This window comes from Prevotella heparinolytica (assembly GCF_002998535.1).
GTDB lineage: Bacteria > Bacteroidota > Bacteroidia > Bacteroidales > Bacteroidaceae > Bacteroides > Bacteroides heparinolyticus.
This window is the reverse complement of sequence record NZ_CP027234.1, coordinates 1,278,772-1,394,114: the sequence shown is the minus strand read 5'-3', so window position 1 is coordinate 1,394,114 and position 115,343 is coordinate 1,278,772. Positions and strand designations below refer to the sequence as shown.

Here is a 115,343-nt window from a genome sequence, read left to right as displayed (position 1 = left end):
AACTCTGTGTCTTTTCATAAACCTGAGAGACGGTTTCGCCTGCCAGACAAATGTTGACCGCTTCTGCGAATTTCGGTAGCGTAATGCCATATTTGGCAAGCATCTCCCGCTTGGGCGAAAGGATCAGTTGCGGCCGTTCGATCTGTTGCTCCACATTTAAGTCGGCAATTCCGGGAATGTCTTGAATGGCGTTCTTGATTTCGTTGCCTAAAGCGAACATGCGGTTCAGGTCGTCACCAAAGAGCTTGATGGCGATATTGGCCTTCGTTCCGGATAGCATGGCGTCGATGCGGTGACTGATGGGTTGTCCTATTTCGATGTTGGCTCCCACGATGCTACCTAACTTCTCGCGTACTTCGGCCACGAGCTCGCTACGCGGACGATTCTTCAGCTCAAAGGGAGCTTCAATCTCTGAAACGTTTACGCCCAAGGCGTGCTCGTCCAGTTCGGCACGCCCCGTTTTACGAGCCACGGTCTGTATTTCGGGAATGGAAAGCAGCAATTCTTCGGCACGGCGTCCCATCTTATCGCTCTCCTCCAGCGAGATTCCGGGGAGCGATGATAAGTTGATGGTAAACGAACCTTCGTTGAAGGGAGGAAGAAAAGAGCGTCCCAAAGTGAAGAAACAGGCAAGTGCCGTTATGAACAGCACGATGCTGCCTCCCAGTACGCTTCTATTGTGTGCTAACACCCGGGTCAGCGCTTGCTCGTACCATTCTTTCATTTTGCGTGCCACGACGGATTCATCATTTACACTTTCTTTTTTCCCGATATTTTCTTTTCCCAGCAGAAAGGAGCAGAGTACCGGTGTGACGGTCAGTGCTACAACGGTGGAGGCAGCCAGTGCCACGATGAATGCAATGCCCAAAGGTACGAGCATCCGGCCTTCCATTCCGCTCAGGAAGAACAGGGGCACGAAGCTCACGATAATTATTAATGTAGAGTTGAGGATGGGCATGCGTACTTCTTTGGAGGCGTTGAACACCACTTCTGTGATAGGCAGTTGTTCCTCGACGGGCTTCTGCCGGTTTTCGCGCAGCCGCTTGTACACGTTTTCCACATCTACAATGGCATCGTCTACCAGCGAGCCGATGGCGATGGCCATGCCACCGAGGCTCATGGTGTTGATGGTAAGTCCCATGCAGTGCAGGGCAAGAACGGAGGCTATCAACGACAGGGGCAGCGATACCAGTGAGATGACCGTGGTACGTACATTGGCAAGGAACAGGAAAAGGACGATGACAACGAAGATGCCACCCTCCAATAGCGACTTTTGTACGTTTCCGATGGAGCTTTCGATGAAACGGCTTTGACGGAAAATGTCTGTAGATACTTTCACGTCGGGAGGCAGGTTCTTTTGCAACTCTTTCAGTGAAGTTTCCAGTTTGTCGGTCAACTCCAGAGTACTTGTGGCGGGTTGCTTGGTGACGGTCATCAGCACGGCTGCTTTACCGCGTTCCGAGGCAGTACCCAGCCGCGGCTGTTTGGCTCCTGTGCCGATGTCGGCAATGTCTTCCAGCAAGACGGGGGCGTGAGAAGCGTCCTTGCTGCGCACAACGGCCTTGCCCATACGTTCCGTGCGGTCGGTGGACAATAGACCGCGTACAATGTATTCGTTGCCATACTCGTAAAGCACTCCGCCGTTGGCGTTCAGATTCATTTGGCGTGTTGCATCCATCACTTCATCCAGACTGATGTCGTAATGGCGCATCCGTTCCGGATCTAATCGAATCTGATATTCCTTGATGTCCCCACCCAATACGGCGACCTGAGCCACACCTCCGGTGGAGAGCAGGCGCGGACGTATGATGCGGTCGGCGATGGTGCGCAAATCCAGCATGGAAGTAGAGTCTGCTGTCAGGCCCACAATCAGCATCTCGCCTAAGATGGACGATTGTGGCCCTAATGTCGGTTTACCCACATTGGGCGGTAATGATTCGCCGACTATGGAGAGCTTCTCGCTGACAATCTGACGGGCTAAGTAAATATCCGTATCCCAGTCAAATTCCACCCACACAACAGAAAACCCGTTTGTGGAAGAGGAACGTACACGGCGTACACCGGTTGCACCGTTCACGGCCGTTTCAACAGGGAAGGTGACAAGCTGTTCCACCTCTTCCGCCGCCATACCGTTGGCTTCGGTCATGATGACCACCGTAGGTGCGTTAAGGTCGGGAAACACGTCCACTTCCGTATGCATGGCGGTATATGTACCGCCAATCAGCAACAGCATGGATGCTGCCAACACCAGCATGCGGTTGCTAAGCGAATAACTGATTATCTTGTTTAACACGTTTGCTATATTTATTATTTATGCGAATCAGTAGTTGGTCTCTGATTCTTGTTTTAAAAAATTAGATAAATGAATGCGATGGCAATTTTTCCCATCGTATGTACTAAAAGTCCGGATGTTGATCTGACTTTCATCGCTCTTTGAATATTTGTTTTCTCATTCAGCCAGTTGAAAAACGACTCTATGGGTTGTCTGACCTTTGAAACAGCAGTAGAGAACAGGTCTCTTCCGGCTTTCTCTCTTTGAGTAATAACCGGAGCCTCCCCTTTTATTGCTTTTACGGGAGTTAGCATAGTTACTCCTTGTTCTTGCTGCTTATTCCTCCAGTAAGAGAAATCCGAGTATATCTTATCAGCGAAGATTTTTCTTTTTATAAGGATGTCAGCAGCTTCTCTTTTAAGAACCGTCAGATCATTCTCTTCTGCCGATGATAAGATAATCATTTCAGGAAATGGAATAGTTCCTTCCCTACGAAAGGCTAAAGCATGGATTTTTAGACCGAAATAATAAATGTTCTTTGTAGAACAGTATCCTTTGGTTGCAATTTCAGTAGCTACCTTTCCTGTTTTATTCTTTCCTGCACAGGTAATAATGGGCATAGAGTCAATAAGTGATGTCATAGAATCGCAATCCTCCGGTTTAAAGAATGTAATGAGATGCTTTACAAGTTCACCAATTGCCTCACTCATCAGGTTTAACCGATAGTTGAATGTCTGATAAGAAGGTAGGTTGGGGAACCATGAGAGCAAATATTCTTCAGTGAATGTATGTATCTCTTTGATTTGGAAGTATCGCTGATAGGCTCCGCAAAACAGATATACGGTAAGCAGTTCCTGGTCTGTAAAGATAGGATTTGCATTATTACTGAATCTCTGGCAGTAAAACTTCAGTGAAGACTGGTAAATATCGCAGATGTACATATATATTTTTATAAGTTTTAGCTCTTTCTCCTTGGGAATCATAATTAGAACAATGAGTGGTTTTATTCTTCTAATATACTGATTTCCAAGGAGATTAAGAAACAAACAGACAAGATAATTAATTGAATAATAACATTTTAACTAACTGAATCAAGTAGGGATTTCAACTACTGATTCGCATTATTTATCAATTCTGCGTTTGTTCAATCGGAAGAGGCTTAATGTTCGTGGCTATGGGCCGGGATGGCATTGGCTGCCGAAGCCAGTTTAACCTGATAGGCTCCTTGAGTCACCACACGATCCCCGGCTTTCACTCCGGAGAGTATCTGTACATATTCTCCATTGTCTGCGCCAAGAGTCACCAACTGTTTCCGATACCCCTCTTCGTCCAGTTGCAAGTAGACGAAGAAACTGCCTTGTTCCTCTGTCAGCGCACTGTGGGGCAGGGTGATGACGTTCTCTATCGGTGAAGAAAGCAGGAATACTTCTACATACGACCCGGGGATGATGTCTCCTTTGTTGTCGAATTCGAAAGTTACGGGGACGTAGTAGCCGTTTTCGCCTGAGGCTTTCCCGTAAGAGAGTATGCGGCCGCCCAAATCTTTCAGTGCATATACCTTATTATTATAAGGAGTGCAGAAGTTAGCCGAACCGATGGTGCGCAGGTAAGGATAATACTTTTCAGACACGTCGGCACGCAGGAACAACCTTCTGTTTTGAGTGATGCTCGCCAGAGGCTGGCCTATGGCTACGTAGTCGCCTTCTTTCACCAGCAAATCTTTCACATATCCACCGATAGGTGCAACTACCGTTTGTCCACCGGCAGAGTGATTCTTGGCTACCGACTCGTAGCTGATACGGGCGTTCTGATAGGTTTGTTCGGCTTGGGTGAATTCCTTTTCCGACACTATTTTGTTGTCTACAAGCGCTTTCATACGCTCGTATTCTTTTTTGGAGGCTTCATAGGCCACACGGACTTTTTGTACCGGGTCACCGTCGCTCATGCCCTTTGATGACAATATGGCCAGTGCAGTACCTTTGCTTACGTCCATGCCTTCAATCACCTTGCCTTTGAATGACACGATGCCTGCCACGGGGGCTACCACCATACTTTCATCTCCCCGGGCGGCCAGCACTTGCCCTCCGGCTCTGATAACTTGATGGAAAACTCCCGGTTCTACGGTGCTCACAACTATGCCGGCAGCTTGTGCTTTGGCAGGGGGGAAGATAATCTCATCGCTTCCGTCATCATTGTTTTTTTGCTCCTCATGCTCGTGGTTACAATCTTTGTGGGCATGGTTGTGTTGTTCATGATTGTGGGGCTCATGATTGTGTCCTTCGTGGCATTTTTCGGACTTACTGTTGCAGGAGCCTAACAGGAATAATCCTATGACTCCCGTGAAAAAGATTTTTCTCATGATGTTTGTTCTTGCTTTTTTGTTTGGGTGCAAAATGGGGGAATGGAGCGTGCAATCCGGTTGCATGCTCTCAAATAGGTGTAAAAACGGCTTTCGATAATTATCGATAGCGTTTAAGCAAGAACAGAAGGAGGGGCGCGAAGTCCCGCGGCACGTGTGATAAACGTGCCGTGAAGAGATTCTATATAGATGCAATCCTGCCTTCGTGAGTCAAGTTCGGGTAGAATTAACAAATTGGAAAGCGGCTCTATGAATAAAGTGACCGCCCATAAGGTTTCGGAAAGCGAAGAAACATCGGCTCCGGGCGTTTGTTGCACGAAATGAGTCGTGAGACATCCGGTGTCGCAACAACAATGTCCGGCGTCGGAAGTATGGTGGTGTTCGCAGCAGTCGGCGGTGATATCGTTCTTCATGCATATCAGTCCGTCTGCATGATGATGGTGGGGAATGACAGGAACCATCAGCATGATCAGGCTGATGAAGAGAAGAAGTACGGATATGCGCTGTCTCTTTTTCATTCCTTTATCTTTGTATGGGCGCAAAGATAAAGGTTCATGATTTAATAAACAAGTGTAGAAAGGTAAAAAAGCGGTTTATTTCCTCTCCAGTTCGCGCAACGAATCCATTTTCTTCTTTTCGAGGAACTCGTAGATACCGCTCAAATGCTCTTTCACCTGCTTGTTGCCGAATTCGTAAACCTTGCTCACCAGCCCGTCCAGAAAGTCGCGGTCGTGGCTTACGAGGATGAGGGTACCGTCAAAATCCAGAAGGGCTTGTTTCAAGGTGTCTTTGGTCTTTATATCCAGATGGTTGGTAGGTTCGTCCAATATCAATAGGTTGACCGGTTCGAGCAACAGCTTGATCATGGCAAGGCGTGTGCGCTCTCCGCCCGAAAGCACCTTTACCTTCTTCATGGACTCTTCGGGGCCGCCGAACATGAAAGCACCCAGCAAGTCGCGTATCTTGTTGCGAATTTCTCCTTTTGCCACATCGTCGATGGTCTGGAACACAGTCAGGTTCTCATCCAGCAAAGATGCCTGGTTTTGTGCAAAGTAGCCTATCTGTACATTGTGGCCTATTGTGAGTGTGCCTTCATGTTCTATTTCATTCATGATGCACTTCACTAAAGTAGATTTTCCTTCGCCGTTCTTTCCTACAAAGGCCACCTTGTCGCCCCGTTCTATGGTGAGGTTGGCATTTTTGAACACCACATGCTCTCCGTAACTCTTGCCCACGCCTTCCATGATGACAGGATAATTGCCCGAACGAGGCGAAGGAGGGAATTTGAGCCGCAGTGCCGAGGTATCTTCCTCGTCTACTTCAAGAAGTTCCAGCTTTTCCAGCATTTTTACCCGGCTTTGCACTTGCAGGGTTTTGGAATATGTACCTTTGAAGCGTTCGATGAATTCTTTGGTCTCGGCAATGAACTTCTGCTGTTCGTCGTATGCTTTCTGCTGTTGTTCGCGGCGTTCTTTACGCAGTTCCAGGTATTTGGAATAGTTTACTTTGTAGTCATAAATCCGTCCCATGGTCACTTCGATGGTACGGGTAGTGATGTTATCCACGAACTTGCGGTCGTGGCTGATGACGATGACCGCTTTCCCGTTGTTGATAAGGAAATCTTCCAGCCATTGTATGGATTCTATGTCTAAGTGGTTCGTCGGTTCGTCCAGTAAGAGTACATCAGGCTTTTGCAATAGCAGTTTGGCCAGTTCGATGCGCATGCGCCATCCGCCACTGAAGTTGCTGGTGGGGCGGTCGAAGTCTTCGCGCACGAATCCCAGTCCGAACAACGCTTTTTCTACATCTTCTTCATAGTTTGTAGCGTCTATGGCATAGAATTTCTCGCTCAGGGTAGATACGTGCTCGATAAGTTCCATGTAGCTGTCGCTTTCGTAGTCGGTACGCGTCTCAAGTTCTTTATTGAGCCGTTCTATTTCAGCCTCCATTTCATGCAGATGGGCAAAAGCTTGCGCTGCCTCCTGAAAGACAGTACGCCCGTCTTCTGTCATGAGGTGCTGAGGCAGATAGGCTATGATGCAATCTTTGGGAGCAGATATCTTGCCTCGGGTAGGTTGTCTCACACCTGCCAAAATCTTCAATAAGGTACTTTTACCAGCTCCGTTTTTCCCCATCAGGGCAATGCGGTCTTTTTCGTTGATAACGAATGATATGTCACTGAATAAAGTGGTGCCGCCAAATTCTACGGCCAGTCCGTCTATGGAAATCATTGCTTCTTCTTTTGAAATAGGGTGCAAAGATAGTGTAAACCGAATAGAGAATAAAAATAAGTTGTTCGTTTTTTTTGTATGGAGGGGTTGTCGGCCTTCGCTTCATGTGAAATCAAAGCATGCGGATGAAAGCGAACTCTCATCCTGAAATAATGAATGAGAGACTGTTCTTAGGAGGAGGCAGTGAGCTATGCAGCGAGTTAAAAAGGGGGAAAACGGTCGAAAAGAAGCCGGATAAAAAACTTTTCAAGGAAAATTAGATCGTTTCTTATGTTAAGAAACAGCTTATCTCCTCTAAAAATAAGAACTTTACATTATTTTTTATTATCTTTGCAACTATAAAACGAAATACAAAGGTCATGGAAACTGAAAAAATGTCGGAAGAGTACCGACCGCTTATTCTGGTCGCAGAAGATGATGAAAGTAATTTTAAGCTGATAAAAGCCATCATCGGTAAGAAATGCGAGATACTATGGGCAAGAAACGGCGAGGAGATTGTGAATTTATTTAAGGAAAATCGTAGCAAGGTTGAAGCAGTTTTGATGGATATCAAGATGCCTGTTATGAACGGTCTGGATGCTACGATGCTTATACGTGAGGAGGATAAGGAATTGCCTGTAATTATGCAGACAGCTTATGCTTTTATGTCCGATCGTGAGAAGGCTTTGGACTGTGGTGCATCGGAAGTATTAGTGAAGCCGATTACTTTGAATGCTTTACGCATGTGCCTAAGCAAGTACCTGCCAAAATTAGTTTGGTAAGAACGTATCGGTAAAGATTATTAAAACAGCGCTGGGTGGTAAGAATCGTAGTTAGTTACGGTTTTATCACCCAGTTGTTTTAATCCTTGTTGGCAATTTACTTTTTATTCTATATTCTTTTTCTCTCTTTCCTCCATCTTCCGCTTTACAAATCCTATCTTCAGGTTGGCTTCCTCCATGTTCTTTTTAATCTCGGAGATAGACGAGAGCAGTTGTGCCAGTTCATAGACATCGGCAAGGGCCTGGCGGTCTGTGGGAGACATGGCGGTGGAATAGGGACGTTCTCCTTGATATTGTACTTTTATGTTGTTGTCCTTATTTAAGTAGAGAAATCCCATGACGTTGCCGTCCTCTCCCATTTTATAATCTGCTTTTTCAATCTTTTCGCCGAGGTCGGTGGTTTCGTAGCTGTCTTTGGAGGCAGGCGTTTCGGCGAAGCTTCCGTCGGGAGCAATTACCTTGACTGCAATGTGGTGGATGTTGCGGAAGCCGCAATAGATGGAGGTCATACTCATTATGCCGTTTTCGTCTACCTGAAAGCGGAGGAAAGAGCGGTGCAGGTTTTTCTCTATGACTTGTGACGGATGCAGGTAGTGCCCGATGTTCTGATATTCGGCATCTTTTTCAAAAACATATTTGCTTTTGATGGCATCGAATACCTGTTGTTTGGTTTGAAGCATGCTGTCAAGGTAGAGCAGACTCCTTTCTTGTTCTTTCAGTTCGATTTCCTGCATCAGCCCGATGCCGGCACGGCGTACATCGAAAGCTTTGGGATAAAGCGTCTTGATGCTGTCAATGAGAATTTTCGCTTCATTGTAGTTGCCTTGCTCGAAAGCATTGCGGGCAGCTTGCAGTTTTTCTTCGGCTTTTTTCTCGGTGTCGTTGCAAGAGAAGAGTGTGCAGCATAGGCACATCATTAGCAATCTTTTCTTCATAATTGTAGTTCTTGGAGTTAGCGGGGGCAAAGATAGTGTAAAATTTAGAAATAATATCCGTATCTTTGTGTCCTCAAACTGATTAATTGACAAATGATAGAGTTGACGGCAGAAGAGCTGAAAGCGCGTTTCAGTGACGATATATTCAAGCAGATTTCCGAAACTGCTGATGAATTGGGAGTAGAATGCTATGTGGTGGGCGGATATGTGCGCGACATATTCTTGCAACGTCCCTCCAAGGATATCGATGTAGTGGTGGTGGGTAGCGGCATTGCAATGGCCGAAGCGTTGGGAAAGCGCTTGGGATGTGGTGCGCATGTTTCTGTCTTCAAGAACTTCGGTACGGCGCAGGTGAAATATCGTGGCGTGGAGGTGGAATTCGTGGGAGCACGAAAAGAGTCCTATACGCACGATTCACGTAAGCCGATTGTGGAAGACGGTACTTTGGAAGATGACCAAAACCGCCGCGACTTTACCATCAATGCGTTGGCCGTATGCCTGAACCGTGCACGCTACGGAGAGCTGGTAGACCCTTTCGGCGGTATGGAAGACATGTGGGAGAGAACCATACGCACGCCGCTCGACCCCGACATAACTTTCAGCGACGACCCTTTGCGCATGATGCGTTGCATCCGCTTTGCTACCCAGCTGAACTTTTATATAGACGACGATACGTTCGATTCGTTATGTCGCAACCGTGATCGCATCTCCATCATCTCTAAAGAGCGTATTGCCGATGAATTGAACAAAATCATCCTTTCTCCCATACCCTCCAAAGGATTTATCGACTTGGACCGTTGCGGTCTGCTTCCGCTCATCTTCCCCGAATTCGTGGCTTTGCAAGGTGTGGAAACCCGTAACGGACGGGCACACAAGGATAACTTCTACCATACGCTCGAAGTGCTCGACAATATCAGCAAGCAAACCGACGACCTTTGGTTGCGCTGGGCGGCAATCCTGCATGATATAGCCAAACCCGTTACCAAGCGTTGGGAACCCCGCGCCGGCTGGACTTTCCATAATCATAACTTCATCGGCGAGAAGATGATACCCGGAATCTTCCGCAAGATGAAGTTACCTATGAACGAGAAAATGAAATTCGTTCAGAAGATGGTGAGTCTGCACATGCGTCCCATCGTGATTGCCGACGATGTAGTGACCGATTCGGCCGTGCGTCGTCTTCTGTTTGAGGCCGGAGATGATATAGACAGCCTGATGACTTTGTGCGAGGCCGACATCACGTCCAAAAACATGGAGCGCAAGAAACGTTTTCTGAATAATTTCCGGCTGGTGCGCCAAAAGCTGAAAGACTTGGAGGAACGCGACCGTGTCCGCAATTTCCAGCCTCCGGTGAGCGGGGAAGAAATCATGAAAACTTTCGGACTTTCTCCTTGCCGTCAGGTAGGAGCGTTGAAGAGCGCCATCAAAGATGCCATTCTGGACGGTGTTATCCCCAATGAATACGAAGCCGCCCGTGCATTCATGTTGCAACGGGCGGAAAAAATGGGGCTGAAAGAGGTTTAGAACTTGTCTTATTCGTCTTCAGCCTGAAATTTGCGGCTTACTTTCATCCGGTTGATGTTGTAGGCCACTACGTTCCGGGCTTCTTGCAGCACGATGCCTGTATGTTGCAAAAAAGTTACAAAAAAGCTCCTGTGATGAAAGACGGGAAACGGGCCGGTTTCTTCGACCTGAGCCGTACTGTAAGTTCGACTGTTGCCGTACTGTAAGTTCGACTGTTGCCGCACTGTAAGTTCGACTGTTGCCGCACTGTAAGTTCGACTGTTGCCGTACTGTAAGTTCCTCGGTGTCGGAGAAAAAGCCCGTTTTCAAGGGGGATAAGGAGGCATCCGGCATTGAATGCCGGATGGATGAAGAATCTCAACGATTGTTGCGCTGTTTCAGGTATTCGTAGAAAGTGTATTGCGAGCGCACCCGCTCCTTTTGCGGATGGGTAGATTTCCAGCAGTTGCGCAAATGGTCGTCTACGAAGCAGGCTTTCCGCTTGTCGGACAGTTGGATGGAGAGCATGTCCGTCAGTTCCCTTTTCAAGTCCGGGTCCAGAATGGGAGTGACGGCCTCGATGCGGCGATAAAGGTTGCGGCGCATCCAGTCCGGCGAGCCGAGGAAGAGCTTCGGATTGCCACCGTTGCCGAAATACCACACGCGCGCATGCTCCAAGAAAGTGTCTACGATACGTGTGATGCGGATATTACGGCTATATGCTTGTCCGGGGATGAGGCAACAAATGCCGCGCACGATGAGGTCTATCTCCACACCGGCTTCAGAAGCCTCGTAGAGCCGGTCTATCATGGTGGGATCTTGCAGTGCATTCATCTTGAGGATAATCCGTCCCCGTTTGCCTTGTCGGGCGAGTTCCATCTCGTGGTTGATGAGGCGGTTCAGTTCCGGTATCAGGTTGAAGCGTGCCACAAGCAACCGGTGGAACACCGTCTTCTCTTTGCCTTGCAGGGTGCGGAAAAGATTGTGAAGGTCGTTCACAATCACCCGATTGCATGTGAACAGACCACTGTCGGCATAGAGGGTGGCGGTTTTCTCATTGAAGTTGCCCGTGCTGATGTAGGCGTAGCCGGGCAGCTTGTGTCCCTGCCTGTCGCGGCGCAGCACCAATGCCACTTTGGCGTGTACTTTCAGTTTGGGAATGCTGTATATGATGTTGATGCCGGCACTTTTCATCATTTCGGCCGTGGCAAGGTTGTTCTCTTCGTCGAAGCGCGCTTTCAGTTCAACGAACACCGTGACCTTCTTGCCGTTCTGAGCGGCGGCTATCAAGGTGTTGATGACGGTGGAGTTTTCTGCCACGCGATATTGGGTTGCCATGATTTCGCGCACGCTTGGGTCGTGTACGGCTTCGTATAAGAAATGTATGAAATGGTCGAAGGAATGGTAGGGGTAGTGTAGCAGCAAATCCTTCTTTTCCACATATCGGAAGATGGACTCGTGCTCGTCCAGGCAAGTCAGCTTCATGGGTTGAGGCTTCTTGACGGGGCGTACCGATTGGTTGGGATTAGGCAGGTGGCGCAAGTCTTCCATATTGAGATGCTTGTCGCCGGGCACCAACTCGCGGCGGTCTATGCGGTAGGCATCTACCAGAAAGTTGAGGAAGTCCGCGGGCATGGCACGGTCGTAGACAAAGCGGCAGATGGCGCCTATTTTGCGCTTCTTTACCTTCGTCTTCACCTGCTCTATGATTTCCGAAGTGGTATTGACCGTTTCGTCTATCAGTATATCCGCATCCCGCGAAATCTTGATGCAATAGCTGCTCTCCACTTCATAGCCGGGGAAGATGGTGTCGATATTGGCCTTTATGATGTCTTCGATGAACATCAGGTAGTAATTTCTCCCCACTTTGGGCAGTTGGATGAAACGCGGCACTTTGCTGTACGGCAGTTTCATGACGAAATATTGCGTATGGTCGGGCGAACCTGCCGGCAGGTTTTTGGAGTAAAGGCGCACAGCCAGATAGAGGCGGTTGTCGCGCAGGAAAGAGACGATTTTGTCTTTGCTTACCGGCACGGGCGACAGATAGGGGAATATCTCCTCATAGAAGAAGTTGCGTATGAACTCTTGGTGAAACGGTTTCACATTCCGGCTCTGATAGAAGATGATGTGGTGTTTCTTCAGGGCGGGCAGAATCTGCCGTTCGTAGATGCGGATGCGGTCTTCCAGTTGGCGGTTCACCTCATCATTGATCTCTGCAACCAATGCGATGGCCGACTGCACCGATTCTTCGTCGTTCTGCGTCACTCCGCCGGCTATGGCTTTGTGGTCGGCCACCCGTATTTTATAGAATTCTTCCAGATTGGAGGAGTATATGGAAATAAAGTTGATGCGTTCATACAAAGGCAGTGTGTCGTCTTCGGCCTCCAACAGCACGCGATAGTTGAAAGACAGCCAACTGATGTCACGCTTGAAGTATCTGTTCTCCATAAGATTTCGGTTTAAGCAGGCAAGATTCAAAACGGGCACTGAAATAAATCGGGCTCTTGCTCTTATTTTGTCCAAATATAATTACCTTTGTTTAATAAACAAAAGAAAGATGACAAAAATCGGTTTATTATCGGATACGCATGCCTATTGGGACGAGAAGTATCTGCACTATTTCGAGCCGTGCGACGAGATATGGCATGCCGGAGACATCGGTTCGCTCGAAGTGGCGCAGAGGCTGGCCGCTTTCCGCCCGTTCCGTGCCGTGTATGGCAATATCGACGGGCAGGAAATCCGTCGGTTTTATCCGCAGACGTTGCGCTTCACGATAGACGGGGCGGAGGTGTTGATGAAGCACATCGGCGGTTATCCCGGCAACTACGACCCTTCCGTCAAAGGTTCTCTTTTGGTGCATCCGCCCAAACTTTTCATCAGCGGACATTCACATATCCTGAAGGTGAAGTACGACAAAACATTGGACATGCTGCACATCAATCCCGGAGCGGCAGGCATCTCGGGCTTCCATAAAGTGCGCACGTTGGTGCGCTTCGTTGTGGACAAGGGCACATTCAAAGACCTTGAGGTCATAGAGTTGGCAGGCTGAACGGCTGTCCGGAATCATTCGTCGCTGTTTCTGCCGAAAAAATCAGTCTGCATATTTTTTTATACATCCGGTTTGCATTATATTTGCAACCTGAATAGCAAGTAGAGCCGTGGGGCATCGTCCTCCTTCTTATTTTATTCTCCGTTTGATGTATCACCGAAAAAAGAACTGAAATATGAAAGGAATCATTCTTGCAGGTGGCAGCGCCACTCGTCTCTATCCCTTGTCAAAGGCTATCTCCAAGCAGATAATGCCCGTCTACGACAAACCCATGATATACTATCCGCTCTCTACCTTGATGCTGGCAGGCATACGCGAAGTGCTGATTATTTCTACTCCGCGCGATTTACCCATGTTCCGTGAGTTGCTTGGAACCGGCGAAGAGTTGGGTATGTCTTTCTCTTATAAGATACAGGAAAAACCCAACGGGCTGGCACAGGCTTTCGTGCTGGGCGCAGAGTTTCTGAATGGCGGGCCGGGCTGCCTCATTCTGGGCGACAACATGTTCTACGGTCAGGGCTTCTCGGCCATGCTGAAGCGTGCCGCCTCCATCGATAAGGGAGCTTGCATTTTCGGCTATTATGTGAAAGACCCGCGTGCCTATGGTGTGGTGGAGTTCGATGACGAGGGGAAAGCCATTTCTCTGGAAGAAAAGCCGGCACATCCCAAAAGCAACTATGCCGTTCCGGGCCTTTATTTCTATGATTCTACCGTGACGGCCAAAGCGGCTTCCTTGAAACCTTCCGCCCGTGGCGAGTATGAGATAACCGACCTCAACCGTCTGTATTTAGACGAGGGCACGCTGAAGGTGGAGCTCTTCGGCCGTGGTTTTGCTTGGCTCGATACGGGCAACTGCGACAGTCTGCTCGAGGCGAGCAACTTTGTGGCTACCATACAGAATCGCCAAGGCTTCCGTGTGAGTTGCATCGAGGAAATAGCATGGCGCAAAGGCTGGATAGACGTAGACCAACTGTATCGCCTCGGCCAACAGCTTGGAAAAACAGAGTATGGCAACTATCTGATGGAACTTGCCGACTCGCGGAGATAAGAAACGGGAGGACAGACCGAACCCTAAAGCTCATAATTCATAATCCAAAAAAACTCATAATCGCATGAAGACGTATCTTGTGACCGGTGCGGCCGGTTTTATCGGGGCTAATTATATCAAATACATACTGGCAAAGCATGATGACATCAAGGTGGTGGTGCTGGATGCCCTGACCTATGCCGGAAATCTGGGGACCATCGTCAATGACATTGATGATGTGCGTTGCTTCTTCATGAAGGGCGATATTTGCGACCGCGCATTGGTGGATGACTTGTTTGCCAAGTATAAATTCGACTATGTGGTGAACTTTGCCGCCGAGAGCCATGTGGACCGCAGCATCGAGAATCCGCAGCTTTTCCTGATGACGAACATTCTGGGCACGCAGAACCTGCTGGATGCTGCCCGCCGTGCCTGGGTGACGGGCAAGGACGAGACCGGCTATCCTGCTTGGCGCAAAGGTGTGCGCTATCATCAGGTATCGACGGACGAGGTGTACGGCTCGTTGGGTGCCGAAGGGTACTTCACGGAGCAGACACCGCTATGTCCCCACAGTCCGTACAGCGCATCCAAGACGAGCGCCGATATGGTGGTGATGGCCTATCACGACACGTACAAGATGCCGGTGACCATTACTCGCTGTTCAAACAACTATGGCCCTTACCACTTCCCCGAGAAGCTGATCCCGTTGATCATTAAGAACATCTTGGAAGGGAAGAAGCTTCCCGTCTATGGCGACGGCAGCAACGTGCGCGACTGGCTGTATGTGGAAGACCATTGCAAGGCCATCGACCTTGTGGTGCGCAAAGGCGCGGAGGGCGAAGTCTACAATGTGGGAGGCCATAACGAAAAGACCAACTTGGAGATCGTGAAACTGACCATCTCTACCATTCACCGCCTGCTGGAGGAAGAGCCCAAGTATCGCGAAGTGTTGAAGAAAAAAGAGAAGGATGCTGCCGGTCAGATTGATATCAGCTGGATAAACGAAGAGCTGATAACCTTTGTCAAGGACCGTTTAGGGCACGACCAACGTTATGCCATCGATCCCGAGAAGATAACCCGCGCGCTTGGCTGGTATCCCGAAACGAAGTTCGAGGACGGCATTGTGAAGACCATTAAATGGTATCTGAACCATCAGGACTGGGTGGAGGAAGTGACCAGCGGCGACTATCAGAAGTATTACGAACGGATGTACGGAAAGAGGTAGTATTCTTTCTTGGTCGGATTGAAAAAAGAAGTGTGCCGGTGTCTCTGCGGAGATGCCGGCACTTTCTTTATAGAGACGCTGCCTGCCTCGCTATAGTGACGCTGCCTGCCTCGCTATAGTGACGCCGCCTGCCTCACTGCGGTGACGTTGCCTGCCTCACTGCGGTGACGTTGCCTGCCTCACTGCGGTGACGTCGCTTGTCTCACTGCGGTGACGTTGCTTGCCTCACTGCGGTGACGTTGCTTGCCTCACTGCGGTGACGTTGCCCGCCTCACTGCGGTGACGTCGCATGTCTCACCGCGGTGACGCTTCCGCCCCCGTCGTAAGCCCTGTTTTGCCGGGCCCTACATCAGAATGGCAGCACTGAGCAGCAGCCCCATAAGCAGCATGTTGCGCGAGGTTTCGCCCAGTATGCCGTTTAGTTCTTTGCCGCTTCGTATTTGGCACATCCGTTGCCACGTGCGTATGTGGAAAAAGAGATAGAGCAGCGGCATGAGCAGTGCCGCAGGGTTGACGGGCAGGGCAGGGCTGCCTGTGACGGAGTTTATGAGGTCGTTGTCTATGCCGAACCGGAAAGAGAGCAGAGTGGCGGCAATGCCTAACCCCAAGTAGGCATAGCGTCCGAAAGGTTCGCCCAGACGTACTATCAGCGTACGTTTGCCGCTAAGGGCGTCTTGCTCGCGGTCGCGATAATTGTTTACTACCAACAAAGTGTCTATCACCAATCCGCAGACGAGCGAGGCCACAACCGCATCCGTGGTTATTTCGTAAGCCTGTACATAGTAAGTTCCTCCCACGGGAATAAAACCGAAGAAGACCAAAACCAGCAAGTCGCCCCATCCGTGATAGGAAAGTATCGTGGTGTAAAGAAAGGCAAACAGCACACAAAGCGCTCCCAATCCTATCAGCTCCCATCCATCGTAAGGCAGTTGCCCCCGGCAGGTGTACAACAATCCGCCGCCGGCAAGGCACGAGAGGAGGACGGCAATCCCGATGCCTTTCTTCATGGCTTCGGGTGTAATCCAGCCTTGTGCGCAGGCACGTTCCGGGCCGAGACGGTCTTCACGGTCGGTACCTTTCAGATAGTCGTAGAGGTCGTTGATGAAATTGGCGGCCACCTGCATGCCACAAGCAAAGAGCAGGCACAGCAGGGCGGGCAGGGGAGTGAATACTTCGTCGGCAAGAGCCAGCGAAGTACCTGTCAGTACGGGGATGAAGGCACCCGTCAACGTTTTGGGGCGGGCGGCGAGCATCCAAGCGTGGATTGAGTTGGTTCTTACGGTTTCTATCATTGTTTTTCTATTATGGGGAAAAGCGGTTGTTCCGGCATCAGCACTACTCCTTGTTTTTTCTTTCCGTCCATCTTTGCGATGAGTGGATGCTCAAAACGCACGTGGCGCAGATACTTGGTTTCATATGCGGCAGGCTGTGCGTTGAGGAAGTCCTGATTGTACACTCCGTCGTTCATGAAGGCATTGATGGTGAAGTAGCCTACGCCGAAGGAAGTCAGGTTCTGGAAGAAGTGGGTTCCCTGGCTCGGGTCTATGCGGTAATTGGTCAATCCTGCCTCCACTATGATGCGGGCTGCGCTGATGTGCGGCCACTTCACCGGAATGCCCAGCCAAGTGTCGCTGCTTCCCCATCGTCCGGGTCCCACAAGGACATAATTCTTGCCTTCGTCCAGAAACTTCTGGTTCAGCTTTTCTATCTCCCATGCAATCTCCTGATTATGCGAGGCACTGTAATCATCCGTCTTTACGTAGACCACATCCTGCATCTCGTTCATGATGCCATGCCCCAGCGAGTTGTTGGAGCGGAGCAATATCCGGTCGTCGGAGATGAGCGAGAGGTCTTCGTCCAGCATCTCCTTGCTGTCTACAATGGGGCGGATTTGCAGCAGGTAGAAAGTTCCGGATTTATCTTTCTCGCGGTTCAATGTAGCGGCAAACTCTATTTCTACGGGGCGGCGCATTTCCTGCTGCCCGTATTTCAAGACCAATTGCAGGATGCGTGCCAACGGAAATACATCGTGCTGGAGGATATTGGCAAAGGTGATGACTTTGCGTCCGCCGGGGTAGAGCCCGTCGCGGATTATCTGGTCGTATGGGTCGTAGGTAGAAGCGATATAATTCAGCGAACCGTCCTTTTCCGCTTCCTTTACGTGGAGTTTCAGCAGGTTAAAGCCGTCGTCTATGGAGAAGTCGTGGCCGGCATTGCGCAGGTCGAGGGCGTAGAAGCGGGTCTGCGTCTCTTTCAGGGCGATTTCCATTTCGCTGGTCTGTAGCACCTTGGTGGGGTGGTAGGGAGAGAAACGCAGTGTCATGCCTCCGTCCACGATGTACTTGCCCAAGCCGAGGGCCAGGTTCACAGTGCCCTCTTCCGCCTTCTCGTCACCGATGGGGTAGTAGTTGAGCGAACGCGCCACGCCTGACATGGAAGGATAGTAACGGTCGCCGTAATAGTTGCCCGCCACTTCTTGCAGGATGACTGCCATTTTCTCTTGGTCGATGACGTTGCTCGTTGCTTGCATATATGCTTTTGAGTCGTGGAAATAGACAGAGGCATACACTCCTTTGATGGCGTCGCCCAGCATGCGCAACATTTCATACTTATCGTCCAAATAGGGAATCATGTAGGTATTGTAGATACCGGCAAACGGTTGGTAGTGGGAGTCCTCGAGCAGCGACGACGAGCGGATGGCTATGGGAGACTTCACCACGTCGAAGAAGGTGAAGAAGTCTTCAACCAACCGGTCGGGCAGTTTGGCTTTCAGGAAGTAGCGCAAGATGGTGTCGTCGTCCGCATCCGACAGAGCCACCTGATATAAATTGTTGGTATCCATGAACTCGTCGAACACATCCGTGCAGAGCACAACGGTCTTCGGGATGGCCACATTGGCATTCTCCAACTCTTCGAACTCGGGATGGTGCTTCACCATGTTGTCGATGAACGCCAGACCGCGCCCCTTGCCTCCCAGCGACCCGTCGCCTATGCGGGCAAAATTGGAGTAGCGGTCGAAGCGGTCGCGCTTGAAGACGGCCACCACCCCTTGGTTCTTCATCTTGCGATATTTCACGATGGCCTCGAAGATGATTCTGCGGTGTGCATCCACATCCTGCAAACTGTTCCATGTGATGGGTTTCAGAAACTCGGCCACAGGAAACATGGCACGCGAATAGAGCCATCGGCTGACATGGTTGCGGCTGATATGATAAAGGAACGATTCTGCCGGTACGGCAAACAGGATGTTCTGCAATTCCTTGAGGTTCTTTACGCGGGCAATCTCTTCCATCGTCTCCGGATTGCGGAAGATGAAGTCGCCGAAGCCGAAGTTGTCCGATACGATGCGACGCAAGTCCACATCCATTTTCTTGGAATTCTTGTCGATGAAAGTCGCTTCATATTTGGTGGCATACGTGGCATTGTCCGACTCGGAAGACTGTATGATAAGCGGAACGAACGGGTCTTCTTTCCGTATGGCGGCACAGAGCTTTATTCCCGCCAATTCGTCCTTCTCGCCACGCTCCGTACGTGGGAAGCGCACGTCGGTGATGACGCCTAATATATTGTTTCTGTATTTCTCGTAAATGCCTGTGGCTTCTTCGTAGGTACGCGCAAGCACTATTTTGGGGCGTCCCCTCATGCGCAAGGTGCGTTGATGAGCGTTCAAGGCCTCGGTGGAGAACTCCTGACTTTGCTTCAGGATGAATTTGTACAGATTGGGAAGAACGGAGGAGTAGAACCGGATGCCATCTTCCACCAGCAAGATGAGTTGCACGCCCACTTCATTGACGTCGTGCTCCAGATTCATCTTATCCTCTATCAGCTTGATGATGGATACCAGCAGATCCGTATTGCCCAGCCAGCAGAACACATATTCGAATGGAGTCAGGTCTTCGTTGGCTATGCGCTTGGTGATGCCGTGGCTGAAAGGCGTCAATATCACCATGGGGATGTGCTCGTAGCTACCCTTGATTTTCCGTGCCACGTCGAACCCTTCGTTGTCTCCCGTTCCCGGCATGCAGATGATAAGGTCGAAAGAGATGGAAGCGAGTTGCGCCAATGCTTCGTCGCAGGTAGATACTTGCGTGAAACGAGGTGGGTAGCGCAGAGAGAGTGAGGTATATTCATTGAATATCTTTTCGTCTATTCGCCCGTCGTCTTCCAGCATGAAGGCATCGTATGGGTTGGCTATCAAAAGGACGTTGAAAATGCGCCGTGTCATGAGGTTGGCGAACTGCGTGTCTTTGAAATAAAGCCGGTTCAAATTATACTTACTGAGCATGGTCTCTCGCAGTTGATGGTTTCATGTCACAAAAGTAATAGAATCAGGCCTAATCGGATGGTTTTTCCGTAACTTTTTTGTTTTTCCTGCATATACCGGGGGATGTATGGCATAGTTTCCATATCCTCACGAAGGGGAATGATGAGAGGCGGCGCACTTTTACATTATTGCCTGAGTTCGGGACAGGCGGTTCCTTTTGCTGAAGATGAGGGGGGGCTGCATCCTGTCGGCCGGATATTTCCCGGACTCAGGTATTATTCATTCATAAAGGAACGGTTTCCTTTATTCGTTCGTTAAAATCATCTCCGGAGAATGTTGGCATATCGAGTTTTCTTTTTACATTTGCACGTTCAACCATCGTTTCGGGTCAGAAACGGTCATACCTTATCATATAGAATTAATGAGAATAGAAACACTTTCAACCACAAAAAAAGCCGTTGTCGGCGTGCAATTTCTTTTCGTAGCCTTTGGCGCAACAGTACTCGTACCGCTTCTTGTAGGCATTAATCCTTCGACGGCGCTTTTCACCGCCGGATTAGGCACGTTCATCTTTCATTTCGTGACGAAAGGCAAAGTACCCATCTTTCTGGGCAGTTCGTTTGCCTTTATCGCACCCATCATCGCTGCTACCGAGCAGTGGGGATTGCCGGGGACATTGGCCGGGCTGACCAGTGTGTCGCTTGTTTATTTCCTGATGAGTGCGCTTGTGAAATGGCAGGGGAAGAACTTCCTCAATCGTGTGTTTCCACCCGTAGTCATCGGCCCCGTCATTATCCTCATCGGACTGTCTCTTTCGGGTAGCGCCGTGAATATGGCAAAAACAAACTGGTTGCTGGCATTCATCTCGTTGACTACGGCGATACTCGTGCTGACTTACGCACGCGGGCTGATTAAACTTGTGCCGGTGATTTGCGGCATCATCACGGGATATATTGCGGCCATGCTCATGGGAGTGGTAGACTTGGCACCGGTGGCGGCTGCTCCGTGGTTCACCAATCCGGTTTCGTTATCAACCATTACCCATTTTCAGTGGGCACCTTTTCTCTATATGATTCCCGTTGCCATTGCTCCGGTAATTGAACATATCGGTGATGTATATGTGGTGAGTGCCGTGGCCGAAAAAGATTTTGTGAAAGAGCCGGGACTGCATCGCACCATGTTGGGAGATGGATTGGCCTGTCTGGCTTCCGCTTTTCTTGGAGGGCCTCCCGAAACCACTTATTCGGAGGTGACGGGCGCCATGTCAATCACCAAGGTGACAAGCCCTGCCGTGATACGTGTCTCTGCTGCTACTGCTCTCGTCTTTTCGGTTATCGGTAAGCTGAGTGCGGTGTTGCAATCCATTCCCGAAGCAGTGTTGGGCGGCATCATGCTGTTGTTGTTTGGAACTATCGCAAGCGTGGGGGTGCAGAATCTCATTCAGCACAAGGTGGATATGAACGAGACGCGAAACGTGATAATCGTTTCCGTAACACTGACTATGGGCATCGGTGGTGCCGTATTGTCGGCCGATAACTTCGCTTTGTCGGGTATAGGGCTTTCTGCTATTGTCGGAGTATTACTCAATTTATTACTGCCGAAAACAAAGCAGCAAAAAACAGCTCAACAGAAATAAAAAGATAGACCGATTCTTGAAAAGAGAACGTATCGACTAAAAGTCTCTATATAATATAAGGTATAAGAGGCAGAGTTCACGGGCATGTGTCATAGAGGCAATGTCGATCCGTGAACTCTGCCTCTTGACATTTTATTATTAATTTATCAAAAATATGAGATAGTTCTTAGGTTGTTTGAAAAGTTTTCCTATATTTGCACTGTTCTTAGTTGACATTTTGTTTTAGAAACATAGAAGTTAACAAGGTAATAACCTATAAAACGTAATATTATGAATATCGAACGTATCATGGCCTCTTTGGAGGCAAAGCATCCCGGCGAGTCTGAGTATCTTCAAGCCGTAAAGGAAGTTCTTCATTCCATCGAAGATATCTACAATCAACATCCTGAGTTCGAGAAAGTAAAAATTATAGAGCGTCTGGTTGAGCCTGACCGTATTTTTACCTTCCGTGTAACTTGGGTGGACGATAAGGGGGAAGTTCAGACCAATCTGGGCTATCGCGTACAGTTCAATAATGCTATTGGCCCTTACAAAGGCGGTATCCGTTTCCATGCTTCCGTAAATCTGTCTATTCTTAAATTCTTGGGCTTTGAACAGACGTTCAAGAACGCGTTGACCACATTGCCTATGGGTGGCGGTAAGGGCGGTTCCGACTTCTCTCCGCGCGGTAAGAGCGATGCCGAAATCATGCGCTTCTGCCAGGCGTTTATGCTGGAGCTGTGGCGTCATCTGGGTCCGGATATGGACGTTCCTGCCGGCGACATCGGTGTAGGCGGTCGTGAAGTAGGCTATATGTTCGGTATGTATAAGAAGTTGACTCGCGAATTTACGGGTACTTTCACCGGTAAGGGGTTGGAATTCGGAGGATCGTTGATTCGTCCTGAAGCAACCGGTTTCGGTGGATTGTATTTTGTTCACCAGATGCTTGAGACTAAGGGAATTGATATAAAGGGAAAGACCGTGGCTATTTCCGGTTTCGGAAACGTGGCTTGGGGAGCTGCAACCAAGGCTACTCAGCTTGGGGCAAAGGTTGTCACCATTTCAGGACCCGACGGTTACATCTATGATCCGAATGGCATTAGTGGCGAAAAGATTGACTATATGCTGGAACTTCGTGCATCGGGCAATGACATTGTGGCTCCGTATGCCGACAAATTCTCCGGTTCTACTTTCGTTCCCGGCAAGCGTCCATGGGAAGTGAAAGCAGATATCGCTCTGCCTTGTGCCACTCAGAATGAGTTGAACGGTGAAGATGCACGGCATCTTATCGATAATAAAGTGATGTGTGTAGGTGAAATTTCCAATATGGGATGTACCCCCGAGGCCATCGACCTCTTCATTGAACACAAAATGATGTATGCGCCGGGCAAGGCAGTGAATGCAGGTGGTGTGGCTACCAGTGGATTGGAAATGTCACAGAACGCCATGCACCTCAGCTGGAGTGCCGCCGAAGTGGACGAGAAACTCCATGCCATTATGCACGGCATACATGCTCAATGCGTAAAATATGGAACAGAGCCTGACGGCTACATCAACTACGTGAAAGGTGCAAACATTGCCGGTTTCATGAAGGTTGCACACGCCATGATGGGACAAGGAATTATCTAAGAGAGAAACTTTGTTTAGTTGTATTTGTATTTGTGGTTTACTGCTGCCCTATGCCTGTGAAGGTATGGGGCAGCTTTTTTAGTAATATCGGAAGGGGGAGTGCCACTTCATTGTGGGGCTCTTTTTTATAATTCGCTGTCTTCCGTCTCAAAATGCTTGTAGGAAAGCATTTGAAGCATTGTTGTGTACGTTTTTGTACATATTCTGTATGATTATAGGGCTTGCCCTGCATCGTATATTTCTACTTTTGCGCATAAATTTTGTTTTAATTGATTTTGTTAACAGTAAAAGTCAAATTGTATGAAAAGACAGACGAAATTGAGTGGCGCAAAAAGGTGTATCGGCTTATTGGTCTTGATATGCTGCTCTTTTGTGGTGCAGGCTCAAACATCGGTCACGGGAACGGTAGTCGATGAGGCCGGATTAGAGGTCATCGGCGCCAATGTAAAGGAGAAAGGTACGTCTAACGGTACTATCACCGGTGTAGATGGGAAATTCAGGCTGCAAGTAAAAGATCTGCAAAAGTCCGTGTTGCAGGTTTCTTTTATCGGTTATGAATCTAAAGAAGTAAAGCTCAACGGACAGCGGAAAGTGAATGTGATTCTGAAAGAGGTTGCCAACGAACTTCAGGAAGTGACTGTAGTGGCCTACGGTACACAGAAGAAAGAAACGCTTACGGGAGCCATTTCGGCGTTGAATAACGAAGCGTTGGTGCGTTCTCCGAATGCCAGTGTGGCAAATACGCTGGCCGGACAAATCACGGGGCTTTCTTCCGTGCAGACAAGCGGACAGCCCGGTTTGGAAGACCCCAAGGTATATATCCGCGGAGTGGGGTCTTTGTCGGAAGCCGCTTCGTCTCCTCTTATATTGGTGGACGGTGTGGAACGCTCTTTTTTTCAGATGAATCCGAATGAGATAGAGAGTGTGACGGTGCTGAAAGATGCTTCTGCTACGGCTGTTTTCGGGGTGAGAGGTGCCAACGGCGTTATTTTGGTCACTACCCGCAGAGGAAAAGAGGGAAAAACCAAGATTGCCGTCAACTCTTCGGTGGGCATACAGATGCCTACGCGTGTACTGAAGATGGCCGACAGTTATACGTATGCCACGTTGCGCAATGAAATCATTACGAATGACAAACCGAATGCCACCCCGGAAGATATGGTGTTCGACAGCTATTCCATCGAGCGCTTTAAGAAAAACGACGAACCGATTCTTTATCCCAATGTGGATTGGAGAAACTATCTGCTGAATAAGGCATCGGTTCAGACGCAGCATGATGTCAACATTTCGGGTGGTACATCCGATGTGCGTTACTTCATCTCTCTGGGTTTTCTCTATCAGAATGGTCTGCTCAAGCAGTTCAAGGGGATGGACTACGACAATAATTATAAGTATAAAAGATATAATTATCGCGCCAATTTCGATTTTAATGCCACCAAAACCACAACACTTAAAGTAGGCATAGGCGGGCGGGTAGGCAATCGGAACGAGCCGATGATTAGCGATAATGTGAATTCCATATGGACGTTAATCAATCAGTCGACCCCTTTCAGCAGTCCGGGCATTATCGATGGACAGCTGATTACTACACCCGAAGAGCGTTTCCAAAATAAAATCAATTTGGGAAACAGTGTTCTCCCCAAGGTGTACGGTACAGGCTATTTCACCGCCATCCAGAATACGATGAACCTTGACTTGCTGGTCAATCAGAAGCTGGATTTCATTACTAAAGGCCTCTCCATCGAGGTGAAGGGTGCGTATAACACCGGCTATGGCTTCACCAAGCAACGGAAAGGGGAAGTGGAGCAGCATCTGCCGTTCTACCGCTCGTCGCTGGAGCATCCGAATATGGCTTATGATGCCCCCGATTTCAATAAAGAAGTGGTTTATAAAATAAAAGGAGAGAATAAAAGTCTGCAATATGACGAACGGACTTCACGCAGCAGAAACTGGTACATGGAAGGAAGTCTGCGCTACAATCACAAGTTTGGCTTACACAACGTGGGTGGATTGTTATTGTATAACCAGAGTAAGAAGTATTATCCTCAGCAGTGGGCCAGTATACCGTCGGCATACATTGGCTTGGTGGGGCGTCTGACCTATGACTATAAGTCGCGCTACATGGCTGAGTTCAACTTCGGCTATAACGGTTCCGAGAATTTTGCTCCCGGCAAGCGGTTCGGCGCTTTCCCCGCAGGGTCGGTGGGATATATCCTTTCGGAAGAGGCATTTATGAAGAAACAGAAAGTGGTGGATTATTTGAAACTTCGCGCGTCTGTCGGGCTGGTGGGTAACGACCACTTAGGCAACAACCGCTTCTTGTATCTGCCCGATTCGTATAATGTGAATCTTTCAGGCGTGGATGGCTGGAACAACAATAAATATGGGTTCAATTTCGGCTCCGATGGTAAAGGATACATAAAGGGAGCACTGGAAAACCGTTTGGGAAACCCCATGGTTACCTGGGAAAAGGCACTTAAACAGAACTATGGTATGGATGTTCATTTCTTGAAGAGCCGTTTGAAGTTATCGTTCGACTATTTCCGGGAAGACCGCAAAGATATCTTGATTAATCGCAGAACGGTTCCTTTGCTTACCGGACTCACGTCGAGTGTGCTGCCGGCAGTCAATATGGGTAAGGTGAAAAACCAAGGCTATGAAATAGAGGTGAAATGGAACGATAAGGTGCGCGACTGGAGATATCGAATCAACGCCAACATGTCTTATTCCAAGAACAAAATCGTTTTCCAAGACGAAGTGGAACCCAACTATCCTTATATGTGGCGTACGGGTAACCCGGTCGGCACGTTGTTTGGCTATCAGGCATCCGGATTTTATCTCCCTGAAGATTTCGACGCCAACGGAAAACTGTTAGAAGGAATGCCCGATCCGGGAGTTGCGGTGAAACCTGGCGACATCAAGTACAAGGATTTGAACGGCGACAAGAAAATCACGTCGGATGACCAAAGTGTCATCGGACATCCTACGCGCCCGGCCTATACGTTTGGTTTGAACTGTCAGGTGGATTATAAAGGTTTCTTCCTTACGATGAACTGGACCGGAACGGCGCAACGCTCGCTATTGCTCAACGATGCGTTCAGGGAGCCTTTCGGAAACGGTAAGATACGAGGACTGATGCAGTTTCATGCCGATACACGCTGGACGCCCGAGACGGCAGGAACCGCCACTACACCGCGATTCACCGAAACGAATGCTGTGTACAATATGCGCAATTCGTCGCTTTGGGTGCGAGACGCTTCGTATCTGAAATTGAAAAACATGACGATAGGCTATAACTTCACGGATAAGAAACTGCTGAAAAAACTGGGTATCCAACAATTGGGCATTCAGTTTACCGGATATAACCTGCTGACATTCGATAAGTTCGATATAATGGATCCGGAAGCCAGCCCCGATAATGCAGACTCCTATCCCATTATCAAAATATATAATGTAGGAATCAACTTAACTTTCTAATTATGAATACGATGAGAAACTATCGAGAATACATGGCTACTCTCTCTTTGTTTTTGGGAGGCATCTTTGCCGGATGCGAAGATATTAAATTCGGTGAAGCTTTTCTGGAAAAGCCTTTGAGCAATGAATATACCATCGATTCGGTTTTCAACAAGAAAATCTTTGCCGAGCAGGCTTTGGCGGAGGCCTATCACTCCTTACCCGATTTTCTGCCTTCACAAGGACGGATGGGATATGGTGTATTGGAAATATTGACCGATATAGGAGACTGGACCAAAAAAGGTGCTCCGAAGTTCTATACCGGTACGGTGGATGCCACCAATGATTTTCTGGAACATCTTCCTTATAGGCCGGACACGGATAAAAATACGAGAGGGGTAGGGCCCATATACGGACTTCGGCGGGCGTATATCTATCTGGAGAACGTGGATCGAGTGCCGGACATGTCAGATGAAGAAAAAGCCTTCGGTAAGGGTGAGGCCAAGATGATCATCGCTTACCATTATGTGCAGATGCTTCGCTACTACGGGGGTATGCCTTGGATTGATCATGCTTATACGGCAGGAGATGAGATGATGATGCCCCGTATGACCGTGCAGGAGACGGTGGAAAAGATTGTAGGATTGCTGGATGAAGCCGCCGCTCTTTTGCCATGGGAATGGAAAAACCATGCGGACGACGACGGACGTATGACGGCCGCTGCCGCTCTGGCTTTAAAGTCGAGGGTACTGCAATTTGCGGCCAGTCCGCTGTTCAATGCCGAAAAACCATATAAAGAGGGAGAAGCCGCATCGGCACATCTCGTATGGTATGGCAACTATTCGTCCGAGAGGTGGCAGAAAGCGCTGGATGCCGGATTGTCTTTTCTGCGTGAAAACAATAAACACGGTGGCATTTATCGGCTGGTGAATACCGGAAATCCCCGTGAAGACTTTGTGGCCGGATATTTCAAGCGCAACAACCATGAGACGTTGATTTCTTCGAGACGTTTCACCACCTATATGATAGGTAAGACGCCTTTTGCACAAATACGCTACGGAGTGGCCTCGCCCACATTGAATTACGTAGATATGTTTCAGATGAATGACGGTACGGAGTTTGACTGGAACAATCCCGACCATAAGAAGAATCCTTTCTTTGATGCTTCGGGCCATCCGCGACGGGACATTCGCCTGTATGAAACGGTTGCCGTGACGGGAGATAAATTCAGAGGGCAACAGAAGGTGGAGATTTATGAAGGAACCCAACAGTATCCTTATAAGAGCGGGCGCATGAGCTATAATGGCTTCGCGATGCGTAAGTTCATCCGCAATTTCAATGAAGAGGTAAACGGTGAACCTTATATCTGTCCGTTGCTGCGCTTGCCGGAAGTCTACCTGAATATGGCGGAGGCCATGAACGAGTTGGGTAAGGCCAACGTTGCCGATGAGTTCGGGCATACGGCTTATGATTATGTGAACTTGGTGAGGTCGCGGGCCGGAATGCCGCCTCTGACGGCTGCCACAACCCGGCAGGGAGAGCCGTTGCGCGAGGCCATATTGCGCGAAAGGGCTTTGGAATTCGGTTATGAGGAGGTTCGGTATTTCGACCTTGTGCGCTGGAAACGTTCGGATTTGTTCACCAAACCCCTGTCTCGTCTGATTATAAAGAAAGCGGGGAAGAATTATACTTATAAGGTATCCACTGCGATGGCCGAACAGCGGAAACACGTCAGACCGGACAGGTGGGACGAAAAGTATTTCTTGCTGCCTTTGCCCATTTCCGAGATTAATAAGAAATATGGATTGACGCAAAATCCCGGCTGGTGATAAGCCTGACTTTTAAATAGAAACCAAGTATGAAGAAAGTAATATATACAATCGCTTTTTCATTTGTGTTCGTGGCCTCCGGAGCGGCGCAGACGAACATAAAGGAGGATAAGAAGGAGAGCGGAACTCTCTTATTGCAAAATAATACCGAGAATAAAAACGTGGATCTGGGGATGTATGCCTCCGGAGAGAAGCGGAAGACACAATCTGTTTCTACCGTCTATGCGGACGAGTTGGAGAAGAACGCCGTAGTGAGCCCCTACAATGCCCTTTACGGATTACTGCCGGGTTTGAGCGTGATGCAGAATACAGCCTGGAATACGGAAAAATCGCGTTTGAACATACGCGGGCGCGGGTCTTTAAACGGCGATGCCCCTTTGATTGTGGTAGATGGCTTTGTACGTCCGATGGAGTTTGTCAATCTATCGGAAATAGAATCGATATCTGTATTGAAAGACGGGGCAGCCACTGCCTTGTGGGGAGGTAGAGGAGCCAACGGAGTGATTGTGGTGACTACGAAACGAGGAGAGTACAACAAGAAAGATATTCGCGTGGACTATAAGTACGGGTGGGGGCTGCCTGTCAACCAACCGGAGTTTGCCGATGCCCATACGTATGCATTGGCTCGTAACGAGGCGCTCAGGAACGATGGGCTTCAGTCTGATATGGATGCCGACGGCTTTCGCAATGCGGATGGAAGCAACGACTTGTATCCCAATGTAGACTGGCAGAAAGAAGCCTTGCGCAATCATACCGTCAATCATCAACTGGATATCTTTTTTCGCGGAGGCGGTAAGCGCCTGCGCTACTTCACAACACTGAATTATAAGAACGACATGGGGTTGCTGAATACGAAATATACCGATTATACCGAACGCTATAATTCGCAAATGAAGAAATATTTCCTGAATCTTCGGATGAATCTGGATGTGGATGTATCGAATGTGACCCGTCTGAAGTTAAGTATGCTGGGTATGCTGCGCGAGACCAACCGCCCGTATGCCAACGAAACGGCATTGTTCGGTTTGCTTTACAATACTCCTTCTGCCGCTTTCCCCCTGAAAACCCGGGAAGGCGAGTGGGGAGGAAATAATATCTTGAAAACAAATCCCATCGCACGCCTTGCGGACGAAGGCTATTATAAGCTGAATCAGCGCATGTTGCAGGCAGACCTGCGCATGTTGCAGGACCTTTCCATGCTGACCCCCGGCTTAAGTGCGGAATTGGCAGTGGCTTACGACAACAATGCCACTTACCAGGAAACGGGACATAAAGGTTTCCGCTATCAGACGGTGGAGAAAGATGCGCAAGGAAATCCTGTGTATACGCATTATGGCAATGCTAACAACGAGTTGCAAATTAGCAATTCCGGTTTTGCCAATCAATACATCCACACCAACTTTGAAGGCAAGCTGAGTTATCATCGTTTCCGGCACAAGCACGAGCTGACAGCCGCCGCCATGTTCCGCCATGAGTCGATGACACTGAGCGGCCGGAACAACAGCCGTTATCGCCAATATATACTCGGAACGGCCGGCTATAACTACGACAACCGTTACTTTCTGGATGTGGTGGCCAACTGTTTCGGCAGCAGTGTGCTTGCCAAGAACGACAAATATAGGTTTCTCCCGGCTGTTTCTGCCGCATGGCTGCTCTCGAACGAGGCTTTCATGAAAGCGGTTCCGACAATGGATTATTTGAAACTGCGGGCTTCGTACGGACGTTCGGGCTATGACCTGTATGACTATGCGCTTGACAGACAATATTGGATAGGCACAGGCTCTTATCATTTCAAGGATGCCAACACCTCCGCGGGAACCAGCCTGACGGAAGGGAAACTGGCCATGGAGAGGCTTGATCTGGAGGTGGCCGACAAATACAATGTGGGCATAGATGTGTCGTTGTGGAAGAGTTTGTCTCTTTCGGCGGATATTTTTTACGACCGGCGTTCAAAGATTCTCATCGACGGGAAAGGCCTGATCTCTTCAGCCATCGGGGTGGAAGTGCCCGGTATGAATGCGGGCAGAGTAGATACGAAAGGAGCCGAACTTTCGGCCATGTGGAAACGCGGAGGCAAGAACTTCAAGTATTATGCGGGGGTTAACGCGGCGTATGTCCGTACCAAGGTCGTTGAAAACGGAGAGGGCCATCTGCCTTATGATTACCTCTCTGCCAAAGGTCATCGGCTGGGGCAGATTTTCGGTTTGGAGGCCATCGGCTATTTCCGTGATGCGGATGATATAAAGAACAGTCCCGTGCAACGCTTTTCGGAAGTTCGTCCGGGCGATGTGAAATACAGAGACCTGAACAATGACAACGTCATAGACAAGAACGACGTGAAGGCCATCGGGAAGTCGGGAATGATTCCCGACCTGTATTATGGCATCAATATCGGCTTTGAATACAAAGGCTTCGGTGTGGATGCGCTTTTTCAAGGCATCGGAGGATACAGCGTGATGCTTAACACAGAGAGTGTCTATTGGCCGTTGCGCAATAATACAAATATTTCCACTTGGTATCTGAAAGACAGAATCCGCTGGACGGAAGAGACGAAAGATGTGGCCAACGTTCCACGACTGACGACCGAAGATAATGCCAATAACTTCAGAAACAGTACGCAATGGTTGGAAAATGGTGATTATTTGAAGTTGCGCAATCTGAATGTCTATTATAATCTGCCTTCGGCATGGATGCAAAAACTGAAGATAAGAAAGGCGCAGGTTTATGCCCGTGCCAACAATCTTTTCTCGCTGGATCACGTGAAGTACCTGAACAGCGAAAACTTGAGAGTGAATTATCCGGATATGATTTCCGTTTACTTCGGACTGAGTGTTAACTTTTAAAGACAAAGAACGATGAAAAAGTATATTGTGATGGCAGGTTTGATGCTCTCTGTCTCCGGTTGCGGTCTGCTCGAGCTGGACGAGACTACCGGATTGACGCGCGAGGAGGCATTTGCTTATTTTGATAATGTCAGGGGATTGGCTACTTATGTATATAGCAGACTTCCCGACGAATTGGGAGGCATCGGAGGCGCCTTGCGCGAGTCGGCAACCGATAATTCCGTCTATATTTGGAGCGACAATAGTGTGCATACATTCTATAACAACGCCTGGAATCCCGTCAATACGGTAGACGATGTATGGGGAAGATGCTATGGAGCGATTCGTTCTTGCAACTCTTTCTTAGAGAATTACTCGCCCCAGCGTCTGGAGCGTTTCCGGTGGAACGACACCTACGATGAAGACATTGCCAAAGCGAATATGTACGGGCAGGAACTGCGGGTATTGCGTGCCTTTTTCTTTTTTGAGTTGGCCAAGCGATACGGAGACATTCCTTTGCTGACCCGTACCTATACGACGGACGAGATTAACAATGTGGAAAAAACAGCGTTTCATGAAGTGATAAACTTCATTTGCCGCGAATGCGATGAGGCTGCTCAACATTTGCCTGTGCGCCAGAAAGATTTCTGGGCCGAAAGCGGTCGTGTCACGAAAGGGACGGCTCAGGCTCTGAAAGCCCGTGCGCTGCTTTATGCCGCCAGTCCCTTGCACAATACGGCGCAAGAAGCATCACGTTGGGAAGCCGCGGCAAAGGCAGCCTACGCCCTTATCGAAGCGGGAAATTATTCGTTGCCGCCGATAGACAAGGACCCATTGTATCATAAAGATGGTGGCAATGAGGTACTGAAGTCTTCACAGCTCATCTTCGAACGTCGTTCGGGAGATACTTTCGATTATGAGGTAACCAATCTTCCCATCAGTTATGAAAAAGGGAAGACCGGTAATGTGCCTACACAAAATCTGGTCGACGCTTTTCAGATGGCAGACGGCACTGACTTTGACTGGACAGCCCTGCCCCCCGGAGCCAATCCGTATGCAAACAGAGACCCCCGTTTTTATCATACCGTTCTTTGCAACGGAGACACATGGATGCATACCGTCATCGAGGCTCACGAAGGAGGCAAGGACGGTGCGGGAACGGCGGGGACCACGAAGACGGGGTATTACCTGAAGAAGTATATGAATGAAACCGTGTCGCTGGTTCCTTCCAAAGAACGGAAGAAACCGCATCACTATGCGCTGTTCCGCTATGCCGAGGTATTGCTGAATTATGCCGAAGCAATGAATGAGTGGCGGGGAGCCGATTATACGGATGCCACTTTTCATCTCTCGGCGCGGGCTGCCCTGAATCAAGTGAGAGCTGCGGCCAAGATGCCTCCGGTGACGGCCGTTGGAGACGCTTTCAAGGAAAGTATCCGTCGCGAGCGCCGGGTGGAACTGGCTTTTGAGGATCATCGCTTTTGGGATATCCGGCGTTGGAAAATAGGTGAAAGCACGAAGAACATTTATTGTGTGCGAATCACCTTGCAAGACGGAAAGCCGGTGTATAGGAAAGAACTGCTCGAGACCCGTTCGTGGGACGAGAAGATGAATCTCTATCCTATTCCCCAAGCGGAATATCTGAAAAATAACAAGTTGGGTCAAAACAAAGGTTGGTAACGGCCTCCCTGCGATGAGAGGGTAAAACCGTTCCGAATGCCCCTTCGGCGCTGCCCGGGTACCGGAATATCTGTTTGCATATTACGAAAAGAAAGTGGTGCACAAACAGATATTCCGGTACTCGGGCAGCGCATTTTTTGCAAGGCGGCATGAACGATGTGTGCACTAACCGCTGTTCACTAATCTCTATTTACACTTTTTTCTATATATTTGCACCTCAAAGCCATAAATGACCAATAGATGTTACTACCGGAATTAAAATTGAGACGCGACAGGATTCGCTCTCTGATGGCTCAACAAGACATTGACGCCGCCCTCATCACTTGCAATGTCAATCTGCTGTATACGTATGGACGCGTCGTAAGCGGCTACCTGTATTTGCCATTGCATGCTCCTGCCCGTTTATTCATCAAGCGTCCCAATAATATGACAGGAGAGCACGTGCATCCTATCCGTAAGCCCGAGCAGCTTCCTGAACTGTTGGACGAATGCGGATTGTCCATACCTTCCAGGTTGATGCTGGAGGGAGATGAACTCGCGTTTACGGAGTATAACCGTTTGGCGGCATGCTTCCCGAAGACGGAGGTTGTTCCTTGCGGCACTTCGCTTATACGGAAAGCTCGGAGCATAAAGACCGATATGGAGATTGAGATGTTCCGCCGTTCCGGCATTGCACATGCCAAGGCATACGAACAGATACCCTCGGTCTATCAGCCGGGAATGACCGACCGGCAACTTTCCGTCGAAATAGAGCGCTTGATGCGGTTGGAAGGTTGCCTGGGCATTTTCCGTACATTCGGGCAGAGCATGGAGATTTTCATGGGCAGTCTTCTGGCCGGAGACAATGCCCTGAGTCCTTCTCCTTATGATTTTGCCTTGGGAGGCAGAGGTCTCGACCCTTCGCTTCCCATTGGCGTGGATGGTTCTTTATTGCAGCCGGGGCAGAGCTTTATGGTGGATATGGGAGGAAACTTTTATGGCTATATGGGTGATATGAGTCGGGTATTCTCCATCGGTAGGCTACCGGAGAAAGCATACGCTGCGCATCAGACTTGTTTGGAGATACAAGAAGCCGTGGCCGAGAAAGCCAAACCCGGAGTTGTTTGTGAAGACCTTTATAATATAGCCATCGATATGGTGACCAAAGCCGGGTTTGCCGACAATTTTATGGGGACAACCCAAAAAGCCAAATTCATCGGTCACGGCATCGGTCTGGAGATAAACGAGATGCCTGTGCTGGCTCCACGCATGAAGCAGGAACTCGAACCGGGTATGGTTTTTGCGTTGGAACCGAAGATTGTTCTTCCCGGCATAGGCCCCGTGGGTATCGAAAATTCTTGGGCAGTTACGGAAGAAGGAGTGGAGAAACTCACGCTATGCAAAGAAGAGATTGTTGAAGTTTAAGTTAGCGGTTAGCGGTTAGTGATTAGTGAACTGCGTTATTAAGAATAAGGCTTGAAGCCGGTCACTAACCACTAACCGTTAATCAACTAACCGCTAATTCACATTCTTTTTAGTGCTATTTTGATGACCTGCTCCACCGGTGCTTGTGGGTCTTCTTGTAGGATGGCAAGCACAACTTTTTGTGAGGGAGCTTGTGCAAAGCCAAGCATGGTGAGGGCTGATATTGCTTCTTCCTGCACTTGTGCGTTGATGGTCGACGCCGGTATGCCCATTATTCCTGCAGTGTCGGTGGCTACGCTGCCGGTTTTAATTTTGTCTTTTAAATCCACAATCACCCGTTGGGCTGTTTTCAGACCGATGCCTTTTACGGTTTTCAGCAAGGTGGCATTCTCCGTGCTGATGACATTTATCAGCTCCGAGGGCGAGAGAGCCGAAAGAATCATGCGCGCCGTGTTCCCGCCTATGCCCGATACGGAGATGAGCAGCAGAAACAGTTCCCGCTCTTGCTTGTTGGCAAAGCCGTAGAGCGTGTAGGCATCTTCGCGTATGGCTTCATGTATATAGAGCTTGCATTCTTTTTTGCCCTGTATGGCGGCGTATGTGTTTAAGGAGATATTGATGCCATATCCCAATCCGTTGCAGTCTATCACTGCGGTAGCCGGTCTCAGTTCGGCTATTTCGCCTTTGATGTATTCTATCATAATCCTATCCTTTTGTATTCTATATCTTATCACCTGCGAATGTAAGCATTATTATCGGAATTCCGGTCACAAAAAAGAGAAAGCGATGTAAAACTTTGAGGCTTCTTGTAGATGAATGTGAATTAAAAAGCTTACTTTTGCGCCTATAAAGTAGAAAACTGATAAATAAAAACAATAAAAAGATGAAAAAGGTAAGAGCAGCTGTTGTGGGGTATGGCAATATCGGTCGTTACGTACTTGAGGCCCTGCAGGCAGCCTCCGATTTTGAGATTGCCGGTGTGGTACGTCGTTCCGGCGCCGATGATTGCCCTGCGGAACTGAGGGAATATCCCGTCGTAAAGACCGTCAAAGAGTTGCGGAATGTAGATGTGGCTATCCTTTGTACGCCTACCCGCAAGGTCGAGGAATATGCGAAAGAGTTTCTGGCTTTAGGCGTCCGTACGGTAGACAGTTTTGATGTCCATGCGGGTATTCCGGCTTTGCGCCGCACGCTCGATGCGGTGGCCAAGGCACACGATACGGTGGCTGTCATATCGGCCGGTTGGGATCCGGGAAGCGACTCCATTGTCCGTGCATTGCTCGAGGCCATCGCCCCCAAAGGCATTACTTATACGAATTTCGGCCCGGGCATGAGCATGGGGCATACGGTAGCCGTAAAGGCCGTCGAGGGGGTGAAGGCGGCTCTTTCCATGACCATTCCTACCGGGACCGGCATCCATCGCCGCATGGTGTACATCGAACTGAAAGAAGGTTATGATTTCGGCAAGGTGGCCGCCGCCATCAAGGCCGACCCCTATTTTGTGAATGACGAGACGCACGTCAAGCTTGTTCCGAGCGTGGATGCCTTGCTCGATATGGGGCATGGTGTAAACCTGACCCGCAAAGGGGTGTCGGGCAAAACGCAGAACCAGCTTTTCGAGTTCAACATGCGCATCAACAACCCTGCCCTTACCGCCCAAATATTGGTATGCGCGGCTCGTGCCGCCATGCGCCGGCAACCGGGTTGCTATACGATGATAGAAATTCCTGTTATCGATTTGTTGCCCGGTGAGCGGGAAGAGTGGATTGCACATCTGGTATAAGACCTTAGGCAAAAGACGTTAGAGATTAGAAATTAGAAATTAGAAATTAGAAACTAGAAACTAGAAATTAGGCCTCTAACGTCCAATCACTGCCGACGCCGCATCCACCAGTCGGTACCTGCGGCACACCTCGAGGACAATCTCCTGCGGGATGTCCGTCACCATGGGCCGTGTCCGTCCGTCTTCGCCGGGCACGTGCCGGAACGGCAGTTGCGGATAGAGTGCGTGCAGCACCAGTGCGGAGCGGTCGTAGGCCGTAGGCGATGCGCCCGTCATGTCAATATCTATAAGGCTGTGTTCCTGCGTGCCTCCGCCGCCTTCATTTGTTTCATAGTCTGATAAGTTTTCATAAGCATTAGGACATTAGAGGTGAGATATTAGATATTAGAGTTAAACGTAAGGAAGAAGGAAGAAGAAAAATTAAAATCCGCGTCATCTGCGTCTAAAAAATCATCCGCATTGAGAAACAGGAAACGTTACAAGTGCTTCCTGTTAACGATGAGCGATTAGCGCCGCCTCGTTACAGCGCAGCCACTAACCGCTCCAATTAGCCCTAACCGCTAATTTCTCATCCTAACGGGTTCTCCCCTTGACCGCCCGAGCCGCCGGGAGTACCGCCACCGCTGCCGCCACTTTCTCCCGGTGTAGGCAGCCCCTTGGCTTTACGATAGTCCGCCAGCGAAGCGTAGTTGATACCGCTCTCCAGCACGCCGCCGTTCTCGAAGCTGAGGCCTTGCAGGGTCTTTCCTTTCAGCTCTTTGGCAGGGGTGAAGACGATGCGGGGCGACTTAATCATCTTCGCGGAGTTGAACAGGTTGATGTCTTCCACTCCCTCGCTCTTGAAGGTCAGGCGGAAGGTTCCCATGCCGGGCACGTTCACCGTGTGCCCCTGCTGAAGCTGTTGCGGGATGAAGGCCGCCAGCAACTCCATGGCCGATTCCAGTTCGATGGGCGCCGTGGTGGTGTTCTCCGTGGCCACACGGGTCATCACTTTCTGCGCCAGCGGCTTTGCGCTGTTGGGCGTGGCATACCATTTGGCAGGTTCGTTTTTCTTTAAAGGATTCTTCCTTTGCACCAATTTGTAGCTTGTGCTTATAATTTTTCCTCCTATAATTTAAAAAGTTAATAAAAAGATATTACACTAAGCAGAAGACTTAAGTCTGTTGCTTCTTATCGTTCATAACACATTTTCTCGTCCGGACAAGCATGCCGGAAGTTGGTTTTATTGCCCCTGCGGGAGGGGTGATTGTCTCTCTATAGAGGAGGTAATCGCGTCTCTATAGAGAGAGCGGTCACGCCTCTATGGAGAGATTAGCAACGCCTCTATAGAGACGATAGCAACAGCCCTATAGAGACATGACCAGCGCCTCTATAGAGGCGTCACAGCGGCACCCCGATGCCGTATTCATGAAGTTACTGCTTACATATTCCATTGTATCTTATTCAATCATTATATTTTGTATAAAGTGAAACTCTCGGCTTTTTTCGACCGGCTTTGCCGGTATCGGGTTCCTGCGGCTGAAAGCCGCAGGAGAATAAAGCAAATGAAACGAATAAAACCAATGCGGTCGCTTCGCGCTCTTTTATTCTTGGGACGCCCGCACCGAGTAGCCGAAGCTCCGAGGGTCTTTGTCCAGCGGATGCACGATGCTCGAGTTGAAGATTAGGAACCACACGTCTCCCCTGCTGTTCGGTCCCGCCGTACAGTAGTGGGCGAAACTCCCCACGTGGGAGGGAACTGCGGTATTATAGACCCGAAAGCCCGATGCAGGGAAAAAGACGGATGTAGTCTTGCTTGGGTTGCAATAGAAGTTCCAACCTTTGGCCCAAGCTCCTTGTACATTGAACTGGCTGACAGTACCAGTGTTGCCTCCCGTTGTGGAGAAGCCGGTATATACATTGCTTGGCGGTAGCTTATAACCTGCGGGACAAGGGTCGTAGATGGTCTTTACCACGAGATTGTCGTTGGTTGAGGTAGTGTTATTATTCGCATCCCACAAGTTGTAATATCGGTAGTCCATTTCCCAAATAGTATTAAACGTTCCGGGGTTCATGATACCACGGGTGATGCAGGGGGTGCCGTAAGGAAAGCTTTGGATGGCAGGAAGCTGGTTGGTTTTGACGTTCCCGCCGGCATCATACCATGTCTTGTTAATGCTGTTCGAGCTTCCGCCCGGTCCTTCCAATGCCCCCACGAACGGGTCTTTGCGTCCCCATTGATAATAAGTGTTATTCCCAAGCTCTGTAATGGTATGCGCTTTCTGTTTTACTGTAAACGTCTTTGGGGTAGCCGATGTGTACCCTGCTGTGGGCTTCTGCTTGAAGCGTACCTGCACGGTGCGCTCGGCATATATCACCTCTTTTCCGTCGCACCAGCCGAGGTTGACGGTCATAATCTTGTACTTCTTGTTCTGGTGGTTGGTGATTTCCTTGTCGGGTGTCGTTGTCCCTATGGTTCCCGGCCTGTAGTCCGTCACCCAGATATGCCAGCTCCACAGCACGGTGTTCGAGGCGTCGCGCACCGCTACCACGGCATTGCCTTGGCAGATGGTGGCCTGCCCCACGGTAAACTCGAGGAAATGACCGTCGGCAGATAGCGCCACGTTCGTCACCAAGTTCTGCGCGTCTTGCCAGACGAGCGTACAGTTTGCCGGCATGCAGCCGGCATGGCTGTAGATATAAGGATTGGTAAGCACATTGCCAAGGTGATTGATAAACGGTGTAAGCACATTGCCCCCGCCTGCCGTGGAAGTGTAGGCCGATGTATTCCATCCCGGATTTGAGCCTCCGGGCACTTTGATTTTATCTATCGCGTTGCCGTAAACTAATGGCAGGCGGTATGTTCCCGGAGCGTTCACAATGTAGCAGTTGGCCGTACGCGTCGGGGCAGGGTTGCCCTGATAATCATGCGTGGAGAGGTCGTAATTGGTCACCGGTGGGGTATTCTTTAATGCTACAGTGTGCGGGTTGTCCGGTGCGCTGTTCACCTGCGCCGCCACGGTGGCGGTATAGGGTGCAGCCGAAGTGCCTCCCGTTCCGTTTTCGGTGAAGGTCGTGAGCCATGCGGGCCTGGTGCTGCTCCAGTTTGATCCTCCATTGGTGGAGTATTCCACTTCCCAGGCTATGGGCACGTTGGCCGTTGCTCCTCCTCCGGATACGGAGGCGTAGCTCTTTACGGTGTAGGTGTTGTTTCCTCCTTGATAGGTGTACTCCGCAGGTGCCGTCACCTCCAGCGTGGGGGTCACCGATATGCTTGATGTACTGATGCGGTAGGTCACCGTCTTTCCCATGCCCCACGTCTTTCCGGCTATGTTTGCCGTGAGCGTGCGTTGCGTGTTCGTCAGCTTGTCGGTGTACTTCACCTCCAGCTTTGCCCCCGCGGGCAGCGTCTGCGGTATCATCATGAAAGTGGCGGCAGGTTGCGTTATGGGCGAGCCCGGCACGTTTGGATCGGGCGTCACCGTCGTGAGTGTCTGTGCAAAATCTTTTGGGCTCGAGTGCTCACTCCACACGGTATTGCCTATGCGGTGCGTGGCCGTGCCGTACACCCCCTTGAGCGTTATCTTGGTCACCGTCCCCGGCAGCAAGGTCGTCCCTGTCTCAAAGCGCACAGCAGTGAGCGCATGCTTGAATTTCAGCGGCGCAGGCGTATGCAGCACGCCCGCCACGTCCACCGACGAGGCAGTGAGCAGGTCGGTCTGGTCGGCCACGGCCGCCGGCACGGTATAGCTGAACACGGGCGCCCCCGGCGTGGTGGCGCCCGTGGTGAGCGTCACGCCCGCACAGTGGTGCGGGGCGTAAGCGAAGAATGCAACCTTTTTACTCAAGCCGGGCCAATGGTAGGTCGTACTCCAGCTTTCCGTCTTCTTCACCCGGAGGTCGAAGAAGTAACCAGGGGCAACGGTGTTGTTCCATGTGTCGGTGGATGGGTACACGGCAGCGAACACTGTGGCGTCTGCGTACATGGTGGCGGTAGTCACCGGTGCCGCTTTGGTGGTTGCATCTTCACTTTTTCCGGCAACGCCGGCATCGGCTTCCCTTGCGCCATCTGCCGCCATGTCCTCTTCCGTGAGCGTGTGCAGGTATAGCTGCCTTCCCTTTTCGTCGGTGGTTCCCTCAATGGGAGTTATCTCAACCTGTGGCAACGTATCGGCTGCTGTCCGGGTAGTGGCGTGCTTCGTACCGGCTTCTCCTCTTTCCCGCAGTGTGGTCACTGCAAACCCGATGGTCCTGCCTCGTAGGCCTCCACCCTCTTCCTCGTCGGAACAGGCTGTGCACAACAGTAAGGCCATCACACCTGTAAGCAAAAAAGCAACCCCTCCCGGGCAAATAAATCTCATGGTTTTCATAATTATTTGGCTATTAGTGATTAGTTAATAACAACGGCCTTCTTTTTCCTATCCCCCTCCCTATGGGAGAGGGGGATAGGGGAGAGGCTTAGGTTTTGCGGACTGTGGGGGACAGAGAGCTTTCGCCCTCCCCGTCCGCTTGCGGGATCGGTCCAACCCCCGCAGCCCTTAGGTTAGTGGTGTGACTTTCGTAACGAGAACCTTACAGAGGCATGTTCTCCTCGGGCAGGTTGTCCCAATCGTCAACCGTAACGGTAAACTTGATGGGGCCACCCAATACCGGGTCTCCTCCCTGGCCCGGATTCGGGTCCACATTCGGGTTGTTCGGGTTTTCCGGATCTGTCGGATCCGTCGGATTCGGGTCTATGTTTCCCGCCCCGTTGTTCCCGAGGAAACTCAGCGTGTAAGTGTATTTCTTTCCCGGCAGCCAGTTGGTACTGATTGGCACGGCCGCATATGCGAACTTGTCGGCAGCCCCAGGGAATATTTGCGTCAGGTTGGTTCCGTTCTTGCTGCAAATCTTGCACAGCACGGCGATGTAAGCTCCGTCCGCGCTGGTTCCTTTTGTCCACGGTGTCAGCTGCTGGGGAATCATGAGGAAGTTGCTCTTGGTGATGCTTTGTACTTCGGACGTAAGCGTCAGATCCGCATCGAGGTTTGTTCCGTAATCCTTCGCCGTGGCGGGTGCCGTCCAGTGGCTGGCAGGCAATGTTCCGGTTACCACGGTGGTGGGGAAAGTGAAATTGGCGGTGGAGGATATATGTCCCAGTTTCACGCCCAGCACCTTTATCTCATAGGCCGTGGTGTTGGCCGACTTGGCCTTTACCTCTATCTGCGAGAGGGCATGCTTGAAAGTGAGAGGCACGCCGGAATTCTCGTTGGCGGCTTTCGTCCCGGTGGCGAAGGCTACCACCACATCTTTCTGTTCGGCCACCTTGGCAGCCGGCGAGAAGTTGTTGATGGCGCGGGCGGTCGGGCTCACGGTTACGGTCGTCACATCCACGGGGGCGTAAGCGAAGAAGTTCAGTGTGCCCGTTCCCGGCCAATAGTAAACCTGTGCGGTGTTCCAGCTGGATCCTGTTTTATTCACTTGCAAGTCGGTGAAGAAATTGGCTGCCGCCCCCGTCACATAGGAGCTCACCTTGAAGGCCGTGATGTTGTCCGTGGTGATGACCGGTCCACGCGTTACGTTGCCCACCGCCGGACGGAATCTGATGGATCCCCCGTTGTCCGTGCCGGTGGTCTCGTCCTGCGAGCAGGAGGCCAGAGCCAACAAGCCCGCAGCCAAATACAATACATTCTTTTTCATGTTCTTGATAATTTTAATGATTAATAAATAATTGATAATTAAAAAATGAGTGATTATCTGTCTATCTATCGAGTGTCACATCACTATCTCCATTCTGATTTCTTACGTCTAATCTCTAATGTCCGGTATCCTCTACATCTCCACCTCCACATTTTCACCTACCCAGTCGTCCACCGAAGGTTTGAATCCTCCTCCCTCCTCGACAATGGGCTTGGGCAGGTCGAGCCCGTCTATGACGATGTGCACGTTCTTAGGGTCGGGTGCATTGTTCACCTGTGTGGCCACATCGAAGGTGTAGTACTGTTTGTTCCCGTTGGTGAGGATGACGTACAGCGCCAGCGTGCGCATCTTGTTGGCCGATGTGGATAGTCCGAAGGCGAAGCACTCCCCGGTGATGACGGAAGCCACTTCGTCGCTTCTTCCCTCGAAAGGGATCATCGTGCGCAGAGGAGAGCGTTTGCCGCCGGCGACTGTCAGGCAACCCGATAGTCCTGACAGCGAGAAGCTCAGGGCCGATGCGTATTTCAGGTTGCGTGCGTTGCGTATCTCCACCGTGTATCGGGAAGTCTCCTGCACGGGATGGAACGTCACCTCTTGGTCGTAGGGTACTCCGGCTGCCGCTTTTGCCGGCAGTATCTTCATGTCCGTTTTGCTACCCGCCCAGAATCGGTCGGGTGGTAATGCCACAGCCTCTCCGGAGGGATTGGCATCCTTGGGGTTGCTCTGCAATCCCAAGGGTTCGAGCAAGTAGGCGGGACGGGTATATGCCTCGAGGGTCTCGTAACGGTCTGTGCCCCTCAACAGTACGGTCTCCGTATCGTTGTTCATGAACAGAGCCTTATAAGTGCCGTGAGGAATCGCCACCACCCCTCCGGCGGCGTTGTCAAAGTCGTAACGCAATACCTCTCCCTCATTCTCATTTTCGGGATAAAGGTAGAGGCTCATGGTCTTGGCGGTGGCTCCGGGGGCATTACGCCAGTCAAAGACAACATGTACCCTTGACACGGCCGGCTCGGGGTCGCAGAAAGTCTTGTGGTCGCAGGATGAGAGTGTGCCGGTGATGAGTGCGACAATCAGGGCCGCGCAGAGTGTCAGCGCGCCCACGGCGCCGAAGGCCCGCAGCGGGCGGGACGTGAACGGGTGTCTTCCGGTTTTCATCATATTCTCGGTTTTCATCGTTTGCCTCCTTTCTTCGTGTTTACGTTATCATGTCCCAGCAGCCATACCAGCGACACCTCGGCCTTGGTGGGGCCGAACCAGCGGCGCTGCCGGGTGGCCTGCCACAGGTAGCACTCCCGCCCGTGGGTCTCGCACCATCCCTTGGGGATGTACTCGAAGTATTCGCCGCCCAAGTAGCCGATGCCGATGCTGAAGTCGAGGTTCAGCCTGCGTCCGATGGGGGCGGAGTAGCCGTAGGCGATGCCGCCCCCGTAGCTCCAGCGGTCGCCCAGATAGCCCTTGCCGCCCCACTCTAAGTCGTAGGTCAGCAGCTGGCCGTAAAGCCCTATGTGGTGCCCGGTCAGCGGCTTCTTGCCGTAGCTCAGCCAGCGGCGCACCTCCAGGTCGCCGCCATAGATGCGGTGGTAACGGTGGCGGCTGTCGCTCTTGAACCAGGTGTACATCCAGTTGCCGGCTACCGACCAGCCGCGGCCCAAGTAGAACTCCAGCCCGATGTTGGGAACGACCAGGGCGTCATAGAGCAGGTTGGTCTTCAGCGCCATGTAGAAAGGTCTGCGATCCTGCGGCGCTGGTACGGCCTCAGCCTGTTCGGGCGGGAGGATGTAGACGGTGTCCTTCACGGCCTGTTGCGCCTCCTCTGTCTCGTACCACACGTGCAGGGTGGAGGCGCGCAGCTCGGGGAAGAAGCGGCTCTCCATGTAGCGCCAGGCGTAGCCCCCGCCCGCCATGGCCAGACGGCGCTTGCGGCCGTCGGCCACCTTGCCCTCGCGAGTAATCCACTCGGGGGTGTAGCGCAGGATGTCGAGCACCTCGTGGCGGTAGGGCATGTATTCGTCGGAGAGCACGAGCCTTTCAAGCCCCTGCCAGTCCACGCCCTTGGGCACGGTGGAGAGCCACCCGAACTCGTGGGGGAAGTAGCCGGAGACCATCCGGCGGATGGCCTCCGCGCGCCGCTCGGAGAGGCGTTGGTTCAATGCCGTGCTTCCCTCGGGGGAGGCGCCCCCCGTGACACGCAGGCCGCGGATGCGGCGGGAGGGGTCCCGGAGCAGGGCGCTGAAACGTTCGGTGAAGGCGCGCACGCGCGCGCCGTTCTCACGGAAATAGGGGTCGAGGCGCGATTCGCCCTGACGGAAATAGACGCGCACGGAGTCCGTGCCCCGGCGCGTGTCGGATTCCTGTCCCCGGGCATGCCCGAGAAAAAGCAGGAGAAGCAGGAGGATCAATGGTCTTTTCATTGCCTGTGAATAAGGGTTATACATCTTTTTCATCTTGTCTGTCCTTATGGCGGGAAGGGCATGCGACATGCCTCAAAACCCGCAAGGAAGGAGAACCCAAGACATACACCTCTTGCGAAGAGGTGGGGAAAAGGGGGTGGAAGAAGGCAACAGTGGGAAGAGAGGAAAGCCTTACGCCTGCAATTTCTTAGACGCGGATGACGCGGATGACGCAGATTTCTTTATTTTTTATCCGTATTATCCGCGTCATCCGCGTCTGAAAAATGTCTTTGGCCGGCCGAGGCGGGAGAGGAGGAACATTAACGGCACATGGGAATCCGCGCCGGGACAGATGGGGTGACAGGAGTGCCGGTGTAAACAATATTTATAAAATATTCGTTCTAAAGCTTGTTAATACGAAATAAAAGTTGTTTATTTGCAACGTTTTACGATAAGTATTACACCTCTTCGCAAGAGGTGGCATCGGAAAGCCTGTTCAGCAGTTCACGGTTGGCCTCCGCCAGCCGTTCGTCTTTTATCCCTTCGATATATATGAGCGTGGTCTTGGTATCGGTATGTCCCAGCGCCTTGGAGATGACGGGCAGGTCGACGCCCTGTTCGTAGGCGATGCTCGCCCAGGAGTGGCGTGCCACGTAGGAGGTGAGGTTGACCGTAATCCCCGCCCGGCGAGCCAGCTGCTTCAACGAGCGGTTGTAGCGGCTCAGGGCGCAGGGATAGGAGACGGGGCATATTCGTCCGTCTTTCACCTTATATAATATAGGGAAGAGATAGTCAGTGCCCTCCGCCTTGTACTTCTCCAATATGTCGAGCATGCACTTTTCAAGTTTTACCCTCACCTGCCGTCCCGTCTTGCAGCGCCGGTAGGTAAGCACCCCGTCTTTTACCTGCCGCTTCCTCAAGTGCGCCAGGTCGGTGAAGGGCATGCCCATGGCGTAGAAGGAGAAGAGGAAGAGGTCGAGGGCGGAAGCCCCTGAAGCCGATGCAGTCTCTTTCTCCTTTCCTTCCCCGCAGGGAGGGGGAAAGGGGGTGAGGATCAGCCTGCGCATCTCCTCCGCCCCGATGCTACGCTTGACGGTGCGCTCGTTGCCCGTGAACACGCCCTTGAAGGGCTCTTTGTCCTTCACGAGGCGTTTCGTGGCGGCTTTGTTGTAGATGGCGCGCAGGGAGCGCATGTAGCAGGAGGAGGTGTTGGGGCATACGCCACGGTCGCGCAGCCACCGCTCGTAGTTTCGCACACTGTCGGCGTCGAGCGCCGATACGGGCACGTCCGTGCCGCCGCTGAAGCGGATGAAGGAGCGAACGGCCGTGCGGTAGTTCTCTTGGGTGGAGAGGCTTACACCTTCGGCGGCCGCATGAACGAAACCGGAAAGCGTAGGGCTGATTTTCTGTGGTTTCCTTACTCTTTTCTCTGTCTTCTTCTCTCCGAAAGAAAACGCTCTCTTGAAATGAAATGGAATATTGAACATCTGTATCGTGATTAATATGATTAACGCGTAAAAATACAGATTATATAAACAATGCCCCCTATGAGCTTTGTGATTGCTTATAAGGGGCTTTGTGGTAAGGCAATCGGGTTGCCTGTGGAGAAAAGAGGAGTCAGAAGAAAAATCTCAGTATATCGTTGAAGTTGGCCCAAAGCAGCAGACCGAACAGCAAGAACATGCCTACCATTTGTGCGCGTTCCATAAATTTGTCGCTGGGCTTGCGGCGTGCCACAATCTCGTATATCAGGAACAACACATGGCCTCCGTCCAGTGCAGGAATGGGCAAAATATTCATGAAGGCAAGGATGATGGAAAGGAAAGCCGTCATGTACCAAAACTGATGCCAGTCCCACGTTGCCGGGAAGATACTGCCGATGGTTCCGAAGCCTCCAAGCTGCTTGGCGCCTTCTTTCGAGAAAAGATATTTCATCTGGCCGACGTAGCCTTTCAGCGTTTTTACTCCCAACGATATGCCGGCAGGAAAAGAAGAAAGGAAACTATACTTTTTGCGTACCACGGGCAATAACTTGTTGGTTGCCGCACGCGCTATTACGCCTATCTCATAGTTGGTATCGGTCGCCAAGGTCAGCGTATCCGTGATGCCGTTGCGCACGTATGTCAAAGTCACGTCGTGAGATGCGTCGCCGGCTTTTTTGCGTCTCGTCATTTCCTCCTTGAAATCGAAATAGGCGATTGTCTTTCCGTCCAGTGCGGTGATGCTGTCGCCCGGTTGCAAGCCGGCCAAAGCTGCAGGGCGTCCGGCACTTACACTGTCGACGACGAATGGATAACGGAAGCTGGCGAATCGTACGCTGTCGGTCAGCAAGCGGTTCATCATGTCTTCGGGAATATAAACGGAGACAGATTTGCCATCGCGCAACACACTTACCTGACGGGCATCTACGATACTGGTCAGCAAATCGCCGTCGTAGCGTTCGAATGCTACTCCATCGGCTGAAATCAGGATGTCACCGTCGCGGAATCCGATTGTTTTGGCCGTTTCATTAAAATCCATGCCCAACGGTGCTTTCTGAACCGGAATATATTCGTCTCCCCAAGTGAAAAGTATCATGGAATAGATGAACAGGGCAAGCAGGAAGTTGAACAGTACGCCCCCCACCATGATCAGCAGGCGTTGCCATGCCGGTTTGGCCCGGAATTCCCAAGGCTTCATGGGCTGTTTCATCTGCTCGGTATCCATCGACTCGTCTATCATGCCGGCAATTTTTACGTAGCCCCCTAAGGGCAACCATCCGATGCCGTATTCCGTTTCGCTGTTTTTAGGTTTGAACTTGAATAAAGTGAACCAAGGGTCAAAGAATAAACAGAATTTCTCTACCCGCGTCTTGAACAAACGGGCAAAGAGGAAGTGCCCTCCCTCGTGGATAATGACGAGTAGCGAAAGGCTCATGACGAGTTGCAGGGCACGAATCAAAAATGTTTCCATCTGATAATTTACTATTTTACGATTTACAATTTATTACTTAAAAACAAAGAAAGGCTTGTTTGGTTGTCACGCGTGTTTTATCGTTTCCTCGGCAATCCGTCTTGCTTCGGCATCCGTAGCCACATAATCCTCATAGGTGGGCTTCTGTATAAAGGCTGCGCGCGACATGGTTTTCTCTATCACGTCGCTCATGCCGAGAAACGAAATCTTGTCTTGCAGAAAAGCGGCGACAACCACTTCGTTGGCTGCATTGATGATGCAGGGCATATTTCCTGCACGATGCAATGCTTCGTATGCCAAAGCCAAGTTGCGGAAACGTGTGGTGTCCGGTTCCTCGAAGGTCAGTTCCGTGCATCGTTTGAAGTCCAGACGCGGGAAAGATGCTTTCAGCCTGTCGGGATAGGAGAAAGCATACTGAATAGGCAGCCGCATGTCAGGCATGCCAAGTTGTGCTTTTATGGCACCGTCTTCAAATTGTATCATGGAATGGATGACGGATTGCGGATGTACTACCACTTCTATTTGGTCGGGACGTACACCGAACAACCATTTGGCTTCGATTACTTCAAATCCCTTATTCATCATCGAGGCGGAATCTATGGTGATTTTGGCTCCCATCTCCCAATTGGGATGTTTCAAAGCCTGCACTTTGGTCACTGTTGCCAGTTGCTGCATGGAGCAACTGCGGAACGGTCCTCCCGAAGCGGTCAGTATCACTTTTTCTATCGCATTTCCCACCTCTCCGGCTAAACATTGGAAGACGGCGGAATGTTCGGAATCTACCGGCAGAATAGGCACATTACTAAGGTTTGCCAGCTCGTTAATCAGTTCTCCGGCAACTACCAAGGTTTCCTTATTTGCAAGTGCTATCGGTTTGTGGGCGCGGATGGCGTTCATGGTCGGTTTCAGTCCGGCATATCCCACCATGGCTGTCAGCACCATGTCGATAGGTGCTTCGGACACAATCTGGCAGAGAGCCTCTTCGCCGGCATATACCTTGATGGGCAGGTCGGCAAGCTCCTCTTTTAGCAGGCTGTATTTCGATTCGTTGGCTATTACCACCGCTTCGGGCTTGAACTTACGGGCTTGAGCGATGAGGTCCTCTACGCGATTATTAGCTGTCAGCACGTACGCTTCATACCGGTCGGGGTGCTCCTCGATGACCTGCAATGCTTGTGTGCCGATGGAACCGGTAGAGCCAAGTATGGCAATTCGTTTCTTCATAATTAAAACACGATATAAAGTTCCGGGTTTACAGCTTTCCCTTTGTGCCACAGTTCGAAATGGAGGTGTGGCCCGGTAGAGAGTTGCCCGGTGTTTCCTACTAATGCAATGGCTTCGCCACCTTTTACGTCATCTCCTTCCCGTTTCAGCAAAGAACCGCAGTGCTTGTATACCGATACGAAATCCTGATTATGCTGTATCTCTATCAGATAGCCGGTTTCGGCGGTGTAGGTACTCAGTATGACGGTACCGTCTAACGTAGCCAAGACGCTTTCGCCCGGATTGGCGGCGATGTCCGTGCCGAAATGCTTTGTATCGGCATCGAAGGCGGACGAAATCATGCCACGCGTGGGACGGTAGAAAATCAGTCCGTCTACTTCGGGACGGGCTGTGATACTTGTCAGGTTGTATTTTTCCGTTTCCTCATATTGCTTGCGGAATTCGGCTTCCCGTTGTGTACGTTCCATGAGCGAATCTTCGCGCATACTGGTCAGCGAGTCGATAGACTGCACGGTATCCGCTTTTATCTTGCCCGAAAGGATGTCCTGAATATTCATGATATATAGGTTCTGTCTGTCCACCAACTGTTGGAGCGAATCTACACGCAGTGCATTCTCCACCACTTGGGCACGGATTTCACTGTTCATGTATCCGGGCAGGTAGTTGCGCAAGGGAGTAAAAGCTATAATGACTGCCGCTATCAGAAACAGGATGGTCAACACGGAAAGCAATACGGAGATTCCGTTCAACTTGGATACACGCAGTCCGACGACTTCTTCAAGCGTATTCTCGTTGATGACGGTCAGCTTATACTTGAACTTGATATTGCTCCAGAAAGCTTTGTTTCGTTTCTTCTTCTTCTTTTCCAATATCTATATTTCATTCCTAATTAAACTCTTCCATATCGTCCAATGCCAGCAGGCCTTCCGGCAAGTCCATCGTGATGACTTTATGCTTCCGGTCGATATCCACGATGAAATCTTCCTGTGCAGGAATCAGGATTTCTTCTCCTTGATAGGCTACTGTGAAAAGGGTATTGATGGTCGAGGTATCTACATATACAATTTCTCCCAGTTTGCCGTGGTGCACCTCTTCCATGCGGAAACCCACGAAGAAATCCCAGCTCAGTTCCTCCGGTTCATGCCCTTCTGCATGCTTGACCGGGAAATATACTTCCGTATTGGTGAACATGCGGGCACGTTCTGCGGTGTCCACTCCCTCCAGCTTGACAAGGGCAGTGGTGTCCGAACGGAAACGGTATTCCTCCAGAAAGAAAGGAACCAAGATCCCATCTATTAGGCAGATAAGATACTCTGCTTCCACCCGATCGAAGATGTCATCCGTAAAAGTGAATGATAACTCTCCGTGAATTCCGTGAGGCTTATTGAATATACCTATCTTATATACGTCTTCTTTCTTTATCATATTCTCGTGATTCTTGCTCCAAGCGCATTCAGTCGCCCTTCGATGTTCTGGTATCCGCGGTCTATCTGTTCGATATTATGTATGCGGCTGATGCCGTCTGCACTCATGGCGGCTATCAGTAAGGCGATGCCGGCACGAATATCAGGTGAGGTCATATTGCCTCCACGCAGTTTGAAGCCATGATTATGCCCGATGACAACAGCCCGGTGCGGGTCGCACAAGATGATTTGCGCCCCCATGTCTATCAGTTTGTCCACAAAGAACAGGCGGCTTTCGAACATTTTCTGATGGATGAGTACGCTTCCTTTTGCCTGAGTGGCAACTACCAGCATCACGCTGAGCAAGTCCGGCGTCAATCCCGGCCACGGCGCATCTGCAATGCTCATAATGGAACCATCTATGAAAGATTCTATCTGATAATTGTCTTGTGCAGGCACATGGATATCGTCTCCACGTTGTTCCATCTTGATGCCGAGGCGGCGGAAACTGTCGGGAATTATGCCCAAGTTCCGGTGTGAGACATTTTTTATGGTCAGTTCGCTCTGCGTCATAGCCGCCATGCCGATGAAGCTGCCCACCTCGATCATATCCGGCAGAATGGTATGCTCGGTGCCGTGCAGCTCATCTACTCCTTCGATGGTGAGGAGGTTGGAAGCGATGCCTTCTATTCTGGCTCCCATCCGATTCAGCATTCTGCATAATTGTTGTATGTAAGGTTCGCAAGCGGCATTATAGATGGTGGTCTTGCCTTTGGCCAGAACAGCAGCCATTACGATGTTGGCTGTTCCCGTTACGGATGCTTCGTCGAGCAGCATGTATGTGCCTTGCAGTCGTCCCGCCGATATTTCGTAAACTTCGCGCACTTCGTTGTAGACAAAATCGGCTCCTAAATTCCGGATGCCGATGAAATGAGTATCCAGACGGCGGCGTCCTATTTTGTCGCCTCCCGGTTTGGAAATCATTGCTTTGCCGAAGCGTGTCACCATGGGGCCCACCAGCATGACGGAACCGCGAAGACTGGAACATTTTTTCAAAAACTCATCACTCTTCAGATAGTTGAAGTCGATGTTTTCTGCCCGAAAGCTGTATGTGTCGATGCCCTTCTTTGAGACAGAAACTCCCATATCCCTCATCAATTGTATAAGGTTGTTGACATCCAGAATATCCGGTATATTGTGTACCGTTACCTCTTCGGCGGTGAGCAATGTGGCGCAGACTATTTGCAGAACCTCGTTCTTTGCACCCTGAGGGTAAATGTCGCCGCGAAGACTGTGTCCTCCTTCGATTACAAATGATGCCATGTCGTCTTATCTATTAATAAAATGAGGTATCAAATTGAGAATCTCTTAATATTTCTTCTTATTGTTCCGGTTGTTGTTCCGGTTACCTTGACTGTTTGCCTTCGGACGATAGTTTTGGTCGATCCGTTCCGTCATAAGGCGGATGATGCTATCGGTCATCTGCAATTTACCGTTGGACAGCTCGTAAAGGTCGTCTGCTATCTTGCGGTCGTCGACAGTATCTTTGTTCCAAGCCATATAGTCTTTCTTCATATGGTTACAGATCAATGCTACCAGATTCTGCTTTTCTTCTCCTTCAGGAAATTCGATGGCTTTCTTTATCAATACTTCCATCGTACGCCCATAATGGCGATAACGGATTTTAGTACTGGGGTAGGGGACGTTTTCCGGTTTGGTGTTCAGGTTATCCTTGCGTATAATTTCGTATGGATAGTCGATGTCCAACTGAAAGCCGGACATGATGGCAAGATGATCCCACAGCTTGTGTTTGAAGTCGGGCACATCGCGCAGATGAGGGAACATGCTCCCCATGATATTGATAATTGTATTTGCACAACGTTGGCGTTCTGCACGGTTCTCAATCGTAAGCGCATGGTCTACCATGTTCTGGATGCTCCGACCGTATTCGGGCAGAGGCATTCGTTTTTGTTGAGTGTTATATTGCATTTCTATAAATTGATTATTGGCTGTTGATAATTGATAATACCTGAAATTGTCACTTTTTACAAAAGTTTTTTGGGCGTACCGGCAACAAACTCTTTCAGATAAAACGGCTCGAAATAGGCCACGTCTTTAAAGTCTTTTTCAGCTATCGCTTTTTCTGCCAATGGCTGCATCATGCTTGCCAAAGGGCGAATGCCGTCAATGAAACGCGCATTGGGATGCTTGATTTTGCCTTTGCATTTTGCTGCGCCGTCGCCGAAGAAATAGACAGGATGCTTATCCAAAAAATCCGCGTATGAGTCTTCGTTTACAATATCGGCCGCGATATCCCGAAGAGGTTTCAGTGCCCGATTGTAAACGGCTGCATAAACTTCCATGCGGCGGGCGTCGACCATTGAACATAGTAAGGCATCGTCGGATAACTCTTCATGGTAGAGCAATACCGGAACACATTGCACTTGCAAGGTCTGTAATCCTATCAGAGGCAGGTTGCGTCCGTAGCAGATTCCTTTTGCCATAGATACGCCGATACGCAGTCCTGTATAAGAGCCCGGGCCGCAACTTACGGCAACCGCATCCAACGGCATGGCATGACTGTCGGCGAACGAAAGTGCTTCATCTACAAAAACTCCTAATGAAACAGCATGCGAGGGACCATTCAAGTCTTCTTTTTCGAAAACATTCTGTCCGTCTTCGCTCACGGCCACGGAGCATGCGGAAGTGGATGTCTCAATATGTAAAATACATGACATAACTCTTATTCTTGATTTTGTTGTGGCAAATTTACATGATTATTTTCAGTAATTAAAATAATCACGTACTTTTGCACAAAACTATAACATTATGATACAATCCATGACAGGCTACGGCAAAGCAATAGTCGAGTTGCCTGATAAGAAAGTGAACGTCGAAATCAAGTCGCTTAACAGTAAAGCGATGGATCTGTCGGCACGCATCGCTCCTTTATATCGGGAGAAAGAGATAGAGATTCGTAATGAAATTTCCAAAGTGCTGGAGCGTGGCAAGGTGGATTTCTGCCTTTGGGTTGAAAAAAAAGATACCGAACAACTTGCCACTCCCATTAATCAGGAGTTGGTGACTGCGTATTACGAGCGCATCAAATTTTTGTCGGATACATTGGGAATTCCCGAACCGGAAGACTGGTTTTCGACTTTGCTCCGCATGCCGGACGTGATGACCAAGAACGAAACGCAAGAGTTGAGTGAAGAAGAATGGGCGTTGGTTCATTCGGCCGTAGAAGAGGCTGTTAACTCTCTGGTAGATTTTCGTAAGCAGGAGGGAGTGGCGCTCGAAAAGAAATTCCGTGAAAAGATTGCCAATATCGCATGCCTGCTCGAAGCCGTTGTTCCTTTTGAAAAAGAACGGGTAGCCAAAGTGAAAGAGCGCATTACCGATGCCTTGGAGAAAACGTTGAACGTGGATTATGATAAAAGTCGTCTGGAACAAGAACTTATCTATTATATTGAAAAACTGGATATAAACGAGGAAAAGCAACGCCTCGGCAATCACCTGAAGTATTTTATCAACACGTTGGAAAGCGGAAGCGGACAAGGTAAGAAGTTAGGATTTATCGCTCAGGAGATGGGGCGTGAAATCAATACTTTGGGCAGCAAATCCAATCATGTGGAAATGCAAAAACTTGTTGTGCAGATGAAGGACGAATTGGAACAAATCAAGGAACAGGTGTTGAATGTAATGTAATTTTCGTATTATCTCTCAGGCAGGGATTATACGGTGTTTCGGGTTGCCTTGCGTAGCCGTCATGCAAAACTATCAGCCCATATATTCCATGCCTGAAATGTTTTTATAATAATACTTAGCATGGGCAAACTTATCATCTTTTCAGCTCCTTCGGGTTCGGGCAAGTCGACGATTATCAATTATCTGCTGACGCAGAACCTGAATCTGTCATTTTCCGTTTCGGCCACCAGCCGTCCTCCTCGTGGAACGGAAAAGGACGGGGTGGAGTATTTCTTCCTGACTCCTGAAGAGTTTCGTCGTCGCATAGCCAATGATGAATTTCTGGAGTATGAGGAAGTATATCAAGATCGTTTTTACGGAACGTTGAAGGCACAAGTAGAGAAACAACTGGCCGAAGGACAGAATGTGGTATTTGATGTAGATGTGGTGGGCGGTTGCAACATAAAGAAGTTTTATGGCGAGCGTGCTTTGTCTGTCTTCATCCAGCCTCCCTCGGTAGAGGAGTTGCGCAAACGCTTGGTGGGGCGCGGAACAGATGCTCCCGAAGTCATTGAAAGCCGTGTGGCAAAGGCGGAATACGAACTTGGTTTTGCCTCGAAGTTCGACACGGTGATTGTGAATGACAATCTGGAGGATGCCAAGACAGAAGCTTTAGAAGTAATTACTCAATTCTTGGAGCGATGAATCCCTTGAGAGTCGGAGTCTTCAGTGGTTCGTTCAATCCGGTTCATATCGGTCATTTGGCTCTTGCCAATTATCTTTGCGAATACGAAGGGTTGGATGAGGTGTGGTTTATGGTTACTCCCCACAACCCTTTGAAGGAGGAAAAGAAGCTGATGGACGATACGTTTCGTTTGGAACTGGTGAAGCTTGCCATTGAAAGTTATCCGAAATTCCGCGCATCCGATTTTGAGTTTCATTTGCCTCGCCCTTCTTATACGATTCATACTTTGGATGAACTGAAGCGTACTTATCCGCACTGCATTTTCTCCCTCATAATGGGGGCGGATAATTGGATGCTCTTTCCTCGATGGTACGAGTCGGAACGCATACTTGCAGAAAACCGGATTATCATTTATCCTCGTCCGGGCTATCCGATAGATGCGGCCTCTTTGCCACAAGGCGTGAGCCTGACCTCTTCGCCCGTATTCGAAATCAGTTCTACTTTTATACGCAAGGCATTGGACGAGGGGAAAGATATACGTTATTTTCTCCATCCGGCTGTGTACGAACGATTAAAACAAACCCCTTTAATACCATAAAACATTTGTTATGAAGAAAAAACTGCTGTTATTTGCAACTTTCGGTCTGCTGACGATAGCCGTGCTTCGCGCACAAGACTTTCATCTGCAACCTACCCCTCAAGAGTATGTATCTCAAAGTGATTCGGTAAATATCCCTGCGCAATACAGACTATGGGCATCCGATTCGCTGTATGGTGGATCTGCCTTGTCACTGCTTCGCCGACTGATGCCGGGGGAGGCATTGAAGGCTTCTTTTCGCATATTTGTCGGTGTGAAAGGAGATAAGGCGGTCAGGGAATACCGGAACCGGATTCCGCAAAAGCCGGAAGGCTATTTCCTGAAAATAGCTAAAGACCGTATGGTTATTGCAGGTGCCGACGAACGAGGAGTGTATTACGGTGTACAGACTCTTTCCCAACTGCTTGCTTTGGGCAAATTGCCTTTGATTGAAATAACCGACTATCCGGATGTGCCATACCGGGGTGTGGTAGAGGGATTTTACGGTACACCGTGGAGTCATGAAGCCCGTATGCGCCAGCTCGAATTTTACGGCAGAAACAAGATGAACGTTTATCTGTATGGACCTAAGGACGACCCTTACCATAGTACCCCCAACTGGCGCAAACCTTATCCTCCCCGCGAAGCGGAACAGTTGAAGATGCTTGTGGAAAAAGCGCATGAGAACAATGTCATCTTTTACTGGGCCATCCATCCGGGACAAGACATTCGCTGGAACGAAGAAGACCGCTCGCAATTGTTACAGAAATTTGAAAGCATGTATCAGTTGGGTGTACGCGGTTTTGCCGTTTTCTTCGACGACATATCCGGTGAAGGTACTAAGGCAGACAAACAGGCTGAGTTGCTGAATTATATCGACAATTATTTTGTGAAAATCAAGAAAGACGTTGCTCCGTTGATTATGTGCCCTACGGAATATAACAAATCGTGGGCGAAAGTAGAGGGAGGATATCTCACTACATTGGGCGACAAACTGAACGAAGGCATACAAATCATGTGGACAGGCGATAAGGTGGTTGCCACCATAGACAAACCGACGATGGGCTTTATCAATCCGTTGCTGAAGCGCAAGGCTTATATCTGGTGGAATTTTCCTGTTTCGGATTATGTGCGAGACCATCTGCTGTTAGGTCCGGTGTATGGAAACGGTACTGACATCAAAGATGAGCTTGCCGCTTTCGTATCCAACCCGATGGAGCATGCGGAGGCCTCCAAGATTTCGCTTTACAGCGTGGCCGACTATACTTGGAACATGAGTCGTTATGACAGCGACGCTTCTTGGAGAAGAGCCGTTAAAGACCTGATGCCTCTCCATGCCGAATACTTGGAAACCTTTGCCACCCATAATTCCGATTTAGGGCCGAACGGGCATAACTTCAGACGCGATGAGTCCGTAGCCATCCAACCGGCACTCGCAACGCTGCTGAACAATTATCGGGAAAAAGGGCAGACGGATGATGCGGCTTACCGTGAGGTGGCCGAAGAGTGCCGCAAAATAATTGTTGCTGTCGATATGTTGCTGGCTTCGGGCAATGAGAACCGCCCGCTGATAAACGAGATAAGGCCTTGGCTGACTCAATTCAGATTAGTGGGCGAGTATGGAAAAGAGGTGTTGGAGATGATGCGCCTGCAATCGCAAAAAGAGGCTTTTGTTCAAGGTCACGTCCATGCCCAAGCCTTGCAAAGACTGATGTGCGAGACGGATGCCCTTTATCAGGTGGGAGTGAAAAGTGCAGGAAAACATCTGTTGCCGACTTTCGATGCGTTGTTTGAAGTTGCCACATCACGATATAACAAGTTGTTCGATGCTCAATTAGATACGCAGGCTGTTTATTCGTCCTACTCTTTGGAAAGCGACGTCGTGCAACTGGCTTCGCTTCCGGTGAAGCAAAAAGGAAAAACTATCAATATTGCTCCGTCCAACGAAGTGATAGACTGGCAGGCCGCCGGTTCGCTGACACTCTCGATGGACTATGCCCGCAACCTTAATTCATTGCTCATCGACTTGGGCAGCAGGGAAGCCATTGACTCGCTCTTCCGGTTGGAAGTGACTGCTGATGGCGCGGAATGGCAGCCTGTGCAACTGCAACCCTATGGAAGCAGATCGCAGTTGAAGGCTGTTGTTGCAGGCCTGAAGGTGCTGAAGGTGAGGCTTGTCAATGTCTCTGGCGCAGATCGTAAGGTCTATTTCAAGATGTTTCGTTTTGTGGAGAAATAAATCTCTCTTAATCTAAACATGCATCAAGGTCGCGCGTCAACTGCTCTTTGTCCAAATGTTGGCCGATGAAGACAATCTTTTGCATGCGGTCTCCGTATTTCTCGTCCCAGTCTCGCAGCAGGCCCGGTTCTTGACGCATCAATTTAATCAAATCCTCTTCGGGGGCTGTGGCATACCATAGCCCGGCCTCCGTAAGTTGCTTCTGCGTGCCGGCTTGCTCAAAGAGATAGGACATGTCGCGGTTGTGGCTGAAGTAGCATACGCCTTTGGCTCGGATGATGTTACGGTTCCATTTGGTTGCGATGAAGTGGTCGAACTTATGGATGTCGAATGCCCGACGGCGGTAGTAGACAAAGGTGCTGATGCCGTATTCCTCGGCTTCGCCGCCCTCTGAGTGATGGTGGTGATGGTGGCAATGCTCTCCGCAATCGTGATGATGGTCCTCGTGCTCATGCCCATATTCTCCTTCATGGTGATGGTGGCGATGAGCCTCTTTCTCTTCCTCTTCGCTGACCGGACGTTCTATTTCGCGTACCCATCCTGCCGAGGTGGCAACACGCTCAAAGTCGAACAGACGGGTATGGATTATTTTTTCCAGTTCGATATTTGTATAATCGCATTCTATGATTTCGGCGCCGGGTTGCAAGGTGCGCACTATCTGCTTGATGCGTTTCAGCTCTTCGGGTTGCACTTCCGAAGCTTTGTTCAGCAGCACAAGGTTGCAGAATTCTATCTGCTGTATGATGAGGTTTTCGATGTCCTCTTCCTCCAAGCCTTTGCGGGTGAGGTTGTTGCCGCAGGCAAATTCGCTTTGCAGGCGCAGGGCGTCTACCACGGTGACAATGCAGTCCAAGCGACAGATGCCGTATCGGGTATAAACGCCGCCCATGCGGGGAATGGAGCAGATGGTTTGGGCGATAGGTTCAGGCTCGCAGATGCCGCTGGCCTCGATGACGATATAGTCAAAGCGCTGCATCTTCATGATTTCTTGCATCTGTTCTATCAGGTCGGTCTTCAGCGTGCAGCAGATGCAGCCGTTTTGGAGCGCGACGAGGCTTTCGTCTTTTTTCCCTACGATGCCGCCTTTTTGTATGAGCTCTGCATCGATGTTCACCTCGCCGAGGTCGTTCACGATGACGGCAAATTTAATGCCGCGTTTGTTGGAAAGAATATGGTTTACCAAAGTGGTTTTTCCACTGCCCAGATAGCCTGTCAGTAGCAGTACAGGGATTTCCTTTGTTTCCATTGTTGTCTGTAATTTGTTTCTGTAATGTTGTCTTATGCCGCACATACCCATTGGTGAGGGTGCTGTATGCGGTTTGCAAAAATACGGATAAAAAGGTTCTTTTCGGTAATCATCTACCGCATTTTTTCTTGGAGGGCCGGAAGTCGGTGGTCGTTATTCTCTGTTTTTCTACAGTTGCCTTTTGCTATGTAGGAAGAGGCTCGGTTGAATATTCTTGACAAAAAGAAGGCTTCTGAACACAGAAAATATCCGCTTAAAAGAAATTCCCCGAAGATTTACTAAAAGTTCAAGCAATTTTTAGTAAAAATCCGGTCAGATTTTAGTAAAGATAACGTCAGTTCGGGATAAGAAAAAGGTAATAGACGTTGGTAATCTCGCTTGTTTTTAGTAACGTTATGGTTATAAATCAATTTTGAGAACAAACCGGATGCATCGTCCGCAACTCCGCACTTCCTCACCCGTAAGCCCGCACTTCAGCTGCCGTAACCCCGCACTTCACCGTCTGCAATCTCACACCTCGCACCCGTTGCGCCCTCACGTTATGGCGCATGCGGTGTGGCGTTTCTCCACCTCCTCCACCTTAAGAGGAGGAATTATATGGAGGAGGTATTTTCTATTCTCTTCTTCTCTATTCTTTTCTTCTCTCGCGCGCGCGAGGGAAGGTTGTTGTGATAACTCTCTAAGGGACTGCTTGTTATCTCGCTTTTTGCCTCTTTTCGGACTGCTTGCCGACTCCGAGCCGGCAGGTAGTCGGCAAGCAGTCGGCTACGAGTTCGTCCGGAGTCGCCGCGCAAGCTTCGGACACTTCCGAAGCAGTGGCAGGAGAAGTTGTCGCCTGAGAATCCCCGTCCTCTTCTACAAGCGGGCTTGCTTCTTCGGCAACCTTCATCCTATCCGTCATCACCTCCTCTTCTTCCGCTCCTTTCTCGGTAGTATTTTTCTTTGACACTTCCGCTTTCTTTCACGAAGTGCCCAAATAGTCGATGGCCGATGAAAACATATCGTCCTGGATGACGAACAAACCGTAGTTCCGGACTATTTTTTCGAGGTAAGCCTGCGGGGCCCCTTTCTGCCGTATCAGTTTCAGTTGCCCGATGAAAAGCCTGCCGGACTCCTGACTGTAAAGCTGTTCGAGGATGAAGAGGTAGCTGCCGTAGCCCCGTGCACCCTCTTCGTCGATGAGTTTGTAGAGCCTGCTGTCGCGGCTCAGATTGAAGCGATGTTTAAACCCAGAATAAGCGAGATTACCAACTTCTATTACCTTTTTCTTATCCCGAACTGACGTTAAAAATATATCGGACTGATTTATAGCGTATAGGAAACGCTATTTCATGCTGGACGTTTTTTTTAAAGCGGTGGTATCGAATATTTACAATCTCTGTAATGAGATACCTCTTTCCCCATCTTAGGAAGGAATGTGCATTGTCATGTTGAAGTCAATGGCATCGTCCGTCAATACCAACTCGTTGGCTCCCGCCATTCGGAAAGTGATATGCAGGGTCTTTCGTCCATTGTCGTCATTCAACTTGGCAGAGATAAGCTCGAATTTCACTCCGTCCAGATATATATCTTTCATGGAAGTATGGAGACCGCTTAGTACGTTTTTGCTCCACTTATTTTTCTCCCATGTCAATGCTTCCTGCTCTTTTTGGGTGGTGAATTCTACATCGCGTATCCAGTTTTCTATGGATATGGAAAGTTTGTTGGTTATATCTCCACTATCGTTTTTCTTAACCCTATCTTTCATAAAAACAAGCAGATTGGCCGTAGAGTGAGGTTTCAACTCACTTTTCAGCTCTTTCAGCGATTTGAATCCTGTGAATGTCTTGTCAAATTCGGCAAGCTGAACATCGCCGTTGTTCTTTGCGCGCAGACTTAAATGCAATGTAAGCGTGTTGTCGCCATCGCTTTTCTCTTTTCGGCTTTCGTTTATCACTACAGCGTACGTCTTGTCATCGTACGAGAACAGACGACCGTTGAACAGAGCCGGGTTCTCATATATACCTCTCATGTAGCTACTCTCTACGAAATCCGTATTTATCGTGATTTTGCCTTCGTAATACTTATTCTTGTCGAATGGAAGAGAGATGCGATTTTTTGCCTTGCTATTGTTGTATTTGAGATAGAACGAAATCTGTCCCCGTTCTTCATATTTCACCTCTTCAATCGTAGTTTTCTTTATATCTTCCGAAGTGAAAGGATACATATAACTGCCATCTGTGGTTGAGGAGTGAAAATCCATCATCCGCTCAAGGTTCTCGGCACTGAACATGTTTGTTTGGTGTAATCTGTAAAAGCTGTCGAAATCGAATATTTCGTAATGGTTTATACCATCTTTCCATTTTACCTGTACACGGTTGGCCATCTGGAAATCTTCGGGTTTCTTCACGAACCCGTTATATGTAAACTCTTTCTCAAAGGGCGTTTCGTTTACCTTACCTACCACATGCAACACAAACGAACCTCCCAATTCGTCTTTGCTTTTTACCTCGGCCTCGGTCAGGCTGATGGTTTTTCCGTTTATTTGCATAGGCTCTTTTCGGGCCTTGACAAGCGTTGATGCAACGTTCACGTCTTTTGAAGTTTCAAAACCGAAATATGCGGCAATCTCCTCCTGTGTCACGGTTGCTGCCGGAACAGGTTGTTCGGTGGGTGAGTCGGATTCTTTGGATTGCTCCGGCGTGGGAGCGGGCGTCGGTTGAGGGAAATCGGTGGGATCATCTTTTCCACAAGCAATCAATACGGCGCATATAAATGCTGATAATAATGTTTTTTTCATCTTAATACCTTTTTTCTTTTCAATTTAATAAATCATTCCAAGCAAGTTGATTGGAATTGTCTGCTTTTAATTACCTATTGTACTAATTCTGTTTGTATGGTTAGCACTCTGTTGTCGTTACAGAACGGTTATCAGTGCCGCTTTTACTTTCAAAGAGAATGTAAAACCGGCTGCAAAGTTACGAAAAAAGCAGTTAAGGAAAAACATCCGATGGCGCAGGCAACGCCTGAGTCGGACTTTTGTGCGGTAGTGTTCTGTCTATGCCAGTCGGCTATCAGGCTCTGTATGAGAAGGCTATCCAATATTTTCGTCTCTTTTTGCTTTTTGATATTGATATTGAATTTTTATAATATAATTGCATTTTATGCCTCTGAAAAGTATCTTTTTGGAAATAAATTGTTCGCTTTTGCTGAATTCGGGAAATTGTCCGGAGAAAAAGCAAAAGGCGGAGAGGTGTTGATTTCCCCTTCGCCTTTCTTTATAATAACTATGGCCTTGCGTCTCCTTATAAAATGCCTTGTGCCATCATTGCCTTCGCCACCTTCATGAATCCGGCCACATTGGCTCCTTTCACGTAGTTTACGTAGCCGTCGGCCTCTGTACCATATTGTATGCATGCCTCGTGGATATTCTTCATGATGCTCTTCAACTTCTCGTCAACCTCTTCGGCGCTCCAACTCAGTTTAATGGAGTTCTGCGTCATTTCAAGGCCGGATACCGATACACCTCCGGCATTGGCAGCCTTACCCGGAGCATACAGAATCTTGGCTTCTTGGAATATGCGGATAGCTTCAGGAGTAGAAGGCATGTTGGCGCCTTCGGAAACAGCCATCACGCCATTGGCCATCAGTTTCTTGGCATCGTCTCCGTTGATTTCGTTCTGAGTTGCAGAAGGCAAGGCGATATCGGCTTTCTCACCCCAAGGACGAGCGCCTTCTACATATTTTACGCCGGGATATTGTTCGGCATATTCGCGGATACGTCCGCGATAGAGGTTCTTCAGTTCCATGATGTAATCCAGTTTCTCGCGATCGATGCCTGCCGGGTCGTATATATAACCGTCGGAGTCGGACATTGTCAATACCTTGCCACCCAGTTCCAATACTTTCTCGGCAGTGTATTGAGCCACGTTGCCGGAACCGGAAATCAGGCAAGTTTTGCCTTTTAAGTCAGTACCTTTGGTTTTCAGCATTTCCATCAGGAAATAGATGTTACCGTAGCCCGTAGCTTCCGGACGAATCAGCGAACCGCCGAACTCACGGCCCTTACCCGTGAAAGTCCCGGTGAACTCATGGGCCAGCTTCTTGTACATACCGAACATAAAACCTACTTCACGTCCGCCTACACCGATGTCGCCGGCAGGTACATCTGTTTCGGGGCCGATATGACGCCACAGTTCCAGCATGAAAGCTTGAACAAAACGCATCACTTCGGCATTCGATTTGCCTCGCGGAGAAAAGTCCGAACCACCTTTACCGCCACCCATGGGCAGGGTTGTCAAGGAATTCTTGAAAGTCTGTTCAAAAGCAAGGAATTTCAGGATTGACAGGTTCACGGAAGCATGAAAACGTACACCGCCTTTGTAAGGGCCAATGGCATTGTTGTGTTGTACGCGATAGCCCATGTTGGTTTGTACGTTACCTTTGTCATCCACCCAAGTAACACGGAATTGATAAACGCGATCGGGAATGCAAAGACGCTCAATCAGATTGGCTTTGTCAAACTCCGGATGTTTGTTGTATTCTTCTTCAATGGTAGAGAGTACCTCTTCTACTGCTTGATGATACTCTGGTTCGTTGGGGAACCGTCTTTTCAAATCTTCTAATACCTTAGCTGCATTCATAATCTACTTCTTTTATTGGTTGCTATTATTATGTTACCTAAAATGAAAATCAGATTTCTATTTGTTCTTTTATCTATCGTTGCGGTTGCAAAAGTAAATATAAAAATAATACGGGCAAACATTTTATAAATAAAATGCGGGATAAAACAGCTTTTTTGTCGTTTTATCCCGCAAAAAGGAATAAAAAGATATTATTTATCCTCTTTTTAGAGATTTTATCACAGGAATGAAGACTAATGCCGCCGAAATGGCAAGCATCAGGATAATTGGCCCGTCAATTCGTTCGGCAGATATCAGAACAATGTAACAAAGCGCCGCCCAAAGCAGCACGATGCAAACTATTTGGAATTTAGATAACGGTCTTCTCATTTGCCTGCTTTCTTTTTGTAGACAATGGCGTCGATTACTGCTACTGCCGTGATATTTACGATATCGCGTACGGAACTCTCGAAGTCGGTGAAGTGGACAGGTTTGTTCAATCCCATCTGGATAGGCCCAATCAGTTCTGTCTCGGTATTCATTGCTTGCAACAGTTTGTAAGCGGAATTGGCCGAACTCAGGTTAGGGAATACGAGTGTGTTCACCTCTTTGCCTTTCAGGCGGGTGAAAGGGTATTTGGCATCGCGCACTTCTCTGTTCATGGCGAAGTTTACCTGCATTTCACCGTCAATGGCAAGGTTCGGATAGTTTTGTTGCATATATTCTACGGCTTCATGCACTTGTACCGGACTTCCTTCGGTGTCTGCTCCGAAGTTGCTGTAACTCAACATGGCAATTACCGGTGTATGATTGAAGAAGCGTACGGTGCTTTCGGCCAGCTTCGCCACGTCTATCAACGTTTCCTTGTCGGGATGGCGGTTTATCAACGTGTCTGCCAGAAAGTACGTCCCTTTCTTGGAATTTAATATGTGCATTGTTCCGAAATGCTTGAATTCCGGACGGATGCCGATAACCTCCTTGGCCACTTTGATTGTATTGCTGTATTTGGTGTAAAGGCCGGTAATGAAAGCATCTGCCTCACCGGTTTCCACCATCATCATGCCGAAATAGTTACGTTCGAACATCTTGTCGTTGGCTTCTTCGTAGGTGACACCTTCGCGAGCACGTTTTTCAGAAAGTATACGGGCATATCGTTCGCGGCGCGGTGCTTCATCGGGATGACGCAAATTCACGATTTCAATTCCTTCGAGGCTGAGGTCAAGCTCTTTTGCTAATTTCTCGATGGCTTCGTCATTTCCTAATATAATAGGGTGGCAGATTCCTTCGGCTTTTGCCTCGACAGCTGCTTTCAGCATGTTGGGATGGATGCCTTCTGCAAACACAACGCGTTGCGGATTACGACGGGCGGTATCGTAGAGTTGACGCGTCAGTTTGCTTTCATATCCCATCAGCTCACGCAGTTGCAATTTATAGGCATCCCAGTCTTCAATCTTCTTGCGGGCCACTCCGCTTTCTATGGCAGCTTTGGCTACAGCGCATGAAACCTCGGTGATGAGACGCGGATCTACGGGTTTCGGAATAAAGTATTCGGGGCCGAAGGTAAAGTTGTTTACATGATATGCTTCGTTAACAACATCCGGTACAGGCTGTTTGGCAAGATTGGCAATAGCGTGTACGGCGGCTATTTTCATCTTTTCGTTGATGGATTTTGCTTGCGTATCGAGGGCGCCTCGAAAGATGTAAGGGAAACCGATTACATTATTTATCTGGTTGGGATAATCGGAACGGCCGGTAGACATCAGTACGTCCGGTCGTGCTGCCATAGCATCTTCATAGGATATTTCCGGAGCAGGATTGGCAAGGGCAAATACTATCGGATGGTCGGCCATACTGCGAACCATCTCTTGTGTCAACACATTGCCTTTTGAGAGTCCGAGGAAAACATCGGCTCCTCTGATTGCTTCAGCCAATGTGTGTACATCGCGGCGGTCGGTGGCGAAATAACGCTTTTGTTCGGTCAGGTTCTCACGGTCGCTGGTGATAACTCCTTTGCTATCCAGCATCAGGATATTTTCACGACGTGCACCGAGTGCCTCATATAGTTTGGTACATGAAGTGGCTGAAGCACCTGCACCATTCACCACAATTTTCACATCCTCAATCTTTTTACCCGCTACCTCAAGGGCATTCAACAGTCCTGCGCTGGAGATGATGGCTGTGCCGTGCTGGTCGTCGTGCATTACGGGGATATCCAGTTCTTCTTTTAATCGGCGTTCAATCTCAAAGCATTCGGGTGCTTTGATATCTTCCAAATTGATACCTCCGAATGTGGGTGCGATTGCTTTGACAGCTTCGATAAATTTGTCGGGATCTTTTTCGTTCACTTCTATGTCGAAGACATCAATGCCTGCATAGATTTTGAATAACAAACCTTTTCCTTCCATTACGGGCTTGCCGCTGAGAGCACCAATATCGCCCAAACCCAGCACGGCAGTACCATTGGAAATAACGGCTACCAGATTGCCTTTCGCTGTATATTTATACGCATCTTGCGGATTTTTCTCAATTTCAAGACAAGGTTCTGCCACGCCCGGAGAATAAGCGAGCGAAAGGTCGGTTTGTGTACTATGAGATTTGGTGGGTACTACTTCAATCTTACCCGGTTTGCCTTGCGAATGATAAAGCAAAGCAGCTTCTTTGGTTATCTTAGCCATGGTAAAATATAAATTGGTTATAAATTGGCTGCAAATGTAGGGATAAAAGTTTTAAAATAGTAGTCTGATGCAAGTAAAATGTTATTTTCTATTACAAAGTTCTGGCTGGCCATAGAAACACAAAGGCACGAAGATTTTTTCTTGTATAAATATGAGCTTGTTTATATTCAAAACCGGTTTCTAAACAAAATCCCTGTGTCTTCGTGTCTTTGCTTTCGATTCTTATTTCAGTGCCTGCTCGATGTCGGCTATGATATCGTCTACATTTTCTATACCTACGGAAAGACGAATCAAATCGGGACGCACGCCGGCCGCTATCAGTTGTTCGTCTGTGAGCTGGCGGTGTGTATGGCTGGCAGGGTGTAGCACACATGTGCGGGCATCGGCTACGTGGGTGACGATGGCTACCAATTGCAATGAGTCCATAAATTTAGTTGCCACTTCACGCCCTCCTTTCAGTCCGAAAGTGACAACACCACATGATCCGTTGGGGAGATATTTTTGTGCCAATGTGTGGTATTTATCTTCCGGCAGACCACTGTAATTCACCCATGCCACTTTGTCGTTTTTGGAGAGATACTCGGCTACAGCCTGTGCGTTTTTACAATGTTGCGGCACGCGCAGATGCAGAGTTTCCAAACCGAGGTTCAGCAGAAATGCGTTTTGCGGAGACTGGATACTGCCGAGGTCGCGCATCAGTTGGGCGGTAGCTTTGGTGATGTAGGCCATCTTACCGAAACTTTTTGTATAAGTCAGTCCGTGGTAAGAATCATCCGGAGTACATAAGCCGGGGAACTTGTCGGCATGTGCTTCCCAGTCGAAATTGCCGCTGTCTACAATGACACCGCCTACGGAAGTTGCATGTCCGTCCATGTATTTGGTGGTGGAGTGGGTTACGATATCGGCTCCCCATTCAAAAGGACGGCAGTTGATGGGAGTAGGGAAAGTATTGTCTACAATCAGGGGGACACCGTGGCTGTGAGCAATGCGGGCAAATTTTTCGATGTCAAGCACTTCCAGCGTAGGGTTGGAAATGACTTCACCGAACAGTGCTTTGGTATTGGGGCGAAAAGCTGCTGAGAGCTCCTCTTCCGAAGCGTCGGGATTGACGAAAGTTACCTCGATGCCCAGTTTCTTCATCGTAACACCGAAGAGATTGTATGTTCCTCCGTAGATACAGGAAGAACATACCAAATGGTCGCCGGCTTCGCAGATATTGAACACGGCGTAGAAGTTGGCAGCCTGTCCGCTGGAGGTGAGCATGGCAGCGACACCGCCTTCAAGAGCAGCTATCTTGGCAGCAACGGCATCGTTCGTAGGGTTTTGCAGGCGGGTGTAGAAATAACCGCTGTCTTCGAGGTCGAACAGACGTGCCATTTGTTCGCTGGTTTCATATTTAAAAGTGGTGCTTTGGTAGATAGGGAGTACACGAGGCTCTCCCTTTTTAGGTGTCCAGCCGGCTTGTACGCATAGTGTTTCCGGTTTGAATTGCTTTGCCATAATGCTTCAGTATAAAGTTTTATTGTCAATTAACGTTGTAAGTCGTCGCAAAAGTAAGGAAAATAATGTATTTTTGCCTTTCATAAAGAAAAAATGCAGTGAAAATGGTTAGAATATTGCTCCTTTTGTTATTTGTATTTACATCTATTTCCTTTCAGGCTCAACAAACAACCGATACTCCGAGAAACGGTGAAGGCATCTCTTCTTTTCTTAAACGCAACAATCGTCCGGGAAGGATGTACTATAAAGTTTTTCTTGAATTGAATAAGAAGCGTCTGAATGGGAAAGAAGAATTGCAATTAGGGGTGAGATATGTGTTGCCTCCATTGAAGAACGAAAGAAAAAATTCCTCGGTGAAGAAGAGTGTGGTGAGCGGAAGTAATGGAATGAAAGACAAGCGGACAATTGTTTCTAAACAAGATTCTGCGAAGGACATCGTTTTGAAAGATGAAGCATTAGAAGATACACTGTTTGAAGAGAAAGCTGTGAAAGATTTTGTTTTGCAAGAAACGCCAGAAGAAGACATGGACGTTTCTGAGCAGTCTTCTCGGCAAGCAGCCGGTAAGCGGAAAGGATTTGTTCGCGAACCGCTCTTCGGGAAAGCGTTTGCCGATGTGCGCATTAGTGGAAAGCGTTTGCAAGGTGCTTGTTTTTATGTAGTGGGCGGGCATGGAGGCCCTGACCCCGGTGCTATTGGAAAGATAGGCAATGTGGAGCTTCATGAAGACGAATACGCCTATGATGTTGCCTTGCGGTTGGCACGCAATCTGATGGAAGAAGGAGCAGAAGTGCGCATCATTATCCAAGATGCTAAGGATGGTATCCGCGATGATAGATACCTTAGCAACAGCAAACGGGAAACATGTATGGGAGCTACCATTCCCTTGAATCAGGTGGCCCGCTTACGGCAGCGCTGCGATGCTATTAATGCACTTTATCGTAAGGACCGTAAAAAATATAAATATTGCCGTGCCATTTTCCTGCATGTAGATAGTCGCAGCAAAGGGGCGCAAACAGATGTATTCTTCTATCATGCCCCTAAAAGCGTTTCTGGGAAGAGGCTGGCCACTGCCATGAAGAATACTTTTGAATCGAAATACGGAAAACATCAGCCTAATCGCGGTTTTCGCGGCACGGTTAGCGGACGGAATCTTTACGTAATGCTGAATGCTTCACCTGTTTCCGTATTTGTGGAGCTTGGCAACATTCAGAATGCTTTCGATCAACGGCGTTTCATAATCAATTCCAATCGTCAAGCGTTGGCAAAGTGGATGATGGAAGGTTTTATTGCAGATTATAAGAAATGACTTGAATACGAATGATAAACATCTAAAGAGTTTCCCTGTTCAGTAACCAGCGTTTTGCTTCCAGCCCACCGGCATATCCGGTAAGCGAATGGTTGTTGCCGATGATACGATGGCAAGGTATAAAGATGGAAATGGCATTCGCTCCATTGGCGTTGGCTACAGCGCGCACTGATTTTGGTTCGCCCAACAGTTCGGCAAGTGCTCCGTAAGAAACAGTCGTCCCATAGGGAATCTTCTGAAGCTCCAGCCATACTCTTTTCTGAAACTCCGTGCCAATAGGAAGTAGAGGGATATCGAATGCGGTTCGTTTCCCATTGAAGTACTCATCCAACTGTCTACAAGCTTTTTGAAGCACTTCTGACATTTCTTCTTTATAATCAGCTTGTAAGAGCCTTTTCAGTCGTTTGTCAACTCTGTCTCGATGCTTTGCTGCCACCCAATCGCAAAGGCATAGCTTTTCTTCGAATGAGCCTATCATTAATTCGCCACAAGGAGAATGATAATGTTGTATCCGAACTGCATTCTTTTCTTTCATAACCACAATCGTTGATTTACAAAAATACATTTTATTTTCAACAATGTTTATATATGACGTATCACTGCTGGGCACTTAATCCCATCTGATTTTCAATTGTTTATAATTTAGTTCTTTGACATTTTTGTAATCGCAATCGGTAAGTATCTCTCTTACAGACGTTTTATCCAGTAGAGAAAAGCTCAAAATTTGTAGAATTTCGTAGATTGGACGGTTAACTTTCAATCTGTAAGCGACAATGGCAACCAGACAGTATGTTATGATGGCACAGTACACTTGTATCTTGACTGCATTCATCGTGGTGCCCCAAAAAGATTTTACTTTCAGGTGTTGCTTTATCCATTTGAAAAATAGTTCCACCTGCCAACGGTTCTTGTATAGCAAAGCAATTTCCTCTGCTGATAGTTCCATGTTGTTGGTGATGAACACAAATTCTCTGTCCAGTTCTTCATCGTAGTATTTAACCCGCCGGAGTTTGTCCGGATATGCTTTGAGCGATTTATACGTTTCAAGCATTCCAATCTGATCACATTTTATTCCGGTTGTTTTATCGACTTCACGGGAATACATTCTACGGAATCTCATATTATCTTTTGCACGTGTAACGAAGTAAGCACCACTGGTGTGAAGCTTATGCAAACGGGTGAAGTCAACATATCCTTTATCCATGATATAGAAACTTCCCTTTTCATAACTCAACTCATCCAGCATGTTTACGTCATGTACTTTAGCATTGGTTACCAGTACGATTGTCGGTATGGAAGTCTTTACATCATACAAGGTATGAAGTTTGATGCCTCCTTTGTGTTTCTTAAATTCCGCCCACCAAAAAACATTCAGACAAAGGTCTATGGTGGAGGAATCAAAGGCATAAACATTACCGTCAACTTTCACCTCGAAGTCATTTTTGTTGTAGCTATTACGGGCTTCCGCAATCAGGGTATAAGCAAATTCTTCGTAGATACGATAATCTCTATTCCGGTTTGCTTTCCCCAGATTGGTACGGCTAACTGTTGGACCGAATCCCAAGTGATAATACTTGTTCTTGTGTGCCTCAAGGCTGAGCATAAGGTCACGCATACTGTCTCGGGCGGTCAGTTGTCCGAAGATCATGCACAGCATCTGATTCCAACAGGTGAATGTTCTGATTTTCTTATTCCCGGAATACTTCTCTACCAAACGGTCAAAGACACGACGGGGAAGAAAATCTGTAAGTTGAGCGAAGATATATTTGCCTTGATTCATTGTTTTGAGCTTTTGGACAAAGCTAAAACAACTTTTCAATTCAAATCGTCACGCTACAAAAAGATACATAACTATGCGATTATCAAAGATTTCAAAGAACGATGTTTAATTTAAAGTGCCCACTAGTGCCTTTATATAACGGTTGAGGATAACATCTGTAATAGAGGGTATCTTGAAATTGTAGCGTTCAGCAATACGCAATAGGTTGTCGTTCATGATAGGAACAACAACAGGGGTATTGGTTTTCTTTTGTATGAGGCGAACAACCTTTGTTCCTCTTGATGTTGTGGTGAAATTATTTGCACTCAATGCAGAGTAGTCGCTGTAACGCTGACAAGTATAGCAACCAACAAGGAACAAATCGCGCACTTGGGCTTCCAAACCGTCCAATGGCATTTCATACAAGGCTTGCAATTCATCGTTGTTCAGATAAATTTCCTTTGCCTTGTCACTCTCATGCACACGAATCTTTGAGAAACATTTTTCGGCAACCACATTGTCGTGCAAGCGGGCTTTATGGGCATAGCCAACCATTGCACGGAAACAAACAAGATACTTGTTGATGCTTTTGGGCATATATTCCTCTTTCTCCAACATAAAAAGGAACTTATCAACCAATCGTTGGTCGATGGTCTCCCATGTGAACGGGTGCTTCTTGTAGAATCGCTCTAATATCAGTTTGAACGAATCCCACACTTTGCAGGTATTAGCACTATATGTATTGCCATTATGCTTTATGGAACCCTCTTTGATTCCGGCAATAAAGTCGGTGAGGAAGGTTCGCACGTCTTTCTTCCGCGATTCCTCAGCTTCTTGTTTCTTCAATCGCAGTTCCTCTTCCTCTTTGCGTTGCTGCTCCCTAATTTCGGCAAACACAATGGATTCAACTGCACGGTCTATGTGCTCGTCATTAAACTTGCCTTGACTGAGCAGTTCTTCCAATGCCTGGTCGATGACGCACATCTTACGATAAATAAATGAAGCAATTGAACAAACTGATTGCCCCCCTAATTCCTGATGATGTGTTGATAAAGGAATAGGAGAATATCTTTACAAAAAAGTCTTTGTTCTTTTCCTTTTGAGAAAGAAAACAGAGTTGTCTTTTCTCACTCCTATACTGATCCATACCCTTGTCAGAAGGGGTTCTGGCGGGGGGGGGTAGGAGATTGTATCCTGATGGTTGGCCAAGAAAAACGGCATGGTTCGGAAATTTTGTTACAAAGTCCCTCTTGGGGCTATTATCGTAGCTTAAGGTGTTTCATAAAATTATAAAGCATGTAATCGTGCTGAAAATCGGAATACAAGATTCAGAAATGAGTCCTGTATTATTATTATTAATTTTACCTATCGGCAGAATTAACCATGCACTAAATTAATTCCGCCAACGGGTTATATAAACTAATTTTGTTCACTTACTTACAAGTTAAACCTACACTTCTAGTAGCATAAATCGGAAAGAGGTGTAAACAGACAACCAAATTTTCGGATCCGCTTGATATTACCAATCCTAGTAAATCAAAAGATAGCTTACTTGACAAATCTACAGCCGTCTAAAAATGAACAGATAGAGGTAAGTAATAAAAAACGAAAAACATTGTCCGTTATATTTATTTTTTTCTTATTTTTGCATACAACTAAAAGTATCTGATAATCATTGACCTTTAAACTCTACAAAGGAAAATTTTCTGAGAAGATTTTTCCATCTTTCAATATCAGAAAGAAGAGCGAAGGAGGATAATCACATTGATAATAATGAAAACTAAAACGAATTAACCTGTTTTCTATTTATCACAAAAAAGGCCTTGAAATTAATATGAACTTTAACTAAATAAGAAAAGCTATGAAAACAAAATGGTTTAAAATCCTATACACTGTAGCAGTATTGCTATTCTCGGCTTCTTTTGCTGCGAATGCACAGTTTCGGGCACTGAAAGAAAGAGTAAAAAAAGCTGCGACAGCCCAAATTGTCAAAGAAGTCAATGATACCGAAAAGAAAGTCTCAGACAAGGTACACGAACAAAGAATGTACTCTATTGCCCGACAATCTGATTTTAACGAACAATCCGAACCAGAGGAACTCTTTGCTAATTTAGCCTATGGGCTGAAGCAAATAAAAACAGCCATAGCCGAAAAAGACATGGAACATCTGGCATGCCTGCACTGCTATCAGACCGCCAAACTATTTAGCTTGCTGGGAGCTAATGAAAGAACCGACAAGCAGCAGATGCAAGATTGGTTGACCGAAAATGAGAAGGTTATGAATGAAGCAAACGAACTAATCTACAAAGGTATGCCCGCCTACGATACATCCTCCGAGGAGACAAAGCAAAGCAGCACCTGTGACGTCCTCCAGTTCTACATAGATAAGGTAAACGCACCTTCGGCAGGTGCGAACAGCAAAGAATACTACTTGGCTCAAGCCAATGCTACCAGAGAAATGAGATTATATAAAGGTGACATATCCGCAAAAGATGCCCGATACCAACAACTTTATAAGCAATTGCAGTCTCTTTATGCCTCAATGCGCAGTGAATACAAGCAGACTTGGAAAATGAAAGATGACAATGTCATTATTAAAGAACGAGAAGCTTATTTGGCGGAACAGAAGAGGCAGGCCGAGCAGAAAGAAACAGAACGAAAACAACAAGCCGAACAAGCTGCACGTCGAGCTTCTACCACACAGCCCACACGCCAAACGTCTATCACAAGCAACTCTGGCAATGTAGAAAAGTTCTACAATGGCAGTAACCAACACATCGGCCATATCAATGGTTCATTGGATGTTTTCAACAAAAATAATCAGAAAATAGGAAGAATAGGCAGCGACGGTCGGATTTTCTCTAAGACCAATTCTATGATCGGTAAATTCAGCAATGGTTCATATTACAATAAAAACAACCAGTTTATCGGAAAAATAGGAGAGGATGGTTCTGTCAGAAACAAGAACAACCAACTCATCGGAAAAATCAGTAACGGCAGAGTTGCCAATGCAAGTAATCAAACCATCGGCTATACCAAAGCAGACAGGAGATGGGCGGCAGCATTCTACTTCTTTAATTATTTCATCTGGTAGTAGAAATCACAACAGCGTAAGTGTAAAACATCCAATGGGAATTATTTTCTAATGGATAAAAGAAACTAATTGGGAACACCCTTAAATGGAAGTGAAAGGATGGGAGTCATATATTTCTCTAACTCCCATCCTTTTCTAATAAGTATAAAAAAAGGTAGCACTCATTTCAATCTTCGTAACCTCTAAAAACGTTCAGATACAAAAAAAGAATACTTAAGAAGGCAAAGAAAGAACTTCATCATACCTTTTCAGAAGAAAGCCCCACTTATTCCTCTCCCCTCTTCTTCCTTTAGAAAGCGATACTCCAGACCATAAATTCAAATAAAAATGATGGAATAACTCACGATTTTACCTTATCTTTGTGATTGGATTAACAATAATCATACCATGCCTCACTATGATTTAATCGCCATATTGGGTCCCACAGCCTCAGGGAAGACCCTGTTTGCCGCGACATTGGCCGCCGAACTTCATACGGAAATTATCAGTGCTGACTCACGACAAGTTTACCGAAGCATGGATCTTGGCACCGGAAAAGACCTTGCTGACTACATTGTAAACGAGAAACAGGTTCCATATCATCTTATTGATATTGCCAATCCGGGCTACAAATACAATGTTTTCGAGTATCAACGCGACTTTCTCAATGCTTACGAAACCATTCGGCAAAAAGGATGCCTGCCCATTGTGTGCGGAGGAACCGGAATGTATCTCGAATCCGTATTGAAAGGCTATCGACTATTGCCCGTGCCGGAAAATCAGGAACTGCGCAACCGTCTGGCCGGCAAATCATTGGAAGAACTGACCAAGATACTGAGAGGCTACAAAAATCTGCACAACACCACAGATGTGGATACCGCCAAACGTGCCATACGCGCCATCGAGATAGAAGAGTTCTATGCCCACACTCCCATAGAAGAGCGTCCGTTCCCTGCCCTGAACAGTCTCATTATCGGAGTGGATATCGACCGGGAACTACGTCGGGAAAAAATAACGCATCGCCTGCGTCAACGGCTGGCAGAAGGAATGATAGACGAGGTGAAGCAACTGATAGAACAAGGCATCCGGCCGGAAGACCTTATCTATTACGGTCTGGAATATAAATACTTGACGCTTTACATAATCGGCAAGCTGAATTACGATGAAATGTTCCATCAGTTGGAGATAGCCATTCATCAATTTGCCAAACGGCAGATGACATGGTTTCGAGGTATGGAACGGCGCGGATTCACCATTCATTGGATAAATGCCCGATGCCCGATGGAAGAAAAGATAGCCTTTGTAAAAGCAAAACTCAAAGAGATTTAGTATCTTTGGCGAAAAGACTGCAACGCTGATGTGAAAAGAAAATGTTAGAACCTACTGAAAGGAACAATTCTATGAGTACGGAACCTGAAAAATGGGGAGTGATATACAATCCCAAAGCCGGGACACGAAAAGTGCAGAAACGATGGAAAGAAATCAAAGAATACATGGACTCCAAAGGCGTGGCTTACGACTACCTGCAGTCCGAAGGATTCGGCTCGGTAGAACGTCTGGCAAGATTTCTTGCCAACAACGGCTACCGTACCATCGTTGTAGTAGGAGGTGACGGTGCATTGAACGATGTCATCAACGGTATCATGTTTTCCAATGCCCCCGATAAGAAAGACATTGCCATCGGCATCATCCCCAACGGCATAGGCAACGACTTTGCCGACTATTGGGAGATGAGCCAGGACTACAAAAAAGCCGTGGATTGCATCATCAACAACCGACGCCGGAAGATTGATGTAGGAACCTGCCATTACTACGATGGCGAAAAGCATCTGACCCGCTATTTCCTCAATGCCATCAACATAGGGCTGGGTGCCCGCATCGTGAAAATCACCGACCAATGCAAACGTTTCTGGGGCGTCAAGGTCCTCTCCTATTTCATGGCACTGCTTTCCATTATCTTCGAACGTAAGCTGTACCGGATGCATCTCAAAATAAACGGCGAACATATACGCGGACGCATCATGACTGTCTGCATAGGCAGTGCATGGGGCTACGGACAAGCGCCAAGCGCAGTGCCCTATAATGGCTGGCTGGACGTCTCCGTCATTCACCGTCCGGAACTGCTGCAACTTTGGTCGGGACTATGGATGCTTATCCAAGGCCGGATTCTCAACCATAAGGTAGTTATGCCCTACCGCACCCAGAAAGTAAAGGTGTTGCGGGCACAAAACGCATCCGTCGATTTGGACGGACGTATTCTGGACCGCCACTTCCCGTTGGACATCGGTATCTTACACGAGGCCGTCACTCTGATAATTCCCGACTAAAACCAGACTTTTCAGAAAAACGGAAAAGCAGAAGAGGCCTATCGTTGATAAAGCAGTTACTTCGTATCAAGTTCGTATCAAGTTCGTACCAAGTTCTTATCAAGTTCTTATCTGCTTCGCATATAGAGATCGAAGAAAATACGAAGAAAAGACAAAGGAAGGAAGGCGTTGGTACGGAGTTGCCCCGGAGTAGAGACGAACCTCAGAAGAAACCGAGAGCGAATTAACAAAGAGACATATAATATTAAAATAAAAGATATGATTGAACTGAAAAACAATCCTGCCGGCAATTTCTTTCTTCTGGCAGGCCCTTGCGTCATCGAAGGAGAAGAGATGGCGATGCGAATTGCCGAACGTATCACGGCTATCACCGAAAAGCTGCAAATCCCATACGTATTCAAAGGTTCGTACCGCAAAGCCAATCGTTCCCGTCCGGACTCCTTCATGGGTATCGGTGATGAAAAGGCACTGAAAATACTGAAAAAGATACATGAAACTTTCGGAGTGCCCACCGTTACGGATATCCATGCGGCCGATGAAGCCGCGATGGCCGCCGAATATGTAGATATCCTGCAAATTCCGGCTTTCCTCTGCCGACAGACAGATTTGCTGGTAGCCGCAGCCCGAACGGGCAAGACCGTCAACATCAAGAAAGGGCAGTTCCTCTCCCCGCTTGCCATGCGCTTTGCAGCAGACAAGGTAGTGGAAGCCGGCAATAAGAACGTCATGCTTACGGAACGGGGAACCACGTTCGGTTATCAGGATTTGGTAATCGACTACCGGGGAATTCCCGAAATGCAAACATTCGGCTTTCCCGTGATTCTGGATGTGACGCACTCTCTGCAACAACCCAACCAAACCAGCGGAGTGACGGGGGGCATGCCGCAACTCATAGAAACGGTGGCCAAAGCCGGTATTGCCGTAGGCGCAGACGGTCTGTTCATCGAGACGCACGAAAACCCTGCCGTGGCGAAAAGCGACGGCGCCAATATGTTGAAACTGGATTTACTGGAAGACCTACTGACGAAATTGGTGCGCATCCGCGAAGCCGTCCGATAAAGTTTCATCCGGCAAATCAAAAAAACATTCATCTGCTGTGATTTATCCTTCACGGCTTCGACATATAAAACAAAAACCAATTAATATCGCTTAATAATGAAACATTTATTACACTGTTTCTGGATGATTGCACTGCTTATTTGCTGCAATATCCAACAAGTATCTGCGCAAATGCAGATGCCTCCCATTCCGGTTGACAAGAACGTCCGCATCGGAAAGTTAGACAACGGCCTGACCTATTATATCCGCCACAATGCCTTGCCGGAACATCGCGTTGAATTCTACATCGCCCAGAAAGTCGGCTCTATTCTCGAAGAGCCCCAACAACGCGGACTTGCCCACTTTCTGGAACACATGTGTTTCAACGGAACCAAGAACTTCCCCGGTAATGAAAAAGGATTGGGTATCATTCCTTGGTGCGAGACAAAAGGAATCAAGTTCGGCGTCAACCTGAATGCTTATACCAGCGTAGACGAGACGGTTTATAACATCAGCAATGTGCCTACCGAGAACCAAAACGTGGTAGACTCCTGCCTGCTCATCCTGCACGACTGGAGCAATGCCGTATTGCTGGAAGATAAGGAGATTGACAAAGAACGCGGCGTCATTCACGAAGAGTGGCGCAGCCGCAACAGCGGGCTCTTGCGTCTCTACACCGAAGCACAACCCGTCATATATCCCGGCTCGAAATATGCCGACTGCATGCCTATCGGCAGCATCGATGTCATCGACAATTTTCCCTACCAAGCCATTCGCGACTACTACACCAAATGGTATCGTCCCGACCTGCAAGGCATCATCATCGTAGGCGACATCGACGTAGACTCCATGGAGCAGAAACTGAAAGCCACTTTCGCAGATGTGAAAGCACCCGTAAATCCCGCAGAACGCATCTACTTCCCCGTATCGGACAACAAAGAGCCGCTTGTTTACATCGGCAAGGATAAAGAAGTAGACGACCCCAGCTTCATGATTTTCTTCAAGCAAGACGCTACGCCCGACTCCATCAAAGGAAACATGATGTATATGTTGCAGGACTATCTGTTGGACATGTCTATGGATATGTTGAATAACCGCCTGAACGAGCTGCGCCAATCGGCCAACCCTCCTTTCATATACGCCAGTGCCGGCTATAACGACTACTTCCTCTCCAAGACCAAAGAAGCCTTTACGCTAAGCGCCGGCAGTAAAGCCGAAGGCATAGGCGAAGCGTTGAAAGCCGTATTGACAGAAGTGGAACGTGTCCGCCGCTTCGGTTTCACTGAATCGGAATACGAGCGTGCTCGTGCCAATTATCTGCAACGTCTGGAGTCGGCCTACACCGAACGCGAAAAGAATAAGAACGACGCTTACGTGAGGCAATATGTACAGCACTTCCTGAATGCGGAACCAATCCCCGGCATCGAGTTCGAGTACAACACCATGAACCAAGTGGCTCCCAACATCCCGGTAGCTGCAATCAATCAGTTGGTTCAGACTCAGTTGGTGGCAGACACCAATCAAGTGGTATTCATTGCTGCTCCCGAGAAAGAAGGCATTAAGTATCCTACCAAAGAGGAAGTTGTGGCCCTGCTGAAAGGAATGAAGGATTTCGATGTCACAGCGTATGTAGACAAGGTTTCAAACGAACCGCTGATGAAAGAAGCTCCCAAAGGCGGAAAGATTGTTTCGGAAAAGCAGGATGCCATCTACGGCACTACCGAGCTGACGCTCTCCAACGGAGTGAAAGTGTACATCAAAAAGACCGATTTCAAGGCTGACGAAATCCGCATGAAAGCCTATAGCGCCGGCGGTAACAGCCTGTTCGACACCAAAGATGCGCTGAATTTCAACCAGCAAGTGATGAACAACGTCATTTCTGTGGGTGGCATCGGCAACTTCAGCAAGATAGACCTGACCAAGATGCTTGCCGGAAAGAAAGCTTCCGTCAATGCTGGTGTGGGCGGCACACAGGAATATGTGCACGGCAACTGTTCGCCCAAAGACTTTGAGACGTTGATGCAGCTCACCTATCTGACCTTCACGGCCCCGCGTAAGGACGAAGAAGCGTTCGCTTCCTTCAAGAGCCGCCTGAAAGCGCAATTGGAAAGTGCGGAAGCCAACCCTTTGTCTTCCATAGGCGACACCCTTAGCAAAGTGATGTACAACAACCATCCGCGCATCATCAACCTGAAACCGGATATGGTGGACAAGATTGACTACGACCGTGTCATCGAGCTTTACAAGGAACGCTTTGCCAATGCAGGCGACTTCAACTTCTACTTTGTGGGCAACATCGACCTTGAAAAGGACAAACTGCTGATTGAACAGTATCTCGGCGCGCTGCCCGCTACCGGTGCCGCAAAAGAGAGCATCCGCGACAACCATGTAGACATACAGAAGGGCAACATCGTAAAAGAGTATGCCAAAGAGCAACAGACGCCCATGGGCACCATCATCATGCTATACAGCGGCCAATGCAAATACAATCTGCGGAACAGCATCCTGATGAGTTTCCTCACGCAGGCCCTCGACCTTGTCTATACGGAGGAAGTGCGCGAGAAGGAAGGCGGTACGTACGGTGTAAACACTTACGGATCGCTGACCAAAGCCCCGAAAGAGCAATTGATTCTGCAAATCGCCTACCAGACCGACCCTGCCAAGAAAGACCACCTGAACGGCATCATCGACCAGCAACTGCAAAAGGTGGCTGCCGAAGGTCCTACTGCCGAGCATCTGCAAAAGATTAAGGAATATATGCTGAAGAAGTATAAAGACAACCAGAAAGAGAACGGCTACTGGCTGGGCAATCTGGACGAATACTTCAGCACCGGCATAGACAACACCAAGGATTATGAGGCTACGATAAACGCTGTTACCGCCAAAGACATACAGCAGTTTGCCGCCGACATTCTGAAGCAAGGCAACAAAATCACAGTTGTCCTGACTGTGCCCGAAACCAAATAAGCACAGGCAGAGTGTCATAATCCGACTTACGGAAAAGGGTGTATCAAAAAAAAGAATGCCTATGTGATTTCTTTCAGGCACGGATTGCACGGAGACTACGGGTTTAGCTCATAAAACCGCATCAATCAGTGAAGCCCGTGCCTGAATCATATCATGGCAATGCCGGCCATTCAGCCTTTGTCACGCCCTCTTTTTACATACCAACTAAATACATATCCCACAATGAACCTCTTTTTAGTATTGCGAAAACACGGAAGGCTGGCCGACAAGCGCAACCCGATGTACGAGAAGAGCCGGTTTGCCAAGTTCTGGATCTACCTGATGACCGCTTTCTGGGCAGGCTATCTCATCTTTTTCGGAACCATGTTTGCCTTTGCCCTGCAAGGCGAATCCACGGAGCCTTATCACATTCTGAACTCCGGCCTGATGTTCGTCCTTGTGCTCGACTTTGTCACCCGCATGCCTTTCCAAAAGACACCCACCCAAGAAGTGAAACCCTACATCCTGCTTCCCGTCAAGCGCCGCCGGCTCATCGACTGTCTGCTGCTTCGTTCAGGACTGGATTTGTTCAATCTCTTCTGGTTCTTTTTCTTCGTACCGTTTGCCGTCATCACCGTCACCCGCTTCTATGGAGTTGCGGGAGTCATCACCTATTTATCAGGTATCTGGCTGCTGATGCTTGTCAACAACTACTGGTACTTGCTCTGCCGCACGCTGATGGGGCAGCGTTTCTGGTGGCTGTTGCTTCCGGTGGGTGTTTACGGAGCCATTGCCGCCGTCATGTTCATACCTGACAATAGCCCGGTGTTCGACTTCTCCACCGATGTGGGCGAGGGATACATCCAAGGCAACCCGCTCACCTTTGCCGGTACATTGGCCGTGATAGCCTGCTTCTATCTGACAGCCCGCCACGTGATAGGCCGCATGGTGTACAACGAAATCAACAAGGTGGAAGACACCACCGTGCAGGTGAAGAGCGTATCGGAATACCGCTTCCTCGAGCGCTACGGGCAGGTGGGCGAATACATGAAGCTGGAACTGAAACTGCTGCTGCGCAACAAGATATGCAAACGTGCCATCTATTCGGCCGGAGGCGTGGTCATCATGTTCAGCGTGCTCATCGCCTTTACCGACGCCTATCAGGGAGGCATGAAAAGTTTCCTCGTGATGTACAATTTCGTTCTTTTCGGCCTTCTCTTCTTAAGCACCATCATGGGCTATGAGGGCAACTACATAGACGGGCTGATGAGCCGCAAGGAGAGCATTTACGCTTTGTTGCAGGCCAAATATACCATCTACACCTGCGGGCAGGTTATCCCGCTCCTGCTGATGATACCGGCCATCGTGATGGGAAAGGTCACGCTGCTGACCTGCCTTTCGTGGTTCTTCTTCATCCCCGGTTTTGTCTACTTCTGCATGTTCCAGATGGCCGTCTACAACAACAAGACGGTGGACATGAATAACACGATGACCCAACGCAACATGGGGACGGGAATGCAAAACCTCATCTCTCTTGCGGCTTTCGGCCTGCCTCTGATTCTGCTGTACGCGCTTCAAGCACTGTTCGACGAAAGCACCGTGGCCGGCATCTTCATCGTTATCGGCATCGCATTCATCGCCACTTCGCGCCTCTGGCTGCGAAACGTCTACCATCGCTTCATGAAACGCCGCTACCGGAATATGGAAGGATTCAGAGACAGCAGACAGAAATAGAAATTCAAGCAAACAAGAACGCTAAAACCCAATAGACCAAATGATACAGATTACAGATCTTCAGAAACGATTCGGCAGCAAAGTTGCCGTCGACATTAAGAATTATACCATCCATCAGGGCGATATGCTGGGGCTGGTGGGCAACAACGGTGCGGGCAAGACCACCCTCTTCCGCCTCATTCTCGACCTGCTGAAAGCCGACAGAGGAAACGTCACCATCGACGACATCGACGTAAGCCGGAGCGAAGAGTGGAAAAAAGGCACGGGTGCTTTCATCGACGACGGTTTCCTGATAGACTACCTGACGCCCGAAGAGTATTTCCACTTCATCGGCAAGATGTACGGACTGAAGAAAGAAGAGGTGGACGAACGTCTCCTTCCCTTCGAGCGATTCATGAACGGCGAGGTGCTGGGACAGAAAAAGTTCATCCGCAACTTCTCCATGGGAAACAAACAGAAGGTGGGCATCATCTCGGCCATGCTCCATCATCCGCAACTGCTGATTCTGGATGAGCCGTTCAACTTCCTCGACCCCAGCTCGCAATCCATCATCAAGCACCTGCTGAAGAAGTATAACGAAGAACATGGTGCCACCGTCATCATCTCCAGCCACAACCTCAACCATACGGTAGACGTGTGTCCGCGCATCGCCCTACTGGAAAACGGCGTCATCATCCGCGACATCAAGAACGAGCACAACTCTGCCGAAAAGGAACTGGAAGACTACTTCAACATCCGTGTGGAAGAGGAAACCGCCGGGGAAGCGGCGGAGACGACCGGACAGGCGCCGATGCAGGAAACGCAGGCAACGACCGAACAAACAGATTAAACAATTCACACTCTTAAAACAAAAGAACAAATGAAGAAAATCATCAGCCTCCTCCTTCTTATCTGCCTTGTGCAGAGCGCCCATGCCCAACTCTTGTGGAAAATCTCCGGCAAGGGGTTGGAAAAGCCGTCGTACATCTTCGGCACCTACCACCTCGCGCCCCTCGGCATCAAAGACAGCATTGCCGCCCTGCCGCAAGCCGTGAACGAAACCACGCAGATTTACGGCGAAGTGGTGATGAGCGAAATGATGTCGCCCGCTTTCATGCAAAGCATGCAACAGCAGATGATGATGCCCGAGGACAGTACGCTGCAAAGCCTCTTCACACCCGAACAGTATGAAGAAGTAGGCAAAGTGATTAAAGAGAACATGATGGCGGACATCGCCATGCTGGCGCAGCTGAAGCCGGCCGCCATCACCCAACAGCTTGCCGTGATACTCTACATGAGACATACGCCGGGCTTCAACCCGCAGGAACAGCTCGACAACTATTTCCAGCAACAGGCACAGCAGCAGGGCAAGAAAGTGGGCGGACTGGAAACAGTCCAATCGCAAATAGACATCCTGTTCAATAGTCAGACATTGAAACGTCAGGCAGAACTTCTGCACTGCATGGCCCATGACATCGACAGAACCGTGGGACAGGTCAAACGTGTGATTGCAGCCTATCAGAAGCAAGACTTGAATATCGTGCAGCAACTGCTTGCCGAACGTCGCGGCGACGCTTGCGACCCTCTTCCCGGAGAAATGGAAGCATTGATTGACAACCGCAACAAAGCATGGGCAGAGAAGATGCCCGCCATCATGAGCGAAGCCCCCACCCTTTTCGTAGTAGGTGCCGGCCACCTGCCCGGCGACAACGGCGTGTTGAACCTGCTGCAACAGCAAGGCTACACGTTGGAGGCGCTGAAGTAATGCGGTGACCTCCCATAACCACCATCTACCAGCCTCGCCGTCGCCTCCACCAACCGGTACTTGCGGCACACCTCGAGTATGATTCTCTGCGGGATGTCCGTCACCATCGGCCGTGTCCTTCCGTCTTCGCCGGTCGCGTGGCGCAACGGCAGTTGAGGGTATATGGCGTGCAATATCAGGGCCGAGCGGTCGTAGGCCGTGAACGCCTCTCCCTTCATGTCGATGTTTATAAGGCTGTTTTTGCGGAATTCCGCCGCTTCCTGCATTCTTTTGCTGATTCGATAGGATTTCATGGATAATGGCGCGATTAGTGATGAGTGATGAGTGGTTAACGATAAGTGGTTAGTTGTTAGTGATGAGCGGTGAGCGCTGTCCGTGTGGCTTCGAGGCTTTCTGTTTTTCACTCACCACCCACTAATCGCTCACCACTGACAACTAACCGCTAACCAAGCGGATTCTCTCCTTGGCCGCCCGAGCCCGTGCCACCGCCGCCGCCCGTGCTGCTGCCGCCTGTGCCGCCGCTTTCTCCCGGTGTTGGCAGTCCTTTGGCTTTGCGGTAGTCCGCCAGCGAGGCGTAGCTTACTTTGTTTTCCAGCACGCCGCCCTCTTCGTAGCTAAGGCCGTGCAAGGTTCTTTCTTTCAGCTCCTTCGAGGGGGTGAAGACCACGCGGGGCGACTTGATCATCTTTTCCGGGCGGAAGTCGTCTACCTTCTCCACACCGTCGCTCTTGAAGGAGAGGCGGAACGAGCCCAGACCGGGCACGTTCACCGTATGCCCTTGCTGCAACTGCTGCGGGATGAAGGCCGCCAGCAGCTCCATGGCGGCTTCCAGCTCGATGGCTGCCATGGTGGTGTTGGTTGTGGCGGCGCGGGTCAGTGCCTTTTGGGCCAACGGCTTCTCGCTGTTGGGGATGGCATACCACTTGGCGGGATCGTCTTTCTTCATCGGATTCTTCTTCTTCGTCAATTTATATTTTATACTCATGATAGTAATGTATTTAGTTGATAATTAAAAGGTTGACTCTCTGCCGGGAGGCCTCTCCGGCCATCTGCCGACGTGCCGCCCGGTCTCGTATATGCGACGTGCCCGGTCTCGTATATGCGACGTGCTCAGTCTCGTATATGCGACGTTGCTCATCTCGTATATGCGACGTCACTCGCCTCGTATATGCGAGGTTTCGCACCCCGTATATAGGCTGTTTCGCACCTTGCACAATCGTGCCCCTGCCGGGCGGCGGACGGATGTGTTCTTGTTTCATAAACACGTGTTTTTAATCGGTTAATACTATGTATACGAAAGGTATGAAGCCGACACGGTCGCTCCGCTCCCTTTATTCTTGCGCCGCCCTCACCTCGAAGCCGTGGCCCCGGCCGTAGTTGTGCAGCGGGGTCACGAGGCTCGAGTAGAAGAGCAGGTTCCACCCGCCGTACGTGTTGAACGGCCCCGCCGTCCAATAGTAGGCGTGGCTCCCCACGTTGTAGGCTGCGGAACTGTCGCCCCGATAGCCCGCCGCAGGGAAAAATACGGTGTCTCCGGTGTGGTTCAGTCCGCAATGGAAGTTCCAACCGTGGTTCCAAGCACCACTTACATTGAATTGGTTCGGATCACTTGTACTGCTTCCGGTTGTAGTAAAGCCGGTGTAAACATTGCCCGGAGGCATTTTGTAGCCTGCGGGGCAAGGGTCGTAGATGGTCTTTACAACAGAGTTGTTGTTGACAGCAGTAGTATTTTTATTCGCGTCCCATAGGTTATAATATTTATAATCCATGTGACCATTCGTACAGTACGTATTAGGCCGGGTGATACCGGAAGTGATGCAGGCATTATAGTATGAGAAACCGCTTGTTGCAGGACGCTCGTCGGTGTGGGTTGCCCCCGATGCGTCATACCAAGTCTTGTTGATGCTGTTCGAACTTCCATTTTTTCCTTCCAATGCCCCTACGAACGGGTCTTTACGTCCCCACTGGTAATAGGTATTGTTGCCAAGTGCTGTAATGGTATGCGCTTTCTGTTTCACTGTGATGGTCTGTGTCGCCGCCGGCGTGTATCCTGCCGTAGGCTTCTGCTTGAAGCGTACTTGCACGGTGCGTTCGGCGTAGGTCTCCTCCTTTCCGTCGCACCAACCCAGATTGACGGGCATCAGTGTGTAGTGATGGTGCTGATAATTGGTGATGGTCTTCAGCCCCGTGCCCAGCTTGTAGTCCGTCACCCAGATGTGCCAGCTCCAAAGTATGGTGTTCGAGGCGTCGCGCACCGCCACTACGGCGTTGCCCTGCCGGATGGTGGCCTGCCCCACGGTAAACTCGAGGTAGTGCCCGTCGGAAGAGAGGGATATGTCCGTAACAAGGTTCGGCTCGTCTTGCCAAACCAGCGTGCAACTTGCCGGTGTACAATAGGTATTGTTGTAAATATACGGGTCGGTAATACCTGATCCACGGTGGTTGATAAAGGGACTCAATATATTGCTGCCACTTGCCCCGGCGATATATGCCGATGTATTCTTCCCCGTGCCGGGCACCTTGACGTAATCCACCGCGTTTCCGTACACCAGTGGTAATTTATACCTCCCGGCGGCGTTCACTATGTAGCAGTTGGCCGTACGCATGGGGGCGGTATTGCCCTGCCCGTCGTGGGTGGAGAGGTCGTATATGTCGGCGTTTGTCCCGTCGTTCACCGGTGCGGCGTTTTTCAACGCCTCGTTGTGCGGGTCGGCCGGGGCGCTGTTCACCTGCGCCGCCACGGTGGCGGTATATGTAGAGGGCGAGGTTCCGCCCGCGCCGCTTTCGGTGAATGTCGTGAGCCATGTGGGCTTGGTGCTGTTCCAGCTCACCCCGTCTTCGGAGTATTCCACTTCCCAGGCTATGGGCACGTTCGCCGTGCTCCCTCCGCCCGACACGGAGGCGTAGCTCTTCACGGTGTAGCTGCCGTTTCCCCCTTGGTAGGTGTAGTCAGCCGGCGGTGTCACCTCCAATGTGGATGTAATCACGATGCTGCTCGTGCTGATGCGGTAGGTCACCGTCTTTCCCATGGGCCAGGTCTTTCCGGCAATATTCGCCGTAAGGGTGCGCTGCGTGTTGGTCAGGCCGTCGGTGTACCTCACCTCTATCTTCGCCCCGGCAGGCAGCGTTTGCGGCAGCATCATAAAAGTGGCCGTTTCGGGCGTCAGAGGCGTATCCGGCGCTTGCGGGTCGGGCGCCACGGCCTCGGGCGAGAACGTCTGTGCGAAGTCCCTCGCCCCGCCCAAATCATACCATGCGGCCGAAGCCTGCAGGGGCAGCCTGCCCGTACTATGCACGCCTTTCAGCGTGATCTTCGATACCGTTCCGGCCAGCATGTCGTCGCCCGTGACGAAGCGCACGGCCGTCAGCGCATGCTTCATCGTCAGCGGCTCGGCGGCGTTCGTGTTCCCCGGTTTGTCGGTCGAGGCAGCCACCAAGAGGTCTTTCTGGTCGGCAACATCGGCAGGCACAGCATAGCTCAGGTAGGGCAGCGTGCTTCCCGAGCCGTCGGTCAGCCTTGTCAGCCCCGGGCTGTCGTAGGGCGCCACGGCGAAGAAGGAGATTCTGCGCGCAGCTCCCGGCCAGCGGTACTCGGTGCTCCAGGCATCGCTCTTCTTCACCCTGACGGTGCGCATGTAGCTTGTGGCGCTGCCGCCCGTAAAGGCCGCCGGCCAGCTCTGCACCACCGGATAGACGAAGGCCGTGACGCACATCTCGTCGTACATCGTGGCATTGTCCACGGGTGCGGCCTTGGTACGTGCACCGCCGGTTTGCGGGGTTGCGTCGTCCCCGATGCCGTCCGTAGTCACGGCGTGCAGGTAGAGCGGCTCCATCTGCCCGGAGCCGTCATCTTCCAGGGCGATGACGCTCACGGCGGGCAGCGTGTCCGGCTGCGTTGCACCGCCTTTTGTCTGTGCACCCTTTGTCAGTGCGGCCTGCGCCGCATCCCCATCTTTCCGGAGGTCGACCGCAAACCCTATCCTCCCTCCCGGGGAGGGAATCTCATCCCGCCCGTCCGTGCAGCCGGCAGGAAGCGTCGAGAACAGCAATGCCGCCGCACCCGCGGCAAGCATACCCATGAAATGTTTCTTTTCCATATTATTTGGCGTTAATGATTAGTGATTAGTGATTAACGGTTAGTGATTAGTGGTTAGTGATTAACGGTTAGCAGTTAGTGATTAGTTGTTCACGGTTGGCAGGGCGCAGCCCGCCGGCCACTCATCGCTGACCACTAACCGCTATATTACGTGGACGGAAAGGTATGGAGGGCTTGCGCGCATTCCCTGCGCCGCGCCCTCCCCGGAAAGACTCACAAAGGTCATCGGATAAGAAGAAGTCCGTTCCGGTCCCGACCTTTCCGCCCGGTTTCGTGATGCGGGTTACTCACGCGGCCTTTACATGTTCACGCTCTCCGACTGGTCTGTCCAGTTATCCACGGTAACGGTGAACTTGATGGGCTTGTCCAGGATGGGGTCGCCCGGCGTGCTCGGGTTGGGAGGCGTCGGAGGCGTAGGAGGAGTAATCGTCGGGTCGTTCGGGTTTTCCTGGTTGGGCGGAACGATACCGCCGCCGTCGCCGAAGGTCAGCGTATAGATGTACTTCTTGCCCGGCAGCCACTCGGTGTCGATGCCCACGGCAGTAAAGGCGTAGGCGTTGGCATTTCCGCCCGGATAAATCTGCGTGAGGTTGCCCTCGCCGTCGTCGCTGGAGATCTGGCAGAACACACCGATGTACGCCCCTCCGAGCTTGGTCTTGCTGAAGGCCTCCAGCTGCTGGGGAATCATCAGGAAGTTGTCCGAACCGAACATGATGCTTTGTGCAGCAGCAGTCAGCGTCAATCCGGTGCCGGCAGCGTCTTCGGCCAGATAGTCCTTTGGAGTGGACAAGTTCGACCAATTGGCGCGAGGTACGACGTAAGCTGCGGCTGTCTCCGTCTGCGGGAAAGCGAAGTCCGCCTTCGAGTTGACCGCTCCCAGCTTCACGCCCATCACCTTCACCTTGAGGTTGCCGTTGGTACATTTGGCCTTCACCTCTATCTGCGAGAGGGCATGCTTGAAGTTCATCGGCACGCCCGTGGCTCCGTAGGTGGTCTTGCCTCCGGCGTTGAAGGCCACCACGATGTCCTTCTGGTCGGCCACTTTCTGCACGGGCGAGTAGGCGGCTATCTTCTGCCCGTCTTTGTCGATGGTCACCAGCGTTTTGATGTCGACCGGTGCGTAGGCCGTGAAGTTCAGTGTCCCTGCGGGCCAGTAGTAGGTAGCAGCGGTGTTCCAGGTGGTTCCGTTGTCGGGCGAGGCCACCTCCAAGTTGGTGAAGTAGTTGGTCCCTCCGGTGGGGAAGGCCGTCACGTTGAACTTACCCATGTTGGCCTTGGTGGTCACGGCACGGGTGGCTTTTCCCAGCATGGTGCGGAAGCCGATGGCACCGCTTCGATCCGCCCGGGTGGTTTCGTCCTGCGAGCAGGCGGCCAGCGCCAGAAGCGCGAGGCCCGCGCAGAACAGTTGTCTCATTGTCTTAATAGTTTTCATACTTTCATTCATTTAGAGTTAGTTGATTGATTATTTATTTATTCACTTATTATCGGGCCGGAGGCCCGCATCACGATCTTGTTTATCTTTTACATCTTCAGCTCTTCGTTTTCCGTCTCCCACTCGTCCACGTCGGGATGGAACCCTCCTCCGTTGACGATGGGCTTGGGCAGCGTGAGGCCCTCGAGCAGGATGTGCACGTTGCGTTTGTCGGGCGCATTGTTCACCCGGTCGCTCACGTCGAAGCGGTAGTAGTGCTTGCTGCCGTCGGCCAGGATGAAGACGAGGGTGAGGGCGCGCGAGGTGTCCGTACCCGTGGATGCCCCGAAGACGAACGTACGGCCCGTGACCGTCTCCTTGCCGTCCGATGCCGCGGGAAAAGGAACCATGCTCCGCCCTTCGGCGGGCTTATCCCCGCCAAGGAAGAGCGAGCCGGCCGTTCCGGAGAAGGCGGCGCTCACGGCAGAGGCGTATTTCAGGTTCTTTATCCCCTTCAGCTCGAAGCTGTAAGTGCACACCCGCGGGTAGACGGGCAGCACCAGCGTGTAGGTCTCCGCCCCGGGCTGCAGGTCGATGTCTGTGCGGCTCCCTCCCCACACGGCTTCGGGAGCCAGTACCACGGGTTCGCCCGCCGGGTTGGCACCCTCGGGCAGCGTCCCCGGGAGGTTGAGCGGTTCGAGCAGCCTGCTCGGGCGTGTGTACAGCTCGAAGGTGGCGTACTTCTCCGTCCCCCGCATCAGGATGGTCTCTGTGTCGTTGTTGATGTAGAGCGCCCGGTAGCGTCCCCACGGAACGGTGACGGTTCCGCCCTGCGGGTTGTCGAAGTCGTAGGGGATGGGCTTCCCGCCCTCCTCGGGGAAGAGCCAGAGGGCCATTCCCGAGACTTGGGCTCCCGTAGCCCCGCTCCAGTCGAAGCGTACGCTCACCTGCGCCCCTTCTGCGGCGGGTATGCCCAGCTCCTTGTGCTCGCACGAGCAGAGCGTGCAGGCAACGAATGCGGCGACGAGCGCAGCGCAGGCCGTCAGTATGGCGGCGGCAGCCACGGCCTTCATTGTTTCCATCATTTCCTTCGTTTTCATCGTTTGCCTCCTTTCTTTTTGTTTACGTTATCGTGCCCCAGCAGCCACACCAATGACACCTCGGCCTTGGTGGGGCCGAACCAGCGCCTCTTCTTGGTGGCTTTCCACACGTAATGCCCCTCCTGCGGGACGTACTCGTAATACTCCCCGTCCAGATAGCCGATGCCGAGGGTGAAGTCGAGGTTGAGACGGCGTCCGATGGGGGCGGAGTAGCCGTAGGAGATGCCGCCTCCGTAGCTCCAGCGGTCGCCTAAGTAGCCCTTGCCGCCCCATTCGAGGTCGTAGGTCAGCAGCAGGCCGTAGACGCCCATGTGGTGCCCCGTCAGCGGCTTGCGGCCGTAGCTCAGCCAGCGCCGCACTTCGAGGTCGCCGCCGTAGACGCGGTGGTAGCGGTAGCGGTTGTCATCCTTGAGCCATGTGTACATCCAGTTGCCCGCTATGGACCAGCCGCGGCCTAAGTAGAACTCCAGCCCGAGGTTGGGGACCACGACGGCGTCGTAGAGCAGGTTCGTCTTCACGGCCATGTGGAAAGGCTTGCGCGGGGCGGGGAGCGGGCTGTCCTGCGCGGCGGGCGCCGTGCCGTAGAAGCTGTTGTTGACGGCCGTGTTCCCCCCGGCGGGCACGGGCACGTACACCGTGTCCCGCTGCCTCTCCGGCTCGCGGACAGGCAGGGAGATATAGAGCGTGTCGCGCGCCGCGGCCGGCTGTCTGTCCGACTCGTACCACACGTGCAGGGTGGAGGCGCGCAGTTCGGGGAAGAACCACCTGTCGAGGTATCTCCACACGGAGCCTCCGTTCATCAGCATCAGGCGGTGCTTGCGACCGTCCGTCACGACGCCTCCCTGCGTGATCCACTCGGGTGTGTGGCGGAGCATTTCCAGCACCTCGTAGCGGTAGGGGATGGAGTGGTCGGCATCCACCAGCCGTTCCAGCCCTTCCCAGTCGATGCCTTTGGGAACGGTGGCAAGCCAGCCCACCTCACGGGGGAAGTAGTCGTACACTAACCTTCGGATGGATTCCGCCCTCTCCTCGGAGAGACGGCGGTTGATGACCGTGCTCCCTTCAGGGGAAGCCCCGGCCGTGACGCGCAGGCCGAGGATGCGACGCGAGGGGTCCTGAAGCAGGGTTCGGAAACGTTCGGTGAAGGCATGCAGTCGCGTACCGTTCTCCCGGAAAAGCGGGTCGAGGGTCGATTCGCCCTGACGGAAATAGACACGGACGGAGTCCGTACCCCGGCGAGTGCCGGGCTCCTGACCATGGGAATGCCCTAGGGTAAGCAGGAGAAGCAGAAGAATAAAGGGTCTTTTCATTGCCTGTGAATAAAGGGTTAATACATGTATTACAGAGACTTGCCTCTTGCTAAGAGGGAGGGGAGGATAGCGCATCGCCGAAAGCGGGAAGAAAACGCTCCCGGAACCCGCCTCTTGCTAAGAGGTGTGGAAGGAAGGGCCAAAGCGGGAGAAGGAAGGCCTTACAGACAGGCGGAACAAGCCGGAGCGATGGTGAAAAAAGCGGTCGGGCCTCCAAGGAAAGAAGGTCGGATGCACAGGTGAAAGGAGGGGAATGGAAAAGGGTATGGGGATACTCGGATATGGGTACCCGTGTGAAAGAATATACAAGTTTCTGTCAAAAAGCTTGCTTGTATGGAATAAAAGACGTTAATTTGCAGGCGCTTACAAAGATTGGTACACCTCTTAGCAAGAGGTGGCATCGGAAAGCCTGTTCAGCAGTTCACGGTTGGCCTCCGCCAGCCGTTCGTCTTTTATCCCTTCGATATATATGAGCGTGGTCTTGGTATCGGTATGTCCCAGCGCCTTGGAGATGACGGGCAGGTCGACGCCTTGTTCGTAGGCGATGCTCGCCCAGGAGTGGCGCGCCACGTAGGAGGTGAGGTTCACTGCAATCCCGGCCTGCCGGGCCAGCTGCTTCAACGAGCGGTTGTAGCGGTTCAGGGCGCAGGGATAGGAGACGGGGCATATCCGTCCGTCCTTCACCTTATATAATATGGGGAAGAGATAGTCAGTGCCCTCCGCCTTGTACTTGGCAAGTATATGGAGCATGCAGGGCTCCAGCGTCACCCTGACCTGCCGGCCAGTTTTGCGGCGTTGGTAGGTCAGCACCCCGTCCTTTACCTGCCGCTTCCTCAAGTGCGCCAGGTCCGTGAAGGGCATGCCCATGGCGTAGAAAGAGAAGAGGAAGAGGTCGAGGGCCGAAGCCCCCGGAGCCGGTACGGCCTCTTTCCCGGAGCCTCCCCCGCAGGGAGGGCTGAAAGTGGAAAGAATCAGCCTGCGCATCTCCTCCGCCCCGATGCTACGCTTCACGGTGCGCTCGTTGCCCGTGAACACGCCCGTGAACGGCGCCCTGTCCTTCACGAGCCGCTTTGCCGCCGCCTTGTTGTAGATGGCGCGCAGGGAGCGCAGGTAGCACGAGGAGGTGTTGGGGCATACGCCCTGCCCGCGCAGCCAACGCTCGTATGCACGCACGGTGTCGGCATCCAGCGCGGATAGCGGCAGGTCCCTGCCGGAGTTGAAGCGGACGAAAGAGCGCACGGCCGTGCGGTAGTTGTCGGCCGTGGAGCGGCTCACGCCACGGGATGCCGCACCGGTGAAACCCGAAAGCGTGGGGACGGCGCTCCGCTCTTTACTTGCTCTTGACTTCTTTGTACTGCTCTCCTTTGCAATGCCTGCTCTCTTGAATTTGAATAGGAATCCTAACATCTGTATTATGATTTATGTGATTAGCAGGCAAAAATACGGGGTAGGCCTTGAATAAAAAAGAAACCCGTCGTTGATGTGAGTCACATAAACGACGGGCAACCATGATGTGTGGATATTATATCGGTATGCTTTTCCGTTCCTATCGAAGCTTGAAACGCAAGTGCCCTCCCTGCACCAATTCTTCGTGAGAGATGCGATAGCGCAGCAGCTTCTTGCCGCCCAGCTTCATTTCACGGACGTAAAGAGACGTTTCCGAGGGACGCTCCGTTTCTATCACCAAGCGGTCACGCCCCCAGAACTTCGGGTCGAGCCGGATGGTCACCTTATCGAATATCGGCGTTGAAAGCGTATAAGCCGGCTCGCCGGGACAGTCGGGATAGAAGCCCATCATATTGAAAACAGCCCAAGCAGACATCGTGCCTGTATCGTCGTTGCCGGGAATGCCGTCGGGAGCATTCTTGAAATGCTTCTGAAGCAAGCGATGCAACTCCTTCTGCGTGCGCCACTCTTCGCCCTTGAAGTAGGAGAAAAGGTGGGCGTAGGCGATGTCAGGCTCATTGGCTGGGTCATAAAGCCCCTCATCGAACACACGTTGCAGCTTGTCGACAAACGACTTCTTTCCTCCCATGAGCCGTGCCAGCCCTTTGACATCGTGGGGCACATAGAACGTGTAGTTCCAAGCGCACCCTTCGTGGAAACCGGGATTGGGCTCGAAGTTCTCGCCTTGCTTCGGGTCGAAAGGAGCATAAAACTCACCGTCCGGCAAGATGGGGCGGAATGTGCCTGACTGCTTGCTGTAATAGTGTTTGTAGCCCAACGAACGCTCGTGGAACAAGCGGGCATCGGCTTGATACAGATGTGCCTTCTCTTTTTCTCCACGTGCTGTCGCCTCCTTGCCAAGCGCGGTGGCTATGCGTGCAAGGGCATTGTCGGCAATGTAATACTCCAGCGCATGCGACACGGAGTTGTCGTATTGTCCGCGCAGCGGAACGTACCCCAAAGACATATAATCGTCGTTGTCCGGACGCAACAGGTTTTCCGCTCCCGGCGTGACGGCTCCCTTGCGCATGGCTTCGTAGGCCGATTCGATATCAAAGTCGCGCAGGCCTTTCAGCCAAGTATCCACGATGACGGGAATGGAAGGGTCTCCCTCCATGGTCAGCGTCTCGCGGCCATACAGTTCCCATTTGGGCAGCCACCCGTGCTCCCGATACATATCGAGCATAGAGCGCACCATCTGCAACTGCCGTTCGGGATACACCAAAGTGAGAAGCTGGTGTACGTTGCGATACGTGTCCCATAAAGAGAAGACGGTATAGCGGTCGCCTTGCGTGGTGACTACCTTATCGCTTTCCATGGCCGGATATTGTCCGTTGACATCCTGTAAGATGTTAGGGTGCATCAACGTATGGTAGAGTGCTGTATAGAATACGGTCTTCTGCTCGTCCGTACCTCCTTCCACCAGAATGCGTGACAGGTCATCGTTCCAGCGGCGACGGGCTTCGTCCTGTATTTGTCCGAAGTCTTTGCCTTTCTGCTCGGTCTCCAGATTGAGACGGGCATTCTCCATGCTGACGAACGAAACGCCCATCTGCACTTCAATCTGTTCGCCTTCTCCGGTATCGAACGTAAGATATGCGCCGATATCATCACCCGCCAGTTCCCTGCCATAATGGGTATAGAGTTTGTAACGGCCATTATCGGCATCCCACTCGGCTTCTACTCCGGTCATGGGGCGCTGCTTTTTCCAGTAGCCCGAAGCCATCGGCTGCTTGTTGACGCGCATCACGAAATAGATGGGAAACACAGCCTGCGGGTTGTAACAGAATGTGCCCAGCACCTTCATGCCTTCGAACTCACAGTCGCTTATCCTGCGCAGAAAAGCACCGGTTTCGTTGGTTAGTCCTTCGCCCAAATTCAGTAACACATGACTCTGCCCTGCCGGGAAAGTAAAGCGAGCCACACCGGTGCGCGACGTTGCAGTGACCTCGGTCTTCACCCGATAGCGAGTCAGGAAATTGCTGTAGTATCCGGGAGAGGCCTGCTCATCTGTATAGCGACTGCCATATTCTCTGTAGTCTACAGAAAGCTCACCAGTAGTAGGCATCAGCAGCAATGAACCTAAATCAGGGCATCCTACTCCGCTGAGGTTGACATGCGAATATCCGGTAAAGAAGCAGTTGTGATATTCGTAGGGAGTAGACCACCAACGGGCGTCCTTGTCGTATTTGTTGTCTTCCGACCCCATCACATTGAAAGGCACTACGGACATCATTCCGTTGGGACAGACGGCACCGGGATTGGTGGTTCCGAAGTTGGTAGTGCCGATAAACGGATTGACATAGTCGGCAGGGCGTTTGTCCGTCGCCGATGCTGCCGCAAGCAGGCCGAGAGAGAAGATGCAAAAGGAAATCAGTCGTTTCATGGCTGCAAGAATCAGATACTTGTACGCTTCGTGAACTCTACAATTTCAGAGATATATCCGAAGGCCATTCCCACCACCGTGTCGGCTGCGCCGTAATACACCGCCACTCGTTTGCCGTCTTGCAAGGCTGCACAAGGGAACACCACATTGGGCACATCGCCTTGCAATTCATAGGGGGCGGCCGGTGCAAGCAGATACTCGCGCGTGCGATACAGCACCTTCGCCGGGTTCTCCTTGTCGAGAATGGCCGCTCCCATGGAGTAGCGGAAGCCGTTGCAAGTGGTAATCACACCGTGATAGAACATCAGCCAGCCTTCGTCCGTAAGGAACGGCACGGAACCTGCCCCTATCTTCGTACATTGCCATGCGCTCTCAGGGAAAGGAGTAACCTTCATCACACACCGATGTTCACCCCAGTATTTCATGTCCGGACTATAACTGATGTAGATATCGCCGAAAGGCGTATGGCCATTGTCGCTCGGACGGCTCAGCATGGCATAGCGTCCGCCCACTTTCTGCGGAAGCAGTACTCCGTTGCGGTTGAAAGGCAGGAAAGCGTTTTCGCACTGGAAGAATTCCTTGAAATCGAAGGTATAGCCGATGCCGATAGTGGGTCCGTGATAACCGTTACACCACGTAATCCAATAACGGTCTTCAATCCATGTCACACGCGGGTCGTACTTATACTCCGACTCTATCATGTCCGTGTTTCCGGCCTTGAAACGGATAGGCTCGTGATTGATTTCCCAATGGATGCCGTCTTTACTGAACCCGGCAAAGATGTTCATCTGCACCGCCTTGTTGTCGCAACGGAACACACCGGCAAAGCCATCGCCGAAAGGTACTACGGCACTGTTGAAAATACTGTTGGACGAGGGGATTTGATAACGTCCGATAACGGGATTTTGGGAGTAACGCCACATGACGTCCGTGCATCCTGCCGGACGGTCTTCCCACGGCATGGTAAACTTGCTGTTCATATCAACTGTTTATTGGTTAAGTTAGTAATTAAGATTAATCATATTGCAAGGTATCTTGCCCGAAAGGACGATACCCCTTCTTCAAATCAGGTTTTCGAATCATCATGCGTGAACGGGATGAAGTACGTTATCAGCAACGACGGAATGGCCGCCAGCAACACATAGATAAAAAACTTCTCATATCCAAGCAGATCGCTGAAAAAGCCGCTCATCATGCCCGGAAGCATAACACCCAGATTCATGATGCCCGACGCAAAAGCGTAGTGGGACATCTGATGTTTGCCCGGAGCAATCTGCTGCATCATGAACAACGTCAGCCCCACAAAGCCGAAACCGTAGCCGAAGTATTCCGCCACGATGCCTGCGCCTATCACGTAAAGATTCTCCGGCTGATAGATAGCCAGCAGCGTATAGGCCATGAACGGGAAGTTGAACACGATGCAAAGAGAGAACAGCGTCTTCTTCAAGCCGCGCTTAGACACATAGATACCTGCCAGCAAAGAACCCAGCACAAAAGCACCCGAACCGAGTACGCCATTGAGTGTGCCGATTTCGGTTAGTGAAAGTCCCAATCCACCGACCTCGCGCGAGGCGCGCAGAAACAGCGGGGCTATCTTCATCACAAAACCCTCGGCAAAACGATAAAGGATGATGAAACAGATGTAATAGATAATGTGGCGCTTCGTGAAGAAGTTCTTTATCACCTCCCACAGTTCGCGCATCACTGCGGCACCCGAACGCTTGGTGTGTTCGCTCACCTGCGTGCAAGGCAGCATTTTGGAGTGATACAGTCCGAGCACCACCAGCAGCACGGCAATAACGATGAAGATTATCATCCATGCTTCTTTATAGGCCGGCATATTCTCCTGCACCGACCTGCCTTCCACAGCCCCGAAGCTCTCGGCCAGCATGCCTGCCAATGCCACCAAACCGCCATTGGCCACCAGCTTGGCGATGTTATAAAAAGCCCCCTGCACACCGATGTACCTGGCTTGGTCGGCAGGCGAAAGCTCGGCCATGTACACACCGTCGCAAGCAATATCGTGCGTGGCGCCGCTGATGGCTATGACCGCCATCGTGGAAATGCTGACGGCAAAGAAATAATCGAACTTCAAAGAGAAAGCTACAAGGCCGAACAAGAGTCCGCTCAGCAACTGAGTGACGATAACGAAGAACTTCTTTGTCCGATACATCTCCAGAAAAGGACTCCAAAGAAACTTCAACGTCCAAGGCATCATGATGACCGATGTCCAGAAAGCAATCTGCGTATCGGATATGCCCAAATCCTTGAACATGAACGTAGAAACCAGGTTCACTGCAATGAAAGGCAGTCCCATGGCGAAATAGACGGAAGGTACCCAAGATATCGGGTTTCGAGAATTATTGTGATTCATACCTATTTCACGTGTTATCTGTTATTCATTCTTACAGGCTTATCGCCCATTACCAACTCCAGAGTACCTCCGTCTATTATATCCTGATGTATAAAGAACGGTTGGACAAGTTCCTTTCCGTTCAGCAACATTTTCTGTACGTACTTGTTCGTGCGGCTGTTGCCGGTGGTTTTCACCGTAAACTTCTTCCCGTCTTTCAGGTTCACCGTAGCCTTGTCAAAGAGCGGGCGGCCGATGGAATAGACCGGACGGCCGGGACATACCTGATAGAATCCCATGGCATTCAGCACATACCACGCCGACATCTGCCCGCAGTCTTCATTGCCGGAAAGGCCGTTCGGGTTATTGAAATAAAGCGTCTGCAACACTTCGTCCACCAATTCCTGCGTGCGCCAAGGTTGCCCCACGTAGTTGTAGAAATGAGTGATGTGGTGGCTCGGCTCATTGCCGTGAGCATACTGCCCAATCAAACCGGAGATATCGGCAGACACCAGTTCACCTTCCAAGGAAGAATCTGCCACGAACAAGGAATCCAGCTTGCCGATGAAAGCTTCACGGCCTCCCATCAGTTCTACCAGTCCTTCCACATCGTGAGGCACAAACCAAGTCCACTGCCAAGCAGTACCTTCGCAATAGTCGTCGTTGCGGTGATTGGAGGAACGGGGATTGAACGGCGTACGCCAATTGCCTTTACTGTCCAGCCCACGCATAAAACGGGTGGAAGGATCGAAATACTTCACATATCCCTTACTGAAATCGGCATATTTCCGCAGGTTCACCGTGTCGCCCAGTTCACGAGCTAATAGGGAGATGCACCAATCATCATACGCGTATTCCAACGCTTTGGCCACCGCCTCATTGTCTTTGTCGCAAGGCACATAGCCAATCTTGTTCTTCCAGTATTTGGCTTGCGGCATCAGATGCGGCAACACCAAAGGCGGACATTTGATACCGGCCGTGTCATGTTCGGCGGTACGCAAGCAACCGCGATATGCCGCCTGCACATCGAAGTCACGATAGCCTTTCATATAGGCATCGGCAATGAGGGAAGCCGCATGATAACCAATCATCGTACCCGTATAATTGCCGGCCAGCTCCCACATGGGGAAAACACCGCCCTCGCGTTCCTTCTGTATCAGCGAACGGATAAAAGCCTGATTCAAATCGGGGTCTATAATTGTCATCAACGGATGGTAGGCACGGAATGTGTCCCACAAAGAGAAGATGGTGTAAACGGGCTGTTCCACACTGCCCTGATGCGCTTTCAAGTCCATACCCAGATAGCGGCCGTCGGCATCCGTAAACAAATTGGGGTGCATGCCGGTATGATAGAGTGCCGTATAGAAGATGGTTCGTTGGTCCTTATCGGCCGTTTCAATGTCTATCTTGGAAAGGTAGTCATTCCATGCTTGGCGTGCCGAACGGCGTACACCGTCAAAATCCCATTCCGGCAATTCAGCTTCTACATTCTTGCGTGCGCCATCCATATCGACAGCCGAGACTCCTACTTTCACCAATATCTGCTCGGCTTTTTTCGTTCGGAACTTCAACAACACCTTAGCAGTAGGCAGAAGAGGACCGCCCTCATCCAGCGCCATGGAATCCGTCACCATGGTATAAGTAAACGGTTTGGAGAACTTGGCATAGAAGTTGATGTATTGGTCGAAAGCCCAATAAACGGTCTTCTTACGCCCGCGGATCTCGGTATCACTGACCACTTCCAATTCCATCTCTTCATTTTTCTGACGCTGAAGGCTGTAATCCAAATCCAAGATAAAACCGGATTCTTCCGATTCGGGGAACGTATAACGGTGGATGGCCGCACGCTTGGTGGCTGTCAATTCGGCCTGCACGCCATAACGGTCAAGAAATACGGAATAGTATCCCGGTTCGGCTTTCTCGTTCTCGTGAGAGAAAGCAGAAGCATAAGCCATCTGCTGGCTCTTTTCGCCCATGGCATGATACTCCTGACGGCCTACGGTAGGCATCAGCAACACGTCGCCGTAATCACCGCATCCCGTACCGCTGAGGTGCGTGTGCGAGAAACCGTTGATGGTGGAATCCTCATAATAGTAACCCGAACAGGCATCCCACTGGTAAATACGTGTATCGGGACCGGGTTGAATCATTCCATTGGGAACTACCGCACCGGGATAGGTATGTCCATGTCCGCCCGTACCGATGAAAGGATTTACGTAAGAGGCATAATCTTCTTCCGAAGCAGTGGAGGTACAATTGCATACCGCCATGCCCAACAGCAAGAGGCAACCAGCCTGCAATGCAATCATTTTCATGTTCTTCATGCTTAATTTAAGTTTATAGATATACATATTGTTCTTACACACATAAATGATACAATTTATTCAGCTTGACTACTAATATTAATCATTTACTTTTTTAATTAATTAGCAAAACCACCGCCTTCATGGGTCGCTGTACAAGCACCCACCACCAACTCGTCCATAAAAATCCAACTGCCGACTATACCGTTGGATTTTGCCCGCAGGCGTACATACCGTGCCCTACAATCTCCCTCCCAGACATACGTTTGCAATGTCAACTTCTCGTCTGTCACCGATATTTCAGTTTCTATCCGCTTCAAATCCGTAAATACTTTTCCATCGGCAGAAACCGAGAGTATCACCTCTTTAGGCAACCAGACATACGGCCCTATCAGTTGCATAAAGTCCGCAGCTATCTGACCGATATACTCCTGCCGCTCCAAGTCGACCGTCACCTCTACATCCGAGTTTAGAAATCCCTGCCAACGACAGTCTCCATACGTCCATCCGCCGTGCAACCCGTCCGTCAAAGCCGAATCTCCTCCTGCCTTATATTGCGAGGCGTAAGGGTACGCATATTTTACTCTCTTTCCTTTTGCCAGATGATTGTCTACCGTCAAGGCGATGGGGCGTTCGCCCACCTCATTCTTCAGGTCGAACGTATGATAGCCGCAAGACCGCAACCTATCTACCTCGCGCAAAGCAACTTCACGAAAACGCTTCCAGTCTTTCCGGTCGACCGGTGTCCAAGCTACTTCGGACAAAGCCAATACACGGGGATAAATCATGTATTCCGCATGGTCGGCAGTAGGTATATATTCAGTCCAGACATTGGCCTGCACACCGCATATGCCGACGGTTTCTTCCCCGGCAAGTTCTTCGGGAATCGGATTGTAAGAATAGACTTTCTGCAGGCTTGTATAGCCGCCTATCGCCTCCGGCTGTGTGGCAGGCGCATCCTGATAAAAGTCGAAATAGCAATGGCTGCCGGGAGACATCACTGTGTAAAGTCCCCTGCGCACAGCCTCAACACCTTTCGCTTCGTTACGCCAGACCGTAACGCCGGTTCCTTCGGGCAATTCTCCACTCAATATTTCATCCCAGCCTATCATCTTACGTCCATGCGCTTTCAAGAACGTTTCGATACGACTTATCAAATATCCTTGCAGTTCACTTTCATCTTTCAATCCTTCTTTCCTGATACGTTCCTGACAATCCGGACACTTTTTCCAATGAGCCGTAGACGCCTCATCGCCACCTATGTGAATGTATTCTGACGGGAAAAGCTCCATGACCTCCGTCAATACATTTGTCAGGAAAGTATATGTTTCTTCTTTACCCGGACACAATTCCGAACCAGACTGCCTGTTGCCATCGCAAGCCAATCGGGGATAGGCTGCAAGCACCTCTTCCGAGTGCGACGGCATCTCGATTTCGGGGATGACCGTAATATGCCGTCGGCGGGCATATTCCACCACCTCGCGGATATCCGCCTGCGTATAGAAACCTCCCTGAGCACCCGGAGCATCTTTTTCACAATAACTCTTTCCGCCTTTCCACCAGCTTTTCCAGTCCGGAAAAGGACGGTAGGCAGTCTGCCGTGTCAGCTCAGGATACTTTTTTATATCTATACGCCAGCCCGCTCCATCTGTCAAATGCCAATGAAAACGATTGATTTTATAATGTGCCAAAGCATCCAGTTGTTTCTTAATGAACTCCTTGGTACGAAAATTACGGGAAACGTCGAAATGCAATCCACGGTAGGGAAAGCGCGGAGCATCTTCTATTTCCACCAAAGGCAGACGCCAGCCTCCCTTTCCGTCCGGTTGCGCCAGTTGCAACAGCGATTGGAAAGCATAGAACAATCCGGCAGATGATGCGGCTTCGGCTTTAATACCTTGCTTGTTCACCGTCAGCCGATACCCTTCTTCACCACAACTTGCCAAACAAGACGCTTCTTGCACAAAAACAATGGGCGATTTCTTACCCCCTTTCTTCAGTTTCCAAGGAGAGTTTTCGAGATAGCGAGCAAAATCATCTTTCTCCTTTGAAGGCAGATTACAGTAGAATGCAACATGCCGGGACACGTCATATCTTCCCGCCTTGACATGCAGGTGACGGGGTTGGGGAATGATGCGCACACTGTCTGAAGGTAGTGCAACGGCATCAATTGCTGTCATAGCAAGAGAAGCAAGAAATATCAAGAATCGTTTCACTGTGATACCAAAATTTAATTCTAAATCCATTTGAAGTTTACTTCCACTCTATCCCTTATTTCCTTTTCAACTCTTTTAATTCGTTCGAAAAAGAATAAGGATAATCTTCCGGCTGTGTGCCCCTATCCTTATTTGGCCGGTTACCCATGTTGAACATCAGCGTTCCGCCATTCAATAAATCCTCATGCTTCAAATAATTCTTCGTATAGTCGCTATCATTGAACCGAAGCGATTCAACATACGGATTATCCGGCGTATTATTGGCTGCGTCGATAATCAATGACTTGCCATTTTCGAAATGAAGTGTGGCTTTCTTAAACAAAGGAGTGCCCAAGACATATTCGTCCGCTCCCGGACAAACCGGATAGAAACCCAACGCCGAGAACACATACCAAGCCGAGGTCTGGCCGTTGTCCTCATCGCCGCAGTAACCGTCAGGGCCTGAAGTGTACATGCGGTCCATCACCTGACGCAACCAATATTGCGCCTTCCAAGGCTGACCGGCATAGTTATACAAATAAATCATGTGCTGAATGGGTTGATTGCCGTGGGCATAGTTACCCATATTCATTACCGTCATCTCACGAATTTCGTGGATGACCTGTCCGTAATAGCTTTCGTCGAACAAGGGCGGAACAATAAAAACCGAGTCGAGCATTTGCACGAACGATTCTTTGCCGCCCATCAACTCTATCAGGCCTTGCGGATCGTGAAATACCGACCACGAATAGTGCCAACTATTGCCCTCGGTAAAAGCATCACCCCACTTCAAAGGTGAGAAAGGCGACTGAAACCGTCCGTCTTTATTACGTCCCCGCATCAGTTTACTCTCCTCGTCGAACACATTCCGATAGTTCATGGCACGCCGGGCAAAGAGTTTTTGTTCTTTCTCAGGCCTATTCAAAGCTTTGGCCATCCGGTAGATGCACCAGTCATTGTAAGCATACTCCAGCGTGCGGGCTGCATTCTCGTTGATCTTCACGTCATAAGGCACATAGCCCAGTTTATTGTAATACTCGTACCCCGAACGGCCGGTAGAAGAGACCTTGGGATGAACATGACCCGTTCCATGAATCAAGCCTTCATAAAGCGTTTGCACATCCTCTACCCTCACTCCTTTCAGGTAAGCATCGGCAAGTACCGAAGCCGAGTTATTGCCAATCATACAATCACGGTGTCCGGGACTGGCCCATTCGGGAAAGAAACCGCTTTCCTTGTAGGTATTGACAAGCCCCTCCTGAATCTTCTTGTTCACCGAGGGATACATCAGGTTCAGGAATGGGAAAAGGGAACGAAAGGTGTCCCAAAAGCCTGTGTCGGTGTACATATACCCCGGTAGTACCTCGCCGTTGTAAGGGCTGTAATGAATCGGATTGCCATCCTCGCCGTACTCGTAGAATGCACGCGGGAAAAGCAAGGAGCGATACAAACAGGAATAGAAGGTACGGTATTGGTCGAGGCTGCCTCCTTCTATCACGATTCTGCCCAACACCCTGTTCCACTCATCCTGTCCTTTCCGTACCAATGTATCGAAAGCATCGTTGCCAAGTTCCTTCAGATTCCTGTCGGCTTGCTCAAGGCTGATAAAGGAGGAAGCCACGCGCACATGCACCTTTTCGCCCTTACGGGTTTTGAAGCCGATAATGGCACCGGTATGTGCGGCCTGCTGCTCATCCACGTCTTTGTGCAACGCTCCATTGGCAACCGATGCTTTATACGTAAAAGGCTTGTCGAACTCTATCACGAAATAGTTTCTGAAGTTCGTGGGCACGCCGCCACTGTTGCGGGTGGTATAGCCGATTATCCTATTCCGTTCCGGTAGTATCTTCACATACGAACCCTTGTCAAAGGCATCGACCACAATATAAGAGTGCTCATTTTCGGGAAAGGTGAAGCGAAACAGGGCAGCACGTTCTGTGGGTGTAAACTCGGCCAACACATCATGTTCGGCAAGATACACCTTATAATAATGTGGAAGGGCAACCTCCCCCTTATGGGAGAACCAACTGGCACGTTTCTCTTCGTCAAACTCCGGCCTGCCCACTACCGGCATGATGGAGAATTGCCCATAGTCGTTGATCCAAGGACTGGGCTGGTGGGTCTGCTTGAAGCCTCGGATTTTATGAGCCGTATATACATATTGCCAACCGTCGCCCATCTTGCCAGTCTGAGGCGTCCAGAAGTTCATGCCCCACGGACGGGCTATGGCGGGATAGGTATTTCCGGTGGACAGCTCGAAAGTAGACAATGTGCCCACAAGCGGATTTACATATCGGGTAAAATCTTCAGTGGAATGTGCTCTCAAGGCACAACTTACAAAGCAAATCAAAACGAATAGTTTTCTCATGGCATTATCATTCGGATTATAATAGTCTGTTTAAATCTTATCTCCCATTTCAAATTCAAGAACGCCGCCGCCCATTATCTGTTCGTAGGTAATATGCGTTTTATCATAAACCTTACCGTTAAACTTCGTAGAGCGGATATAACAGTTGGTCTTGCTTACAGCAGGCGCCAATACCGTAAACACCTTTCCGCCGGGCAGATGCAACTTCATCTCCGGATATAGCGGAGTACCTATTTCGCATCTGCCGCTAACCGGATCTACCGGATAAAAACCCATTGCGCTGAACACATACCAAGCAGACATCTGACCGCAATCTTCGTTGCCGCACAAACCGTCCGGCGTGTTCTTATAGAGTTCGTGCATCACCTTGGCTGCATACTCCTGCGTCTTCCACGGCCGGCCGGCAGCATTGAACAGATAGATGACATGATGGCTCGGCTCATTGCCGTGTACGTATTGCCCAATCATGCCGGTACTGAAAATAGGAAGCTCGTCATCGGCAGAAGGGTGGTAGGTGAACATGCTGTCCAGCTTTTGGGCAAAGCGTTCTTTACCTCCTACAAGGGCTATCAATCCATCGACATCATGCTGCACCGACCAGAAATATTGCCAGCCATTGCTTTCGCAAATATGCGGGGTGTAATCATCGGGCGAGAAACCTTCTATGAACCATCCTTTGTCATCGCGCGGCTGCATGAAAGAGGTCTGCGGATTATATACATTCTTATAATTCCCGGCACGCTTATAAAACTCGTCCGCCGTCTGCTTCTGCCCCAACTTCTCTGCCATACGGGCAATGCAATAATCATCGTAAGCATATTCCAGTGTTTTAGAGAGCGACCAGTTTTCCGCATTATAAGCATCCGTCAGATTGTAAGGGACATAGCCCAGTTTCTTATACAATCCGATGCCACGATACGAGTCGATGTTGGCCGTGTTGACACACGCCTCCAAAGCCTGCTCAGGGTCAAAATCGCCAATACCTTTCAAATATGCGTCGGCAATGACCGCCGCAGCATGATAGCCTATCATCATATCCGTCTCGCTGCCATAGAAGTTCCATACGGGAAGGCGCCCGTTCTGCTCATAAAAGGCGAGGAATGATTTCACCATATCGTTCACCCGTTCGGGGGCGATAAACGTATAGAGGGGATGTGCCGCACGGTAAGTGTCCCACAAAGAAAAAGTACTGTAATTGGTCCACCCCACGGCCTGATGGATTTTCCTGTCAGGGCCGTAGTAAGCTCCATCCACATCACAGTAAACAGTAGGAGCCAGCATGGAATGATACAAAGCCGTATAGAACTTGGCTTTCTCATCAGGGTCGTCACAGGTGATTTCTATTTGGGCGAGGTGTTTGTCCCAAGCTTTGCGGGTAGCACCCAAGTACTTGTCGAAATCATCTTCGGGCACTTCGGTTGCCAGATTGCGTGCCGCCCCTTCCATGCTTACTCCGGAAATAGCCGTGCTGACAAGTATCTGTTCGCCGGCCTTGGTTTTGAAATCAAACCGTGCAACGACCGACGTCCCGATTCGCCGGCCATCCTTCAACACAGCCGCTGTGTCGAGCTGCATCGAAATAAAAGGTTTGGAAAAACGGGTGCGGAAGTAGACGCGCTGACCACGAGCCCAACCGTCGGAAAAACGATAACCTTGAATAGTGACCGAATCGACCGCCTCAACATGCGAATCGTTTGTAAAGTCCCAGTTCATGGCTTTCCGCAAGTTCAGGAAAACTGCGGCATCGGCTTCAGGAAAGGTATATCGCTGGATGCCGCAACGCTCCGTAGCCGTCAACTCCACATTGATATTATAATCTTTCAGACGCACTTGATAATATCCGGCACTTGCCGACTCTTCCGAGTGAGAGAACATGGAATGAATGCCTAACGGAGCTTCCGCTTCCCGATAAGGCAAAGTCACCGGCATAAAGGAAATATCATACAGGTCGCCTGCTCCGGTTCCGGAGAGATGCGTATGGCTGAAGCCTGCAATGGTGCTGTCCGGATAAAAATACCCGGAAATCCTGTCCCACCCCGGCAGCCCGTTGTCCGGACTGAGCTGAACCATGCCGAACGGTGCTTGAACACCCGGATAGGTGTTTCCTGTAAAATCAGTACCGATAAAGGGATTCACCAAATCCGCATAAGAAACGGGGTTTGCATCCGGCATCCGGGTTCCACATGCCCAAAGAGACAGAAAGAGGGCAAAGAGACTACAAGCTCTGATCAATTTCATTACATTAAGGGGGTTAACATCTATATTATAACAACTCACTTTATTCTATTGAGTTGTTCATCACATTACTTTCCATTTAAAATCCAAACAAAGTTGGATAATTCATTAATAATTAACTTTAGTTTCATATCTTTTTGTCAGGATGTTAAGAGGAAGTAGGCTCTGCTGAGGAGCAACCTACCAGCAATAAGCATCCTAACGGTACGCAGTAATGCTACTTTGGGAGGCGGTTACACGCCTCTCTTTTTGTATTACTGATATCGTCTGATATGGCTAAGAAAACCTAACCATAATCTTATGGTAAAACAAACTTTCCACAGCAGACACCACACAAGGGGCTGCAAGTTCCTTTATCAGTCAAACCATTAATGAGGATTACAAACTTTTTTAAGCGGACTTCAAAGCCGCAAAGTAATGATAGTATTTTCCTCAAAAGAAAGTTGTTTTACCTTATAGGATTCTGTATCATTTGACAACACACGGTATATATTCCTTTTCATGTTTGAGTACATAATATATTCTGTTTACAAGCCGTCTGGCAATCTTTATGATTGACTTCTGGGGATTCATACGTTTACGGTATTCCGTATAGGCTACAGTCATTGCAGGATCCTTACGGATTGCAATCCATGCAGCTTCCACCAACAGGCAGCGGAGCATGAAATGGCGACGTACCGTTATATCTCCTGTGCCGTTACTCTCACCGCTCGAATGGCACATGGGTACCAGACCGATGAAGGAAGCCAGATGGTCCTCATTCCTGAAACGGACTATACCGTCAAGTTCAACCATCAGGGTAGCAGCTGTAGTAACGCCTATTCCGGGAACAGAAGTCAGAAGACGTATCGGCCTCTCAAAAGGTGCGTTACGTGATATCTCACGGATGGCACGTGTTTCCTGAAGAAGCATCTTACGCAAACGCACGAACTGCTCCAGGTGCAGTTCCAAAGTCTTCTTGCCATACTCTGTTGAGAGTTCGAGAGAATGAAGCCAAGTCAGGAAACGTTTTGACCAACATCCTATCGAGCATCGGGTAAACTCTTCGGGTATATCCACTCCATGAAAACGAAGCAATGACTTGATGCGGTTCTTCGCACGGGTGCTGTCTTTTACAATCAGGTTTCTCATCCTTATCAAAGAGCGCATTTCCAGGACATCCGCCTTGGGAACGTATATTCCTACCAGCGAACCGGAACGTAATTCACGAGCCAGCTTCTTACAATCCACGGCATCCGTCTTACGAAGTTTTTCCTTACTCATGGTCGGAACGTCGGCTGGATTGACCACGATGTTGGTTATTCCTAAATCCATCAACTTCTCGTGTATCCAAAAGCCGCAGAATCCGGCTTCATACACAGAGAAGTAATTGGCGCCCGGATAATTGCTGACAAGATACTTGTGCAATGCTTCCGGTTCCGGAATTTGGCTGAATCGATTCAGAACACTATGCTCTGATAAAATTGCAACCGACCAACTCTTCAGGTGGACATCAATTCCTACATAAATATTTTGACCACTGAAATCTAATGTGTTACTTTGTACACGTTTCATAAGCTATATCGTTATGAGTTAATATTGTTGTTATCACTTACAAAGTTAACTATAATGGTATAGCTTTTTTAGGGCTATATTATGTTATCCGTCACTTCCGATTTTAAACATAGGAACTTTATTCGCGCAAACAAAAATAATACAATATTCCGAAACTATGATATAAAGGAAGAAGATAAGCTGTCATGCGACCTAAAAAACAGGTAAAATCTTTTATATCAGACTCGTTTTTACATATCTTTGCCACAAAAAGCCAGAATGAACTATACGACCTATCTTTTCGATTTCGATTACACTCTTGCCGATTCATCCCGAGGCATCGTCACATGTTTTCGCAATGTGCTCACCCGGCATGGCTATACGGAAGTCACGGATGATGTAATCAAGCACACTATCGGAAAGACGCTGGAGGAGTCTTTTTCCATACTTACCGGAGTGACGGATGCCGGACAACTGGCCGGCTTCAAAGCAGAATACCGGAAGGAGGCCGACACGCACATGACGGTGAACACTGTGCTCTTTTTAGAAACCAAATCGGTATTGACGGCACTGAAGGACGGCGGCGCACGACTTGGCATCATCTCCACCAAATACCGTTTCCGCATCAAGGAGCTGCTGGACCAGCATTTCCCGGAAGGCTTCATAGATATCATCGTGGGCGGCGAAGATGTGAAAGAAGCCAAACCATCGCCCGAAGGCTTGCTGTTCGCCATCAAGCAGCTACGCACCACCAAAGCCGAAACATTATACATAGGCGACAGCACCATAGACGCAGAAGCCGCCCAAGCTGCCGGAATAGACTTTGCCGGCGTGACCCACGGAGTGACTACCGCCAAAGAATTGAGCAAATATCCACATCTAAAAATAATGGGCAGCCTGGAGGAACTTTTAGAGGATAAGGAAAAGCAACCGGCTCCATGCGAGGTAGGAAAGCCCATCTACCAGGAAAGCGACACCACCCCCTCGCCCGGAAAGAAAAAAAGAATCAATATCGGCCAGATACTCGTGTTATTGTTCCTCTTCTGTTTGGCTGTAAGAAATCCGACAACAGGCGGAAACGGCATTTTCCTTTTCCCCTTTTTCTTCCTGTTCATGCTATGGAGCATCCTGCGAAAAAGGAGAATACTTCCTGTACAGGTAAGAATCTTTATCAATGCACGTTTTCGTCCTTATATAGTACGGCTACGCGCCCTTCATATCAGGATGATTCGAGGAAAAACAACTCTTCCACTCGACAACGAAACAAGTGTTTGCAGAAATTGTGGAACGACCTATACCGGCAACTATTGTAACCGTTGCGGACAAAGCCGCAACACACCGCGTTACAACGTGAGTAATGCTTTGAGAAACATAGCCGGAAGTTTCTTCAATATCGACAACGGCTTCGGGCGTACCCTCATCGACTTGCTACACCGTCCGGGCTACATGATTCACGATTTCATCGGCGGCAAACGCATTCCTTATTTCCGCCCGTTCCAAACCCTATTCGTGCTTGCCGCAATCTATATCATGACCGTGCAACTGATAGACCCTGACGCACTGAACGGGAAAAATGCCCCCTTACAAGGAGAAGAAAACCATTCTGCCATCACCGATAAGCCCGCACTTTCCGATAATAGCCTGCAAGATGAAAATACCGTTTTCATAGACCGCCTGTTCCAAAAAGGCGAGACTGCCGAAACCCGAATCAATCGGTTCGTCCGGCAATCTCCCTTCTTGATGAAAATATGGAATCTGCTGGAAAGCTGGACACACAACAACAAAGCTTTCCGAATCATTGCAACCCTGCCTCTGTTTGCAGTGGCCACCCAATTCGCATTCCGCCGCAAGAAGTACAAGCTGAACTACAATACCACAGAACATGTCTTTATACAAGCCTACATTGCCTGCCAGATACTTTTGCTAAGCATCATCGCAATTCCTTGCTACGGCTATGCCCAAATTGACGATCTGTACGACCTGCCTCTATGGGGCATCTTCGCCTTATATTGCTGGGACTATAAGCAGTTGTATCACTGTAGCTGGTGGAGAAGTTTTTGGCGCACCGCACTGATGTTCGCCTACAGCCTCCTGCTATTGCTACTCATTGCCGCACTGATAACCTCTATAGCTTTTGTAGCCATGTCATGGTTTGAAACCCCATAGCCACACCCCTCTGGAAGGGGAGGGGCTATACTGAGCAGGTCGACAACCTCACCCGGAGGCTTGTGTTTTAAAGTCAAATTTCATTGGTTATCAATCGCTTATCATTGTCTTGTCAGACGCTTGTGTCTGACGGCTCAAACACTTGTGTCTGTCACGGCAAACACAAGTGTCTGTCGGCTTGAACACTTGCCTCTGTCACGACAAAGGATTGCAGCTGTCAAAACAGGAGGAGGGAGGTCGGCCTGAAAGGCTCTCTTCTGCCTAATCCCGCTGTAAACCGATGCATTCAAGAAATATCTTTCCGACAGGATGCAGCCCCCATCTTTAGCAAAAGCAACCGCCTATACCGAAATCAGGTAGTTTCATGGCAGCAGAGGACACTGAAACTATTTGTCTCACCCCTTGAAACTCAAAAAAGATAACAAAAACATTTGCCCATATCAAATAAAAAAAGTAATTTTGTGCCCGATTATTCCGCACCGGGTTCGACCAAGTGCTTTCTAAGTGATTAGAGACCACCCGACGGAGCTAACTTATACATTATATATAAGACAATGTACGCAATTGTAGAAATCAACGGTCAGCAATTCAAAGCAGAAGCTGGCAAGAAGCTGTTTGTACACCACATTCAGAATGCAGAAAACGGTGCAACAGTAGAATTTGACAGAGTCCTTTTGGTAGACAAAGAAGGCTCTATCACCGTAGGCGCTCCCACAGTAGAAGGCGCAAAGGTGGTTTGCCAAATCGTATCGAACATGGTAAAAGGCGATAAAGTGCTTGTTTTCCACAAGAAAAGAAGAAAAGGTTATCGCAAACTGAACGGTCACCGTCAGCAATTCACAGAGTTAACAATCAAAGAAGTAGTAGCTTAATCAATTAAAAAGTAAGAAGAAAATGGCACATAAAAAAGGTGTCGGTAGTTCTAAGAACGGCCGCGAATCACACAGCAAAAGATTAGGCGTTAAGATATTTGGTGGCGAAACCTGCAAAGCAGGCAACATCATCGTTCGTCAAAGAGGTACTGAATTCCATCCGGGTAACAACATCGGCATGGGTAGCGACCACACTCTTTACGCTTTAGTAGACGGTACTGTAAAATTCAAAGTAGGTAGAGAAGACAGACGCTATGTATCTGTTGTTCCCGCCGAAAATACAGAAGCATAAACTTCTTGAAGAAATAAAGGGAGGGGGATGCAATCCGAAAGATTCGCATCCCTCTTCTTTTTATGCAAAAGACAACACACTGTACGTTTTTTCCTTATCTTTGCACCCGAAAACATTGAAAAGATAAACTATTTCAAAACAGCTTCTTAGAGAACTAAAAAACATATAAGACATGCTTACCATCAAACAAATTACAGACAATACCGATGCAGTGATCAACGGACTGAAGAAAAAACGCTTCAGAGATGCCAAAGAAACCATCAGCCAAGTACTGGCATTCAATGACAAAAGGAAAAGCATACAAGCCGTACTCGATAAGAATCTCTCGGAAGTCAACTCTCTCTCCAAATCCATCGGCATGCTGATGAAAGAGGGCAAAAAAGAAGAGGCTGAAGCTGCTAAAGGACGTGTAGCCACACTGAAAGAGGCCAACAAAGACTTGCAAGCCGACATGGACAAAGCTGCAGAAGACCTACAGGCATTACTCTATACCATTCCTAATGTGCCCTACGAAGAGGTGCCCGAAGGCGCAGGAGCCGAAGACAATGTGGTTGTGAAAACAGGAGGCATGGAAAACGAACAGCCTAAAGATGCCTTGCCCCATTGGGAATTGGCAAAGCAATATGACATCATAGACTTCGACCTCGGAGTAAAAATCACAGGAGCCGGCTTTCCAGTGTACAAGGGCAAAGGAGCCGTCCTGCAACGCGCGCTCATCAACTTCTTTCTGGATGAGGCCCGTGCATCCGGCTATACGGAAATCATGCCTCCCACCGTGGTGAATGCAGCTTCGGGCTATGGCACCGGACAGCTTCCCGACAAAGAAGGACAAATGTATCATTGCGAAACGGACGACCTTTACCTGATTCCTACGGCCGAAGTTCCTGTGACTAATATCTATCGTGATGTTATCTTGGAAGAGAAACAACTGCCCATCAAGAATTGCGCCTATACCCAATGCTTCCGCCGCGAAGCCGGTTCTTACGGAAAGGATGTACGCGGACTGAACCGCCTGCACGAGTTTTCTAAAGTAGAGTTGGTGCGCATCGACAAGCCGGAGCACAGCAAGCAATCCCATCAGGAAATGCTGGAACATGTAGAAGGGCTGCTCAAGAAGTTGGAACTTCCCTACCGCATCCTCCGCCTCTGCGGTGGCGACATGAGCTTCACAGCCGCCATCTGCTACGACTTCGAGGTTTACAGCGAGGCACAGAAACGTTGGCTGGAAGTAAGTTCCGTCTCCAATTTCGACACTTATCAAGCCAATCGCCTGAAATGCCGTTACCGCATAGCCGAGAAGAAAACCGAACTGTGCCATACGCTGAACGGTTCCGCGCTGGCTTTGCCCCGTATCGTCGCCGCCTTATTGGAAAACAATCAGACGCCAGAGGGTATCCGCATACCGAAAGCTCTGATACCCTATTGCGGATTCGAAATTATCAACTAACCCAAGAATCATAAAAGCAAGGCGTTTCTGATACGAAATGCCTTGCAACCTACTTTCAGACATCTGTTATGCGAGAAAGACCTGGTTAATATGACAAGTTTTTTCTTTGAGAATGTCTTTGTAATCCGGAAAAAGGCTACTTTTGTCGCATACAACAATTCTTAACGCCCAATCTCACATGGAACAAAAACAGGTTTTAAGTAACTACATAGGAAAGGTTTTCAACCAGTCCCACTGGCTGGAGTCCACCAAATCGACCTTTATTGTCGTAGACCACAACCTGAATATACTTTACCTGAACGATAAAGAAGTTGGTAAAGACGATAAATGCCTGCAACCGGGAGACTTATTGCGTTGCAACAATGCCATCCACAGCCCCGGAGGTTGCGGAACGTCTGAGTTCTGCCCGGAATGCAAGCTCCGCAATTCCGTAAAAAAAGCACTGACCACTAGCGAAATCATCCATGAAGAAGTGGTGTTGTCAGTAGACAACAACCAAAAACTGATTCTGCAAGAGACTGCTACGCCGTTTGAATTCGAAGATAACAAATATGCCGCTATCTTTGTAATCAACATCTCTGACCGCAAGCAGGAACAAATGTTGGAACGTGTATTCTTCCACGATATGATGAATCTGGTAGGAGCATTAGGAAACTTTGTGAACATCTTGAAAGAAAGCCCTGAGCAAGAGATACTCGATGAAGTAAAACGCCTCACCGACCAATTGATGGACGAACTGTCCACACAGAAAGAGTTGATTTATGCCGAGAACGGCATACTGACTTTACAGAACGGCGACATCACGGTAGAGGAATTCATGTCATACGCTTCTTATTCCCTCTGCCCGATGGCAGAAGCCAAGAACCACAAACTTACCACCTGCAACAACTGCAAGAACGAAACCACCATCCATACCGATATAAAACTGCTGCACCGCATTATTCTGAATATGGTAAAAAATGCAGCAGAAGCTTCTGAAGAAGCCAGCACCATTACCCTCACCGCTTCACCGGATGAAGATGCGGTACTTTTTTCCGTCAATAACTCCATATTCAGCCCGTTATGCCGGCGATGCACAGATGAAGATGCGGTACTTTTTTCCGTCAATAACTCCGGAGTCATTCCGGAAAAGCTCCGCGGTTCAATCTTCCATTTTGGTCAATCCAGCAAAGGTGAAGGGCGTGGCATAGGCACATACAGCATGAAACTCTTCGGAGAAAACTACCTGAAAGGCAAAGTTTGGTTTACAAGCAACGAGGCCGAAGGAACGACTTTCTTTTTCCGGATACCACTGAAAGCTGTAGATTAATTTGCACTCTTTGCAGAATGTAGAGGTCGGTCGAAGTTATTTACCGACCATCATTCTATAAAAAACATGATGAAAGGAATCTCTTCTTTTCATCATAAAGGATAAAATTCTTAGAATCTCTCTACCACTTACCGCCAACTACAACTACGTTCCCTAAACCCTCTTTTTATCCTTTTTTCGAAGGATTTTATTCGCAAATAGAGCACGTTCTAATAAATAAAACATATCTTTGCACAAAATATCAATCTGACAAGTAATACGTAATTATACCAACAAAAATATTAGATAATGAATAAAATCATTAGCAAAGAACAATTTTCAGAGAAGGTCTTCAAGTTTGAAGTAGAAGCACCGCTCATCGCAAAATCGCGCCGTGCCGGACATTTCGTTATTATCCGCGTAGACGAGAAAGGTGAACGTATGCCGCTCACCATTGCGGACGCCGATATCCCCAAAGGTACAATCACATTAATTGTGCAGAACGTAGGTCTTTCTTCCGCCAAAATGTGCAGGATGAACGAAGGCGGCTACCTCCTTGATGTAGTAGGGCCGTTGGGACAAGCTACCCACATCGAGAACTTCGGTACTGTGGTCTGTGCCGGAGGCGGTGTAGGTGTCGCCCCCATGCTCCCCATCATACAAGCCCTGAAGGAAGCCGGCAATCGGGTAATTTCCGTGTTGGCCGGCCGAAGCAAAGAGCTGATCATCCTTGAGGAAGAAGTCAGAAAATCGTCCGATGAAGTTGTCATCATGACCGATGACGGTTCTTACGGTAGCAAGGGGCTTGTTACCGAAGGTATCGAAAGCGTCATCAAACGCGAGAAGGTGGATAAATGTTTCGCCATCGGACCTGCCATTATGATGAAATTCTGCTGCTTGCTGACCAAGAAATACGAAATACCCACTGATGTGTCCTTGAACACGATTATGGTAGATGGTACCGGCATGTGTGGTGCCTGTCGCATCACCGTAGGAGGGAAAACCCGCTTTGTTTGCGTAGATGGACCGGAATTTGATGGCCATCAGGTAGATTTCGACGAGATGTTCAAGCGCATGGGCTCCTTTAAAGATGTAGAACGTGAAGAGATGAGCCACTTGCAAGACAACACCTGCCAAGCCCTTCCTTCAGATAACAGGAATGACTCTTCAGCTTCTTCATCAAGAATAGCCAACAATACCGGAGCACAGCCCTCCATGGAGGAACTCTTGGATCGCAAAGCTCCTTGGCGCGAAGTTCTTCGCAAAAACTTGAAACCCAAAGAACGTACTGCCATTCCTCGTTGCCCGATGAACGAACTCGATCCTGTGTATCGTGCCACCACCCGCACCGAGGAGGTGAACACCGGATATACAAAAGAACAAGCTATCACGGAAGCTAAACGCTGTTTAGACTGCGCTAACCCTACATGTATGCAAGGTTGTCCGGTCAGCATAAACATTCCTTCCTTTATCAAGAATGTGGAACGTGGAGAATTTCTACAAGCTGCCCGCGTACTGAAACATACTTCTGCCCTACCTGCGGTCTGCGGCCGTGTATGCCCACAAGAAAAGCAATGTGAAAGTCAGTGCATCCATCTGAAGATGAACGAACCTGCTGTAGCCATCGGTAACTTGGAACGCTTCGTAGCCGATTATGAACGCGAAAGCGGAAATATAGCCTTGCCGGAATTGGCTCCCAAAAATGGAATGAAGATAGCCGTAGTTGGTTCAGGCCCTGCCGGTTTGAGTTTTGCAGGCGACATGGTGAAATACGGTTACGATGTCACTGTGTTCGAAGCATTGCATGAAGTGGGCGGTGTACTGAAATACGGCATTCCGGAGTTCCGCTTGCCTAACGAAATTGTAGATGTGGAAATCAACAATTTAGAGAAGATGGGAGTCCGCTTTATAAAAGACTGCATCGTAGGTA

82 protein-coding genes (2 of these 82 only partly in view) are annotated in these 115,343 nt (G+C 49.6%); 33 read left to right on the top strand and 49 right to left on the bottom strand.

All coding sequences use genetic code 11. The annotated features are described in order from the left end of the window. From C3V43_RS05710 to C3V43_RS05690, 5 genes are all read right to left on the bottom strand, one after another. Positions 1 to 2,293, bottom strand: partial view of an efflux RND transporter permease subunit gene (locus C3V43_RS05710; RefSeq protein WP_106068975.1) — the 5' portion only. The gene continues 824 nt to the left of window position 1, outside the view; 2,293 of the gene's 3,117 nt are visible here — the first part of the coding sequence; it begins with the start codon at positions 2,291 to 2,293; its stop codon lies off the left edge, out of view. A gap of 53 nt (positions 2,294 to 2,346) precedes the next feature. Further along, the gene (locus tag C3V43_RS05705; protein WP_234878149.1) at positions 2,347 to 3,255 is read right to left on the bottom strand and encodes a transposase; all 909 of its coding nucleotides are present in this window, start codon (positions 3,253 to 3,255) and stop codon (positions 2,347 to 2,349) included. A gap of 176 nt (positions 3,256 to 3,431) precedes the next feature. After that, a complete protein-coding gene (locus C3V43_RS05700) occupies positions 3,432 to 4,631 on the bottom strand; it encodes an efflux RND transporter periplasmic adaptor subunit (protein ID WP_106068974.1) in 1,200 nt (399 codons plus the stop codon). Between the two features lie 113 nt (positions 4,632 to 4,744). Then, on the bottom strand, positions 4,745 to 5,149 hold the full coding sequence (locus C3V43_RS05695) for a DUF6769 family protein (protein WP_106068973.1): 405 nt from the start codon (positions 5,147 to 5,149) through the stop codon (positions 4,745 to 4,747). A gap of 75 nt (positions 5,150 to 5,224) precedes the next feature. Further along, positions 5,225 to 6,862 (bottom strand): ABC-F family ATP-binding cassette domain-containing protein, encoded by a 1,638-nt coding sequence (locus C3V43_RS05690; protein ID WP_106068972.1) that lies wholly within the window; start codon positions 6,860 to 6,862, stop codon positions 5,225 to 5,227. Positions 6,863 to 7,221: 359 nt separating this feature from the next. On the opposite strand from C3V43_RS05690, the gene C3V43_RS05685 reads away from it, so the two are divergent. Further along, the gene (locus C3V43_RS05685) at positions 7,222 to 7,623 is read left to right on the top strand and encodes a response regulator (protein ID WP_106068971.1); all 402 of its coding nucleotides are present in this window, start codon (positions 7,222 to 7,224) and stop codon (positions 7,621 to 7,623) included. Positions 7,624 to 7,727: 104 nt separating this feature from the next. Here C3V43_RS05685 and C3V43_RS05680 read toward each other — a convergent pair whose 3' ends face one another. Then, on the bottom strand, positions 7,728 to 8,558 hold the full coding sequence (locus C3V43_RS05680; RefSeq protein WP_106068970.1) for an outer membrane protein assembly factor BamD: 831 nt from the start codon (positions 8,556 to 8,558) through the stop codon (positions 7,728 to 7,730). Between the two features lie 93 nt (positions 8,559 to 8,651). On the opposite strand from C3V43_RS05680, the gene C3V43_RS05675 reads away from it, so the two are divergent. Next, complete coding sequence (locus C3V43_RS05675) at positions 8,652 to 10,082, top strand: CCA tRNA nucleotidyltransferase (RefSeq protein ID WP_106068969.1); 1,431 nt, start codon at positions 8,652 to 8,654, stop codon at positions 10,080 to 10,082. A 357-nt stretch (positions 10,083 to 10,439) separates the two neighbouring features. Here C3V43_RS05675 and C3V43_RS05670 read toward each other — a convergent pair whose 3' ends face one another. Beyond that, positions 10,440 to 12,509, bottom strand: a complete 2,070-nt coding sequence (locus C3V43_RS05670) for an RNA degradosome polyphosphate kinase (protein ID WP_106068968.1) — start codon at positions 12,507 to 12,509, stop codon at positions 10,440 to 10,442. Positions 12,510 to 12,618: 109 nt separating this feature from the next. Between C3V43_RS05670 and C3V43_RS05665 the strand changes: the two genes are divergently transcribed. The 3 genes from C3V43_RS05665 (at position 12,619) to rfbB (ending at position 15,362) form a co-directional block, all read left to right on the top strand. Continuing rightward, on the top strand, positions 12,619 to 13,110 hold the full coding sequence (locus C3V43_RS05665; RefSeq protein ID WP_106068967.1) for a metallophosphoesterase family protein: 492 nt from the start codon (positions 12,619 to 12,621) through the stop codon (positions 13,108 to 13,110). A gap of 175 nt (positions 13,111 to 13,285) precedes the next feature. Next, positions 13,286 to 14,158, top strand: coding sequence for a glucose-1-phosphate thymidylyltransferase RfbA (gene rfbA, locus C3V43_RS05660; protein WP_106068966.1), 873 nt, complete (start codon positions 13,286 to 13,288; stop codon positions 14,156 to 14,158). A 64-nt stretch (positions 14,159 to 14,222) separates the two neighbouring features. Further along, on the top strand, positions 14,223 to 15,362 hold the full coding sequence (gene rfbB, locus C3V43_RS05655; RefSeq protein ID WP_106068965.1) for a dTDP-glucose 4,6-dehydratase: 1,140 nt from the start codon (positions 14,223 to 14,225) through the stop codon (positions 15,360 to 15,362). Between the two features lie 344 nt (positions 15,363 to 15,706). Here rfbB and menA read toward each other — a convergent pair whose 3' ends face one another. Together menA and C3V43_RS05645 are read right to left on the bottom strand one after the other, a co-directional pair. After that, complete coding sequence (gene menA, locus C3V43_RS05650; protein ID WP_394336154.1) at positions 15,707 to 16,654, bottom strand: 1,4-dihydroxy-2-naphthoate octaprenyltransferase; 948 nt, start codon at positions 16,652 to 16,654, stop codon at positions 15,707 to 15,709. Further along, positions 16,651 to 19,647 carry a PEP/pyruvate-binding domain-containing protein gene (locus C3V43_RS05645; RefSeq protein WP_106068964.1) on the bottom strand — a complete coding sequence of 999 codons (2,997 nt, stop codon included), beginning with the start codon at positions 19,645 to 19,647 and terminating at the stop codon, positions 16,651 to 16,653. Before C3V43_RS05645 ends, menA begins: the two co-directional genes overlap by 4 nt. A gap of 400 nt (positions 19,648 to 20,047) precedes the next feature. Here C3V43_RS05645 and C3V43_RS05640 point away from each other — a divergent pair, with 400 nt between their 5' ends. The 7 genes from C3V43_RS05640 to C3V43_RS05610 all read left to right on the top strand — a co-directional run bounded on the left by C3V43_RS05640 (position 20,048) and on the right by C3V43_RS05610 (position 34,061). Further along, positions 20,048 to 21,262 (top strand): uracil-xanthine permease family protein, encoded by a 1,215-nt coding sequence (locus tag C3V43_RS05640; protein ID WP_106068963.1) that lies wholly within the window; start codon positions 20,048 to 20,050, stop codon positions 21,260 to 21,262. Between the two features lie 270 nt (positions 21,263 to 21,532). Next, entirely contained in the window at positions 21,533 to 22,870 is a 1,338-nt protein-coding gene (gdhA, locus tag C3V43_RS05635; protein WP_106068962.1) for an NADP-specific glutamate dehydrogenase, read from the top strand. A gap of 300 nt (positions 22,871 to 23,170) precedes the next feature. Beyond that, complete coding sequence (locus C3V43_RS05630) at positions 23,171 to 26,347, top strand: SusC/RagA family TonB-linked outer membrane protein (RefSeq protein ID WP_106068961.1); 3,177 nt, start codon at positions 23,171 to 23,173, stop codon at positions 26,345 to 26,347. Positions 26,348 to 26,358: 11 nt separating this feature from the next. Continuing rightward, positions 26,359 to 28,155: a RagB/SusD family nutrient uptake outer membrane protein gene (locus tag C3V43_RS05625; RefSeq protein ID WP_106070480.1), complete on the top strand. Its 1,797-nt coding sequence runs from the start codon at positions 26,359 to 26,361 to the stop codon at positions 28,153 to 28,155. A 29-nt stretch (positions 28,156 to 28,184) separates the two neighbouring features. Beyond that, complete coding sequence (locus C3V43_RS05620; protein WP_106068960.1) at positions 28,185 to 30,998, top strand: SusC/RagA family TonB-linked outer membrane protein; 2,814 nt, start codon at positions 28,185 to 28,187, stop codon at positions 30,996 to 30,998. Positions 30,999 to 31,010: 12 nt separating this feature from the next. Next, positions 31,011 to 32,657 (top strand): RagB/SusD family nutrient uptake outer membrane protein, encoded by a 1,647-nt coding sequence (locus C3V43_RS05615; protein ID WP_106068959.1) that lies wholly within the window; start codon positions 31,011 to 31,013, stop codon positions 32,655 to 32,657. Between the two features lie 240 nt (positions 32,658 to 32,897). After that, positions 32,898 to 34,061 (top strand): M24 family metallopeptidase, encoded by a 1,164-nt coding sequence (locus C3V43_RS05610; protein ID WP_106068958.1) that lies wholly within the window; start codon positions 32,898 to 32,900, stop codon positions 34,059 to 34,061. Positions 34,062 to 34,159: 98 nt separating this feature from the next. On the opposite strand, the gene ruvA is transcribed toward C3V43_RS05610, so the two are convergent. Beyond that, positions 34,160 to 34,762: a Holliday junction branch migration protein RuvA gene (gene ruvA, locus C3V43_RS05605; protein WP_106068957.1), complete on the bottom strand. Its 603-nt coding sequence runs from the start codon at positions 34,760 to 34,762 to the stop codon at positions 34,160 to 34,162. Between the two features lie 182 nt (positions 34,763 to 34,944). On the opposite strand from ruvA, the gene C3V43_RS05600 reads away from it, so the two are divergent. Next, the gene (locus C3V43_RS05600; RefSeq protein WP_106039997.1) at positions 34,945 to 35,844 is read left to right on the top strand and encodes a diaminopimelate dehydrogenase; all 900 of its coding nucleotides are present in this window, start codon (positions 34,945 to 34,947) and stop codon (positions 35,842 to 35,844) included. 568 nt (positions 35,845 to 36,412) lie between these two features. Here C3V43_RS05600 and C3V43_RS05590 read toward each other — a convergent pair. The 13 genes from C3V43_RS05590 to tsaB all read right to left on the bottom strand — a co-directional run bounded on the left by C3V43_RS05590 (position 36,413) and on the right by tsaB (position 52,212). Then, on the bottom strand, positions 36,413 to 36,919 hold the full coding sequence (locus tag C3V43_RS05590; RefSeq protein ID WP_235655887.1) for an HU family DNA-binding protein: 507 nt from the start codon (positions 36,917 to 36,919) through the stop codon (positions 36,413 to 36,415). Positions 36,920 to 37,427: 508 nt separating this feature from the next. Further along, positions 37,428 to 40,193 (bottom strand): fimbrillin family protein, encoded by a 2,766-nt coding sequence (locus tag C3V43_RS05585; protein WP_106068955.1) that lies wholly within the window; start codon positions 40,191 to 40,193, stop codon positions 37,428 to 37,430. A 202-nt stretch (positions 40,194 to 40,395) separates the two neighbouring features. After that, positions 40,396 to 41,502, bottom strand: a complete 1,107-nt coding sequence (locus tag C3V43_RS05580) for a fimbrillin family protein (RefSeq protein WP_106068954.1) — start codon at positions 41,500 to 41,502, stop codon at positions 40,396 to 40,398. Positions 41,503 to 41,634: 132 nt separating this feature from the next. Continuing rightward, complete coding sequence (locus tag C3V43_RS05575) at positions 41,635 to 42,678, bottom strand: DUF5119 domain-containing protein (RefSeq protein WP_106040002.1); 1,044 nt, start codon at positions 42,676 to 42,678, stop codon at positions 41,635 to 41,637. Then, positions 42,675 to 43,949 carry a DUF3575 domain-containing protein gene (locus C3V43_RS05570; protein WP_235655886.1) on the bottom strand — a complete coding sequence of 425 codons (1,275 nt, stop codon included), beginning with the start codon at positions 43,947 to 43,949 and terminating at the stop codon, positions 42,675 to 42,677. The genes C3V43_RS05575 and C3V43_RS05570 overlap by 4 nt, the downstream gene beginning before the upstream one ends. 404 nt (positions 43,950 to 44,353) lie before the next feature. After that, the gene (locus C3V43_RS05560; protein WP_106068952.1) at positions 44,354 to 45,382 is read right to left on the bottom strand and encodes a tyrosine-type recombinase/integrase; all 1,029 of its coding nucleotides are present in this window, start codon (positions 45,380 to 45,382) and stop codon (positions 44,354 to 44,356) included. 130 nt (positions 45,383 to 45,512) lie between these two features. After that, entirely contained in the window at positions 45,513 to 46,847 is a 1,335-nt protein-coding gene (gene rseP / locus C3V43_RS05555) for an RIP metalloprotease RseP (protein WP_106068951.1), read from the bottom strand. A gap of 66 nt (positions 46,848 to 46,913) precedes the next feature. Further along, entirely contained in the window at positions 46,914 to 48,071 is a 1,158-nt protein-coding gene (locus C3V43_RS05550; protein WP_106068950.1) for a 1-deoxy-D-xylulose-5-phosphate reductoisomerase, read from the bottom strand. A gap of 2 nt (positions 48,072 to 48,073) precedes the next feature. Then, positions 48,074 to 48,943, bottom strand: a complete 870-nt coding sequence (locus tag C3V43_RS05545; RefSeq protein WP_106068949.1) for a M23 family metallopeptidase — start codon at positions 48,941 to 48,943, stop codon at positions 48,074 to 48,076. Between the two features lie 13 nt (positions 48,944 to 48,956). After that, entirely contained in the window at positions 48,957 to 49,496 is a 540-nt protein-coding gene (gene rimM, locus C3V43_RS05540) for a ribosome maturation factor RimM (protein ID WP_106068948.1), read from the bottom strand. After that, positions 49,493 to 50,797: a UDP-N-acetylglucosamine 1-carboxyvinyltransferase gene (gene murA, locus C3V43_RS05535; RefSeq protein WP_106068947.1), complete on the bottom strand. Its 1,305-nt coding sequence runs from the start codon at positions 50,795 to 50,797 to the stop codon at positions 49,493 to 49,495. The genes rimM and murA overlap by 4 nt, the downstream gene beginning before the upstream one ends. A gap of 45 nt (positions 50,798 to 50,842) precedes the next feature. After that, the gene (locus tag C3V43_RS05530) at positions 50,843 to 51,463 is read right to left on the bottom strand and encodes a DUF4290 domain-containing protein (protein ID WP_106068946.1); all 621 of its coding nucleotides are present in this window, start codon (positions 51,461 to 51,463) and stop codon (positions 50,843 to 50,845) included. A gap of 56 nt (positions 51,464 to 51,519) precedes the next feature. Further along, complete coding sequence (gene tsaB, locus C3V43_RS05525) at positions 51,520 to 52,212, bottom strand: tRNA (adenosine(37)-N6)-threonylcarbamoyltransferase complex dimerization subunit type 1 TsaB (protein WP_106068945.1); 693 nt, start codon at positions 52,210 to 52,212, stop codon at positions 51,520 to 51,522. Positions 52,213 to 52,303: 91 nt separating this feature from the next. On the opposite strand from tsaB, the gene C3V43_RS05520 reads away from it, so the two are divergent. The 4 genes from C3V43_RS05520 (at position 52,304) to C3V43_RS05505 (ending at position 56,662) form a co-directional block, all read left to right on the top strand. Further along, positions 52,304 to 53,182: a YicC/YloC family endoribonuclease gene (locus C3V43_RS05520; protein ID WP_106068944.1), complete on the top strand. Its 879-nt coding sequence runs from the start codon at positions 52,304 to 52,306 to the stop codon at positions 53,180 to 53,182. 120 nt (positions 53,183 to 53,302) lie between these two features. Next, the gene (gmk, locus tag C3V43_RS05515; RefSeq protein ID WP_106068943.1) at positions 53,303 to 53,866 is read left to right on the top strand and encodes a guanylate kinase; all 564 of its coding nucleotides are present in this window, start codon (positions 53,303 to 53,305) and stop codon (positions 53,864 to 53,866) included. Between the two features lie 5 nt (positions 53,867 to 53,871). Then, positions 53,872 to 54,444, top strand: coding sequence for a nicotinate (nicotinamide) nucleotide adenylyltransferase (nadD, locus tag C3V43_RS05510; protein WP_106070478.1), 573 nt, complete (start codon positions 53,872 to 53,874; stop codon positions 54,442 to 54,444). Between the two features lie 10 nt (positions 54,445 to 54,454). Further along, the gene (locus C3V43_RS05505; protein ID WP_106068942.1) at positions 54,455 to 56,662 is read left to right on the top strand and encodes a beta-N-acetylglucosaminidase; all 2,208 of its coding nucleotides are present in this window, start codon (positions 54,455 to 54,457) and stop codon (positions 56,660 to 56,662) included. Positions 56,663 to 56,669: 7 nt separating this feature from the next. On the opposite strand, the gene C3V43_RS05500 is transcribed toward C3V43_RS05505, so the two are convergent. From C3V43_RS05500 to C3V43_RS15095, 3 genes are all read right to left on the bottom strand, one after another. Continuing rightward, entirely contained in the window at positions 56,670 to 57,908 is a 1,239-nt protein-coding gene (locus C3V43_RS05500; protein WP_106068941.1) for a GTP-binding protein, read from the bottom strand. Positions 57,909 to 58,602: 694 nt separating this feature from the next. Further along, positions 58,603 to 58,857, bottom strand: coding sequence for a hypothetical protein (locus tag C3V43_RS05495; RefSeq protein WP_106068940.1), 255 nt, complete (start codon positions 58,855 to 58,857; stop codon positions 58,603 to 58,605). A 12-nt stretch (positions 58,858 to 58,869) separates the two neighbouring features. Then, positions 58,870 to 59,088 carry a hypothetical protein gene (locus C3V43_RS15095; protein ID WP_394336166.1) on the bottom strand — a complete coding sequence of 73 codons (219 nt, stop codon included), beginning with the start codon at positions 59,086 to 59,088 and terminating at the stop codon, positions 58,870 to 58,872. On the opposite strand from C3V43_RS15095, the gene C3V43_RS14895 reads away from it, so the two are divergent. Further along, positions 58,996 to 59,190 carry a hypothetical protein gene (locus C3V43_RS14895; RefSeq protein WP_234878228.1) on the top strand — a complete coding sequence of 65 codons (195 nt, stop codon included), beginning with the start codon at positions 58,996 to 58,998 and terminating at the stop codon, positions 59,188 to 59,190. The genes C3V43_RS15095 and C3V43_RS14895 overlap by 93 nt on opposite strands. A gap of 123 nt (positions 59,191 to 59,313) precedes the next feature. Here C3V43_RS14895 and C3V43_RS05485 read toward each other — a convergent pair whose 3' ends face one another. From C3V43_RS05485 to C3V43_RS05465, 4 genes are all read right to left on the bottom strand, one after another. Further along, positions 59,314 to 60,687: a lipoprotein 17-related variable surface protein gene (locus C3V43_RS05485; protein ID WP_106068939.1), complete on the bottom strand. Its 1,374-nt coding sequence runs from the start codon at positions 60,685 to 60,687 to the stop codon at positions 59,314 to 59,316. 505 nt (positions 60,688 to 61,192) lie between these two features. After that, positions 61,193 to 62,530 carry an NADP-specific glutamate dehydrogenase gene (locus tag C3V43_RS05480; RefSeq protein WP_106068938.1) on the bottom strand — a complete coding sequence of 446 codons (1,338 nt, stop codon included), beginning with the start codon at positions 62,528 to 62,530 and terminating at the stop codon, positions 61,193 to 61,195. A gap of 365 nt (positions 62,531 to 62,895) precedes the next feature. Then, positions 62,896 to 65,184: an NADP-dependent malic enzyme gene (locus C3V43_RS05470; RefSeq protein ID WP_106068936.1), complete on the bottom strand. Its 2,289-nt coding sequence runs from the start codon at positions 65,182 to 65,184 to the stop codon at positions 62,896 to 62,898. 222 nt (positions 65,185 to 65,406) lie between these two features. Further along, positions 65,407 to 66,684, bottom strand: a complete 1,278-nt coding sequence (locus C3V43_RS05465; RefSeq protein ID WP_106068935.1) for an O-acetylhomoserine aminocarboxypropyltransferase/cysteine synthase family protein — start codon at positions 66,682 to 66,684, stop codon at positions 65,407 to 65,409. Between the two features lie 104 nt (positions 66,685 to 66,788). On the opposite strand from C3V43_RS05465, the gene C3V43_RS05460 reads away from it, so the two are divergent. Then, positions 66,789 to 67,991 carry an N-acetylmuramoyl-L-alanine amidase family protein gene (locus C3V43_RS05460; RefSeq protein WP_106068934.1) on the top strand — a complete coding sequence of 401 codons (1,203 nt, stop codon included), beginning with the start codon at positions 66,789 to 66,791 and terminating at the stop codon, positions 67,989 to 67,991. 22 nt (positions 67,992 to 68,013) lie between these two features. Here C3V43_RS05460 and C3V43_RS05455 read toward each other — a convergent pair whose 3' ends face one another. From C3V43_RS05455 to C3V43_RS05445, 3 genes are all read right to left on the bottom strand, one after another. Beyond that, positions 68,014 to 68,526 carry a methylated-DNA--[protein]-cysteine S-methyltransferase gene (locus tag C3V43_RS05455; RefSeq protein WP_106068933.1) on the bottom strand — a complete coding sequence of 171 codons (513 nt, stop codon included), beginning with the start codon at positions 68,524 to 68,526 and terminating at the stop codon, positions 68,014 to 68,016. A gap of 75 nt (positions 68,527 to 68,601) precedes the next feature. After that, positions 68,602 to 69,771: an IS4 family transposase gene (locus tag C3V43_RS05450; protein WP_106068085.1), complete on the bottom strand. Its 1,170-nt coding sequence runs from the start codon at positions 69,769 to 69,771 to the stop codon at positions 68,602 to 68,604. Positions 69,772 to 69,876: 105 nt separating this feature from the next. Then, positions 69,877 to 70,734 (bottom strand): phage integrase SAM-like domain-containing protein, encoded by an 858-nt coding sequence (locus C3V43_RS05445; protein WP_106068932.1) that lies wholly within the window; start codon positions 70,732 to 70,734, stop codon positions 69,877 to 69,879. Between the two features lie 877 nt (positions 70,735 to 71,611). Between C3V43_RS05445 and C3V43_RS05440 the strand changes: the two genes are divergently transcribed. The 8 genes from C3V43_RS05440 to C3V43_RS05400 all read left to right on the top strand — a co-directional run bounded on the left by C3V43_RS05440 (position 71,612) and on the right by C3V43_RS05400 (position 82,612). Continuing rightward, a complete protein-coding gene (locus tag C3V43_RS05440) occupies positions 71,612 to 72,844 on the top strand; it encodes a 5-fold beta-flower protein (protein WP_106068931.1) in 1,233 nt (410 codons plus the stop codon). Between the two features lie 387 nt (positions 72,845 to 73,231). Next, positions 73,232 to 74,152, top strand: a complete 921-nt coding sequence (gene miaA / locus C3V43_RS05435) for a tRNA (adenosine(37)-N6)-dimethylallyltransferase MiaA (RefSeq protein WP_106068930.1) — start codon at positions 73,232 to 73,234, stop codon at positions 74,150 to 74,152. 71 nt (positions 74,153 to 74,223) lie between these two features. Next, entirely contained in the window at positions 74,224 to 75,150 is a 927-nt protein-coding gene (locus tag C3V43_RS05430; protein ID WP_106070476.1) for a diacylglycerol/lipid kinase family protein, read from the top strand. A gap of 258 nt (positions 75,151 to 75,408) precedes the next feature. Continuing rightward, positions 75,409 to 76,209, top strand: coding sequence for a 3-deoxy-8-phosphooctulonate synthase (kdsA, locus tag C3V43_RS05420; RefSeq protein ID WP_106068928.1), 801 nt, complete (start codon positions 75,409 to 75,411; stop codon positions 76,207 to 76,209). Between the two features lie 96 nt (positions 76,210 to 76,305). Beyond that, positions 76,306 to 79,155 carry a M16 family metallopeptidase gene (locus C3V43_RS05415; RefSeq protein WP_106068927.1) on the top strand — a complete coding sequence of 950 codons (2,850 nt, stop codon included), beginning with the start codon at positions 76,306 to 76,308 and terminating at the stop codon, positions 79,153 to 79,155. Positions 79,156 to 79,377: 222 nt separating this feature from the next. After that, on the top strand, positions 79,378 to 80,868 hold the full coding sequence (locus C3V43_RS05410; protein ID WP_106068926.1) for a DUF5687 family protein: 1,491 nt from the start codon (positions 79,378 to 79,380) through the stop codon (positions 80,866 to 80,868). Between the two features lie 40 nt (positions 80,869 to 80,908). Beyond that, on the top strand, positions 80,909 to 81,697 hold the full coding sequence (locus C3V43_RS05405) for an ABC transporter ATP-binding protein (protein WP_106068925.1): 789 nt from the start codon (positions 80,909 to 80,911) through the stop codon (positions 81,695 to 81,697). 30 nt (positions 81,698 to 81,727) lie between these two features. Next, positions 81,728 to 82,612, top strand: coding sequence for a TraB/GumN family protein (locus tag C3V43_RS05400; protein WP_106068924.1), 885 nt, complete (start codon positions 81,728 to 81,730; stop codon positions 82,610 to 82,612). On the opposite strand, the gene C3V43_RS05395 is transcribed toward C3V43_RS05400, so the two are convergent. The 16 genes from C3V43_RS05395 to C3V43_RS05320 all read right to left on the bottom strand — a co-directional run bounded on the left by C3V43_RS05395 (position 82,588) and on the right by C3V43_RS05320 (position 107,369). Continuing rightward, the gene (locus tag C3V43_RS05395) at positions 82,588 to 82,905 is read right to left on the bottom strand and encodes a hypothetical protein (protein ID WP_129588730.1); all 318 of its coding nucleotides are present in this window, start codon (positions 82,903 to 82,905) and stop codon (positions 82,588 to 82,590) included. The genes C3V43_RS05400 and C3V43_RS05395 overlap by 25 nt on opposite strands. Before the next feature lie 149 nt (positions 82,906 to 83,054). After that, the gene (locus C3V43_RS05390; protein WP_106068922.1) at positions 83,055 to 83,597 is read right to left on the bottom strand and encodes an HU family DNA-binding protein; all 543 of its coding nucleotides are present in this window, start codon (positions 83,595 to 83,597) and stop codon (positions 83,055 to 83,057) included. 13 nt (positions 83,598 to 83,610) lie between these two features. Further along, the gene (locus tag C3V43_RS14665; RefSeq protein ID WP_129588729.1) at positions 83,611 to 83,871 is read right to left on the bottom strand and encodes a hypothetical protein; all 261 of its coding nucleotides are present in this window, start codon (positions 83,869 to 83,871) and stop codon (positions 83,611 to 83,613) included. Between the two features lie 72 nt (positions 83,872 to 83,943). Then, positions 83,944 to 86,709 (bottom strand): hypothetical protein, encoded by a 2,766-nt coding sequence (locus C3V43_RS05385; RefSeq protein ID WP_106068921.1) that lies wholly within the window; start codon positions 86,707 to 86,709, stop codon positions 83,944 to 83,946. 297 nt (positions 86,710 to 87,006) lie between these two features. Next, positions 87,007 to 88,140, bottom strand: a complete 1,134-nt coding sequence (locus C3V43_RS05380; RefSeq protein WP_235655861.1) for a fimbrillin family protein — start codon at positions 88,138 to 88,140, stop codon at positions 87,007 to 87,009. 89 nt (positions 88,141 to 88,229) lie between these two features. Beyond that, complete coding sequence (locus tag C3V43_RS05375) at positions 88,230 to 89,219, bottom strand: DUF5119 domain-containing protein (protein WP_106068717.1); 990 nt, start codon at positions 89,217 to 89,219, stop codon at positions 88,230 to 88,232. Then, a complete protein-coding gene (locus C3V43_RS05370; protein WP_106068920.1) occupies positions 89,216 to 90,529 on the bottom strand; it encodes a DUF3575 domain-containing protein in 1,314 nt (437 codons plus the stop codon). The genes C3V43_RS05375 and C3V43_RS05370 overlap by 4 nt, the downstream gene beginning before the upstream one ends. Before the next feature lie 384 nt (positions 90,530 to 90,913). Beyond that, positions 90,914 to 91,936 carry a tyrosine-type recombinase/integrase gene (locus C3V43_RS05360; RefSeq protein WP_106068918.1) on the bottom strand — a complete coding sequence of 341 codons (1,023 nt, stop codon included), beginning with the start codon at positions 91,934 to 91,936 and terminating at the stop codon, positions 90,914 to 90,916. Positions 91,937 to 92,075: 139 nt separating this feature from the next. Next, positions 92,076 to 94,361 (bottom strand): GH92 family glycosyl hydrolase, encoded by a 2,286-nt coding sequence (locus tag C3V43_RS05355; protein WP_106068917.1) that lies wholly within the window; start codon positions 94,359 to 94,361, stop codon positions 92,076 to 92,078. Between the two features lie 11 nt (positions 94,362 to 94,372). Further along, complete coding sequence (locus C3V43_RS05350) at positions 94,373 to 95,341, bottom strand: glycoside hydrolase family 130 protein (protein ID WP_106068916.1); 969 nt, start codon at positions 95,339 to 95,341, stop codon at positions 94,373 to 94,375. 86 nt (positions 95,342 to 95,427) lie between these two features. Next, a complete protein-coding gene (locus tag C3V43_RS05345; RefSeq protein WP_106068915.1) occupies positions 95,428 to 96,735 on the bottom strand; it encodes an MFS transporter in 1,308 nt (435 codons plus the stop codon). Positions 96,736 to 96,749: 14 nt separating this feature from the next. Beyond that, positions 96,750 to 99,038, bottom strand: coding sequence for a GH92 family glycosyl hydrolase (locus tag C3V43_RS05340; protein ID WP_174704382.1), 2,289 nt, complete (start codon positions 99,036 to 99,038; stop codon positions 96,750 to 96,752). 98 nt (positions 99,039 to 99,136) lie between these two features. Beyond that, positions 99,137 to 101,263, bottom strand: a complete 2,127-nt coding sequence (locus tag C3V43_RS05335) for a glycoside hydrolase family 20 protein (RefSeq protein WP_235655885.1) — start codon at positions 101,261 to 101,263, stop codon at positions 99,137 to 99,139. Between the two features lie 25 nt (positions 101,264 to 101,288). Next, a complete protein-coding gene (locus C3V43_RS05330; RefSeq protein WP_106068913.1) occupies positions 101,289 to 103,580 on the bottom strand; it encodes a GH92 family glycosyl hydrolase in 2,292 nt (763 codons plus the stop codon). A 30-nt stretch (positions 103,581 to 103,610) separates the two neighbouring features. Further along, on the bottom strand, positions 103,611 to 105,818 hold the full coding sequence (locus C3V43_RS05325; RefSeq protein ID WP_106068912.1) for a GH92 family glycosyl hydrolase: 2,208 nt from the start codon (positions 105,816 to 105,818) through the stop codon (positions 103,611 to 103,613). Between the two features lie 465 nt (positions 105,819 to 106,283). Then, complete coding sequence (locus tag C3V43_RS05320) at positions 106,284 to 107,369, bottom strand: IS110 family RNA-guided transposase (RefSeq protein WP_106068911.1); 1,086 nt, start codon at positions 107,367 to 107,369, stop codon at positions 106,284 to 106,286. 258 nt (positions 107,370 to 107,627) lie between these two features. On the opposite strand from C3V43_RS05320, the gene C3V43_RS05315 reads away from it, so the two are divergent. From C3V43_RS05315 to C3V43_RS05285, 6 genes are all read left to right on the top strand, one after another. Next, positions 107,628 to 109,514, top strand: coding sequence for an HAD-IA family hydrolase (locus C3V43_RS05315; protein WP_106068910.1), 1,887 nt, complete (start codon positions 107,628 to 107,630; stop codon positions 109,512 to 109,514). Positions 109,515 to 110,068: 554 nt separating this feature from the next. Further along, the gene (rplU, locus tag C3V43_RS05305; protein ID WP_106068908.1) at positions 110,069 to 110,386 is read left to right on the top strand and encodes a 50S ribosomal protein L21; all 318 of its coding nucleotides are present in this window, start codon (positions 110,069 to 110,071) and stop codon (positions 110,384 to 110,386) included. A 22-nt stretch (positions 110,387 to 110,408) separates the two neighbouring features. After that, entirely contained in the window at positions 110,409 to 110,678 is a 270-nt protein-coding gene (gene rpmA, locus C3V43_RS05300; protein WP_106068907.1) for a 50S ribosomal protein L27, read from the top strand. Positions 110,679 to 110,850: 172 nt separating this feature from the next. Continuing rightward, positions 110,851 to 112,125 (top strand): serine--tRNA ligase, encoded by a 1,275-nt coding sequence (gene serS, locus C3V43_RS05295; protein ID WP_106068906.1) that lies wholly within the window; start codon positions 110,851 to 110,853, stop codon positions 112,123 to 112,125. 178 nt (positions 112,126 to 112,303) lie between these two features. Beyond that, complete coding sequence (locus C3V43_RS05290; RefSeq protein WP_106068905.1) at positions 112,304 to 113,434, top strand: sensor histidine kinase; 1,131 nt, start codon at positions 112,304 to 112,306, stop codon at positions 113,432 to 113,434. A 288-nt stretch (positions 113,435 to 113,722) separates the two neighbouring features. Continuing rightward, on the top strand, positions 113,723 to 115,343 hold the 5' portion of the coding sequence (locus C3V43_RS05285; RefSeq protein WP_106068904.1) for a bifunctional dihydroorotate dehydrogenase B NAD binding subunit/NADPH-dependent glutamate synthase. 740 nt of this gene lie beyond the right edge of the window; 1,621 of the gene's 2,361 nt are visible here — the first part of the coding sequence; the start codon lies at positions 113,723 to 113,725; its stop codon lies off the right edge, out of view.

What these genes read in the sequence shown, in the direction of transcription:
- C3V43_RS05600 (WP_106039997.1), top strand. Translation starts at nt 34,945, where the DNA reads ATGAAAAAGGTAAGAGCAGCTGTTGTGGGGTATGGCAATATCGGTCGT.
- C3V43_RS05470 (WP_106068936.1), bottom strand. Translation starts at nt 65,184, where the DNA reads ATGGCTAAGATAACCAAAGAAGCTGCTTTGCTTTATCATTCGCAAGGC.
- C3V43_RS05480 (WP_106068938.1), bottom strand. Translation starts at nt 62,530, where the DNA reads ATGAATGCAGCTAAGGTATTAGAAGATTTGAAAAGACGGTTCCCCAAC.
- rimM (WP_106068948.1), bottom strand. Translation starts at nt 49,496, where the DNA reads ATGATAAAGAAAGAAGACGTATATAAGATAGGTATATTCAATAAGCCT.
- C3V43_RS05340 (WP_174704382.1), bottom strand. Translation starts at nt 99,038, where the DNA reads ATGAAGAACATGAAAATGATTGCATTGCAGGCTGGTTGCCTCTTGCTG.
- C3V43_RS05360 (WP_106068918.1), bottom strand. Translation starts at nt 91,936, where the DNA reads ATGTTAGGATTCCTATTCAAATTCAAGAGAGCAGGCATTGCAAAGGAG.
- C3V43_RS05370 (WP_106068920.1), bottom strand. Translation starts at nt 90,529, where the DNA reads ATGAAAAGACCCTTTATTCTTCTGCTTCTCCTGCTTACCCTAGGGCAT.
- gdhA (WP_106068962.1), top strand. Translation starts at nt 21,533, where the DNA reads ATGAATATCGAACGTATCATGGCCTCTTTGGAGGCAAAGCATCCCGGC.
- C3V43_RS05680 (WP_106068970.1), bottom strand. Translation starts at nt 8,558, where the DNA reads ATGAAGAAAAGATTGCTAATGATGTGCCTATGCTGCACACTCTTCTCT.
- C3V43_RS05705 (WP_234878149.1), bottom strand. Translation starts at nt 3,255, where the DNA reads ATGATTCCCAAGGAGAAAGAGCTAAAACTTATAAAAATATATATGTAC.
- C3V43_RS05675 (WP_106068969.1), top strand. Translation starts at nt 8,652, where the DNA reads ATGATAGAGTTGACGGCAGAAGAGCTGAAAGCGCGTTTCAGTGACGAT.
- rseP (WP_106068951.1), bottom strand. Translation starts at nt 46,847, where the DNA reads ATGGAAACATTTTTGATTCGTGCCCTGCAACTCGTCATGAGCCTTTCG.
- C3V43_RS05405 (WP_106068925.1), top strand. Translation starts at nt 80,909, where the DNA reads ATGATACAGATTACAGATCTTCAGAAACGATTCGGCAGCAAAGTTGCC.
- C3V43_RS05445 (WP_106068932.1), bottom strand. Translation starts at nt 70,734, where the DNA reads ATGTGCGTCATCGACCAGGCATTGGAAGAACTGCTCAGTCAAGGCAAG.
- C3V43_RS05670 (WP_106068968.1), bottom strand. Translation starts at nt 12,509, where the DNA reads ATGGAGAACAGATACTTCAAGCGTGACATCAGTTGGCTGTCTTTCAAC.
- gmk (WP_106068943.1), top strand. Translation starts at nt 53,303, where the DNA reads ATGGGCAAACTTATCATCTTTTCAGCTCCTTCGGGTTCGGGCAAGTCG.
- tsaB (WP_106068945.1), bottom strand. Translation starts at nt 52,212, where the DNA reads ATGTCATGTATTTTACATATTGAGACATCCACTTCCGCATGCTCCGTG.
- C3V43_RS05550 (WP_106068950.1), bottom strand. Translation starts at nt 48,071, where the DNA reads ATGAAGAAACGAATTGCCATACTTGGCTCTACCGGTTCCATCGGCACA.
- C3V43_RS05330 (WP_106068913.1), bottom strand. Translation starts at nt 103,580, where the DNA reads ATGAGAAAACTATTCGTTTTGATTTGCTTTGTAAGTTGTGCCTTGAGA.
- C3V43_RS05640 (WP_106068963.1), top strand. Translation starts at nt 20,048, where the DNA reads ATGAGAATAGAAACACTTTCAACCACAAAAAAAGCCGTTGTCGGCGTG.
- C3V43_RS05645 (WP_106068964.1), bottom strand. Translation starts at nt 19,647, where the DNA reads ATGCTCAGTAAGTATAATTTGAACCGGCTTTATTTCAAAGACACGCAG.
- C3V43_RS05410 (WP_106068926.1), top strand. Translation starts at nt 79,378, where the DNA reads ATGAACCTCTTTTTAGTATTGCGAAAACACGGAAGGCTGGCCGACAAG.
- C3V43_RS05335 (WP_235655885.1), bottom strand. Translation starts at nt 101,263, where the DNA reads ATGGATTTAGAATTAAATTTTGGTATCACAGTGAAACGATTCTTGATA.
- C3V43_RS05500 (WP_106068941.1), bottom strand. Translation starts at nt 57,908, where the DNA reads ATGGAAACAAAGGAAATCCCTGTACTGCTACTGACAGGCTATCTGGGC.
- C3V43_RS05505 (WP_106068942.1), top strand. Translation starts at nt 54,455, where the DNA reads ATGAAGAAAAAACTGCTGTTATTTGCAACTTTCGGTCTGCTGACGATA.
- C3V43_RS05390 (WP_106068922.1), bottom strand. Translation starts at nt 83,597, where the DNA reads ATGAGTATAAAATATAAATTGACGAAGAAGAAGAATCCGATGAAGAAA.
- C3V43_RS05665 (WP_106068967.1), top strand. Translation starts at nt 12,619, where the DNA reads ATGACAAAAATCGGTTTATTATCGGATACGCATGCCTATTGGGACGAG.
- C3V43_RS05325 (WP_106068912.1), bottom strand. Translation starts at nt 105,818, where the DNA reads ATGAAATTGATCAGAGCTTGTAGTCTCTTTGCCCTCTTTCTGTCTCTT.
- C3V43_RS05430 (WP_106070476.1), top strand. Translation starts at nt 74,224, where the DNA reads ATGAGTACGGAACCTGAAAAATGGGGAGTGATATACAATCCCAAAGCC.
- C3V43_RS05580 (WP_106068954.1), bottom strand. Translation starts at nt 41,502, where the DNA reads ATGAAAAAGAATGTATTGTATTTGGCTGCGGGCTTGTTGGCTCTGGCC.
- C3V43_RS05570 (WP_235655886.1), bottom strand. Translation starts at nt 43,949, where the DNA reads ATGAAAAAGATGTATAACCCTTATTCACAGGCAATGAAAAGACCATTG.
- rplU (WP_106068908.1), top strand. Translation starts at nt 110,069, where the DNA reads ATGTACGCAATTGTAGAAATCAACGGTCAGCAATTCAAAGCAGAAGCT.
- C3V43_RS05585 (WP_106068955.1), bottom strand. Translation starts at nt 40,193, where the DNA reads ATGAAAACCATGAGATTTATTTGCCCGGGAGGGGTTGCTTTTTTGCTT.
- C3V43_RS14665 (WP_129588729.1), bottom strand. Translation starts at nt 83,871, where the DNA reads ATGAAACAAGAACACATCCGTCCGCCGCCCGGCAGGGGCACGATTGTG.
- serS (WP_106068906.1), top strand. Translation starts at nt 110,851, where the DNA reads ATGCTTACCATCAAACAAATTACAGACAATACCGATGCAGTGATCAAC.
- C3V43_RS05520 (WP_106068944.1), top strand. Translation starts at nt 52,304, where the DNA reads ATGATACAATCCATGACAGGCTACGGCAAAGCAATAGTCGAGTTGCCT.
- C3V43_RS05460 (WP_106068934.1), top strand. Translation starts at nt 66,789, where the DNA reads ATGGTTAGAATATTGCTCCTTTTGTTATTTGTATTTACATCTATTTCC.
- rfbA (WP_106068966.1), top strand. Translation starts at nt 13,286, where the DNA reads ATGAAAGGAATCATTCTTGCAGGTGGCAGCGCCACTCGTCTCTATCCC.
- C3V43_RS05350 (WP_106068916.1), bottom strand. Translation starts at nt 95,341, where the DNA reads ATGAACAGCAAGTTTACCATGCCGTGGGAAGACCGTCCGGCAGGATGC.
- C3V43_RS05455 (WP_106068933.1), bottom strand. Translation starts at nt 68,526, where the DNA reads ATGAAAGAAAAGAATGCAGTTCGGATACAACATTATCATTCTCCTTGT.
- C3V43_RS05395 (WP_129588730.1), bottom strand. Translation starts at nt 82,905, where the DNA reads ATGAAATCCTATCGAATCAGCAAAAGAATGCAGGAAGCGGCGGAATTC.
- rpmA (WP_106068907.1), top strand. Translation starts at nt 110,409, where the DNA reads ATGGCACATAAAAAAGGTGTCGGTAGTTCTAAGAACGGCCGCGAATCA.
- kdsA (WP_106068928.1), top strand. Translation starts at nt 75,409, where the DNA reads ATGATTGAACTGAAAAACAATCCTGCCGGCAATTTCTTTCTTCTGGCA.
- C3V43_RS05690 (WP_106068972.1), bottom strand. Translation starts at nt 6,862, where the DNA reads ATGATTTCCATAGACGGACTGGCCGTAGAATTTGGCGGCACCACTTTA.
- C3V43_RS05450 (WP_106068085.1), bottom strand. Translation starts at nt 69,771, where the DNA reads ATGAATCAAGGCAAATATATCTTCGCTCAACTTACAGATTTTCTTCCC.
- C3V43_RS05315 (WP_106068910.1), top strand. Translation starts at nt 107,628, where the DNA reads ATGAACTATACGACCTATCTTTTCGATTTCGATTACACTCTTGCCGAT.
- C3V43_RS05485 (WP_106068939.1), bottom strand. Translation starts at nt 60,687, where the DNA reads ATGAAAAAAACATTATTATCAGCATTTATATGCGCCGTATTGATTGCT.
- murA (WP_106068947.1), bottom strand. Translation starts at nt 50,797, where the DNA reads ATGGCATCATTTGTAATCGAAGGAGGACACAGTCTTCGCGGCGACATT.
- C3V43_RS05610 (WP_106068958.1), top strand. Translation starts at nt 32,898, where the DNA reads ATGTTACTACCGGAATTAAAATTGAGACGCGACAGGATTCGCTCTCTG.
- C3V43_RS05695 (WP_106068973.1), bottom strand. Translation starts at nt 5,149, where the DNA reads ATGAAAAAGAGACAGCGCATATCCGTACTTCTTCTCTTCATCAGCCTG.
- C3V43_RS05620 (WP_106068960.1), top strand. Translation starts at nt 28,185, where the DNA reads ATGAAGAAAGTAATATATACAATCGCTTTTTCATTTGTGTTCGTGGCC.
- C3V43_RS05465 (WP_106068935.1), bottom strand. Translation starts at nt 66,684, where the DNA reads ATGGCAAAGCAATTCAAACCGGAAACACTATGCGTACAAGCCGGCTGG.
- C3V43_RS05380 (WP_235655861.1), bottom strand. Translation starts at nt 88,140, where the DNA reads ATGAAAACTATTAAGACAATGAGACAACTGTTCTGCGCGGGCCTCGCG.
- C3V43_RS05630 (WP_106068961.1), top strand. Translation starts at nt 23,171, where the DNA reads ATGAAAAGACAGACGAAATTGAGTGGCGCAAAAAGGTGTATCGGCTTA.
- ruvA (WP_106068957.1), bottom strand. Translation starts at nt 34,762, where the DNA reads ATGATAGAATACATCAAAGGCGAAATAGCCGAACTGAGACCGGCTACC.
- C3V43_RS05700 (WP_106068974.1), bottom strand. Translation starts at nt 4,631, where the DNA reads ATGAGAAAAATCTTTTTCACGGGAGTCATAGGATTATTCCTGTTAGGC.
- C3V43_RS05530 (WP_106068946.1), bottom strand. Translation starts at nt 51,463, where the DNA reads ATGCAATATAACACTCAACAAAAACGAATGCCTCTGCCCGAATACGGT.
- C3V43_RS05355 (WP_106068917.1), bottom strand. Translation starts at nt 94,361, where the DNA reads ATGAAACGACTGATTTCCTTTTGCATCTTCTCTCTCGGCCTGCTTGCG.
- C3V43_RS05400 (WP_106068924.1), top strand. Translation starts at nt 81,728, where the DNA reads ATGAAGAAAATCATCAGCCTCCTCCTTCTTATCTGCCTTGTGCAGAGC.
- C3V43_RS05440 (WP_106068931.1), top strand. Translation starts at nt 71,612, where the DNA reads ATGAAAACAAAATGGTTTAAAATCCTATACACTGTAGCAGTATTGCTA.
- C3V43_RS05415 (WP_106068927.1), top strand. Translation starts at nt 76,306, where the DNA reads ATGAAACATTTATTACACTGTTTCTGGATGATTGCACTGCTTATTTGC.
- C3V43_RS05345 (WP_106068915.1), bottom strand. Translation starts at nt 96,735, where the DNA reads ATGAATCACAATAATTCTCGAAACCCGATATCTTGGGTACCTTCCGTC.
- C3V43_RS05615 (WP_106068959.1), top strand. Translation starts at nt 31,011, where the DNA reads ATGAAAAAGTATATTGTGATGGCAGGTTTGATGCTCTCTGTCTCCGGT.
- C3V43_RS05685 (WP_106068971.1), top strand. Translation starts at nt 7,222, where the DNA reads ATGGAAACTGAAAAAATGTCGGAAGAGTACCGACCGCTTATTCTGGTC.
- C3V43_RS05375 (WP_106068717.1), bottom strand. Translation starts at nt 89,219, where the DNA reads ATGAAAACGAAGGAAATGATGGAAACAATGAAGGCCGTGGCTGCCGCC.
- C3V43_RS05625 (WP_106070480.1), top strand. Translation starts at nt 26,359, where the DNA reads ATGAGAAACTATCGAGAATACATGGCTACTCTCTCTTTGTTTTTGGGA.
- C3V43_RS05385 (WP_106068921.1), bottom strand. Translation starts at nt 86,709, where the DNA reads ATGGAAAAGAAACATTTCATGGGTATGCTTGCCGCGGGTGCGGCGGCA.
- C3V43_RS05290 (WP_106068905.1), top strand. Translation starts at nt 112,304, where the DNA reads ATGGAACAAAAACAGGTTTTAAGTAACTACATAGGAAAGGTTTTCAAC.
- miaA (WP_106068930.1), top strand. Translation starts at nt 73,232, where the DNA reads ATGCCTCACTATGATTTAATCGCCATATTGGGTCCCACAGCCTCAGGG.
- rfbB (WP_106068965.1), top strand. Translation starts at nt 14,223, where the DNA reads ATGAAGACGTATCTTGTGACCGGTGCGGCCGGTTTTATCGGGGCTAAT.
- C3V43_RS05320 (WP_106068911.1), bottom strand. Translation starts at nt 107,369, where the DNA reads ATGAAACGTGTACAAAGTAACACATTAGATTTCAGTGGTCAAAATATT.
- C3V43_RS05575 (WP_106040002.1), bottom strand. Translation starts at nt 42,678, where the DNA reads ATGAAAACCGAGAATATGATGAAAACCGGAAGACACCCGTTCACGTCC.
- menA (WP_394336154.1), bottom strand. Translation starts at nt 16,654, where the DNA reads ATGATAGAAACCGTAAGAACCAACTCAATCCACGCTTGGATGCTCGCC.
- C3V43_RS05560 (WP_106068952.1), bottom strand. Translation starts at nt 45,382, where the DNA reads ATGTTCAATATTCCATTTCATTTCAAGAGAGCGTTTTCTTTCGGAGAG.